Source organism: Mesorhizobium monacense (genome assembly GCF_056781675.1).
Map to the genome: position 1 here is coordinate 5,072,328 of NZ_CM165567.1, position 113,953 is coordinate 5,186,280.

Here is a 113,953-nt window from a genome sequence, read left to right on the forward strand (position 1 = left end):
GCGAAAGGATATGACCATGAGCAATCGCCTGATGTTTTCCGCCATCGGCGGCTTCTTTACCGCGTTTGGCAGTGCTGCCGCCGCCTCGCATGCCGTGCAGGCCGGCCGCAAGCCCCGCGACCGGGACCTGCGCAATCTGGGTATCAATCCGGCCGCCTTCAACAGGATCGGCCGCTTCTAAGAAAACTCCGGGCGTCTGACGCAGGGGCGTTGGACCGAGACGCAAACGGCGCTTGTGCGCAGCTATTTCCTCATAAAGGTGAGATAGGCCGGACGCCGGCCTTCGCGGATGGCCTTCGCCTCGTAGCGCGTGCCCGGCCAACCCTCATAGGGCCGATGCCAGTCCGCCGCCTCCTGCGCCTGCCAGGCGAACGCGCCATGCGCCCGGCAGTTGAGCAGCGTCCAGTTCACATAACTGTCGATGTCGGAAGCAAAGCGGAATTTTCCGCCTGATTTCAGCACCCTGGCAAAACGGTCCAGATTGGACGGACCGACGAAACGCCGCTTCCAGTGTTTTTTCTTCGGCCAGGGGTCGGGGTAGAGCAGATCGATGCCGTCGAGCGTGGCTTGCGGCAGCCAATCGAGCAGGCGCGTGGCGTCATCGTCATGGACGCGCAGATTGGCAAGCGGCTTTTCGTTCACCGCCTTCATCAGCTTGGCCATGCCGTTGACGAACGGCTCGACGCCAATGAAGCCGGTCGTCGGGGCCTCCGTGGCGCGATGCAGCAGATGTTCGCCGCCACCGAAGCCGATTTCGAGCCGAACCGCAGAGACATCCGCCTTGAACAGCTTGCGCAATTCGGCGGGCGATTCGGCGAGGTCGAGACCATAGATCCCGAGACCGCTTTCCAGAGCCGCCGCCTGCTGCGGGCGAATGGTCTTGCCGTGCCGGCGGCCGAAAAAACCTTCGGTCGCGCGGCTCGGCCTGCCCTTCGGATCCATGGACGGGTCCCGCGCCGCCGTCAGGCGGCGACCGCGTCCTTGAGCGCCTTGGCGAGATCGGTCTTCTCCCAGGAGAAGGAACCGTCGCGGCCTGCCTTGCGGCCGAAATGGCCATAGGACGAGGTCTTGGCGTAGATCGGCTTGTTGAGGTCGAGGTGACGGCGGATGCCGGACGGCGAAAGGTCCATCACGGTGCGCAGTGCGTCTTCGAGCCTGGCCTCTTCGACCTTGCCGGTGCCATGCAGGTCGACATAGACCGACAGCGGCTGGGCGACGCCGATGGCGTAGGACAGCTGGATGGTGCAACGGTCGGCGAGCTTGGCCGCCACCACATTCTTGGCAAGGTAGCGCGCCGCATAGGCGGCGGAGCGGTCGACCTTGGTCGTGTCCTTGCCGGAGAAGGCGCCGCCGCCATGCGGTGCGGCACCGCCATAGGTGTCGACGATGATCTTGCGGCCGGTCAGTCCGGCGTCGCCGTCCGGCCCGCCGATGACGAACTTGCCGGTCGGATTGATGTACCAGTTGCAGTCGTCGGCGATCCTGAGATCGCCCAGCGCCTCGCGGATATAGGGTTCGACGACCTTGCGGACCTTCTTCGAATCCCAGCTCGAATCGAGGTGCTGGGTCGACAGCACGATCTGCGTCGCCTCGGCGGCCTTGCCGTCGACATAGCGCACGGTGACCTGGCTCTTGGCGTCCGGCCCGAGCTTGCCCGCATCGCCGCTGCCTTCATGGCGCGCGGCGGCCAGCAGTTCGAGAATCTTGTGGCTGTAGTAGATCGGCGCCGGCATCAGGTCCGGCGTCTCGCGGCACGCATAGCCGAACATGATGCCCTGGTCGCCGGCACCTTCCTCGCCCTGCCGGTCGGCGGCGTTGTCGACGCCCTGGCCGATGTCCGGCGACTGGCCGTGCAGCAGAACCTCGATCTTCGCCGTCTTCCAGTGGAAGCCGGCCTGCTCGTAGCCGATCTCGCGGATCGCCTTGCGGGCCACCGATTTGAACTTTGCCGGATTGACGACCGGATGACCGGCGCCATCCATCAGGATGTTGCCGGCCTTGTCCTTTTTCAGCAGCGTCTCGGGAACCCGGACCTCACCGGCGATGATGACGCGATTCGTTGTCGCCAGGGTCTCGCAGGCGACACGGACCTTCCAGGGGTCCATGCCGGTCTTCTTGGCCTCGCGATAGACCAGATCGACGATTTCGTCGGAGATACGGTCGCAAACTTTGTCGGGATGGCCCTCGGCAACGGATTCCGAGGTGAAGAAGTAATTCTGCCGCGTCACGGGTGTCCCCTCTTGAAAAGATCGGCAGGTTGCCGATTTTGGCGCGCCACGTGTTAGCGGTGCCGGGCGCCGCTCGTCAAGCGCTGCCGCGGTTCTGGCATGAAATGTCAGCACAGTTGGCTTGTGCCAGCGACGGCAGGGCGCCGCCGGTGGCACAAGCCTCTGGATCAGTCGGCGTCATCGGTGGAAAGGGATTTCACCAGATCTATGATCCTGCGGCGCACCTTGACGTCGCCAATCTTGACGAAGGCGCGGTTGAGTTGAAGCCCCTCCGGACTGCCGCAGAATTCGACGGCGAAAGCCATCGACGCGTCTTCGGCAAATCCACGATTGCCCACGGCCTCCTGACCCGGGGCATCCTCGAAAAAAAAGGCAACGGGCACGCTGAGAATGGAGGCTATCGCCTGCAAACGGCTGGCGCCCACCCTGTTCGTGCCCTTTTCATACTTTTGGATCTGTTGAAACGTGATGCCGAGATTCTCACCCAGCTTTTCCTGGCTCATTCCAAGCATATTGCGCCGGAGCCTGATGCGACTTCCGACATGGATGTCGATCGGGTTAGGCTTTTTCTTGTTTTCTTCTGTCATTTTCTCCTCGCCGAATTTTTCCGGCTTTTTCTATTTTTTCCTGCCCAAACGAAGCCGGAGCCAACTGCCCCAACAGAACCACCAACCGACTTCGAGAAAATTTTAGGCACTTACAGTATGAGTTTCTAATGTGTCGGCTGTCAATTCACCCGTAGCCGTTGCCTTACATTCAATGTGAACCCTCCCAGGGCGAACAGGAATATGATCAGCAATCCGTTAATTCGCCGCTGGGCGGCGGAAATGAGGGCGCGCCCAGAGATCGGCACCCGCACATCAATGGCTCCACGCCTGTCGACGGCGAGCGCGTCGACGATGCGTCCGCGCGGGTCGACGACGGCGGAAATGCCATTGTTAGCCGCGCGCAACAAAGGCAAACCATTCTCCACAGCCCGGATCTGAGCTTGCCTGAAGTGCTGGTACGGACCCGGTGTATCCCCGAACCAAGCGTCGTTCGTAACGTTCACAATAAGCTCGGATGACGTTGCGTCAACTGCAACCAGATCGGGAAAGATAACTTCATAGCAAATGAACGGAAGCGCCCGCACACCGTCCGGCAGCGTGATCGGATGCCGTTCGTTGCCGGCCGCGAAATTCATCGGCCCGGCGACGAGCTGTTCGATGCCGAAGCGGCCGAGCAGGCCGGCGAAGGGCAGGTATTCGCCGAAAGGCACCAGGTGGACCTTGTCGACGGCGTCGGTGATCTCACCTTTGTCGTTGATCGCCACCACGGAATTGTAATAGCGGCTGCCGGCACCGGCAGCCGAGCCGCCCTCCTCGCGAACCACGCCGGCGATCAGCATTTGGCCTTCGCCCAGCATGTCGCCCAGCGCGGTCAGCGTGTCCGGGCGCTCGGTGAACAGGAACGGCACCGAGGTCTCCGGCCACAGGATCAGCTGCGGCTTGGCGTGGCCGGGCTCCGGCTCCTTCGCCGACAGGCCGAGCAAAGTGGCGAAGATGCGGTCGCGCACCGAGGCGTCCCACTTTTCGCTGAGATCGACATCCGGCTGAACGATGCGGACATCGATCGAGCGGGTTGCCGGCTCGACCGGCATGGCAAGCCTGACATAGCCGAAGCCGACATGGGCGGCGACAAGCAGGGCAAGCAGCCCAAAGCCCAGGCGAAGGTGCCGCCGACCCGCAGCGAGCGCGGGCAGCGAAAAGACGAAGACCGCCAGCGCGTTCATGCCGATCATGCCGGTCACCGACACGCTCTGCATAAAGAGCGGCACCGGCATTGCCGCGTAGCCGACGGCATTCCAGGGAAAGCCTGTGAACAGGAAATCGCGCAGCCATTCCGCCAGGCCGAAACCGAAGGCGAGTGCGGCAATGCGGCCGATATCGTTGCTCCACAGGAGCCGCGCGACGACCGTGGCGAAGCCGTAGAAGAAGGCGAGCGCAAAGGGGATTCCGACCACCGCGAAGGGCAGAGCCCAGGCGAAACTGTCGGCCTCAACCAGCAGTGCCTGGCCGATCCACCACAGGCCGGCAAGAAAATAGCCGAAACCGAACCACCAGCCAATGGCGAATGCGGGCTTGAGCCGCCTCAGCCAGCCGTCGGAGGCCTCGCCGGTCGAACCGTCAAGGAGCCAGACCAGGAGCGGGAAGGAGACGAAGCAGACGGCGAAGAAATCATAGGGCGCCTGGGCGAGAACCGCCAACGCTCCGGCGAGAAACGCCACCAGCGCACGACGCCAACCCCAAAGCAGTATTATCCGGCCGGCCAGGCGCTGCATACACACTTCCAGTCGCGCGAATCACGACAGCAGATTTATCAGATTTATCGGAACGGGGCTTGCACCGAGAAACCCGGATCGGCCAATCACCGCGCTATCGGTGCCAGCCTTCGACCTTCAGGTCGCCGAGCCGCTCAGCCTCTTCGCGTGGCACGGCGCGTATGGTCTGGGTGAATGTCCAGACATGGCCTTCGGGATCGCGCGCCCGGTAAAGCCGTTCGCCATAAAACTGGTCGGCAGGCTCCTGGGTGATGTCGGCGCCGGCCGCCCTCGCCTGCTCGCAATGCGCATCCAGGCCGGTAGCGAGGCGGATGTAGATCGCCTGCGTGTTCCGGCCGCCGACGGAGGCCGGGCTGGCAATATGGTCAGCCCATTCGGAATCGACGATGATGTAGCCATCGCCGAAGCGCATCTCGGAATGGACGAGCCTGCCTTCGGCGTCGCTGACGACCATGCTCGGCTCGAAGGCGAAGGCCTTTTCGAGCCATTTCAATGCGGCCCGCGGGTCCTTGTAGAATACGCCGGAGCCTATGGTCGAGTGCTTGAACGGGTCGTCGACCGACATAGGTCGGCGCTTAGGCCTGTTCGGCGCGGGCGGCGCGGCGCCGGCGCTCGCCCTTCTGGCTCTGCACGATGCGCACGCGCTTGACGCGGCGCGGATCGGCGTCGAGCACGTGGAACTCGAACCCGGGTATGGCCTGCACCACTTCGCCACGGGCCGGCACCCTGCCAAGCGTGTTGAAAATCATACCGCCGATCGTGTCGACATATTCGCCGTGCTCGCCGGCGGCGAAATCCTCGCCGATCATCTTGGCGACCTCGTCGATCTCGGCCTTGCCGTCGACGATGAACACGCCCTCACCGGTCTGGGTGATCATCGGCTCGTCGTCGTCATGCTCATCCTCGATGTCGCCAACGACCATCTCGACGATGTCTTCCAGCGAGGCGAGGCCGTCGGTGCCGCCATATTCGTCGATGACCAGCGCCATCTGGGTGCGTGTCGTCTGCATCCGGCCCATCAGGTCGGAGGCAAGCATGGACGGCGGCACGAACAGCACCGGGCGGATCAGGTTAAGATCGCCGATGGTGCGGGCGAGATCGACCTGGGCGAGATCAAGCAGCGTCGTCGCCGGCGCCTTCCGGCTGGTCCGGCCCTTCTTGACGCGGGCAACCTTGGTGATGTGGGCCAGCACGTCGCGGATGTGGACCATGCCGCGCGGATCGTCGAGCGTCTCGGAATAGACAGGCATGCGCGAATGGCCGGACTGTTCGAACAGGCCGAGAAGATCGCCCAGCGTCGTGGTGATCTCGACCGCCTCGATATCGGCGCGCGGCACCATGACGTCCTCGACGCGCACCTCGCGCAGGCGCAGGATGTTGTTGAGCATCGCCCGCTCGCCGGGCGAGAAGGCACCGGCATCGCTGGTCGTTTCGGCAAGCGCGCCGGCGATCTCCTCGCGCAGGCTGGTGCCGTTGCGCTGCCTGAACAGGCCAAGCACGCGATCGAACAGGGAAGGACCGGCAGGCGATGGCTCGCTGGCGATGCTGCCGGTCGTGGTACTCGGACTCGAGCCCTCTTCCGTCGTTTCGGAAGGCTTGGTCGCACTGCCGGCGTCGGGGCGGGCGGCAGTCTCTGGTTTGTCGTTCATCGTCGTCCGGTCAATTGATCTTTTTAGTTACGCGTAGGGATCGGGAATGGCAAGCCTCGCAAGCGCTGAGCGCTCGATCGCTTCCATCTCCTCGGCCTCGGCGTCGGTCTCGTGATCGTAGCCCAAAAGGTGCAGCAGGCCGTGGATGACAAGATGGGTGATATGGTTCTCGAGCGGCTTGTCTTCCAGACCCGCTTCCTTCGTGACCGTCTCGGCGGCCAGCACGATGTCGCCCAGCATCGGCGGCAGCGGACCGCCCTTGGGAAACGGAAAAGCCGGGAAAGACAAGACGTTGGTCGGCTTGTCCTTGCCGCGCCAGCCGGCGTTGAGGGTGCGGATATGGGCGTCATCGGAAAAGACGATGCTGAGTTCGGAACGGCCGTCGGTGCTGGTTTCGGCAAAGGCGGCCGACGCGGCGCGGTCGACCAGGCCTGCCAATACCGCCTCATCGGGCCAGTCGCCCGACTCGATCGAAATATCGATGTCGACGGGAACCGAAAGATCCCCGCCGCCAGGTTTTATGTCTTCAGGCATGAGCCCGCATCGTCACATCAGTTCTCGGTGCCCAGGCCGCGCGCCAGCTTGGCGTCGCGGTCATAGGCCCTGACGATTTCCGCCACGAGCGGGTGGCGAACCACATCGCCGTCGCCGAAGCGAACCGTCACCGCGCCCGCCACGCCATCGAGGACACGCAGCGCTTCGACCAGGCCCGACTTGGTGTTCGAGGGAAGGTCGATCTGCGTCGGATCGCCGGTGACGATCATGCGCGAGTTCTCACCGAGACGGGTGAGGAACATCTTCATCTGCATCGGCGTGGTGTTCTGCGCCTCGTCGAGGATGACGGCGGCATGTGCCAGCGTGCGGCCGCGCATGAAGGCCAGCGGCGCGATCTCGATCACTTCGGCGGCAATCGCGCGCTCGACCTTGTCGGCCGGCATCATGTCGTAGAGCGCGTCATAGAGCGGCCGCAGATACGGATCGACCTTTTCCTTCATGTCGCCGGGCAGGAAGCCCAGTCGCTCGCCGGCCTCGACGGCGGGTCGCGAGAGGATGATGCGCTCGACCATGCCGCGTTCGAGCAGCATCGCGGCATGCGCCACCGCCAGATAGGTCTTGCCGGTACCGGCCGGGCCGATGCCGAAGACAAGCTCGGACCGCTCCAGCGCCCGCATATAGGCGTCCTGGTTGAGCGAGCGGGCATAAATGGTCTTCTTGCGCGTCGATATCTGGGCGGCGGACATCTTGCCCTTGCGCTCCAGCGTCGGCAGCGTCAATTGGTCGTCGGCGGCGATCGCCATGCGCACGGCGCCGTCGACGTCGGACTGGCCGATATCGGCGCCTTTCTGGAGAATGCCGTAGAGATTGTCCAAGGCGCGGCGCGCCTGCTCGGCGGCGGAGGCCGAGCCTTTTATGGTCAACTGGTTGCCGCGCGAGCGGATATCGACGCCGAGCTTCTGCTCGAGTCTCGCCAAGTTCTCGTCGAACTGGCCATACAGGGCGCTGGCAAGCTTGTTATTGTCGAAGGTCAGAACGATGTGCGCCATGTCAGAGGCCCCGGATGCCTGGCTCGGGGGCAGATTCTTCAGTTCAGCAGCGCTCAACCGTCTCTCCTCATCTGCCGAGGCCGTCAGGCCAATTCGGCGAACAGGCTATTGTAGCCCGTCCTTGTGATTCGCACTTGGATAATGTCACCGATTTCGCCGGCCTTTTCATCAACAATAACCGGCTGCAGCCATGGCGAGCGGCCGACCTTCTGGCCGGCCTGGCGGCCAGGCTTCTCGATCAGCGTGTCGATGGTCCTGCCGACCAGGCTCATGCCGAAGTCCTGCTGCTGTTTCACGAGCAAGGCCTGCAGGCGCTGCAGGCGTTCGTCCTTGACGGCTTCCGGCACGTGATCGGCCATTTCGGCGCCCGGCGTGCCGGGACGCGGCGAATATTTGAACGAGAAGGCCGAGGCGTAGTTGACCTGGTGCACGAGTTCCAATGTCGCCTCGAAATCCGCTTCGCTCTCGCCGGGAAAGCCGACGATGAAGTCGCCGGACAGCGCAATGTCCCCGCGCGCCGCGCGGATACGCTCGATCAGCGCCAGATAATCGCTTGCGGTATGCCTGCGATTCATCGTCTTGAGGATACGGTCCGAGCCTGACTGCACCGGCAGATGCAGATAAGGCATCAGCGCCGGCAAGTCGCGGTGGGCAGCGATCAATTCGTCGTCCATATCGCGCGGATGGCTGGTGGTGTAGCGCAGCCGCGCCAGGCCGGGGATTTCGGCCAGCCGAAACAGCAGGCGGCCAAGGCCCCATTCGGCGCCGTCCTCGCCCAGGCCGTGCCAGGCATTGACGTTCTGGCCGAGCAGCGTCACCTCGCGCACGCCGGCCTCGGCCAGGCGCTCGGCCTCGGCGACGATCTGTGCCACCGGCCGCGACACTTCGGAACCGCGCGTATAGGGCACGACGCAGAAGGTGCAGAACTTGTCGCAGCCCTCCTGCACGGTGAGGAAGGCGGTGACGCCGCGCTTGATCACTTCGGCGCGCTTCGGCTGCGGCAGATGCTCGAACTTGTCCTCGACGGCGTATTCGGTCTCGACGATCTTTTCACCGCCGCGCACCCTGGCCAGCACGTCGGGCAGCCGGTGGTAGGTCTGCGGGCCGATGACCAGATCGACGGCGGGCGAGCGACGGATGATTTCGGCGCCTTCGGCCTGCGCCACGCAGCCGGCGACGCCGATTAGCAGTTCGCGGCCGGCTGCGGCGCGCTCGGCCTTCATGTCGCGGATGCGGCCAAGCTCGGAATAGACCTTTTCCGCCGCCTTTTCCCGGATGTGGCAGGTGTTGAGCAGGACCAGATCGGCGTCGTCGACAGCGTCGGTGGCGACGTAGCCGTCAGCGACCAGCGCATCGGTCATGCGCTGTGAATCGTAGACGTTCATCTGGCAGCCATAGGTCTTGACGAAGACTTTTTTCGCCGTGCCAGCGGGTGCAGGTGCGCCGTCAGCCGCAGGGCCGATATCGTCGCGCTCTATCGTGTTCAAGTCCATCCGGCGGCTTCTATCGCCTTTCCGTGACAAAAAACAGACGATTCTGGCCTAGCGCGCTTTCAGCCTACCGGCTCGGGCGCGGATCGGCGAGCGCGGCCTGCACCATTTCGCGTACCCTGGCTTCCATCAGCCTCGCCGTCTCCTTGCGGTTCGATCCCTTGGAGAATGCGAAGGGCTCGCCGAAATGCACCTCGACGTCCAGCGCGCCCTCGGCCAGCAGCACCTTGAGATGCGGCATCAGGTCCTCGTCGCCGATCCAGGCGGCGATTGGCCGGTGTCGGCGGCCGAGCGGCACGCCGTGCAGGCGGGTGTAGACGATCGCCACCGGCTGGATGAACACCTCGGCGGCCGCGCCTTCCGCAATCGCCATCGAGGCAGCGCCGAACAGCGTGCTCTTGAACGGCAACACCAGATTGCCGTCACCTGTCGAGCCCTCGGCGAACAGCACCATGGCATCCCCCTTGGCCATGCGGCTGGCAATCTCGCTCGCCTGGTCGCCCGACGTGCGCTTGCGCTCGCGCTCGATGAAGACGGTGCGCTGCAGCTTGGACAGCATGCCGATCAGCGGCCAGCCTTCCATATCGGCGCGGGCGATGAACTTCACGTCGACCATGGAGCCGAGCACCATGATGTCGGTCCAGGAGATGTGGTTGGACGCAACCAGCAGCGGGCGTTGGCTGGAGAGCGTTCCCTTGACGTGAATGCGCAATCCCAGCGCCCTGGCGATCATCCTGTGCCAGATTTTCAGGATGAACGTCTCCGGCCAGAGCCCGGTCTTCATCGACAGGATCTGCAGAGGCGCGAAGATCAGCGTGCTGGTGGCGACGAGGGCCAGCGCCACGAAAATCCTGAATTTCTTGATCATTCGCTGGCCCTGCCGTTACAGCGCCGCGCGTCCTTTTGGACGCGCAAAGGACGCTGTAACACTTTTATTTTGGCGCATGATCCTTTCCGAAAATCGGATCCGATTTTCGGGGTCATGCGGCGTCTGGCTAGCGAAGATCGCGGCGCATGACAAGCGCGCCGGTCGGGCCGTGCTCCGGCGATCTGTAGTAGTTGGCGCGCTTGCCGACTTCACGGAAGCCGAGCCGCCGGTAGAGGGTGATGGCCGCGACGTTGGTCTCGTCGACCTCCAGGAAGAGCGCCTCGGCGCGCTGCGCGTGCAATTCGCGCAGCACCGCATCCATCAACTGCCAGCCAAGGCCCTGGCGGCGGTGGGAGCGGGCGACGGCAACGGTCAAGATCTCGCCTTCGCCGGCCGCCAGCCGCGCCAGCACGAAGCCGACCGGCGGTTTGGAGCCCTGTCCGGTCTCGCGCGCGGCATAGCCGAACACCGTGTCCTGCTCGAGCAGCGAGGCAAACTCGCCGTCGGTCCAGGGTCGGACAAAATCCTCCTGGTGCAGTTCCGAGACCGCCGGGCTATCGGCGACCGTCAGCGGTTCGAGCGCATAATCCCTGCGGCGCGGCTGAAAGAAGGGAATGCGCATCAGGACTTGTTTCCTCCTGGACCATGATCTTCTCCAAAAACTGGATCCCACTTTTTGGGATCATGGTCCTGTCTCGGTAGAATGAAGCCCGCCTGCGGCTTGGCGTCGGCCCCCCGCAGGTAAAGCGGTTTCGGCTTTTCGCCTGCACCCTTGATGGCGGCCAGCCTCGCATAGACGGCGATGTCGGCGGTGGCCGCGGTCGAGCCGATGTCGAAGGTGCGGCCGGCCGACGCCGCGATTTGCGGTGCTGCTGTGCCGGCGAGCACCACGGACATGTCCGCCGCCATGGCGGCGGCCTGAGAAAGCGTTGTCACCGCCGGTCCGTAAGTCAAAACTGACGCTTTATCATACAGAGCGGCGTGGATCTCGTCGCGTCCGGCATCGAGCGCGGCCAGCACCGGCCGGCCCGGAAACATGGTCGCCGCCTCCGCCGCCAGTGCTTCCAGCGTCGTTACGCCGATTGCCGGGATTTTCAGCGCCAGCGCCAGGCCGCGCGCCGCCGACACGCCGACACGCAATCCGGTGAAGGATCCCGGACCGATGGAGACGGCAACGGCGCCAAGGCCGGGATAGTCGGTCGCCGCGGCCTTCAGCGCCGCATCGATGACCGCCATCAAGTGCTCGGCATGGCCCTTGCCGAGATCGAGCACGTGGCGGCCAAGCTCGCTGCCGGCCGCCGCGTCATAGACGCAGGCGGCGCAGAGACTGGCGGCACAGTCGATGGCAAGCAACTTCATGGTCTCTGGTCAACGCCCAGGGTTGAAAAACAATCCCCTGTGCCCGCCATGGCCCGCCGCCGCAAGGGGGACGGTGCACAATTGTTAAGCGGCTTCGCTTCGGCCAGGGTCCAGATCCGTCGGCCTCTGGGCCGCCGCCTATGCCACCTGCTCGATGCGCAGCATGTGATTGTCCCAGACATAGTCAGGCTCGGAGCGCGTCGCGCCATTGCCCTCGACGATCTCGCCAGCGCCCGTCGTCGCCATGAAGCCCGGGCCATCCGGCGCCAGGCCGCAGACCTCGACCAGCGCTCTGGTGGCGACGATGCGGCCGCTGGCGGCGTCGATGACGGTCAGCGAATTGCCTTCTGGTGAGGAGACGGCGACCGTGCCCGCGGCAGGGTTGGCGGCGACCGAGCCGATATAGTTTCTGAAGCCTGACAGCACGTCCTGTGGCATGTCAAGCAGCTGCAGATCCTTGCCGCGCGCAGCGCGCCCGATCAGCAGCGGACGGTCGGTGCCCGGCCCCCGGTACTGGCAGCCGAACCACACCGTGCCGGACGGATCGGCATCCATATGGCGGATCGACAGCTGGTGCAGTGCTGCCGGCAGTTCGTGCTTTTCGATCAGGTCGCCGGTGATGCGGTCGACCAGCACATAGGACGGCTTCATCGTCGCGATGTTGAGCTCGGCGCGGCCATAGTCCGGATGCGTCTCGATGCCGCCATTGGCGACCGCGATCGTCCTGCCGTCGCCCAGCAGCAGGAGCTCGTGCGGACCCATGCCATAGGTCGGGAGCTCGCCGACGCGGCTGAATTTTGAGCGCGTGTCATAGACGCCGACGACGCCGGCGGCGTTGTCGAAGTCGTTTTCGGTGGCGTAAAGCAGCGCGCCGTCGGCCGAGAACACGCCATGGCCGAAGAAGTGGCGGCCGGTGATGCTGGCGATGGTCAGCGGCCTGTCGCGGCCTTGATGGTCGAAGACCACGGCGAAAGTACCAGGTTGCCGGGCGAAGACCACCGAGCGCTTAGACACCGGATCGAAGGTGACGTCATGGCCGCGGTCGGGCAGGTCGATCGCATGCAGCAATTTGCCGGCCTCGGACAGCACGGCCGCGCCATAGCTGCCGTCGCGCTTGACGAAGGCGGTGGCAAAGACCGCGTCCGTGCCAAGCGTCTTTGCCCACGCCGACGGCGTTATCGCGGCAACAAAGCCAACGCCCGCTGCCCTGAGGAAATCGCGGCGGTCGATCAGCGGCGTGCGCATGATCAATCTCCGTTCGAGCATGATCTTGTCCAAAAAGTCTGCAACTTTTCTGGGATCATGCTCAGTCTCCATCCAGCGAGGAAAAGCCGGCGGTCAGGCCGAATTCGGCGGTCAGCCTGGTGCCGATCAGGGTCGTCAGGCTGGAGGTGATCAGCGCGAAATGGTCGAGTTTTTCGCGCTGCGCCGGATCGGCGAGCGCCTTGTCGATCGGACCCTGGACGGACTTCGCGGTGGCGACACCGTTGACCAGCTGGATATGGATCGACTCGGCCATCCAGCGTGCGTCCTTCGGCAGTGCGTCGCCAAGTTGCGAGGCCTGAAACAGCGTATCCATGCCGGTGAGGTTTCCAGCCAGCGACGTGGCCGTGTTTTGCGAGCGCCAATAGATCGCCTGTTTCGGCTTTTCGCCTTCCGGCTTGCCGCCCAGGAACCCTTTGAGGCGCACGTCGCGGACCATTTCGAGTTCGTTGATGAAGACGCCCACCAGTTCGGTCACCGCTTCGGTGCCGTCGCGGTAGAGCGGGTTCTGCGGTCCCGGATTGGCCCAGAGTGCGGCAAATCCGTCAGGCTTCTTCCAGGCCTCATCGACGTCGGCGGCCATCGTTTCGATGTTGCCGGCGACTGCCGCGCCATAGGCGCAGCGGTAGGGATCGTCCTTGCCGGCGAGAGGTTCGGCGCCGTCGCCATAAAGCACGAATTCCAGCGCGCCAAGCCCCTGCATGGCGACGCTCTTGCCAGCCAGTTGCGCCGGATCGGTGGCGGTCGGGTCCTTGCCGGCCAATGCCGCCTGCACCTGCTTCAGGCCGATGCTCTTGCGGTCCGGCCAGTAGAGCATGCGTTCCAGCCGGTTGTTCTCCTTGATCGGCCCGAAGCCGATGATCTCGGCCTCCGACCAAGCCTCGACCGTTGCCGAATATTCGGCACGCGCCGCATCGAGAGCGCTTTGCGAAGGTGCATCGCACAGATTGCGCATCGATTTGGTCAAGGTTTCAGCGTGCCGATGCAGACTGGCATAGGCCGGGCGGACAAAGCCGTCGATCGCTCGCTCTATGACGTCGGTAGCCTTCACCTCCGCCGACGCCGGGGAAGCGCCGAACATGGCCAGCGGAAGAACGAGAGCGGGCAAAAGACGCTTCAGCATCAGAGTGACTCCAGGAACTTGACCAGCGCATCGCGATCGGCCGCTTTGGCGGCGGCAAAGCGGTCGCGCGCCTTCCGGCCCTCGCCGCCATGCCAGAGGATCGCCTCGGCGAGCGTGCGCGCGCGCCCGTCATGCAGGAAAAAGCTGTTGCCGTTGACCGTCTCGGTCAGGCCGATGCCCCACAGTGGCGGGGTGCGCCATTCGCTGCCCGTCGCCTCGCCGACGGCCTGCCCGTCGGACAGATCGGGCCCCATGTCGTGCAGCAGAAAGTCGGAATAGGGCCAGATCAACTGGAAGGCCTGCGCCTTGTTGGGCGTGCCGCGAAGGCTGACGAATTTCGGCGTGTGGCAGGAAATGCAGCCCATCTCATAGAACTGCTTCTTGCCGGCCAGCACGTTGGGCGCGTCGAGATCGCGCCGTGCCGGCACGGCAAGGTTTTGCGAATAGAAGGTGACGAGGTCCATGACCGGCGGCGGCGCCTCGACCGGGCCGAGGCGCTGTTGCACACCGTTCGGCATGTCGAGACATGCCTTTTCGGCGGCGGTGCAGTCACCCTCGCTTTTCGACATCTCGGGCGTCGAGATGCCGATATCGCCGGCGAAGGCGTCGGCAGCCTGCTCGCGGATCGACGGCGTCTGCGCCTTCCAACCGAAGCGGCCAAGTGTCAGCGTGCCGCTGAGGCCGTCGCGCACGATGTTCGGCTTGCCGGAAATACCGTCAGCATCGCGGTCGTCCGGATCGGCATGGGCAAGGATGTCGGCCGGCGCGATCTGCTCGATCAGGCCAAGGCCGATCATTGGCGGCGTCAAACGCGGCGACAGCGTGGTGTGCGGGTCGAGCGGCCCGTAAGCCAGGCCATCGACCGAATAGCTGGGCTTGCGCAGCGAAACGACGCTGCCGTCGCCGAGCGTCACCTTCTGTTCTTGATACGCGACATGCATCCTGCCTTCGCCGCGCAGACCGGGAACGGCGAGGTCCTGCAGTTGCGAACCGTAGACCGGGTCGGGAAAATTGAGCACCTTGTGGTCGGCGATCTCAGCCTTTTCTTCCGCGTCGCTGGCGTCGCGCGCCAGCCGCAGGAACATCGAGGTGGTGCCGCCGTCACCTTCCGGCGGGTGGCCGCGGCCGTCCTTCAAATGGCAATTCTGGCAGGCGCGCTCGTTGAACAGCGGGCCAAGCCCGTCCGAGGCCTGGGTCGAGGATGGCGACGACACCCAGTTCTTGCGGAAAAGGGCATTGCCGAGCTTGAAGGTGCCTTCTTCCTCGAAGGTGATGTTGGCGGAGAATTGCGAGAAGGCGTCGCGGTTGGCGTCCTTGCGCGACGTGCCGGCGCCGCCCTGCATCAGCTCGAACGGCTCGGGCTTGGAAAAATCCGACGTCGGCCGGGTGACGGCAAGGACGCGAGCCTGATCCTTCGGCGTCAGATCGGTGCGGCTGGTGGCGAGGCCCCCCGGTTCCGGCGCGCCGGCCAGGGCCGAAGCCGAAAGTGTCAGCACGACTGCAAGCGAAGCCCCGCGAAACACCTGGTATCGCGGGGTCTTCTGGAGCGACGGGCCATGATCTTGGGCCCGCCGCAAGCGGCGCAAGACTTCTACGGGGCGCCGCATTCCCGCATGTCCTTAGTCCGCCTCGTCGGCCGATGCGGCGTTGAGCTGGCCGTATTTTTCCTCACCGATCGAGGCAAGCAGGTCGAGCTGCGTCTCGAGGAAGTCGATGTGACCTTCCTCGTCGGACAGCAATTCCTCGAACAGTTTCATCGACACGTAGTCGCCTGCTTCTTCGCAAATCTCGCGCGAGCGCTTGTAGGCGGTGCGCGCGTCATACTCGCCGGCAAGATCGGACTCGAGCACTTCCTTGACGTTCTGGCCGATGCGCAGCGGCGCCACGGACTGCAGGTTCGGATGCCCTTCGAGGAAGATGATGCGGGCCACGAGCTTGTCGGCATGGTGCATCTCCTCGATCGATTCTGCGCGTTCCTTCTTTGCCAGCTTGGCGTATCCCCAGTCTTCGAGCAGCCGGAAATGCACCCAATATTGATTGACGGCGCCAAGCTCAAGAAACAGAGCCTCGTTAAGCCGCTCGATGATCTGCTTTTCGCCTTTCATGGGTTCTGCTCCCGTATTGGACGCGCAGGCCTCTGACGCGATCCAGGTGTGAAACGATGTCCACGCCGCTCGCCTCCGAGCGGGCATGGTAGTTCTCGGTTACCCGAATGATCGTTTCCACCACATTTGGGAAGCAGCCGCAACAGCGACCGCGTTTGTGCATGGCATGATAGACCTTTGCCGGCACGATAAGCTGCCAGGGATCCTGGTCCAGCAGCTCGACGATCGACTGCTCAATCTCCCTCTCTGTGATGATGTTGCAATGGCAGATCAGCATTCATTTGCCCTGGCTGACGGCGTTCCTCCACGCCGTTTGGCTGGTACTTTTAGTTGAGCATGACCTTGTCCGAACCGCAGGTCACGAAGCAAAAACCGGCTTCCACTTTTCGCTTACGCGGACCTCCGGTTCGGGGTCATGCTTGGGTCCTACTGGAACACCTTGTCCGGCGCGTCGAGGCTGTCGGAACCCTCGAAGGCGATGGTGTTGAGCTTCAGCGAGCCGACGGCGCGTTCGATCGACTTGGTCTGGTCGATCAGCGCGTCGATCGCCGCCTGCACCGTGGCGTTGCCTTCGGTGTTGCCTTCGGCGATCTGCTGGTCATACGCCTCGCCGGCCAGCGCACGCGCCTTGATGGTCTCCATCTTGGCGACGGAGACATCCAGCTTGTCCGACAGTTCCTTATCGATCGCCGGATCGGCCGCCTTGACCATGTCGTGCACCGAAGGCCCCTGAACGACGGTACCGTCGAGGCGCGTGTAGCTGGCAAGATAGGCAGCGCGGATGCCGATGGCGTCGTAGAGATGCGAGTTGTAGGTGTTGTCGGAGAAGCAGTCGTGCTCCTCTTCCGGATCGTGCAGCAGCAGGCCGAGCTTCATGCGCTCGCCGGCCAGTTCGCCATAGGACAGCGAGCCCATGCCGGTGAAGATCGCGGTGATGGCGGTGTTCGGCTCGCCGTCAATGAGGTTCTTGCGGGCGGCGCCGTCTTCCTTCCAGTCGTTGACCATATCCTGCAGGGCGGAAACCAGGAGGTCGCTGGCCGACTTCAGGTATTCGGCGCGGCGGTCGCAATTGCCGCCGGTGCAGTTGGCGAGGTCGTAGTCTGTGTAGGGCCGCTCGCCGGCGCCCGGACCGGTGCCGTGCAGATCCTGACCCCAGAGCAGGAATTCGATGGCGTGATAGCCGGTCGCGACATTGGCCTCGACCCCGCCGGCCTCCTGCAGCGTGCCGGAGAGGAATTCCGGCGACAGCTTCGAGGCGTCGACCTTCTTGCCATTGATCTCGATCTCCTTGTTGGCGATCACATTGGCGGTGTAGAGTGAATTGGTGTCGGACTCGGTGCCGTAGCTCTTGGCGACATAGTCGATCAGGCCTTCGTCCAGCGGCCAGGAGTTGACCTTGCCTTCCCAGTCGTCGACGATCTTGTTGCCGAAACGGTAGACCTCGGTCTGCTGGTAGGGAACGCGCGATGCCTTCCAGGCCTCGCGGGCGGCATTCAGCGTATCCACCGAAGGCTTGGCGAGCAGCGCGTCGACAGCCTTGTCGAGCGCCTGCGCGGTGGTTAGCGAATCCTCATATTTGGCGAGCGCGATGTCGGCATAGGTCTTGATGACCGCCTTGGCATCGGTTTCCGCCTTGGCCGGCAGCACGAACACCGCCGCCGTCAATAGAGCCGTAGCGCCGATCGCAGCCAGCCTGCCGCCATATCGTGCTGTCATCATCGTTCTCCAGTTCATTGGGAATTCAGGAAAAGGCGTGCGTGCCGACCGGTGCCAGGGCATAGCCATGCCGTATGACACAAGAGACGCCGCGCCATTGCGCGGTTCGCGGAAGAAAGACACCGAAATGCCTCCAATCGAAAGGGTTCAAGGCCCAGACATCAAAGGGATGCGCTGACGCGCGAGCCTCCATAAAGCGGCGAAGGGGCCGGAAGTCAACTGGCACGCATCAGAAAATTCAATTGAAACAACAGTTTAGAATTATTCTAAACTGCGACTGTCAACTTTAAGCCCTGTGCCCCCAGAACACAGCGATTGACAGGCGACCATTCCCGGTGCGACCCGGATCGGGGCTCTTGCGACGGCGGCGGACAATCGCCACCTGGCGTAACAGCCTAGATTTGAAATGAAAAAGCAGGATTGCGATGAAGAACGGGGTGGTCATTGTCGGTGCGGGTCACGCTGGCGTGCAGGCGGCGGCGAGCCTGCGTGAAGAAGGTTACGACGGCCCCGTCATCCTGATCGGCGACGAAAATGAGCTGCCCTACCACAAGCCACCGCTGTCGAAGACCTTCATCAAGGACCAGGAGGCCAAGCCGCAGCCGCTGCGCGGCGAGGCCTTTTACACCGGCAGCACCATCGACTACAGGCCGGGCATCCGGATCGACGCTATCAATGCCAACGCCCGTAGGCTGGAGATATCAGGCGGCGGCACGCTCGGCTTCGACCGGCTGATCCTGGCGAGCGGCTCGCGGCCGCGCATTCTCAAGTTGCCGGGTTCGGAGCTTGCCGGGGTACTGTCGCTGCGCTCGATCGCCGACGCCCGCCTGATCCGCGAATTGAGTTCGCAAAGCGAGGACGTCGTCATCCTCGGCGGCGGCTTCATCGGGCTGGAGATCGCGGCGACGCTGAGAGCGGCCGGCCGCAAGGTGACGGTGGTCGAAGCCGTCGACCGGCTGCTTGGCCGGGCGGTGGCGCCGGTCATTGCCAGCCATGTCCGGCAGCGGCTGGAAGCGATGGGCGTGCGCATCCTCACCGGCACCACCATCGATCGGCTCGAAGGTGAAGACGTCCATGTGTCGGGCGCTATCACCTCCAGCGGCGAGCAACTGCCGGCGCAGATGGTCATCATCGGCATCGGCGTGGTGCCGAATGTCGAGCTAGCCGAGGCCGCCGGCATCGCCATCGCCAACGGTATCCGCGTCGACCCGCAGATGCGCACGTCGCTGCCCGAGATTCTCGCGATCGGCGACGCCGCGTCCTACCGCCATTGGTTCACTAACGCCGACGTGCGGCTGGAATCGGTGCAGAACGCCACCGACCAGGCGCGGCTTGCCGCGCGCACCATCGTCGGCCATGCCGAAACCTATTCGGCCGTGCCGTGGTTCTGGTCGGATATCGGCGACATGAAACTGCAGATGGTCGGCCTGACATCGGGCGGCGACAGCCATGTCGTGCTGGGCGACATCAACGAGAACAAGTTCTCGATTTACCACTACGCGGCAAACCGGCTGCTCGGCATCGAATCGGTCAACCGTCCGGGTGACCACATGCTCGGCCGCAAAATGCTCGGCGCCGGCTTCTCGCCAACGCCGCAGACGGTTGCGACTGGGCCCGATGGATTGAAGGCGGCGCTTGCCGCCTTCCAGGACGAACCTGCCCGAGTGGCTGGTTAAGCGGCGCGAGCCTCGCGGATCGAGCTTTCCAGAATGTCGAGCGCCTCATTCATGACGCCATCCTGGATGGTGATCGGCGCCAGGAAGCGGATGACATTGCCGTAGACGCCGCAGGTAAGCAGGATCAGGCCTTTGTCGAGCGCCTTCAGCCGTACCGCATTGGCGATCTCGGCCGACGGCAGGCCTTTCTTCACATCGTTGAACTCGACCGCGTTCATGAAGCCCGGGCCCCTGATATCGACGATCTCGGGCACGTCGTCGCGGATCGACTGCAGCCGTTGCTTCAGGCGGGCGCCCAGCGCATTGGCGCGGTCACAGAGCTTTTCCTCCTCGATCACGTCGAGCACGGCGTGTGCCGCGGCGACGCCGATCGGGCTGCCACCATAGGTGCCGCCGAGACCGCCGGGGTTCGGCGCATCCATGAGTTCGGCGCGGCCGGTGACCGCCGCCAGCGGGAAGCCGCCGGCAAGGCTCTTGGCCATGGTGGTGATGTCGGCGGCGACTTCGTGATGATCCATGGCGAACATCTTGCCGGTGCGGGCAAAGCCGGTCTGCACCTCGTCGGCGATCAGGAGCATGCCGTGCTGGTCGCAGATCTTGCGCAGCGCCGCCATGAAATCGCGTGGCGCTTCGTAGAAACCGCCCTCGCCCTGTACGGGCTCGATGATGATCGCCGCAACGCGGGCCGGGTCGACATCAGCCTTGAACAGCCGGTCGAGCGCCGCCAGCGAATCGGCGACCGAAACGCCGTGCAGCGCCACCGGGAACGGCGCATGGAAGACGTCGGCCGGCATGGCGCCGAAGCCGACCTTGTAGGGCACAACCTTGCCGGTCAGCGCCATGCCCATGAAGGTGCGGCCATGGAAGCCGCCGGAAAAGGCTATGACGGCGGGACGGCCGCTGGCGTTGCGGGCGATCTTGATGGCGTTCTCGACCGCCTCGGCGCCGGTGGTGACGAAGATCGTCTTCTTGTCGAACTTGCCGGGCAGCATGCCGTTCAGCCGCTCGGCCAGCCGCACATAGCTCTCATAAGGCACGACCTGGTGGCAGGTGTGGGTGAACCGGTCGAGTTGCGCCTTGACCGCCTCGATCACCTTGGGATGGCGATGGCCGGTGTTGACGACGGCGATGCCCGACGAGAAGTCGATGTAGCGGCGACCTTCGACGTCCCAGATCTCGGAATTCTCGGCGCGGTCGGCGTAGATCTGCGTCGTCATGCCGACGCCGCGCGAAATCGACTGGTTCTTGCGCTCGGAAATGGCTGAATTCTTCATTTCATCCCTCATCGGGCCGACGCCCGTTCTCGTTGATGGCTGTTCCAGACCTCTTCTGACCTTATTTCACGTTTTCCTCAAGTCGGCAGCATTGCCAGGCGATTGGGCCTGCCGCCGCGCCCCGGAGCCTGTGCCGGCCTGCCCTTAACCAACCGATACGCGTACGAAGAGGTTCCCTTTTTCGGGGGATCGACTATCCTCGCAATCGCCTGTGACAACTCGTCGTCAAGAGCGCCCCGGGCTGGTGAGGGACCCATGAGCAGGAACGCGACATCCTCCGCCCCGCAGCCGTCCTCCCCCCGCCTTTTGTCATTCCCGACCACTCGCGCCATTCTCGTTTTTGCAGTGCTGCCGCTGCTTCTGACCGACTGCCAGAAGCAGGAGGCGGCCGACAAGAAGCTGCCCGTCATGGTGCGCACCGAGACAGTGGCGATGGCCGACTATGCGCCGAGGACCTCGCTCACCGGCGTGATCGCCGCGCGCACGCTGAACAATTTGTCGTTCCGTGTCGGCGGCCGCGTCGCCGAACGGCTTGTCGATGTCGGCCAGCACATTGATCGGGGTGCCATGCTCGCCCGCATCGATCCGCAGGAACAGGAATCCGACCGGCGCTCGGCGCAGGCCGATCTCGACGCTGCGCAGGCGCAATTGACCCAGGCCGCGGCCGCCTTCGAGCGGCAGAAGACGCTGCTCGCACAGGGCTTCACCACAAGGCGAGAGTACGACGCGGCCGACCAGGCGTCGAAGGTGGCGCAAGGCAGCCTCGACGCAGCCCAGAGCGCGCTCGCCAATGCCAAGGAGAACCTGTCCTTTACCGAGCTCAAGGCAGGTGCGGCCGGTTTGATCACCGCCCGCCAGGTCGAAGCCGGACAGGTGGTGCAGGCGGCGCAGACCGTCTTCACCATCGCCGAGGATGGCGATCGCGACGCGGTCTTCAACGTGCAGGAGACGCTGGTTTCGCCCGGTGCAGTACCGCGTCGGCGGTCCCGACATCCAGACGGTGCGCGACCTGGCGCAGCAGTTCGCCGGCATCATTTCCACCAATCCGAAGCTGGCAGCCCCCACCTTCGACTGGAATGAGCCGCAGCGCGTGCTGCGGGTCGACGTGCTGCAGGAAAAGGCGCGCCAGCTCGGCATCACCTCCTCCGACATCGCCAGCGCGCTGAACAGCACGGTCGGTGGCGTCACCATCACCCAGGTGCGCGACGCCACCTACCTGATCAATGTGGTCGCCCGCTCGCGCGAGGCCGAACGCGGCTCGATCGGAACGCTGCAGAACATGCAATTGCCGACCGGCACCGGCGAGTCGATCCCGCTCGCGGCGGTGGCCAACTTCCGCTACGAGCTCGAACAGCCGACAGTATGGCGCCGCGACCGCATCCCGACGATCACCGTGCGCGCCGGGCTGGTCGGCGACGTGCTGCCCGCCACCGTCAACGAATTGAAGCCGTCGGTCGATGCCTTCATCGCCAAGCTGCCGCCGGGCTATTCGGTTGCCACCGCCGGCTCGGTCGAGGAGAGCGCCAACAGCCAGGGCCCGATCGCTGCCGTGGTGCCGCTGATGCTGTTCATCATGGCGACAATCCTGATGGTGCAGTTGCAGAGCTTCCAGCGCCTGTTCCTGGTCGTGGCGGTGGCGCCACTCGGGCTGATCGGCGTGGTGGCCGCACTGGTGCCCAGCGGCGCGCCGCTCGGCTTCGTCGCCATTCTCGGCGTGCTGGCGCTGATCGGCATCCTGATTCGCAACTCTGTGATCCTGATCGTGCAGATCGAAGACCTCGTCGCCGAAGGCAAGGATCGCTGGGCGGCCGTCATCGAGGCGACCGAGCACCGCATGCGGCCGATCGCGCTGACGGCGGCTGCCGCCAGCCTGGCACTGATCCCGATCGCGCGCGAAGTGTTCTGGGGGCCGATGGCCTACGCCATGATGGGCGGCATCATCGCCGGCACGGCAATCACGCTGCTGTTCCTGCCGGCGCTTTATGTGACGTGGTTCAGGATCAAGGAGCCGAAGCAGGCGCAGGAGAGCGAAAGCTCACAAGGCAAAACGGTGCCGGAAGGTGGGGCAGCCTGAGGCAGAAAATTCGAGTTGCGACGTAAGCGATAGAAGTTACACCCTCACAAATCCTTCGCTCGCCCTGAGCAGGTTGCGCGTGTAGTCCTTGGTCACGCGATGCCCGATCAGTTGGCTCGCCGTGAGATTTTCCACCGCCTCGCCATTCTGCATCACCATCAGCCGCTCGCACATATGGGTGACGATGGCGAGGTCGTGGCTGACCATCAGGAAGGTGAGCTTGCGCCGCCGCCGGATCTCTTCCAGCAGGTTGAGCACTTCGGCCTGCACCGAGGCATCGAGCGCCGAGGTCGGCTCGTCGAGCAGCAGGATCGACGGTTCGAGGATGAGTGCCCGCGCAATCGCCACGCGCTGGCGCTGGCCGCCGGAGAGTTGATGCGCATAGCGGAAGCGGAAACCGGTTCCGAGGCCCACCTCGTCCAGCGCGCGCTGAATGCGCTTCTCGCCATCGGCAAAGCCGTGGATGGCGAGCGGCTCCTGCAGCAGGCGGTCGACTGTCTGGCGCGGATGCAGCGAGCCATAGGGGTCCTGGAAGACCATCTGCACCTCGCGGTAGAAGGCCTTGTCACGGCGCGTGCCGAGCGTCTTGCCGTTGACGGCGATGGTGCCCGATGCGGCCGGCGCGAGACCGGCGATGGCTTTCAGCAGCGTCGACTTGCCGGAACCGCTCTCGCCGACCAGCCCGTAGGAGTCGCCTGATTTGACTTCGAGGCTGACGCCTCTCAGTGCGCGAAAGCGGTCGAAGACCACCTCCAGCCCGTCGATGGAAAGCGCGGCATTCATGCCGCCCACTCCGGCTTGCGGTCGAGCACCGGCAGCGGGTGGCGTTCGAAGCCGATCCTTGGCATGCAATTGAGCAGGCCGCGCGTGTAGGGATGCTGGGCGTCGCGGAGCTCCGATGCCTTGAGCTGCTCAACCACCTTGCCGGCATACATGACGATGACGCGGTCGCAGAAGGAAGAGACCAGGCGCAGATCGTGCGAGATGAAGATCAGCCCCATGCCGCGCTCGCTGACCAGTCTGTCGAGAATACCGAGCACATCGAGCTGCACGGTAACGTCGAGCGCCGAAGTCGGCTCGTCGGCGATCATCATCTCCGGACCGGCGATCAGCATCATGGCGATCATGGCGCGCTGGCCCATGCCGCCCGAGACCTGGTGCGGATGCAGATCGAAGACGCGGGCCGGGTCGCGGATCTGCACCGCCTCCAGCATAGCCAGCGCCCGCTCGCGCGCCTCGGCTTTTCCGACCTTCTCATGCGTGCGCAGCGTCTCGACGATCTGACGGCCGATGCTCATCACCGGGTCGAGCGAATATTTCGGATCCTGCAGGATCATGGCGATGCGTTTTCCGCGCAGCGCCCGACGCTGGCGGGCCGGCGCCGCCAGCAGATCGATGCCGTCGAAGGCTAGCTTTTTCGCCGTCACCTCGGCTTGCGGCGGCGTCAAGCCCATGATGGCGCGGCCGGTCTGCGACTTGCCGGAGCCGCTCTCGCCGACGATGCCGAGCCGCTCGCGGCCGAGCGAGAAGGAAACGCCGCGCACCGCCTGGACCAGGCCGGTCCGGGTCGGAAAGTTGACGCACAGGTCGTCGACTTCGAGAAGCGCGCTCATTGGTCACCGCTCCGGGGATCGAGCGCGTCACGCAGGCCGTCGCCGAGCAGGTTGAAGCCGAGGCTGACGATGAGGATGGCGAAGCCCGGCGCGCCCGCCACCCACCATTGGTCGAGCACGAAGCGGCGGCCGGATGCGATCATGGCGCCCCATTCCGGCAGCGGCGGCTGCGCGCCGAGGCCGAGGAAGCCCAAGCCGGCGGCGGTGAGGATGATGCCGGCCATGTCGAGCGTCACGCGGATGATCAGCGAGGAGATGCAGAGCGGCATGATGTGGCGCAGAACGATGCGGAACGGCGAGGCGCCCATCAATTGCACTGCCTTGATGTAATCCGAATTGCGCACCGTCAGCGTCTCGGCGCGCGCGATGCGGGCATAGGGCGGCCAGGAGGTGATGGCGATCGCCAGCACCGCGTTCTCGATGCCGGGGCCAAGGGCGGCGACGAAGGCCAGCGCCAGGATCAACTTCGGGAAAGCGAGGAAGATGTCGGTGATGCGCATCAGGATGGCATCGGTCCAGCCGCCGGCATAGCCGGCGACGGTGCCGACCAGCAGGCCGATGGGCGCTGCGATGATGGCGACGAGAATGACGACGTAGAGCGTCCAACGCGAGCCGTAGATGATGCGCGAATAGATGTCGCGGCCGAGATCGTCGGTGCCGAACCAGTGCGCGGCACTTGGCGCCAGCAAGCGAGAGCCCTTGAGGTCGCCAATGGTCGGCGAATAGGGGGCCAGCACGTCGGCGAAGGCCGCGACCACAAGCAGTCCGATGATGATGAGCAGGCCGACAAACGCCAGCCGGTTGGCGGAAAAGCGCCGCCAGGCCACATAGGCACGGCCGAGCCTTGCTTGCATGCGCGAGGCCGGCCGATCGCTGAGCAGCCAGTCGCGGCGGGTCTGGATTGTTTCCGCGCTCATCCTGCCTTGGTCCTCGGATCGAGCACCCGGTAGAGCAGGTCGGAGAAAAGATTGATGGCGATGAAGACCGAGCCGATGACGATGGTGCCGCCGAGCACGGCATTCATGTCGGCGTTCTGCAGCGAATTGGTGATGTAGAGGCCGATGCCCGGCCACGAGAACACCGTCTCGGTCAGCACCGAGCCTTCGAGCAACCCGGCGTAGGAGAGCGCGATCACCGTGACCATCGGCACCGCGGCGTTGCGCAGTGCGTGGGACCAGATGATGCGCCGTTCCGACAGGCCCTTGGCGCGCGCGGCGACGATGTATTCCTGCGAAAGCTCGTTCAGCATGAAGGAGCGTGTCATGCGGCTGATATAGGCGAGCGAGAAATAGCCGAGCAGCGAGGCCGGCAAGATGATGTGGCGAAAGGCGTCGTAGAAGACATCCCACTGCCCCTGCATCGCCGCGTCGAGGAGATAGAAGCCGGTGATCGGCGTGAAGGTGTATTCGTAGACGACGTCGAGCCGCGCCGGGAAAGCCACCCACTGCAGCTTGGCGTAAAACAGGACAAGCCCGAGCAGGCCCAGCCAGAAGATCGGCACGGAATAGCCGATCAGGCCGAGGATGCGCACGATCTGGTCGATGAAGCTGCCGCGCCGGACTGCTGCCAGCACGCCTAATGGCACACCGATGACCGAGCCGATCAGCGTGCCGAGCGTCGCCAGTTCGATGGTCGCCGGAAACGCGCGGCGGATGTCGGTCATCACCGGGTTGGTGGTCAGCACCGAGGTGCCGAAATCGCCGTTCAGCGCGCCTTTCACGTAGATGTAGAACTGCTCGATCAGCGGCAGGTCGAGCCCCATCTCGCGACGGGTGCGCTCGACGACATTGGCCGGCGCCCGGTCGCCCAGCACCGCCAGCACCGGGTCGATCGGGATGACGCGGCCGATGAAGAAGGTCACCGCGAGAAGACCGAGATAGGTCGTGATCGCGATGACCAGGAAGCGGCCGATCGATGATAGAACAGTGACGGCACGGGCACTGCCGCGCCCTGCCGCCACCTGGTTTTCAGCCGCGCTCATGCGGCGCGTCCGCCGGCATCACTCCTTTGAGACCGAACCGACGAAATTGGTGTCGAAGCTCGGGCCGAGCGCAAAGCCCTTGAGGTTCTTGCGCAGGCCGGCCACTTCCAGTTGCTGGTGGATGACGACGAAGGGGCTGGTGTCGAGGATCGTCTTCTGCAGATCCTTGTACATCTCGGCGCGCTTGGCCGAGTCCTTTTCGAGCAGGGCGGCTTCGGTTTGCTTGGTCAGGTCCGGAATGTCCCAGGCGTTGCGCCAGGCCAGCGTCTTGGTCTTGCCGGCATCCGAATTGTCGGGGTTCGAGGCAAAGGTCTGGGCGTTGGAGTTCGGATCGAAGTAATCCTGGCCCCACTGGCCGATATAGATGTCGTGGTTGCGAGCGCGGTACTTGGTCAGGGTCTGCTTGCCGTCGCCGGGGATGATCTCCAGTTTGATGCCGGCCTGGCCCAGCGTCTGCTGGATCGATTCCGCCATGCCGGTGATCGGCTGGCCGTTGCGCACATCCATGGTGACGCTGAAGCCGTCGGGCAGGCCGGCCTTGGCCAGCAGTTCCTTGGCCTTGGCGACGTCGAGCTTGAACGGGTTCTCGTCGATTGCGCCCAGGTCGCCCTTGGGCAGGAAGGATTGGTGGATTTCGCCGATGCCCTTGAGGATGGTCGAGCTCAGCGCGTCGTAGTCGACCAGATATTTGAAGGCCTGGCGAACCTCGGGCCTGGCGAGGTTCGGATTCTTCTGGTTTAGGCTGATATAGAAGACCGTGCCCTTGGGCGCGCCGGTGGTGGTGAGGTCGGCATTCTTGGCGATGGCGTCGAGATCGTTCGGCTCGAGGTTGCGGGCAACGTCGATGTCGCCGGCCTCGAGCGCTAAACGTTGTGCCGAGCTCTCCTTCATGTTGCGGTAGATGACGCGGGCGAGCTTGGCTTTCTCGCCATTGTAATTGTCGTTGCGCTCCATGACGACGGCTTCGTTGGCGCGCCATTCGCGCAGCTTGAACTGGCCAGAACCGGCATAGCCGGTCTTCAGCCAGGCATTGCCGAAGTCGTTGTCCCATTTGTAGTCGGCGCTCGGCGTCACCGCGGCGACATGCTCCTTGACCACCTTGGCGTCGACCACTGAAGCAACGGTGGCCGACAGGCAGTTCAGCACGAAGCTCGGCGCGTAGGCCTTGTCGACGGTGAACTGGAAGGTCGTGTCGTCGACGGCCTTGGCCTTCTCGGCGACATTGTCGCCGCTGATGCCGAACTGACTGATGATGAAGCCCGGGCTCTTGTCCAGCTTGACGGCGCGCTCGAAGGAATAGGCGACGTCGGCCGCCGTGATCGGGTTGCCGGAAGCGAATTTAAGCCCGGGCTTGAGCTTGAAGGTGTAGGTCAGGCCGTCGTCGGAGACGGTCCAGCTTTCAGCAAGGTCGCCCTTGACCTTGGAAGTGTCGCTGAGGTCGAGGCGAACGAGAAGATCGTAGGTGTTGCCGGTGACCTCCGCGGTCGACAGCTCGAACGCCTCGCCGGGATCCATGGATATGATGTCGTCGATGGCGAAACCTTCGACCAGCGTGTCGGCGGGCGTGACGGCAAACGCGGGTGCTACGAGCAGCGCGGACAGTGCGGCACCTGCAAGCAATGCGCGTGAGCGGAGAGCAAACTTTTCCAGCATCATGGTGATCGTTCCCTGTTTTGTCGGTTTGTTGACCTGAGTTCCCGGCTCAGGATTGCAGAATTCTTTAGGGCCGAACGACGGCCCCATGACCCTTTAGCGTCGTGGTTTTTGTCCAGTTGGTCAACACCATATCCGGCGGCTTCCGAGCCGGCAACGAGCATTTGCAAGGCCGTATATTGGTCCAGAACGGCTTGCCAAGCCGAGGCAAACGCCGGCTAACCAATGCCTCCAATCGGGAAACACTGCTAATGTCTGGGCTACTTCAGCACTGCGACCAGATCGGCGTCCGGAAAGCAGGTGGCGGCGCGGCCGTTCTTTGCCTGCCAGTTGCCGATCGAGCGGCGCGTCTTGAAGCCGGGCAGGCCGTCGGCGCTGCCGACATCGTAGCCCTCGGCCTCGAGTGCCCGCTGCAGGGCGGCGATGTCGGATCTGTGCAGGCCGCCGACCGGCCCCCAACTGCCGGTAAAATTCGAGTCGCCGTTGGCGATGCGGTCGGCGCCATGGCCGATGAACAGGGCGTAGAGGTCGCTGGTGTTGTATTCCTTCAGCACGTAGAAATTGGGCGTGACGATGAAGGCTGGGCCGCTACGCCCGGCCGGCATCAGGAGAAAGCCCCCGGCCTTCAATTCGCTTGTCGGGAAGGCTTTCGTGCCGACGCGCCTGATGCCCATCGCCACCCATTCGGAGATCTTCTTGCCCTGGTCTGGTCCTTCGAGCGAGCAGGAGACTTTTTGCGGCACCGTCACCTCGAACCCCCAGCCGCGGCCCCTCACCCAGCCATAGTGGACGAGATAGTTGGCGATCGAGGCGAGCACGTCAGGCGCCGAGTTCCAGATGTCGGGCCGGCCGTCGCCGTCGAAGTCGACGGCATGTTTGAGGAAGGATGTCGGCATGAATTGCGGCTGGCCGAGCGCGCCGGCCCAGGACGATTTCATCGCCCCAACCGGGGCCAGCCCGCGCTCGACGATCTCGAGTGCCGCCAGCAGCTCGGTGCGGAAGAAGTCCTTCCTGGTCGACATGAATGCCTTGGTGCCCAGCACCTCGAAGGCGTCGTAAGGCATCTTGGCCGCGCCGAAGCCACTTTCGCGGCCCCAGATCGCCAGCAGCACCTCGCCCGGCACGCCGTAGCGCTTCTCGAGCAATCCGAGCACCCTTGCATTGGCGCCCTCGCGCGTCCGTCCGCCGGCGGTGACGGCGCGAACGGTCTTCTCGGCGAAATAGGCGCCGGGCGATCCGAACTCAGCCTGATGCTGTTTTTGCGGCGTCGTCGGCTTCTCGCCGGGCATGACCAGGTCGGGCAGCTTGAGGTTCGGCTTCACGCCGATGAAGGCCTCGTCGAAGGTTTTCTTGGAGATGCCTTTGGCCTTGGCTTCGGGCCAGAGGTCGTTCTGCAGCCAGGCATAGAACTGGTCGTCGATTTTTGCGGCGGAGGCGGGGAAGGTGGCGAGGAGCGCGATCAGCGCCGCGAAGACGTAAAGCAGAGCCAATTTGAGAGATTGGCGTTCCTTCACACCCCGCTCTGTCCTGCCGAGGGGGGTGGGACGGAGTGCAATCGTTTCAGGAAAACCGCTCATCACAGATCCTCCCCGCCAATTGCGTCAAAACGCCGTCCGCGAGCGAAGCGCGGCAGCAAGCGTGCCTTCATCGAGATAATCAAGCTCCCCGCCGACCGGCACGCCATGCGCCAAACGAGTGACTTTGATTTCGAAGCCGGAAAGCTGATCCGTCAAATAGTGAGCCGTAGTCTGGCCCTCGACGGTGGCGTTGACGGCGAGGATGACCTCCTTCACCTCGCCACCCGCCACACGGTCGACCAGCGAGCGGATGTTGAGCTGTTCGGGGCCGATGCCGTCGAGCGGCGACAGCGTGCCGCCAAGCACATGGTAGCGCACGTTCATGGCGGCTGCCCGCTCCAGCGCCCACAGGTCGGAGACATCCTCGACGACGATCAGCGTGGCGGCGTCGCGGCGCGGATCGGTGCAGATCATGCAGGGGTCGGAGGTGTCGACGTTGCCGCAGGTGGTGCAAATGCGCACCTTGTCGGCCGCCTCGCCCATGGCGGCGGCGAGCGGCGACAAAAGCTGCTCCTTCTTCTTGATGAGATGAAGGGCGGCACGCCTAGCCGAACGGGGACCGAGCCCCGGCACCTTGGCCAGGAGCTGGATCAGGCGTTCGATCTCGGGACCGGCGATTCGCTTGGACATCGCACTGATCTAGGATTTTTCCACGCGCTTTGGAACAGCGCAGCGCCACGCGTCCGCACGCTACCTGCCGAAACCAGTCAGCCCAGGACGCCCAGCCAAGACGCTGAGCGCCGACCGTTCCTTAGTAGGTTTCGAGCGGCCGGCTCTGGCTGACGATCAGCGCGCCGATGGCATCGGTGTTCTCAGGCGTCGACTGGAACCCCATCGCTGCCTCTTGCGGCGCCGGGAACGAGGTGATGGCCTGCTGGGGTGCGGGTCCGCCGAAACGGGAAGCGTCCGGTTCCTGCATGGGCTCCTGCATCGCCACAACGGTCTGCTTGGGCGGCGCGGATTTCACCGCCGCAGCGACGCGCGAGGATTTCGTCGGCTGCGCTACTGCAGCGGTGACATAGGTTGCCTGGGCGGGGGCTGCCTGGGCGGGAACTGTCTTGTCGGCCGTCGCCCTGGCAGTCGTCGCCTTGACGGTGGTCGCCTTGACACCGGGCAAAGGTTCCGCGGAAGCCACGAGCGTCACCGGCGCGGCGGCCTCCGATGACCGAGGCGTCGCAGAGGCAACCATCGTCTGGGGCTCGTCCGGCAGCGGCTTCCAGTTGCGGCCGCGCTTCTCATAGAAGGCGTTGCCGCCGGCGACCATCGTGTAGTGCATGTTCTTGTAGGGGAAGCGCAGGCCGGCGGTGTGGAAGAACATCGTGTTCTTCAGCTTGCCCTTGCGCTCGCCCTTGAGCACCGCCTCGGCGGCTTCCTCGACATCGGGCATCGCCTTGGAGTTCATCGGCCGCGTCATCACGCCCGGCGCGAACTGGCCTTTCTCACCGACAACTTCGCAGATGGTGTTGCCATGCTGGCCCGAGCGGAGCCGGTTCATCACCACCGTGCCGACAGCGATCATGCCGTCGCGGCTCGACCGGTTGGACTCGAAGAACATCGCCCGCTCCAGGCACTCCTTCTCCTTCGGCGTGTGGCCGTAAGCGCGTGTGCTGAGGAAGCTTGGCGTGATGGCGTTGGTCAGGCTGGCGACCGACATGCCGTGCGTGGTGGTCTGGCTGCAACCGGCCAGGAACAGGGGAGAAGTGACGATGCTGAGCAGCAGCGGCGTCTTCCATCGCGTCGCGATCAACAAAAATGCCTCATTTCCAGCTGCCAGCCCGCCCCGAGATGTGGCAAGAATGAGACTCTTAACGGCAAAAAGATGGCTAAAGGATTAGCATTCGTGCAGCATAGGTAAAACTTTATAAATGCCCGGAAATGACAGCGTGAACTAAGCCGGGGAAAGTCCTAACAACAGCCCCGGCGTCCAATTTCCGTTCATAATCAATTAACTGGTTGGAGCCGGCTTAGAACGGCAATTTCATTCCGGGCGGGATCGGCAAGCCTGCCGTCAGCGCCTTGGTCTTCTCCTGCATGACCTGCTCGACCTTATTTTTGGCGTCATTGTGAGCGGCGAGAAGCAGGTCCTCGAGGATCTCGACCTCGTCTTCCTTGAACAGCGACGGATCGATCTTCAGCGACTTCATCTCAAACTTGCCGGTCAGCGTCACGACGACCAGGCCGCCGCCTGCCTGGCCGGTGGCTTCCAGCGTGGCGATCTCGTCCTGCATGGCCTGGAACTTGGCCTGCATTTCCTTCGCCTTGCCCATCAGGCCGAGAAGATCTTTCATCGTTAGGTCCTCAGTTTTCAGTTTTCTTCGTCGTCCGCCGCCGATTCGACCTGCAGCTCGGCCTCGGCGTCGTCGACTTCCGGCGTGTCAGGAATGCGCACGTCGATGATCTTGGCGCCGGGAAAGCGCGCCAGGATGGCGGCAACCGTCGGATCGCTCTTGGCATCGAGGAAAGCATTTTCGCGTTTCGTCGATTCCACCTCGGCCATTGTCTGGCCGCCGGCTTCCTTCGACAGCGACACCAGCCAGTTGCGGCCGGTCCAGGCGCGCAGCTTGGTTGTCAGGTCGTTGAGCAGCATCTTCGGCGCGTCGTCAGTCAAGCTGACGTCGATGCGGCCGGGCTCGATGCGCACCAGGCGCACGCAGCGCTTGATCAGCACTTTGAAGGCGATGTCGCGATTGACGTCGGCGAGCGCGGCGATGTCGGCCAGCGATTTCACCGGAACCACGGGCACTTCGGCGATCGGTTCCGGTGCCGGCACGAAAGCGGCGGGTAGCGGCTCGGCCTCGACCAGCCGCATCGTCTGCGCACCGCCGCCGGTCGTCGGCATGCGTGTCTGCGCCACCGCGCTGGCACCGCCGCCATTGCCGGGGTTAGCGGGGCCCCCATTCGAGCGCGGCGCGCCATTGGGAACCGATGCGGCGCCTTCCAGCGATTTCAGCGCCTCGTCCAGCGTCGGCAGGTCGGCGGCATGGGCGAGCCGGATCAGCACCATTTCGGCGGCACTGACCGGCCGGTTGGACGACTGCACCTCGGAGATGCCTTTCAGGAGCATCTGCCATGTCCTGGACAGCACCCGGACCGAAAGCGTCCTGGCGAAATCGGCGCCGCGCCGGCGCTCGTCCTCGGACAGCGAGGCGTCATCGAGGGCGGTCGGCACGAAGCGCAGGCGAGTGACAAGATGGTTGAACTCGGCAAGGTCGGTCAGCACGGCGGCGGGATCGGCGCCGGTGTCGTACTGGTTGCGGAATTCGGCGAGTGCCGCCGCGACGTCGCCCTTCATGACATGTTCGAACAGGTCAACGATGCGGGCACGGTCGGCAAGGCCCAGCATGGCGCGCACGGCTTCGGCGCTGACCGCGCCGCTGCCATGGGCGATCGCCTGGTCGAGAATGGAAAGCGAATCGCGGGCCGAGCCTTCGGCGGCGCGAGCGATCATCGCCAGCGCGTCGTCGTCGACCGCAATGCCTTCCTTGCCGGCGATGGACGAGAGATGCGCGACCAGCGCGCCGGCGTCGATGCGCCTGAGGTCGAAACGCTGGCAGCGCGACAGAACGGTGATCGGCACCTTGCGGATTTCGGTGGTGGCGAAGATGAATTTGACGTGCGGCGGCGGCTCTTCCAGCGTCTTCAACAGGCCGTTGAAAGCCTGGGTGGAGAGCATGTGCACTTCGTCGATGATGTAGACCTTGTAGCGGGCCGACACCGGCGCATAGCGCACGCGCTCGATGATGTCCCTGATATCGTCGATGCCGGTGTGCGAGGCGGCGTCCATCTCGATGACGTCGACATGGCGGCCTTCCATGATCGGCTGGCAATGCTCGCCCAAAACGGCAAGGTCTACCGATGGCTGGTCGACGGTGGCGGTCTTGTAGTTCAGGGCGCGTGCCAGGATGCGGGCCGTCGTCGTCTTGCCGACACCGCGCACGCCGGTCAGCATCCAGGCCTGGGCGATGCGGCCGGAGGCAAAGGCATTGGTCAGCGTGCGGACCATCGGCTCCTGGCCGATCAGCTCGGAGAAATTCGAGGGACGGTATTTGCGCGCCAGGACGCGGTAGGCGCCGGCCTTGTCCGTCCCCAAATTTCCGGCTTCGCTCATTCGCCGTCAAAGCTCCCAGGACCGCGACGGAAGGCGGCCGATTCCTGCGCATAGTTTCGCCCGCACGGCTTGGCGCCGTCAATGTTGCGACAGTAAGGCGAAGAGGCGGGAGGCTGGAACAATGACCCGTTCCGGGCTCGTTAGGGCTGCTTCCTTCCGGACCTGACCCGGTTGGCGAGTGGATCGTCCACCACCAACCTCCCGCGTTCCATATCGGCAATTCGGCGATGAAATGCAAGGGCGCACGAGAATCGGCGCCACGAAGCCCCGGAAGGTTCTTCGCCCGACAGGCCTTCAAATCCGCAATACCGGCCAATGAATCGCTTGCAGCCCCCTTGCAGCCGCTCTAGCGTCCATGAGTCAAAAAAAGCGCTGCGAAGCCCATAAACGTGAGGAAAACGCCTATGCTGCCGGGCCTCAAGGCCGGATTCACGCTCGACGCCAGGCTGGAGGCGGACAGCGAGCAGCTGATGTGGCTTGGCCTGTGCGAACTCAGGGTCATGAACGACCGCCGTTGGCCATGGCTGATCCTGGTGCCGCAGCGGCCGGGCGTGGAAGAAATCCACGACATGACGCCGCTCGACCAGGCGATGCTGACCTTCGAGACCAACATGGTGGCGCAGGCGCTGAAAAGGACCACCGGCTGCACCAAGATCAACACCGGCGCGCTCGGCAATATCGTGCGCCAGCTGCACGTCCATGTCATCGCGCGCTCGGAGGGCGATCCGGGCTGGCCGGGGCCGGTCTGGGGGCACGGCATGCGCGAGCCCTACCAAAAGTCCGACATCCGCCGGTTTGCCCAAACGATCAAGGCGGCGTTATAAGCAGACTCCCGAGTCCATCCTGAGCATTTTTCGAGTCTCCATGAGCTTCCGCCTGTTTGACGCGCCCTTGCGCGAGCCGAGCCAGTTCGTCGGGTTTGCCGGCAACACGATCGACCGGCAGTCCGAGAACCGCGCCGACGATTCCGTCGAAAAGGCGCTCGCCGACCCTGCGGCAAGGCTTCTGCTGATGCATGGCGGCCGGCTTCATCTGAAGCTCGGGGATGGCGGGCTCAATCCCTGGTTCAACGTGACCGAGAGCGGGCCGTTCCAGCCATCACTTGCGCAAGGGGTCCTGCTCGGCTTTTCCGAGAGCGGCCCGGTGCTTGCCGTGCCGGTCGGGATCGAGCCCGAGCAGCTTCCCGAGACGATCAAGGCCATCGACTACCGCTCGGTCTACATGCAAGGGCTGATCGACGAGCCGGCGGCAGGCGCGCTGGCGCAAGGCGCGGCCTTGCTTGCCTGGCATGCCAGCCATCGCTTCTGCAGCAAATGCGGCAATGAATCCGAAATGCGGGCGGGCGGCTACAAGCGGCACTGCCCGGCCTGCGGCACCGAGCATTTCCCGCGCACCGACCCCGTGGCGATCATGCTGACGGTGACGCCGGAAAAATGCCTGCTCGGCCGCGGCCGGCATTTTGGGCCGGGCATGTATTCGGCGCTCGCCGGCTTCATCGAGCCGGGCGAAACGATCGAGGCGGCGGTGCGCCGCGAAACGCTGGAGGAGGCCGGCATCCGGCTTGGCCGTGTCATCTACCACGCCAGCCAGCCCTGGCCGTTCCCCTATTCGCTAATGATCGGCTGCTTCGGCGAACCGCTCAACGACGACATCCAGGCCGACCTCAACGAGCTCGAAGACTGCCGCTGGTTCTACCGCGACGAGGTGCGGTTAATGCTGACCCGCGAGCATGCGGGCGGCCTGATCACACCGCCGAAAGGGGCAATCGCCCACCACCTTATCCGCGCTTGGGTCGATAGCGAGTAGGAGCAGAAAAATGATCCGTCATACCGTCGTGTTCACGCTGAAGCACCCGCCGCATTCGCTGGAGGAAAAGAGGTTTCTCGCCGACGCCAAGAGTATCCTCGCCGCGATCAAGGGCGTCACCCATTTCGAGCAGTTGCGGCAGGTCAGTCCCAAGAACGACTATCGCTTCGGCTTCTCGATGGAGTTCGCCGATCAGGCCGCCTATACGCGATACAACGACCACCCCGATCATGTCGCATTTGTCCGCGACCGTTGGCTGCCGGAAGTCGAAGCCTTCATGGAGATCGACTACGTGCCGCTCGGCTGGAGTTAGGATCCAGTCACTCCGACGACCGCGTTCGACCCAAAGTGGTCATCGCAAAGCCCAACGAGGCGGCAGCTATCGAGCGCGAAACTCACCTTCTGGCGGTCTTTGGAGAATGGTTTCGATCTCAGCCATCACGGTCTCAGGCAGCGGCCCAAACTCCAGGGCCGCGGCGTTCTCGACAGTCTGCCTGGGAGTTTTTGCGCCGGGGATGGGGTGAATGTTGCCGCCTTTCGACAGCAGCCAGCACAAGGCCCCCTGACCGAGCGTCCGCCCACCGGCGGTGAGCAAGTCGCGGATTGCATCGATCTGCCTGGTCAAGTCGGAACGGGCGCGCGATGCTTCAAAATATACCTGCCAATCCGCGGGAACCGACCTGACATCGTCGGATGGAACCGTCCGTCCATCCGAGAATTTCCCCGTCAACACGCCCATGGCGAGCGGCGACCGGATCAGCTGCGCCAAGCCGTTATCATGTGCGGTTTTGCACATGGACGGCGCATCGAAGAAGACATTCATCGCATGCTGAACCGTTGAAAAGCCGCTCCGGTCAGCGAATGCCTCGACGCTTGGCGGAAAGTCCGTGCTCCAGCCATAGCTTCGAATATCGCCAGCCTGGACAAGTTGCTCCAGGACCTCGAACGCGGGTGACGCATCTTCGATCGCAAGATCGTTCAGGTGAAGCAGCATCACGTCAATGCGATCGCGGCCCAGTCGGCGGAGGCTCTCAGCAACCGACCAGCGCACATAGTCGGGGTCGAACCTTGCGCCCATCATCTGGCGGGAATCCGGATCGAAGGAATGGCCGAACTTCGACACGATGACTGCTTCCGAACGGCCCGAGAGCGCCTCGCCCAAAAGCTCCTCCGAGTGCCCGGCCCCATACACCGCCGACGTGTCGAAAAGCCGAATTCCACCATCCCATGCCGCATGAATGGCCTTCACGGATTGGCTGTCGTCGGCGCCGGAATATCCGACCGCACTCTTTCCTGACCAAAAGGGGCCGCCGATTGCCCAGCAACCCATGCCGATCCGCGATCCCAGGTGAATTTTTGTTGCCATATTCATGTCTCCGCACGCTGCCCGGTATTGATATGGCGCCAGATCGACCTCAGATGGAGTCGACAAAAATGGAGAGGGCAATGCATGAATGAAATGGATGTCGACTGGTCGGATCTGAGAATCTTTCTGGCAGTCGCGCGCGATGGAAGCCTTTCGTCCGCAGCCAAGGCCGTTGGCCAGAGTGCGGCAACGCTGAGCCGACATATCGTCGATCTTGAGCGGGCGCTGGGCGCCGAGTTGTTCTCCCGGCTGCCATCCGGCTATGAGCTAACAGCGGCAGGTCGAGCGCTGACGTCTCAGGCGGAGACCATCGAGCAGCGGTTCCTGGATATCGCCAGGGAGTTCTCGCGACGAAACGTGTCGGCGCCCATCCGTGTGTCCGCTGGCACCTGGATGACCTGGTACCTGGCACGCAACATCGAAAAACTGGGGTTGAGCGACCGGAATATCGTCTTCAGCGCCGTTGAAGAGGTGCAGAACATAGGCAGGCGCGAGGCATTGATCGGGATTCGGAACCGGAGGCCGTCCGAGCAGGGAGTCGCGGCTCGCAGGACAAAGACCGTCGCATTTGCTCCCTACGCACATCCGAATGCTGTTCGAAAGACTGATTGGATCGCGGCTACAGTGAACACGCCATCGGCAATCTGGGTGCGCGCCAACAAGCGAGATCAAATACGCTTTGAAGTCACCCAGCCGCGCTCGCTCCTCGACCTCGCGCTTGCCGGCGCCGGCCATGTGGTGTTGCCCTGCTTCGTTGGCGATGCCCACAACGATCTGGTCCGCACCGATGATGTGATCGGGGAGTTGTCACATGAGCAATGGCTGGTGGTGCACGGCGATGATCGCAAATTGCCGGAGGTGCGCGCGACAATCGACAGGATCGCGCGGCTCATTGGTTCGGATCGAGCCTTCGACGGCAAGAGTTGAACGTGCGCAGTCCACCAGCCGCGGACGATCCCGTTCAAACGAGGGCGCTAGTCGGCCACCTTCCACTGCTCGCGTGACTGGCTGGCAGGATAGACGCCGAGGACGCGCATTTCGCGCGAGAAGAAGCGCAGCTCGTCGAGCGCCAGCTTGACCAGTGGATCGTCGGGATGGCCCTCGATATCGGCGTAGAACAGGGTCGCGGTGAAGGCGCCTAGCTGGTAGCTCTCGAGCTTCGTCATGTTGATGCCGTTGGTGGCGAAGCCGCCCATGGCCTTGTAGAGCGCGGCCGGCACGTTGCGAACGCGGAAGATGAAGGTCGTCATCATCTTGACGTCCGGCGCCGGGCGCTCAGCCCAGTGCTTGTTCTTGGTCAGCACGACGAAGCGGGTGACGTTCGAGTCCGTGTCCTCGACATTCTTCTCGATGATGTCGAGCCCGTAGAGCTCTGCGGCCAGCGCCGGGGCGAGCGACGCCATGGTGCGGTCCTTGATCTCGGAAACCAGCTTCGCCGAACCCGCCGTGTCGCCGGCGACCACCGGCTTCCAGCCATTCTTGCGGATGTATTTGCGGCACTGGCCGAGCGCATGGATATGGCTGTGCACGGTCTTGATCTCTTCGCGCTTCACACCCGGCAGCACCATCAACTGGAAGTGGATCGGCAGGAAATATTCGCCGACGATGTGCAACTTCGATTCCGGCAGGAGATGATGGATATCGGCGACACGCCCGGCGATCGTGTTCTCGATCGGGATCATGGCGAGTTCGGCCTTGCCGGTCTCGACCGCGTTGAAGGCATCCTCGAAGGTCGGGCACGGCAACGGCACCATCGCCGGGAACATATTGCGGGAGGCGGTGTCGGAATTGGCGCCCGGCTCACCCTGGAACGATATTCTGTTGGTCTTTTCAGGCATGCCCAAATCTCAGTTTGAAAGGATTTCTCTGGCGCGTTCGAGATCTTCCGGCGTGTCGACGCCGAGCGGCAGCGACTGGACGATCTCGGCGTCGATGCGCATGCCGGCCTCCAGTGCCCGCAACTGCTCCAGCCGCTCGCGCCGCTCCAGCGGCGACGGTTTCAGGGCAACGAAGCGCTCAAGCGCCGAGCGCCGATAAGCGTAGAGGCCGATGTGATGGTACAGCGGCCCCTCGCCCCAGGGCGCGGTGGCGCGCGTGAAATAGAGCGCCCTGAGCCGCGTCGCCGACTGCGGCGAGCCGACGATCTTGACGACGTTCGGATTGGTTTTTTCCTCGTCGCGGACGATCTCGACGCCGAGCGTGGCGATGTCGACCGATGCGTCCTCGAAGGGCCTTAGCGCCGCGCCGATGATCTCAGGCTCGATTGTCGGCAGGTCGCCCTGGACATTGACGATGGTTTCGACCTTACGGTCGGGGTCGAGGACGGTCAGCGCCTCGAAGATGCGGTCGGAGCCGGATTGGTGATCGGCACGGGTCATGACCGCCTCGAAACCGTGCGCACGCACTGCGTCGACCACTGCTTCGCTATCCGTCGCCACCACCACACGGCCAAGCCCAGCCTCGGCGCCGCGGCGGGCGACCTGCACGATCATCGGCGCGCCGGCAATGTCGGCCAGCGGCTTGCCCGGCAGGCGGGTCGAGGCCATGCGGGCCGGGATGAGGATGAGCGTGGACATCGAGGTTGCGGGGCGTTGGAAAAGCGGATGGGAAAGTGGCAAAAGGTCTCACTGGAAGCGCCCTTATAGGTGTTGCAACGCCAGAGCAAAAGACCTAGTTTCCGCCCGATTTGACCGCCCCAGCGGGGCGGGCCACGATACCGACGGACGGAGTGGACGGTCGGTCCGCCGGAAAAGGGAGCAAGGGGCGTATGGATTCCAACGAAGTCAACAAGCTGCTCGCCGGATTCCTTGGCACCTGTTTCATCGTCTTTTCCGTCGGCATCGTCTCCGACGCGCTGTTTGCTTCGCCCGCGCCCGAAAAGCCCGGCTTCGCGATCGAGGCGACCGAGCCAGCCGAAGGCGGAGCGGCTGGCCCGGCGACGGAAGCCAAGCCGATCGCCGATCTTTTAGCCACCGCCAATGCCGAGGCGGGCGCTGCCGTGTTCAAGAAATGCCAGGCTTGCCATACCGGCGAAAAGGGCGGTCCGAACAAGGTTGGCCCCGATCTCTGGGATCTTGTCGACCGCCCGGTGGCCGAGCATAAGGGCTTTGCCTATTCGGCCGGCATGAAGGATTTCTCCAAGGGCGGCGCCGAGAAGTGGACCTACGACAACCTCAACCACTTCCTCCTTTCGCCGAAGAAGTTCGTGAAGGGCACGGCAATGGGTTTCGCCGGCCTGGCGAAGGACGAGGATCGCGCCAACGTCATCGCCTATCTGCGCACGCTGTCCGACAATCCGAAGCCGCTGCCGGCGCCAGGGGCCGCCGCCGATGCCACCGCGCCGGCGAAGCCAGCCGAAGGCGCAGCACCAGCCAAGCCGGCCGAAGGTGCGGAGCCCGCCAAATAACGAATTTGTCATGCGGACATTCACAGAAAAGCCGGGTTCAGCCCGGCTTTTTTGTTAGGAAAACCGCATGTGCGGCGACAAAGCCCGTCCATTGCGGTTTTCACGGGCGTCAAATGATCTAAATTGCCTGTGGACGTGCATCGCGAAGAGGAGAACGCATGACGGTTGGCCGAACGGTTCTCAGGTCGTTGCTGGCGGCAGCGCTTTTGACCGCCGGGTTGCAGGCGGCCCATGCGGATGAATGGCGCACCACCTCCTCGCTGATCGGCCCGTCCAAATACGGCGACAAATTCCAGCACTACGACTACGTCAATCCCGACGCGCCCAAGGGCGGCACCTACAATTCAGTGCAGCTTGGCACGTTCGACAGCTTCAACCCGTACATCGTGCAGGGGTCGCCGGCCGCCGGCCTTGTCGGGTTCGGTGGCGGCCTGCTCTACGACACGCTGATGGATCAGGCGACCGACGAAGGCAGCGTCAGCCACCCGCTGATTGCCGACGCCTACAAATATCCTGATGACTATTCCTCGGCGACCTACCGGCTCGACCCACGCGCCAAATGGCATGATGGCCAGCCGATCACCGTCGACGACGTGATCTGGTCGTTCCAGGTGCTGAAGGCCAACAGCCCGCAATATAGCCGCTATTTCGAGAACGTCACCGACGCGGTCGCGATCTCGGACCGCGAGGTCGAATTCCACTTCAACCAGAAGGGCAACCGCGAACTGCCGAAGATACTCGGCGACCTCGCCGTGCTGCCGAAACACTGGTGGGAAGGCACCGACGCCAACGGCAAGAAGCGCGACGTCACCAAACCGACGCTGGAAGTGCCACTCGGCTCCGCCGCCTACAAGATCGCCAGCTTCAAACCGGGCTCGGAAGTCGTCTGGCAGCGTGTGCCCGACTACTGGGCCGCCAAATTGCCGGTGAAGATCGGCCGCGAGAACTTCGACACGGAGCGCTTCACCTATATCCTCGACGACAACGCCGCCTGGCAGGCTTTCACCAAGGGCGGCTTCGACGATATCAAGCCGGAAAACAGTTCGAAGCGCTGGAAGACATTCTATGATTTCCCGGCGGTCAAGGCCGGCGACGTCATCAAGCAGGAATTCAAGACCACCTCGCCCGAGCCGATGCAGGCTTTCATGCTCAACCAGAGGCGTCCGCTATTCCAGGATCGCCTGGTGCGCGCCGCGCTGACCTACCCCTTCGACTTCGAGACGATGAACCGCACGCTGTTCTTCGGCTTCAACACCCGCACCAGCAGCTACTTCCAAGGCACGGAACTGGCGTCGAGCGGCCTGCCGCGAGGCAAGGAACTGGAAATCCTGGAACAATACCGCGGCAAGCTGCCGCCGGAGCTGTTCACGCAGGAATTCAAGCTGCCGGTCTATGATTCACCGCAGGCGGAGCGGAAGTACCTGAAGCAGGCCGTCGACCTATTCGCCCAGGCCGGCTGGGTGATCAAGGGCGGCAAGATGGTCAACGCCAAGACTGGCGAGCCGTTCAAATTCGAAATCCTCGGCACGAACGACACGGACCAGGTCATCTCCGGCCCCTATATCGCTAATCTGCGCAAGATTGGCGTCGACGCCACGCTGCGCTTCGTCGACCAGAGCCAATACGTCAACCGCGTCAACCATTTCGATTACGACGTCATCATCGGGCAGCTTGGGCAGTCGGAATCACCCGGGAATGAGCAGCGCGACTTCTGGAGTTCGAAGGCGGCCGATACGGTGGGATCGCGCAACTATTCCGGTATCAAGAGCCCGGTCGTCGACGCTCTTGTCGACCGCATCATCTTTGCCACCGACCGCGACGATCTCGTCGCCGCCACGCACGCGCTCGATCGGGTGCTTTTGTGGAACTACTATGTCGTGCCGCAATACTATCGGGCCGTGGTGTGGCTCGCCCATTGGAACAAGTTCGGCATTCCTGCAAAGCAGCCGAGTTACAGGGGGGCCGACACCGACTCTTGGTGGATCGATCCTGAGAAGGAAAAGGCGCTGGCCGCCAAATACAAGGGTGGCAATTGATGGGAACGCTTTCCCGCCGCGACGTCCTGGCGCTGGGCGCCGCGGCCAGCGCGGCAGCGCTGCTGCCCGGCCGCGCCTTCGCCGCCATTCCGACCGGCGTCAAAATGCACGGACTGTCGGCCTTCGGCGATCTCAAATACAAGCCGGACTTCACCCATTTCGACTACGTCAACATCGACGCGCCGCAGGGCGGCACTTTCAACTTCTCGCCGCCTAATTGGAATTACAACCAGAACACGGAAACCTTCAACACGCTGAATTCCTTCACGCCGAAGGGCGATGCGCCGCCACGCATGGGGATGTGTTTCGATTCACTGATGGCCAGGGCGCTGGACGAGCCGGATGCCGTCTACGGCCTGATCGCAGACGGCGTGACCATTTCGGACGACCGCAAGAGCTTCGACTTCTCGTTCAGGCCGCAAGCGCGCTTCCACGACGGCACGCCCCTGACCGCCGAGGACGCCGCCTTCACTTTCAAGCTGTTCAAGGAAAAGGGCCATCCCGACCTATCATTGTCGCTCACGCATCTTGAGGATGCGGTCGCCGTCGATCCGCGCACGCTCAGGCTGAGCTTTTCCGGCAAGCACTCCGCCCGTACCATCCTCAACGTCGCCGAATTCCCGATCCTGTCGAAGGCCTTCTACAACGCTAATCCCTTCGATTCCTCGCAACTGAACCCTCCGCTCGGCTGCGGCGCTTACAAGGTCGGGCGATGGTCGGCGGGGTCGTGGATCGAATATGAGCGCGTCGCCGACTATTGGGGCAAGGATCTCCCGGTCAATCGCGGCCAGAATAATTTCGAGCGCATCCGCATCGAGTTCTACCAGGACCGCACCGCCGGTTTCGAGGCCTTCAAGAAAGGCGAGATCCTCTACCGAGAGGAGTTCACGTCGCGGGTGTGGGCGACGGCCTATGACTTTCCGGCCCTCATCGCCGGCAAGGTGGTCAAGCACGAATTTCCCGCTGAAACAGTCCCTTCCATGCAGGCCACCGCCGTCAACCAGCGGCGTGAGCAGTTTCGCGACGCGCGCGTGCGGCAGGCGATCGCGCTCTGCTTCGACTTCGAATGGACGCGGCGCAACTTCTTCTACGGCTCCTACGAACGCTCGCAATCCTGCTTCGAGAAATCGGACTATCGTGCCGAAGGCGCGCCCTCGCTTGAAGAACTCGCTCTGCTGGAGCCGCTGCGTGACAACCTGCCGCCGGAGACCTTCGGAGAGGCGGTGACGCAGCCTGCCTCGGACGGTTCAGGGCGGGACCGCAAAATGTTGGGGAAGGCTGCGAAACTTCTCGCCGAGGCCGGCTGGAAACGTTCCGGCGATTTCGCTGTCAACGACAGGGGCGGGCGCCTGTCAGCCGAATTCCTGGTCGACGACGACACCTTCGTGAAGGTCTATTCGCCCTGGATCGCCAATATGAGGGCGGTCGGCATCGACGCCACGATAAGGTTGGTCGATCCAGCGCAATACCAGCTCAGGCAGTCGAACTTCGATTTCGACCTGATCTCGGTCGCCTTCTCGTTTTCGGCGACACCGACCCGCGACGATGTAGAGATATTCTTTCATTCGAGCACGGCGACGGTGTCCGGCTCGCGCAACCTGCCGGGTATCTCAAGCCCGGCCATTGACACACTGATAGACGCGGTCGGCGCCGCCAAGGACCGCGAAAGCCTGACCGTCGCAATGCGGGCACTCGATCGGGCCTTGCGTGCGCGGCGCGATTGGATTCCAAGTTGGTTCCTGGCGAATCACCGAAGCGCCTATTGGGACATGTTCGGCTTTCCCGAGCAGAAACCCGATTTCGGCTTTCCGGTCGAAGCGCTGTGGTGGTTCGACAAGGGCAAGGCGGCAAAAATTGGCAAAGCCTGACATTCCAGTTCGCGCAGGGCCGGCAGCCTGATGGGCGCCTATATACTCCGCCGCATCCTGCTGATGATCCCGACGCTGTTCGGCATCATGGCGATATCGTTCGCCGTCATCCAGTTCGCGCCCGGCGGGCCGGTCGAACAGGTCATCGCCAGGTTGACCAACCAGGGCGGCAGCGACCGCCTCGGCGGTGGCGGTGGCGATGCCGGCGGCAGCAATGTCGATGTGGCCGGCGACGTCAGCTCGAAATATCGCGGCGCGCAGGGGCTCGACCCAGAATTCATCAAGAAGCTGGAAAAGCAGTTCGGCTTCGACAAGCCGCCGCTCGAGCGCTTCGGCATGATGCTGTGGAACTATGCCCGCTTCGATTTCGGCGACAGCTATTTTCGCGACATCTCGGTACTCGACCTGATCCTGGAAAAGATGCCGGTGTCGATCTCGATCGGGCTGTGGATCACGCTTTTGTCCTACCTGATCTCGATCCCGCTCGGCATCCGCAAGGCGGTCAAGGACGGCTCGACCTTCGACGTCTGGACCAGCGGCGTCGTCATTGTCGGCTATGCCATTCCCGGCTTCCTGTTCGGCATCATGCTGATGGTGCTGTTTGCCGGCGGATCCTTCTGGGACTGGTTTCCCTTGCGCGGCCTCACCTCCGACAATTGGGACCAGCTGTCCTGGTCAGGCAAGATCGTCGATTATTTCTGGCACATGACCTTGCCGCTGACCGCGCTGGTGCTGTCGGCCTTCGCGACGACGACGCTTTTGACCAAGAACTCCTTCCTCGAGGAGATCCGCAAGCAGTATGTGGTGACCGCGCGGGCCAAGGGCCTGTCGGAGCGGAAGGTGCTCTACGGCCATGTCTTCCGCAACGCCATGCTTATCGTCATCGCCGGCTTTCCGGGCGCCTTCATCTCGGCCTTTTTCACCGGCTCGCTGCTGATCGAGAACATCTTCTCGCTCGACGGTCTCGGCCTGCTCGGCTTCAGGTCGGTGGTCGAACGCGACTATCCGGTGGTGTTCGCCAATCTCTACATCTTCTCGCTGCTCGGCCTGTTCGTCGGCCTGCTATCGGACCTGATCTACACCTGGGTCGATCCGCGCATCGATTTCGAGCGGAGAGACGTCTGATGGCAGAGGCCGCTGCCGGCACGGCGCCGGAACGGATCGCCCGGCCCTGGCTGTCGCCGCTCAACAAGCGGCGCCTGCAGAACTTCAGGGCCAACCGGCGCGGCTACTGGTCGCTGTGGATCTTCCTGTTCCTGTTCGTGCTGTCGCTGTTTTCCGAATTGATCGCCAACGACAAGCCGATCATCGCCTCCTACAAGGGCGAGATCCTGTTTCCGGTGCTGGTCGCCTATCCGGAAGAAAAATTCGGCGGCTTCTATGCGGTCACCGATTATCGCGATCCGGTCATCCAGGACGAGATCAATGCCAATGGCTGGATGATCTGGCCGCCGGTGCGCTACTCCTACCAGACCGTCAACAACGCCATTCCCGAGGCGGCGCCCGCCAAGCCTTCCTGGCAGTATGACGTCAAGACGCGCTGCAGCCAGTACCCGCAAGGAGCGGCCGACCCCAATTGCATCGTCGGCAACTGGAACTGGCTGGGCACCGACGACCAGGCGCGCGACGTGCTGGCGCGCGTGATCTATGGCTTCAGGATCTCGGTGCTGTTCGGCCTGATCCTGACTTTCGGTTCGGCGCTGATCGGTGTCGCGGCCGGTGCCGTGCAAGGCTATTTCGGCGGCTGGACCGACCTGCTGTTCCAGCGCTTCATCGAAATCTGGTCGGCGATCCCGGTGCTCTATCTGCTGTTGATCGTCGCCGCCATCCTGCCGCCCGGCTTCTTCATCCTGCTCGGGCTGATGCTCTTGTTCTCCTGGGTGGCGCTGGTCGGCGTGGTCAGGGCCGAGTTCCTGCGCGCCCGCAACTTCGAATATGTCAATGCGGCCCGCGCACTCGGCGTGCGCAACCTCACCATCATGTTCCGGCATCTGTTGCCCAACGCCATGGTGGCGACGTTGACCTTCCTGCCGTTCCTGCTCAGCGGATCGATCTCGACGCTGACCTCGCTCGACTATCTCGGCTTCGGCCTGCCGCCCGGCTCCGCCTCGCTCGGCGAATTGCTGAAGCAGGCGCAGCGCAACCTCAACGCGCCGTGGCTCGGCATTTCCGGCTTCGTCGTCATTTCGCTGATGCTGTCGCTGCTGGTCTTTGTCGGTGAGGCGACGCGCGACGCCTTCGACCCGCGCAAGACGTTCAAATGAGCGACGCCCTGCTCTCCGTTCGCGACCTCAGCGTCGCCTTCGCGCAAGGCGGCAGCCAGTCGATGGCCGTCGACCACATCTCCTTCGATATCGCCAAGGGCGAGACGGTGGCGCTGGTCGGCGAGTCCGGCTCCGGCAAGTCGGTCTCGGCGCTGTCGGTGCTGAAGCTGCTGCCCTATCCGAGCGCCAGCCATCCTTCGGGAAGGATCCTGTTCCATGGTGCCGACCTGCTTGCCATGAGCGAGAAGCAGCTTCGCCGGGTGCGCGGCAACAAGATCACCATGATCTTCCAGGAGCCGATGACCTCGCTCAATCCGCTGCACACGATCGAGCAGCAGATCGTCGAGGTGCTGAAGCTGCACCAGGGCCTCGGCGATCGCCAAGCCAGGGCGCGTACGCTGGAACTGCTCAACGAGGTCGGCATCCGCGAGCCGCAGAAGCGGCTCGACGCCTATCCGCATCAGCTGTCCGGCGGCCAGCGCCAGCGCGTCATGATCGCCATGGCCCTGGCCAACGAGCCGGAGCTGCTGATCGCCGACGAGCCGACCACGGCGCTCGACGTCACCGTGCAGGCTCAGATCCTCGAACTGCTGGCGGGGCTGAAGAGCCGCAAGGCAATGTCGATGCTGTTCATCACCCATGATCTCGGCATCGTGCGCAAGATCGCCGACCGGGTCTGCGTGATGACCAAGGGCAAGATCGTCGAGACCGGACCGACCAAGGATATCTTCGCCAACCCGCAGCACGCCTATACCAGGCATTTGCTGGCGGCCGAGCCGAAGGGCAAGCCGCCGGCCGCCAACGCGGCCGCCAAGCCGGTGATGACGGGCAGCGACATAAAGGTCTGGTTTCCGATCAAGAAGGGCTTCTTCCGCCGCACCGTCGACAATGTGAAGGCGGTCGACGGCATCGACGTCACCGTGCGTGCCGGCCAGACGCTCGGCGTCGTCGGCGAATCCGGCTCGGGCAAGACGACGCTTGGCCTGGCGCTGGCCAGGATGATCTCATCGACCGGGACCATCCAGTTCAACGGCCGCGACATCAACCAGTTGTCCTTCAACGCCATGCGGCCGCTCAGGCGCGAGCTGCAGATCGTGTTCCAGGATCCGTTCGGCTCGCTCAGCCCGCGCATGTCGGTGTCCGAGATCATCGAGGAAGGCTTGAAGATCCACGAGCCGAAACTGTCGCCGGACCAGCGTGACGAGCGCGTCGTCGATGTGCTGAAGGAGGTCGGGCTCGATCCGGCCACCCGCAACCGCTATCCGCACGAATTCTCGGGCGGCCAGCGCCAGCGCGTCGCCATCGCGCGCGCCATGGTGCTCAACCCGCGCTTCGTCATGCTGGACGAGCCGACCTCGGCACTCGACATGAGCGTGCAGGCGCAGGTCGTCGATCTCCTGCGCAGCCTGCAGGCCAAGCATGATCTGGCCTATCTGTTCATCAGCCACGATCTGAAAGTCATCCGCGCGCTTGCCAACGACGTCATCGTCATGCGCAATGGCCAAATCGTCGAAGCCGGGCCTTCCGAACAGATTTTTGGAAACCCGCAAACCGACTATACTCGGGCGCTGATATCGGCCGCGTTCAAGATCGAGACGGCGCCGGCCGGCATCGTCAGCGAGTAGGCTGAAGAAACAGGGAAAAGCATCCGCAGATGGAAAAAGGCCGTATCCTGCTTGCCGTTACCGGCTTTCATCCGCAGCGCTGGCGCGAGCTGCTGTCGGCCGAGCGCGAGGTGGTGCTCGAGCCGGACGGCGCCAGCGATCCCTCGATCACTTACGCGGTGGTGTGGAAGCAGAAGCCGAACCTTCTGTCGAAACTGCCCAATCTGCGCGCCATCTTCTCGATCGGCGCCGGCGTCGACCATATCTTCGCCGACCCAGGCCTGCCGGACGTGCCTATCGTCAAGGTCGTCGCGGACAACCTGACCCAATACATGACCGAATATGTCGTCTGGCGGGTGCTCGACCATCACCGCCAGGGCATGCTCTACCGCGCGCAGCAGCAGAAGAAGACCTGGCACGAGCCGCCGCAGCGCCCGGCCGGCGACATCTCCGTCGGCATCATGGGGCTCGGCAATCTCGGCCGCGCGGCGGCGTCGGTGCTGTTGTCGCTCGGCTTTGCCGTCAACGGCTGGTCGCGCAGCGAGCATCCGATGAAGGGCGTTTCCACCTATGCGGGCGATGCCGGGCTGATCCCGTTCCTCAACGCCACGGACATGCTGGTGGTGCTTTTGCCGCTAACCGCCCAGACACAGGGCATCGTCAACTACAATCTCCTGAAGGAGCTCAGGAAGCGCAACGGCCTCGGCGGCGCGGTGCTGATCAATGCCGGGCGCGGACGGCTGCAGAAGGACGCCGACATCTTGCGCGCGCTGAAGGACGGGACGCTGAAGGAAGCGAGCCTCGATGTCTTCGAGGTCGAGCCGCTGCCGAAGACCAGCCAGCTATGGGCGCATCCGAAAGTGTTCGCCACGCCGCATGCGGCGGCGACCTCCGACCCCGTCCACCTGGTGCCGATCATGCTGCGGCAGATGGCGGCTTACGAGCGCGGCGAAAAGCTGGAGAACCTGGTGGATCGCAAGGCGGGTTACTGAGGCTTGGCCTTCATCCGGTCTTGGCGCCTGGCAGAGCAAAAGTTTCCTTCTTCTTCGGCTTGCCGCAGTCGCGGCGCTCGATCGACCGGTTCATGGCATCGATCTCGCCGGTTGCCTTGTCGCTATCGCGCTTGGCCTTGGAGCGCATGTCGGGCGTGAACGGGCCGAAGCCCATTGCGGGATTGGAGAAGGTCGGCTTTGCCGTCGTTGAAAGCTTGTATTGCTGCGCCACCCCGTTGCGCTGCGCCAGCAATTGATCGCAAGGCACGTTGTCGTATTGCAGCGAGGACTGGACATTTTCGTCCTGGCGTTCCGCCATCGAGTTGCCGCCGACACAACCGGCCATAGCCAGGCAAGATGCCAAAACCACCAAGTTCCAGCGCATGGGATCTGCTCCGTGTTGATGCCCGCCCCGTGCCACCCGGCCACGCGATTCGGGCTTTTTCGCAGCGGAGATGCGCCGGTCGGCGGGACAGAGGGGTAGGAAGGATCACAACATCGGTGGTTTTGGACGCTTCTCCGCCACCACAGCCAGACCATCAATCGGCTCACGGCGGTCGTGCCGGATGATCGTGCTTTCCATCGACAGGACCGAAAAGCCGTTGGCGGCCAGAAGCTGCCTGACATACGCATGCGAATGCGCATAGCGGCGTGACGGCTGCAGCGCGAAGCCACCTTCGCCCACCAGTGTCTCGACGGAGAAGGCAAACAGGCCGTCACCGGCAAGCAGGCCGGCGATCCTGCGGACCACGTGCTCGAGCGCGCCGACATAGATGAACACGTCTGCCGCCACGACCAGATCGGCTTTCGGACCGGCATACGAGAAATCCTGCAAGTCAGCCTTGGCGAGCAGGTCGTAGACGCCCTTGGCGCGTGCCTTCTTCAGCATGGCGGCGGAGATGTCGTAGCCCTCGAGCCGGTCGGCGATCGGCCGCAGTCTCTGCCCCATCAGGCCGGTGCCGCAGCCGAGATCGAGCGCCAGCCGGAAACGTCCCGGCCTTGCTCTCCGGATGGCCTGATTGAGAAAGTCGGGCAACTGGTAGCCGAGCTTGTCGACCAGCGACTCCTCGAAGCTCTCGGCATAGTGGTCGAACAGCATCTCGACGAAGGCGCTGGGCGGTGCCGCGGCGGCCAGCGCCTTGCCGATCAACTGCAACTTCAGCGCGGCGCCCAGCCGATCCGCCGGCTCCAGCGTCAGCGCCATGGTCCAGGCTTGCGCCGCCTGATCGGGTGCGGCCACCTCCTGCATCTCGCCGAGACGGAACCAGCCGGCCGCCCATTGCGGCGCCAGCTCCAGCGCTCCGAGCAGCAGTTCGGCCGCGGCTGCCGGCTCGCCGGAAGCGTAAAGCATCTCGGCGAAGTCGGCGCGACGGTCGGCGGTCAGATCGCCGGACGTGGCCTGGAACGGTTTCATGGCGAAAGGACCCCGCCGGCGGAAGCAGCCGGCGGCTGGCTGTAGGACGAGTCAGCAGTCTCTTGCAACAGGCTTCCCGCGGCTGAATTAGCAACTATCTTGGCGGGATGCGCGCCAGCGACCTGCTCCATCCCCGGCCGGAAGGCCTTTACTGCCCGCCCGGCGATTTCTTCATCGACCCGGTGCGGCCGGTCAACCGTGCGCTGATCACGCATGGCCATTCCGACCATGCCCGCTCCGGCCATCGCTCCGTGCTCGCCACAAGGCAGACGCTCGACATCATGGGGCTGCGCTACGGCGAGGATTTTGCCGGAGCGACGCAAGCTGCGGTACTTGGCGAAACGATGGCGCTCAACGGCGTCTCGGTCAGTTTTCATCCGGCCGGCCATGTGCTCGGTTCGGCGCAGATCGCGGTCGAGCACCAGGGCCTGCGCGTCGTCGCGTCCGGCGACTACAAGCGCCAGAAGGACGCCACTTGCGAGGCCTTCGAGCCAGTCCGCTGCGACGTGTTCATCACCGAGGCGACCTTCGGCCTGCCGGTCTTCCGCCACCCGCCGGATACGGAGGAGATCGCGCGATTGCTGAAATCGGCGGCGCAGTTTCCCGAGCGCTCGCATCTGGTCGGCGCCTATGCGCTCGGCAAGGCGCAGCGCGTCATGCGGCTGCTGCGCGACGCCGGATACGACAGGCCGATCTACATTCACGGCGCGCTGGCCAAGCTCAGCGAATACTACCAGAGCCAGGGCATCGACCTCGGGCAGCTCGATCCGGCAACGGTCGACAGCGGCGGCAAGGAGGACTTCGCGGGCGCCATCGTCGTCGGCCCGCCATCGGCCTTCGCCGACCGCTGGGCGCGGCGCTTTCCCGATCCGATCTCCTGCTTCGCCTCCGGCTGGATGCGCATCCGCCAGCGCGCCAAGCAGGGCGGTGTCGAGCTGCCGCTGATCATCTCCGATCATGCCGACTGGGACGAGTTGACCGCCACGATCAAGGAGACGGGGGCTGAGGAGATCTGGGTGACGCATGGCCGCGAGGAGGCGCTGGTGCGCTGGTGCGAACTGGAGGGCATCGCGGCCCGGCCGCTGCATTTGGTCGGGTATGAGGACGAGGGCGATTGATGATGATCACCGGCGTGCGCCCAGCGGTGCGTCCATGAACCGCTTCGCCGAACTCCTCGACCGTCTCGTGCTGACGCCGTCGCGCAATGGCAAGCTGACGCTGCTCATCGATTACTTCCGCAACGTCGAGGATCCGGATCGCGGGCTGGCGCTGGCGGCGATCACCGGCGACCTGTCGATCGCAGCGGTCAAGCCGGCGATGCTGCGCGCATTGGTGGTCGAGCGCATGGACCCGGTGCTGTTCGGCTATTCCTACGACTATGTCGGCGACCTCGCCGAGACCATGTCGCTGGTCTGGCCGCAAACGCCCGGACATATCCCGAACCGGGAGCCGACGCTCGGCGAGGTCGTGGCGAAACTGCAGGCGGCCAGCCGCTCCGACGGGCCAAAAGTGCTGGCCCGGCTGCTTGACAGCGCCGGCATCTCGGCCCGCTTCGCCATCATCAAGCTGGTCACCGGCGGCTTGCGCATCGGCGTCTCGGCGCGGCTGGCCAAGCAGGCGCTGGCCGAATTCGGCAAGGTCGACGTCGCCGAGATCGAGGAATTGTGGCACGGGCTGACACCGCCCTATGCCGGGCTGTTCGCCTGGCTGGAGGGCAAGGCGGACAAGCCGCAAAGGACGGCGTCGGCACTGTTCCGGCCGGTGATGCTGTCCAACCCGGTCGGTGACGGTGATCTCGAAAAGCTCGATCCAGCCGACTATGCCGCGGAGTGGAAGTGGGACGGCATCCGCGTCCAGGCGGTCTGCGAAGACGGCGTGCGCCGGCTCTATTCGCGCACCGGCGACGACGTCTCCGGCGCCTTTCCCGACCTCGCCGACGCCATGCATTTTTCCGCCGCGCTCGACGGCGAACTGCTGGTCGGCGAACCCTCGGCGACCGGCACGTTTTCCGACCTGCAGCAGCGGCTGAACCGCAAGACCGTCACGCCGAAAATGCAGCAGAAATATCCGGCCTTCATGCGCTGCTACGACGTGCTGCAGATCGGCGGCGAGAATTTGCGCGCGCTGCCCTTCCGCGAGCGCCGGCTCCGCCTCGAGACCTTCGTCGGCACGCTCGACCCCAGCCGCTTCGATCTTTCACCGCTGGTCGCATTCGAGGACTGGCAAGCACTGGAACAGCTGCGCCAGGCGCCGCCGCATCCGATCATCGAAGGGGTGATGCTGAAGCGCTGGGATTCGCCCTATCTCGCCGGCCGGCCGAAAGGCCCTTGGTTCAAATGGAAGCGCGATCCGCACACGGTCGACGCGGTGCTGATGTATGCCCAGCGCGGCCACGGCAAGCGATCGAGCTTCTACTCGGACTATACGTTCGGCGTCTGGTCGGGTCCGGAAGGCGCGGAAGAGCTGGTGCCGGTCGGCAAGGCCTATTTCGGCTTCACCGACGAGGAGCTGAAGCAGATCGACAAATATGTCCGCGACAACACCGTCGAGCGCTTCGGTCCGGTGCGTTCGGTGCGCGCCGACCGCGCGAACGGGCTGGTGCTTGAAGTCGCGTTCGAAGGGCTCAACCGCTCGACCCGGCACAAATCGGGCGTCGCCATGCGCTTTCCGCGCATCTCGCGGCTGCGCTGGGACAAGCCGGCAGCCGAAGCCGACCGCATCGAGACGCTTCAGGCGCTGCTTGATCACTAGCGCGTGTCCGCAAAAGTGTGTGGCGGTTTTGGGATAACGACACGCGCAGAAACAACAAGATTTACTGCGCGATCGAGACGCGGATTTCGTAGATGTCGACCGACTTGCCCTGCTTGTCGAAGTCGGAATTGATGGCGATCGTGCCGGCGGCACCGGGGGCCTTGTCCGGGAATTGCACGTCGAACAGATATTCGTTGCGCTCGTGGCCGACGGCGTAGCGCTTGCGGCCGCAATCGCCGAGCTCGCCGAAATTGCAGTCGACCGAAATCTGCGTCTCCTTGCCCTCTTCGGAACGGGCGACGATGTCGAACACCGCGTGCTTGCCGGCGAGCTTTTCCAGCACGCCCTGGCCGACATCGAAGGCGATGGCCGAGCCGGAGGTGCCGGAGCGGATGCGCAGGAACGAGCCGGTGTCGTCCTCCATCACCTCGGCCTTGGCATCGGAGGGTGCCGCGACATGGGTCGGGTCGGCGGGCGAAAACACGTTGATCCAGTCACGCGCCTGTTCGGCCTCGCTGGCCTTTTCCGGCGAGCCGGCAGGCGGCGTGAAGTCGTCGTCCTCGACCGTCGGCGGCGCCTCCGGCGGAGCCGTATCGAGCTGGGCCGGCGTCTTGAACACGCCGGTCTGCTGGGCGAAATAGAGGCCGATGCCGGCCGCGGCGAGCAGCGTCACGCCAAGGAAGATCGCGGTCAGCGGCAGGCGCCGCCCTCTTATGCGCCGCTCGTCGCGGTCCGGCGCCACCTCGGCCTCGCCGCTCTCTGTCGAGACGGCGGCCGGAGAATCGAGCTCCGGCGCACCGGGAAGCACCGCATCCGGCATGATATCTGGAACGACAGGCAGGACGCGCGACCTTGGCGCGTCGGATGCAAGCGGCTGGACCGGCCCGTCGACGACGACGGCGGGTGACGGCGCGGCTTCCGCCGCAGCCACCGTCGGTGCCTCCACGGCGGGCGCTGCCGCGTCAGTTTCCATCTGCAGGGCAATATCGGAAACCGCCGGCAGGAATTCGGACTCGATCTCGGTGATCTTGGCCTGCACCGCCTTGCGGCGCTTGATGGCGACTTCCACCGTCACGTTCGGATTGGCCTGGAGCACACGGTCCAGCGCGGCAAAGGCCGAGCGGTAGACCCGCTCGCGAAACGCACGGTCGTCGGCATTGCCCTTGTCGAAGGCGTTCCGGATCGCTTTTTCGATCGGGTCCAAGCGAATTCCCTCTGCACGTTCGCTCACATTGCCATGATCGTTAGCCGCAGGCGACCAATCAATCAACAAGCGAGCAGCCGCATTCTGCTCCGGGCATGCATCCAGGGCCTATTTCGGCGGTTTTCAGCAAGAGAATCAACAGATTTCGCCTGATCTCCCGGCGCCTTCGAGCGCAACCTGCCCGCGCGCCGCCGTCCGAGCGGCCGGCGGATGCGTGCCGCTGGAGTCTGGGTTCGGCGGGGAACACCAACACGAATTGCCGGTCCCTGCTTGAAATTGCGGCCGCCCATCTTGAATTCCCACCTAGTTGAGTCTATCACGCAGCCCATCTTGGAGGCCTCGGCTTCCCGGGCCGCTTTAGCTCAGTTGGTAGAGCACATCATTCGTAATGATGGGGTCAGGTGTTCGAGTCACCTAAGCGGCACCAGTATTTCCAAGGGATTGCGGGCCAAAGCCGGCCCGGGCAAAGCGCCGGCCGCATGCGGCTACTTGCGCCGCTTCAGGCCGCCAATGGGCTGATGATGTTCGGGGTTACCACGGCCCTGTTCATCGCCGCTGTCCAGCATGCCACCGCGAAGTGGGCTGCGGAGCATCCGGCCAGTCCGCAGGATGCAGGTTGAGAACCTAGTCGTTTAGAGTGGTTGGGTTTGACCCTTCAGAGCAAGGCTCAACCCGATGCCTACGCCTTGGCGTCGGCGAAATGCGTCATATCGCCCACAGAGTGACGGTCGTTCGATCCAAGGCGAATACAGATTCGAGACTTTACCCTTCCCAGTGGTAGAACTGCCTCACAGCAGGGGTCCGAGCGTGGCGATGCTGTTGTTCCAAAGGCGCCGTGGCAGTGACCATGAAGCCACCATCTTGCTTGTGACGGGGGTCGAGCTGGCGATGTAGTCAAGCTGGCGCTGCCGCATGGCGGCGGTGAGATCGAGATCGTAAAACAGGATGTTGTTCTCGTAGTTCAGATCGAAGCTCCGGCGGTCCATGTTCGCCGAGCCGATCAAGGTGACTTCTCCGTCGAGCGTCAGCGATTTGGTGTGGAGAAGGCCACCGACATATTCGTGGATCTCAACGCCTGCGGCGAGGAGATCCGCGTAGTAGCTTCGGCTCGTGGCTCCCACGATCCGGGAGTCGTTCCTGGCGGGAAAGATGATCTTCGTATCCACACCCCGGCGGGCTGCCGTGCAAAGCGCGCCTTGCAGGGATTCGCTGGGCACATAATAGGGGGTCGAAATGATGAGTTCGCGTTGCGCTGCATACATCAGGGATTCAAACATTTCCGGCATGGCCGAAAATCGTGCCGTCGGTCCGGTTCCGATTACCTGTGCGGGCATCGCATCGGATTTGGCCAGGAGGTGGGGCTCGCGAAAGAGGCCTTCCAGATCCTCATCCACACGGGACATCCAGTCGCCGGCGAACAGTAACTGGTTCTGGCGGGCAATCGGGCCCTCGAAGCGCATCATCGCATCAACCCAAGGGGCGTAGCGCGCCTTTACCAGAAATTCCGGATCAGCACAGTTTTGGCTGCCGCAATAGGTAACGCGACCATCGATGACGACGATCTTGCGGTGATTTCGAAGGTCAATGCGTCCCATGAAGGGCCGCAACAGAGGGTTGCCGACCGGCAGTCCGTTGGCCACCTGCACGCCTGCCCGGCGCATGGCCTGCCAATGATCGGAGCGGATCAGCGTGCGCGACCCCAGATCATCAGCCATCGCCCGGCACGTGATACCGCGCGCAGCGGCGCGCTTCAGGGCTTCGATGACCTTGCAGCCGTTGTTGTCCGGCAGCCAAATGTAGAAAAGTAGATGGACGTGTTCCTTTGCCGCATCGATGTCGGCCACGATCGAATCGATCGTCGCATTGGAATCGGAGAGCAATCGCGCCGTATTGCCGCCGACGGGCTGAAACCCACTGATGGACTGGCCGAGGCGAAAGAGATTCGAATGACGCTCGGGTACGATCGCCTCGGCTCCTTCAGCCTGGGCGTTCTGAAGTCGCGCGAGAACCGCGCGGCGCCGTGCAACGCGACGGCGGCCGATGCTCACCTCGCCGAAGAGCAAATAGACAAAAATGCCCAAAAGCGGGAACAGGGCAACGACAAAGAGCCAGGCGAGCCGAGAAGTCGGATCGCGGTTCGGGCGCAGGAGAATGCGCGCGAGCACAGCCAACTCCACCAGGATGAAGGCGATCGTGATTAATGAATATTCGAGAACGACGCTCATGAAATGGGCTCAATCCGACAGTAGTGGTCGGTCGGTTTCGCGCTGATTGCCGCGGCTCACTTCTAGTACCACAGTTTGAATTTCGCTTCTGGGGCGGCGGTGAAGGCATTTGCGCAACCGGTCGCGGTGACCCAGATAGTGCGGCGTTTCGACCACTGCGGTCTTCGCAGGCGGCTGCATCCATCCTTCGGAGAAGAATTCCCGATCGCGTGATGAGGCATAGGCCAAAAGACGGCGCTTCCTTGCCGAGGAGTTACGCCCTAGGTTGAGAACCGATAATTGACATCAACAAGGTCGCTCGATTGACGAGCGCTGGCAACGCGGTGTGAGAAAGCCTTCGGCTGTTGCGGCCCAACGCCTCGATGTTGTCGCAGGCCTGACGGCCGCAGCCGTCGTCCTGCCCAAGGCGATGGCCTACGCGACAGTTGCGGGCTTGCCGGCGAGTATCGGTCTTTACACGGCCTTCGTGCTGATGATCGTCTACGGTAGTGCATCAGTTTGAAATTTACGCCCGCGTCTTTTACGGCTAGGCGCGATTCACCATTCGTTCACCATATTAGCGATCGCTCATGCAAGCCAGGCATACTCGCGGTTGCGACTCTGGTCTCATCCGATTTGATGACTGAAGGTCACCCACGTTTTGGCAGGTAGCAGCGACGATTGACGAGCCTATAACCTCGCCAGCCGGTAGCCTTGCCGGCTAGGCCCGGCGGTCATGCCAAAGCGCCCCAGCCCCCAGCCCGCCGGGCCGCTGTTAGTTGATCAGCCTGAGAAAATCCGCGTTGCGCGCGCGCATTGCCGCCAGCAATTCCGCCTCACTGACAGGGTCGCGTTGGAAGGCGTAAAGCACCGCTGCCGCCACCAGTTCAGCATCTATTGACGTTCGGTCCAATCGAGAGTCGGCGATTATCTGCTGGAACACTCGGTGTCCTAGCTGAGATAGTAGGTCAAAGAATAAGACAACATTCCTCAAAGATCAGTGTTGCAAGTCATATGCTTGACCCGTCGATCGTAGTTGCTCAAGTGTTTTTCCTGCGCAACTTCCCGACCCGTCTCCGCCCACCGGATCGGCCTTGCCGCTTACAGTTATGGTGCCGGCCTGCCTGTCTGGCGAAATATAGACGGCAACCCCGTCTTGGCCAATTGTGGACAAATAGAAAACACGATGCAGGCCGCTAACCTCGCAATGTACTAAGAAGGGAAAGTCATCAAATGATCCCTCGCTGGCATGCGCGATGGCCGCTAACTGCGATAACGCAGTGGCGGCGAAAGTTGCTCTTATGACCATACCACGCGCCTTCACGCGAGAATTCCGCCAAGACGCGACATATGCCATTTGATTGGACCCCACTTTGCTCGCCGTTATTTTTGATGCCGGTTGTGACGGTGGTGTGGACAACCACGCTATTCCCACATCTGCTCTATGAGTGGCTCTTCGAAAACCAAGTTTCGCGCATATCGTGTCATCTGGCAAGTTTAGGCTCAGCGCAAGAAGTCCGTCACCCAACTAAGAACCCAGACCGGCACTTCACCCCTACACAGCCAGGCGGGCGGATGCGGACCCCAGCGCCACCAACTTCTTACTGAGGGGCGGCGCGCCGACGTTCTTTGGATTCTGTGTTGCGTGCGTGTATCTTGTGGTCCTGCCCAGGATCAACGACAGGAGGGTCATACGACTGACGGCAAGAACCATGCGGGCTCTTCGATTTGTCGGGTATCAGAAGCCGTTTGAGTTTTGCGACGTACCAATTCCGGAGGCTGGGCCAGGCTCTGTACGCGGGTGGAGATCCCCGGGAAGAATGCGCCGTTCATAAGATGGCACAGGACGCGGCCAGTGAATTAGTCACTGAACTGGTTCAAGGTTCCGCAACCCGTCGCTGACTAGCTGCAGCGTGGCGATCAGGCGCTTGTATTCCTCGATGATATCAGTCGAGAAATGCGCGAGTTGGACTGCATCGCCCCAATGGTGTGACGCTTCCCACGCAATCATGTCGCGGCAAAGCTCAATCTGTTGCTCGCGGATTGCTATTCGGTCGGCATTGGTTGGACGCAAGCGCCATGCTCCCGATCAAGAGCCGCCGGCTACGCGCTCGGCTATTGCGAACGCCTGCAGGTTCTTGACCTTGCCGTGGTCCTGATCGGCGTTGGCATAATTTAGAAGAACGCCGCGCAGGCGATATCCTTCTTTGACGCGTTCGGATGCTCTTTCATTGCCGCCTTGGTCAATTGCTTAGGCGTCATGTCTGGCGTCACGACCCGCATCAGGGTGTCGGCAATAGCCTGCATCTCGCCCGCTTCCACAGCAAAACTCCACTTGGCGACGCCAAGCAAAGTCTGGTCTGTCAAGTATACAATCGCCGCGTCTTTCCGGAGGCCAAAAGCCAGGCCAGCGATCTCCATCCCGCGGTGCCGAGTCACTTCCAGAAGAGGCGGGTCTCATCTAGGTTTTCCCACAAGGTTTTTGCGCCAGCCCAGCCAAATTCGGCGCGCGCCTGGCTCGCTCCGATCACCCATCCGATGGCGCGTTGCACGGTCGGATCGCCGGCGCCGGGCGCTTCCGCCCCCGTCAACATGGCTCTGATCATCGCCGCGTCGTTCAGGTCGCCGAAGACCGCCTGAAGATTCTTCAATTGCTTCAGGAACGGTTCAGCACGTTTCGCCGGGTACAAAGGAGAGAAGAACTCAACCGCATAGCGCAGCGTCTTCAGCTCCTTGCGCAGATCGTGGCGTTGCTCAACCGTCAAGGCCTCAAGTCCTTGCGCGCGCTTGCTAACCTTCTTCCAGCGCTTGCTGAGTGCCTTGCCGGCCAACTGGACGACCGGCGCTGCAAGCCGCTCGGTCTGGCCAGAATCTTGAGGAACGAGCCAGCCTCGCGCCTCCACGAACCGCGCCAGGTCGATCAGGAACGCCTGCACGCGCGCCCCGGGGAGAAGCTTGCGAAGGTGATCGCGCAGTCCCCCCGCCTGCCGCGAGAGCGCATCGGCAAGGGGCGGCAGACCCGGTTCATCCGCGTGGGCCTCGGCCTCCCGCCGCACGATATTGTTCGCCACCACGTCGAGATCCCTGAGACGCCCGACCTCCTGACCAAGCCAGCGGGCTTCCATGTTGAGCCGCGTCATTTCCGGGCATTTCAGAACGGAAGCGCAGACAGAAAACGCGCTTCGCAATCGGCGCAGACCAATCCGCAACTGGTGCGGCCCTTCGGGATCGTCCAGCTTCCGGATCACCACGACATTCGTGGCGATCTGATCGAGGCACTCGCGAAGGAGGTTGCGTGCCGCCTGCTCTGCGATCTGGGCCTGATCGAGCACAGCGTCCTCGGCATTGCGGGGCGCGAGCGGCGGGTCGATCCATCCCTGTTCCGCGAACAGATAGCCGCGCGCCGCCTTGGAAAGGCGGGAGAACCTCAAGCCCCCGTCGGGAAACAGGAGATGTGCAATGTCAAACAGTCCGCCCAGGCTGCCCTCGATGAGTTCGATCTCGAGTTCACGCAACTCGGCCGAGCGTTCCCCGGCGTGGATTTCGCCGATGTCGATTGCCAGTTCCGCACGCGTGCCGTCCTCAAGGGACAGCTCGCTGGTGGAACGCCTGATCACGGTCTCGCAGATGAGCTCAAGCGGCGCGCCGTTCACGCGGCGAACAACCTCCTCTCGGACCGCTGCGTCCGGAATCGCTTCGAGACACAGCCGCCCGCCTGGAGCCGGGTTCTCCTCCTCGCCAACCTGCGACAGGCCGCGATGCAGCTTTGGCTTGGTCTTGACGGTCTGTATCCAACGTCGCCCGTCACGCCGGAGCCTGAGCGTGATTCCTGCCTTCTTCAGCGCATGATCAGCGGTGTCGAAATAGATGCTTCTGAGTATTCTCGTTTTCGGGCGGCCAGTGGTCAGCTTCAACGCCTTAACGCTCGCGCCCAGTTGGCTCGACGTCAGTTCGTCAAGGAGGAATTTTAACTCGATCCCGCTCATGGCCGATTGTTGTCAGACCTGTTATAACGCGGTAAACTATTTGAAGCCAATAAAATTGCTATGCCAGCTAAGGATTAAACTCGGTGGGCTTGCGCCTTCCCGTGCTTACAAGCCTTTCCGGTTATCAACCGGGCTGGGTGCGGAGCGATGTCTCCGCCGGGCTTGCAGTTGCTGCGGTTGGGCTTCCCAGTGCCATCGCCTATCCCGCTATAGCGGGCCTGCCGCCGGAGACCGGCATCTACGCGAGTATCGCGCCGCTGGTGGCCTACGCGATCTTTGGCCCCTCGCGTCAGCTCATAGTCGGTCCGGACGCGGCTACGATGACAGTGCTTGCGGCGGTTTTGGTTGCCGTTACAGCGAGCGTGCCAGTCGGGCTCGCCGTGGACCGAACTGCGGTCGCAGCAATCCTCGCGCTTGGCGTGGGGTTGTTTTGCCTGGCTGCGTGGGTGCTTCGGCTCGGCGTTCTTGCGACCTTCCTGTCGCGTCCCATCCTGACGGGGTTCTTCATCGGCATCTCGCTTTCGATCCTGATCGGGCAAATCGGTCGCTTCACCGGAGTCAAGATCGAGGCGGATGGCCTGCTAGCACCGGTCCTCGAACTTCTGCGCAAGGCCGGATCGATACATTGGCCGTCTCTCCTGCTGGCCTTGGGGATGTTCGGTTTGTTGCAGATCGTACGGATCATGCGTTTTCCGGTTCCCGGGCCAGTGCTGGTAGTGATCCTCTCCGTAGTGCTTTCGGCGGTCTTCGACTTTGAAGGACGCGGCATCGCCGTAGTCGGCGATATTCCGACAGGGTTGCCCTCGTTGTCGTTGCCAGCGATCGCTGACCTTCCGATCCAGACGTTGGCCCTCGGCGCCGCGGCGATCTTCCTCGTGAGCTACGGCGCCGGCATCATTACGGCCCGCAGCTTTGGGGCAATAGGCGGCTACCCGGTCGATCCAAACCGCGAACTCATCGGATTTGGCGCTGCGAACATAGGCGCGGGCCTTTTCGGCGCCTTCCCGGTGACGGCCTCCGACTCGCGCACGGCGGTCAACCTTACCGTTGGCGGACGCTCGCAGGTGACGAGCATCGTGGCTGCCGCGACCCTGATCGCGACACTGCTGTTTCTCGGGCCGACCCTAAGGATTATCCCGATCCCTGCGCTCGGGGCGATTCTTGCGGCTACTGCAATCGGCCTGATAGATTTCGCCGCCCTTAGGCAGATTTGGCGCATCAGCCGCATGGAGTTCGTCTTCGCCCTCATTGCGATGTGGGGTCCGATCGGTCTGGGCGTGCTCAACGGGGTCGTCATCGCGATCGGTGCGACGCTGGTCTATGTTTTGCGCAAGCTGATGTTTCCCCGCGACGCCATGCTCGGCCGTGTTCCCGGTCATGACGGCTTCTACAAACTGCATCGAACGCCCGAGGCCCGTCAGGTGCCCGGCCTCGCCGTATGCCTCGTTCAAGGCAGCCTGCTGTTCTTCAACACCGATCACGTCGCATCGCGGCTGCGGTCCATTGCCGGGGAATTGCCGGCCGACACGCGCTGGCTGCTGATCGATGCAAGTGCAATTTCCCAGATCGACAGCTCGGCAGCGGCAATGCTGGAGGAGCTATGTGACGAATTGCGCAATCGCGGGATCAGTCTTGGCTTGGCGGAGCTTCACGCCGAAGCGCGCGAAATCCTTGATCGGGCCGGCGTGATCGAGCGCATTGGCTCCGAAATGGTCTTCGACATTCTCGAAGACGCGTATCACGCGTTCGAGGTCCGGGCATGACAGTTCAAGGAATTTGCACCGTGTGAGTTGTGTTGAAGGGAGGAAACCATGGGTAAGAAGAAGAATAAGCTGGCCCTCGTATCTGAGCTTGTCGAGGAGAAATCGGGAGGGAAAAAATATTCGAAAGAGCTCGCCCGGTTGCACGTTGAGCTTGCCCACCTTCAGGCTTGGGTAAAGAAGTCCGGTGCCCGCATCGCGATCGTGTTCGAGGGCCGCGACGCCGCCGGGAAGGGGGGAGTGATCAAGCGCCTGACCGAGCGGGTCAGCCCGCGAGTGTTTCGGGTCGTCGCGCTGCCGGCGCCGACCGATCGGGAGAAGACCCAGATCTATATGCAGCGCTACTTCGCGCACTTTCCTGCGGCAGGCGAGATCGTGATATTCGACCGCTCCTGGTACAATCGTCCCGGCGTCGAGCGCGTCATGGGTTTTTGTAGCGACAAGCAGGCGCGGCGCTTTCTCGAACAGGCACCGCCTTTTGAGGCCGCCATTGTCCAAAGCGGTATAACGTTGCTCAAATACTTCCTCGATGTGAGTGAGGAAGAACAGGAGCGGCGTTTCCGGCAGCGGGCCGACGACCCCCTTCGACAGTGGAAACTGAGCCCGATGGATGTCGAATCGTACAACCGCTGGTGGGATTACACCCGCGCCTACGAAGAAATGATCCGTGCGACAGACACAAAGCATGCGCCCTGGTGGATCGTGCCGTCGAACGACAAGAAGCGCGCGCGCATCAACTGCATTTCGCACATCCTGAGCTCAATCCCCTATGAGCGCGTCGAGTTCGATAAACCAAACTTCAGCAAACGACAGAAGCGGCCCGAAAACTTCGTGGACGATGCAACTCCCCGCAACGTGGTGCCGGACGTGTTCTGACCGTGTGGACCCCAGACCTATTTGGTATGCGGGGCCCAATTGAGGAAGAAGCCGATGTCACCAGGCATTCCGCCTGGGAAGTTAATAACCATGGCCTTAAGCTTGTAACCCTTCGGCTTCGAATTCTTCTGATAGCGCTCATAGAGCTGCTTGGCCTTGCCCTGGAGCGTTTCGGGCCATCGCGGATCAGCGCTGTTGATAGCCCGGCCGCTGTCAGTGCAAAGCTCTGATGGGAAGCTGTAGACGAGTGCCTCGTACTTGCCATTTTTCACGGCGTTCATCACCAGGCGGCGAATCATTGCAACTTCGTCGTCACTCACTTGGTCCTTCAGGAAGCTATCGGTGAACTTCGTAAGTGCTTCATTCTGTTTCGCCTGGAATTTTGCCTGCTTGTCGGCTTCCTTCATTTGCTCTTGCAGGAGGGCCATACGGAGCTGTTCCGCACTCGGCGCCGGCGTATTTATGTCTGAAGCTGTGTCTTTGATGTTGGCCATTTGCTACTCCTCCCCGAGCCGTTGAGCGTTCGACACCGATGAGGAACGGCGTTTTGCCAACGTCTATCTCGTTCGATGTCTCAGGTCATCCCCTCGGCCGTCAGCAGCTTAATGTAGTCGGCCGAGGCAGGCTTGCACGTTTGGTGGCCGCGCCACCTATTCAACGCGCGTAGAACTGACATCCGATGATCGCATGAGGGCTCATCCCGGTCAAATTCTCGTTAGGCGGTGGAATGCGCCGCGGCAGCGATGCCCCGCGACGACCGGTCGCTTGATCGCCGCAGTTCCGCTTTGCGCAGACCTGATTGCCTACCAGCTTCGGGCCGTTGCGAGGTCAAGGACTCAACAGGCGCACTGCGCCATGATCGGTCATCGGTGAATGCCGAGCGAATGTCCACCAACGATCATATCCCGTCACAGGCGGCTGCATTCAGTAGCCACCTCGACCGGGCCACGCTGGCTTCCTTGCCTTATTACTCTCGATCGTCGTCCATAAGGATTCGCTCGGCCGCCCCGTCGAGATCGTCATACTGTCCTGAACGTAGCGTCCACATGAAGGCGGCGAGCCCTACAAGGCCCATCAGGATTGCGACAGGCACCAAAACGGCCAGGTAGCTCATGATGCTGCAGCCATCGTTTGAAGGTCGCCGTGAGTAGATGCGGCTTGCCGGCTGTGCAGTTTTCCAGAGGGGCCGAGGCGAAGAGCATTGGCCACAACGACAATCGAAGAGAGAGACATCGCGACCGCAGCGACAAGCGGCGTCACGTGACCGAGGACCGCGATCGGCACTGCAATGACGTTGTAGCCGATCGCCAGTGCGAAATTCTGGCGAATCAGGATTCCCGCATTGCGCGAGATTTCGAGAGCATCTGTCACGACCGAAAGGCTCCCGTGTAGAAAGACGAAGTCCGCGGCGTTGCGGCCAACATCGGCTGCCGTCGCGGGAGCCATCGACACATGAGCGGCCGCAAGCGCCGGAGCATCGTTCAGGCCGTCGCCGACCATCAGAACCGTGCTTCCGGCCTTGCTCAGCTCGGCGATGCGCGCAACTTTGCCGGAAGGAAGCAGTTCCGGCATGAAGCTGTCGATCCGGAGAGATGACGCCAGTTCCTCAACGACGATTCGTCGGTCCCCAGAGAGGATTTCGACAGCAAGGCCGTGCCGCTGCAACCGACTGACCGTCTCTCGTGCATCAGGACGATTGCCGTCCTCGAATACGAAGCTGGCCAACGGCGCGCTGTCCTTGACGAGGAGCGAAACGGAGAATGCGCGTTTATCGGAATTTGCGGATTTGCGGCCAAGCGCCCAGTCCGGTCGGCCGAGACGATAGATATCTTTTCCCGCACGCGCTTCCAGTCCACAGCCCGGATGTTCCGAAATCCGGTCAAACTCAGGAAATGCCTGCCCGCCCATTTGTCCAGCGTCAGCGATGGCAACAGACATTGGATGCCGGGAACGGGCGGCGATCGCCGCCGCCGTCCCCAAGGCAGACGGTTCGATGTCGCGGACGTTGACAAGCCGAGGCTTTCCGAGCGTCAGCGTTCCGGTCTTGTCAAAGAGCACCGTGTCGACTTCGGCAAGCCGCTCCAGCGCCGAGCCGTCCTTGACCATGATGCCTTTCTCGAAGAGACGGCGCGCGGCCACGACCTGGACGATCGGCACGGCAAGGCCCAACGCGCAGGGGCAGGTGATTATCAGGACGGCGATAGCGATCGTGATGGATGCGTGCCAGTCCCCTGTGGCTGAAATCCAGCCGAGGAAGGAAAGCAGGGCGATTGCGTGAACCACCGGAGAATAGAGGGCGGAGGCCCGGTCGGCCAGCCGGCGGTAACGCGCCCGTCCGCCTTCGGCTGCCTCCATCATCCGGACCATTTCGGCAATGAATGAGTTATCCGCACGCGCAATGGTCCTGACCGTCAACGGACCCGTAAGGTTCATCAATCCTGCCTGGAGCGTGGTCCCAGGTCCGGCGTATTTGGGTGTGGCCTCACCCGAAACCAGCGAGCAGTCGAGTTCGGAAACGCCTTCCGTCACCACCCCGTCGAGAGGGATTCGGTCACCAGCGGCAACGAGTAAGGACGCTCCGGGCTCGATCTCGACAACCGGCACGTAGCGCCGCTGGCCATCGGCTTCGATGACGTTTGCGCCGGCAGGCGCCAGCCTGGCCAGGCCAGCCACCGCCGAGCGCGCCTTTTCGCGCATTACATGGTCGAGTGTACGGCCGATCAGCAGGAAGAACAGAAGCGAAGTCGCAGCATCGAAATATGCCTGAGGTGCGTTGTGGACGGTGTCGTAAAGGCTAAGCGCGAAGGCAAGCGTAACACCGACCGATATAGGCACGTCCATGTTGGTCCGTCGGTGACGAAGCGCGGACCACGCAGAGGCATAGAAAATCCGCCCCGAGTAGATCATCGCAGGCAGCGCAAGCACCGCCGATATCAAGTGGAAGGCCTGGCGTGTGCCCGCATCGGCGCCTGACCACACAGATACGGACAGAAGCATGATGTTCATCGCCGAGAACCCGGCAACGGCGAGCGCCCGGATGAGCCGCGAATACTCACGATCGCGCCGATCGGATTCGATCGAGAATACATGTGCATCGTAGCCGACGGCGCGCAGAGCCCCGATCAGATCGGGCGCGCCGTTTTCGGCTGCGCGCCAAGTGACGGTGGCCCGCCTCATGGACAGGTTCACGCGGGCAAATTCAACACTGGGCAGTGTCGACAGGGTTCTCTCGACCGATGCGATGCAGGCCGCGCAATGGACACCGGGGACCGAAAGATCGATCTGGCGGGTGCCGCTGCCGAGATCACGGCTGGCCAGGCGGATTTCGTCCGCCGGGTTCGACCGATCATCGATCCCTGCGATCGACAAGGCACCCTCGGCACCAGGCGCGCAACAGCTCATGAGCCATCAGCCTTTCGCAGACTGAGCACAACCGAGGTCATTTGATCGCCTTGTAGGCATGCCAGGTAGCGTGCCCGAGCAGCGGAAAAACGACGATCAGGCCGACCATTGCCGTCAGCAGGCCGATCGCGCTCAGCGCAAGCACAATCGCGCCCCAAGTGATCATTACAGTACGATTGTTCCAGACGCGGGAAATGCTCATGCCCATTGCCGTAAAAGCGTCCGTCCGCTCGTCGAGGAGCATCGGGACGGAGAAAACGCTGATCGCAAAGGAAAACGCCGCGAAAACCCCGCCGACGACGGTGCCCGTGACGAGCATGGCCCAACCGATGCCCGTGGTGAACAGCATCGAAGCAACATGGTCGAGGCCTGGAAACGGCCGCAAACCGAAGAACAGCGCGAAGAGAATGACGGCGGCGCGCATCCACAGCAAGGCCAGCCCCAGCATGATGACACCGGTGAACAGGACCTGGGCGCCGGAGGTCGGCCTGACGAAGATCATGCGCCGCAGCGAAACTGGTTCGCCGACCTCGATCAGCCGGCACTTTTCGTAGAGGCCGATGGCGACAAGCGGACCGACGACCATGAAGGCAGCGATGGCGGGAAACAGGATGTAGTCGAGACCGAGGAAGAAAAGTCCTGCGACGATCGCGACTGAAACGATGAACACAGCGAGACCGTAGGCAAGGCTGGAACCAGGCTCTGCCATGAGGTCACGCCAACCGGCGCGCAGCCAGCCGAGGGCGGCGCCGGCGGGAAGATGGCGATTGCGGGCCTCCGCGAAGATGGGGCCATCCGCTGACGCCAGATCGACATTGCCCATTGCGATGTTCCTTCCTGCCCTTGGTTCGTTAGCAAGCCGGATCGGCGGCTTGGTAGAGGCCTCCCGGAATGGCGGATCGTGACACCTTGCTGTGTGGAACGCAGTCCGGCTGCGACATGATTGCCACGTAGAGGAAATGTCCGTTTGCAACGGCGAAAGTGGCAAGTCCAACGGCAACCAAGAGGATCGCCAGGGCCTTGCCGCGCCAGAATGCCCGTGGCGCGATCCCCCTTTCTGTTTTTTCAGCGGCGACCGTCACGATCCCTTCTCCGAAAGTGACAGGACATAAAGCGCTAGAATCTTGCGTTGGGTCGTCGAAAGGCGCTGCTCCCAGGACGGCATCTGTCCTTGATGCCCCGAATAGATCGACGTGTGGATCGACTGGCTATCGCCCCCATAGATCCAGCTGGCATCGGTGAGGTCTGGAGCGCCTAGGTCTTGTTTGCCTTTGGCATCCTCTCCATGACAGGCGACACAGTTCGCGACAAAGACTTCCTTTCCGCGAGAAACGGCTTCAGGCGAAGCGACGGTCGTTTCGGTCGACCCGCCGAGAGACTGAACGTAGGCACGCACGTCGTTGATCTGCGGTAGGCTGAGGATAGCGTCACGGCCGAAGGCGAGCATCTGCGAGGTCCGTGTATCCTCATGCGCTGAATTGATCCCAACGCGCAGCGTTTCGGCGATCGTTTCTGGATTGCCGCCCCATAGCCACGCGGCTGCTGTCAGGTCGGGAAAACCCTTACCTCCCATGCCACGGGCTCCGTGGCACGCCGCGCAATTGTCCTTAAAAAGCGTCGCTCCGGCTTCGCGCACGGTTTCCATCAGTGCCGGATCGGCTCTGATCGCCGCGAAATCCATCTCGTCAATCCGCTTCGTCCATACCGTGCGTTCGGCGGTGGCCTCTTGAACCTGGCGTTCGACTGTCGTTTTCTGGTCAATCCCGAGAAGGCCCTTCGTGTATGTCCGGCCCAAGGGCCAGGCAGGCATGAGAATCCAGTATCCGACGGCGAAAAGGGTAGTCACGATCAGAAAGAAAATCACTACCCGCGGTACCGGGGTATAGAGCTCCTTTATGCCGTTCCATTCATGACCCGTCGTCAACTGGCCGCTGACGGAATCGCGTTCGCCTACTTCCATGGCTTGTCGTCCTCGTCGAGGATGCTCTTCTTCGCCTGGTGGAACCGCCCTAAGTTCGCAGGCCAGAAAACATAGATCAGGACGCCAACTGCCATGGCGATCAGGTAGAACAGCCCCCAGCTTTTCGTGAAGGCGACGATGGTGTCATGGTCGAGGATCATGTTGCAGGCTCCGCGGCTGCCGCCTGGTTGTGGGCAGCGTCGGTCAGGTGGCCAAGGATCTGGAGATAGGCGACCAGCGCATCCATTTCGGTAATGGTCGCCGGATCGCCGTCAAAAGCCCTGACCTGCGTTGCTTTTCCGTAGCGCTTGACAACGCCGGCTGCGAAATCACCGTCCGGAGCGGCTTGGCCGAGCGCATCCTGGGTCGCGTTGGCGATCATGTCATCGGTGTAGGGAACGCCGACGTCTCTGAGAGCGACCAGATGCTCGCCGAGGTCGTCGATACGCAGTGCGTTGCGCTGCAGCCAACCATACTTCGGCATGACCGATTCCGGAACGACGTCGCGGGGGTTGACCAGATGGGCGACCTGCCAGGCGTCGGAATATTTTCCGCCAATGCGGGCCAGATCCGGGCCTGTGCGCTTTGATCCCCACAACATCGGATGATCGTATTTCGATTCAACGGCGAGCGAATAGGGACCGTAGCGTTCGACTTCGTCGCGCAGTGTCCGGATCATTTGAGAATGGCAGGCGTAGCAACCCTCGCGCGTGTAGATGTTGCGCCCGGCCTGCTCCAGCGGGGTATAGACCCGCATGTCCGGCGCGTTCTCGACCGTGTCGTCGATCGTGAACAGCGGGGCGATCTCGACGAAACCTCCTATGCTGGCGACCGCGACGATGGCGAGCACGAAGCCCATGGCGTTGCGTTCGATTTTGCGATGGAACTCGGCCACGTCCTACTCCGCCGGCTCGGGCGCGAGCCTGGGCTCGGGGAGGTCCGCGGACTCCGAGGCAGTCTCCGGCTCGCCACGGATCGTCATCCAGATGTTGTAGGAGCCGACAATAGCGCCAAGCAGGAACAGCAGACCACCAAAGGCGCGGGCGATGTAGTAAGGATGCATGGCGACCATGGACTCCACAAAGGAGTAGGTCAGCGTTCCGTTCTCGTTGTAGGTCCGCCACATCAAGCCTTGCAGAATGCCGGAGTTCCACATCGCGAAGGCGTAGATAACCGTTCCGATAATGGCCAACCAGAAATGGACTTCGACCAGCCGCGCCGAATACATGCGCTCGCGCTTCCAGAGCCACGGAACGATACAGTAGATCGAACCGAACGTTATCAGCGCGACCCAGCCAAGCGCGCCGGCGTGTACGTGTCCGACGGTCCAGTCAGTGTAGTGGGATAGCGAGTTGACGGGGCGAATAGCCAGGAACGACCCCTCGAATGTGGTCAGTCCGTAGAAAACCGCAGCGGCCATCATGAAGCGCAGCGTTGCGTCGTCACGAACCTTATGCCAGGCGCCGTTGAGCGTGGCGAGCGCGTTTCCGGCCGATGCCCAGGAAGGCACGAGCAGCACTAGCGAGAACGTCATGCCGAGGGTCTGAACCCACTGCGGCAGGGCTGTGTAATGCAGGTGGTGGGAACCCGCCCACATATACATGAAGGTGATGCCCCAGAAGCTGATGATGGAGAGCCTGTAGGAAAAGATCGGACGTCCGGCCCGCTTCGGAAGGTAGTAGTACATCATGCCGAGGAAGCCTGCCGTAAGGAAGAAGGCGACGGCGTTGTGGCCGTACCACCATTGGATCATCGCGTCCTGGACGCCCGAAAACGCGGAATAGCTTTTGGCATGCCCGAATGACACCGGAACCGCGAGGTTGTTCACGATGTGCAGGATCGCGACGACCAGGATGAAGGCCATATAGTACCAATTGGCAACGTAGATATGGGGCTCCTTCCGCCGCGCGAGCGTGCGGATGTAGATGGCGAAATACGTCACCCAGACGATGACCAGCCAGAAATCGGCATACCATTCCGGCTCGGCATATTCCTTCGACTGGGTCACCCCCATGAAATAGCCCGTCGCCGCTACCACGCAGAACAGATTGTAGCCAATGAGCACGAACCATGGGCTGAACTGGTCCGGTAGCCGCGCCCGGGACGTGCGCTGGAGAACGTGGAAGGAGGTAGCGATCAGCGCGTTGCCGCCAAAGCCGAAGATGACGGCGCTGGTATGGGCGGGGCGCAGGCGGCCGAAGCTCGCCCATGCGGCGTCGAAGGTCAGGTCCGGCCATGCGAGCAGGCTTGCGACCCAGACGCCGAGGAACATGCCGACCACCGCCCAAGCCATCGCAAGCACAATGCCGACCTTGCTGGGGTCGTCATAGTAATGCTCCAGCCGTTCCGGAGACGGCTCCGGTGCGTAATACGCGCCGAGCACGACAAAGATGAGACCGCCGCAAATTGCCAGAATGATAAAGCCATGCACGCCGAGGGGGTCGGCTCGGCCGGCTGCTGCCATCGCCAGGCCAGCGATCGCAATAAGCATGAGAACCATGATTGCAAGCTGACGTTCGCCTGCTGTGAGCTGTGCGACCATATCAAGTGTCCCCCCTTTGGTTGAACACAGATGTGCCGAAGCGCCCTTATTATGATCCTCTTGTTACTGCGTTGTCCAGAATAGCTTCAGCGGCCCGAAACCGCCGTTTGAGTTCCCGCTGCCTTATCCGTTCCACTTGATGGCGGACCGCACCGCTAACGGTTTAGATGCAGTCTTAGGTTCAAAAAGCGGACGTTCCCCATAACGTCGTCGAATGTCACCTACGGGTCAGGTCACGACGATGCCCAGCCGGCCTGAATGTCGCCCGTTCCGCCAGGGAACGGGTTGGGCATTCCGAACATTCCGGACACTCACGCGTGCGCGCGAGGGACGCATCATGGTCGAAGCTCGACGATGGGTCGTTGTGTCTCGTTTCATGTCCCAAAGCCCTCTCTCGGTCGATTCGAGCGCTCCAAATGCCTGACTTGCAAGGGGTTGTGCAACGGTGAGTACAGTTTTGTAGATGATGGGGTCAGGTGTTCGAGTCACCTAAGCGGCACCACTTGCTTCAGCCTGCAATCCCGGTCTGCCTGACGGCAAAAACGCCCGCGCCGTTTCCGACGCGGGCGCCGCATTCAGTCAGTTGTCAAAAGCTCCAATAGCCCGGGTGCCAGCGGTGGTGATGCCAGAGGCCGGGATGCCAATGGCGGATGGGCCGGATCCTTACATACCGGTTGGGCACGCAATTGCCCCAGCGGTTCATGTGCCAACGGGGACCGCATCTCCAGCCGACAGTTTCGATGGGGAGCGGGGCGGCGGTGGGCTTTGCCATTGGCATGGCCTGAGAGCCGGCGGCGGACAGCATCAAAGTGCCAGCCGCCAATGCGAGAGGCAGGATGTGTTTGGTGAGCATGACTGTGGTCTCCATGGTTCACCCCCGCGATGAAACAGCACCTGGGCGGCTGAATGCCGGGTGAACGAGACAATCACAAATTCGTTAGCGGTCGAGGCTCTGGTCCAGCGTCGCCACGGTCTTCAGCGCGCCGTCGAGCATGTCGCCCTTCTCGTCCTTCAGCGCCGCTTCGCGCAGGCGGCGGATCCAGTCGGCGGCGTCGGAGCGGCCCTTCACCAGATCAAGCGCCGAGAGCACACGGTCGAATTTGGACTGGGCGCGGGCGTGGGTGTCGCTGTAGCCCTTGATCAGCCGGCGGCAGTTGAGGATTTCGACCGCCAGCGCGTAGTCTGCGCGAACATGGTCGAGCGCCAATTCGAACCAGCGTTCCAGATGCGCGACCTCCACCTTGTGGCGCAGCAGGCTGCGGCGCCAGCGGCGCAGGCCGCCGATGAACCAGAGTGCTGCAAAGCCGGCAAAGCTGTCGGTGCGGATGTGGCGGCCGCGGTTGATGCGGCGGTCGAGGAAGGCGGCGAGCTTCGGCCGGCTTTCGATGTAGCTGCCCAGCCCCGCCGGCAACGTGCCGCAGAACTCCTCGATGCGCGGGTGGAAATATTCGGTCACCTGCAGGACGGTTCCATCCTTGACGCCGACCTCGTTGCGCACCCGCCTGTCGCGGGTCGAGCGGGTCTTGAGATCGGCGACGCGGATCATGTCGTCGTAGCACATGGCATTGGCCAGATGCTTTGCGGCGGCGACCGACAGCGCATAGGAACGGCCGGCATCGTCCAGCGCGACCGCCCGGTCGAGACGGTCAAGATACTCGCTGCCATAGGCGATGTCCTGATAGTCGACGACTTTTTTCAGGCCGCGTAGCGCCATGTCGCGAACAGGCGCCGGCAAAGCATCGATGCGGGCAGCCAGTTGCTGCCAGCCCTGCAGCAGGCTTTCCGGCCCGCTCACCTTCGCCGCCACGCCGGAACCGGTTTCGGGAGCGGCCGGCATCTCAGCCGTTTCGCCCGAGGGAGCAGCGCCGGCGATGCCGCGCGCGCGATCATAGGCGGCACCGAAGGCGGCGAGGCTGGCCTTCACGCCCCTGCCGCCGGCACCGATCGCCTGCTCGTAGCTTTCGCGGGTGAACGGCAGCGCGTCGGAACCAGCCAGCGCGCCGAGCAGACTGGCCGAAATCATCGTGCCGTTCTCGGCAGCGATCTTTTCCATGTCGAAGGCGATGAAGTGTTTTGCTGCCACCTCCGCCGTCGCGTGCACCTTCGTCGACGAGGCGCGGCCGTCGCCGGGCTCGATCTTTTCCGAAACGGCGGCGATGCGGTGCGAGGAGGTGATCAGCGTCGTGCGCTCGGGCGTAACGAAGCCCCTGATGATGGCGCGGCCGGCCTCCATCAGTTCGGCTGCGATCAATATGTCGACATCGCCCTGCGACGGCGACAGCGCGAAGACCGGCAAGCGGCCGGTGTCGCGCGCCATCTCGACATAGTAGATGGTGGCGCCGGTGCGCTGGGCGACGCCGGCGACCGAGGTCGACTGGGCGACGTAGCCGTTGCGCTCGGCGACGTCGGTGATCCAGTCGGCCAGCACGCCCCCGCCCTGGCCGCCGACGGCCAGCACCGCGAGCTTGATGACGCGCTCGTCTTTTGTGGCGCCCGCCTTCGGGCGCAATGGGGCATTGTGGTCAAGCATCGGCGAACATCAAACGACGGCTTTCGCGACGCCGCTGCATAAGGCCGATCACGGCGCGGCGCGAACTTTCGAGGAAGCGATCCCAGCGGCTCGGATTGTGCACCACATCGGCGCGGTAGAAGGACGGGCAAAGCACCGCCGCATCGGCCACCTCGCCGCAATTGCCGCAGCCGACGCAGCTCTGGTCGATATGTGCGACCGGATCGTCGCGCAGCGGATCGTCGAGCGACTTCACCGATAGCGACGGGCAGCCGGAGAGCCGCATGCAGGCGTGGTCGCCGGTGCAGATGTCCTCGTCAACGCCGAATTTCGGTTTCACCACACGCTCGCCGCCCTTGATCGCCTTGTCGACCAGCGGCTTTTCGCGGCGCTGGCGGTTCAGCATGCATTCCGAGGAAGCGACGATGACCTTCGGCCCCCTCTCCTCGGTCGTCAGCGCCTCGCGCAAAGCGTCCTGCATCTTGCCGACATCATAGGTGCGGTCGATGTGGCGCAGCCATTTGACGCCCATGCCCTTCACCGCCTCGGTGATGGGATGCTTGGTCGATTTCGTCTTGTTGCCGGCACGGGACGAGAGGATGTCCTGGCCGCCGGTGGCGGCGGAGTAAAAATTGTCGACGATGACGATGACGCCGTCGTTCTTGTTGAACACCGCATTGCCTATCGAGGAGGTCAGACCGTTGTGCCAGAAGCCGCCATCGCCGACGAAGGAGATCGAGCGACGCTTGGCGTCGGGCGAATTGAAGGCCGAGGCCGAGGCCGGCCCCAGCCCGTAGCCCATGGTGGTGGCGCCGAGCTCGAAGGGCGGCATGATCGAGAACAGATGGCAGCCTATGTCGGAGGCGATGTGGTGTTTGCCGAGCTCCTGTTCGACCAGTTTTGTCGCGGCGAAGATCGGCCGTTCCGGGCAGCCGATGCAGAAACCGGGCGGTCGTCCTGGAACGACATTGATCAGGTCGGCGGTGTCGACGCCTTCGCCTGATTTGTTCGGTGCGCGCACGTCGCCAGGCAGCAGATGCGGAGCCTCGGCGCGCAGGAAGGAGCCGATGCCGTCGAGCATGACCTGGCCGGTGTATTCGCCGGCCATCGGCAGATGCTCCTTGCCGACCAGCCTGGTGCCGCGCCCGGCCTTGTGCAGCATCGCCGCAAAAGCCTGCTCGATGTAGTTGGGCTGGCCTTCCTCGACGACCAGCACGGCCTGCTTGCCCTCACAGAAGGACAGGAACTCGTCATCGACCAGCGGATAGACGGCATTGAGCACATAGAGCGGCACGTCGGTGTCGCCATAGGTGTCGGCAAGGCCGAGCCGCTGCAGCGCGCGGATGACCGCATTGTACATGCCTCCCTGCATGACGATGCCGACCGAGCCGTGGTCCGATCCAAAGATCTCGTTGATCTTGTTCTTGCGGATAAAATCGACCGCCGCCGGCCATCGCTTGGCGACCTTTTCCTTCTCGTGCAGGAAGGAGGCGGGCGGCAGCACGATGCGGCCGGTGTCGCGGCGCGGCGCCTCCAGCGCATCGGCCACCGACATTGGCGGCCGCTTGTTGTCCTTGGCGATGAAATGGCCATGTACATGGCAGCAGCGGATGCGCACCAGCAGCATGACCGGCGTGTTGGAGGCCTCCGACAGTTCGAAGCCGTCCTCGACCGCCTTGACGATCGACGGCAAATTGGGGCGCGGGTCGAGCAGCCAGACCTGGCTCTTCATGGCAAACGCATGGCTGCGCTCCTGCATGATCGAGGAGCCCTCGCCATAGTCCTCGCCGACGATGATCAGCGCACCGCCGGTGACGCCGCCGGATGCCAGGTTGGCCAGTGCATCGGAGGCGACATTGGTGCCGACGGTCGACTTGAAGGTCGCCGCGCCGCGGATCGGATAATGCACCGAGGCGGCCAGCATGGCGGTGGCGGTGGCCTCTGAGGCGCTCGCCTCGAAATGCACGCCGAGCTCACCCAGAATGTCCTGCGCGTCGGCCAGCACGTCCATCAGATGGCTGATCGGCGCGCCCTGGTAGCCGCCGACATAGCCGACGCCGCATTGCAGCAACGCCTTGGTGATGGCGAGGATGCCTTCGCCCGCGAATTCCTCGCCGGCGCCGAGCCTCAGCTTTTCGACTTCCTTGGCAAAAGACCGTTCGGCCATTTTTTCTACTCCTTCCGTTACCGCCGGGCGCTGGCGGCGCGTAGGTCTAGATGTCGTGCTTGCGGATGTTCTTCAGCATCTTCAAGAGCGTGGCGATGAGCGCGGCATATTCGGCGTCATCGACGCCGTCGAACATCGCCTCGAAGGCGTCATGCATGGCCGGCCAGGCGCGCGCGAACAGAGCGCGGCCCTCGTCGGTCATGAACACATGACGGAAGCGGCTGTCGGTGACACCCTGCTCGCGCCGCACCAGGCTCTGTCCCTCCAGCGTGTCGAGCGTCCGGCTCAAGGTCGACTGCTCGATGACGGTGTAAACCGAGAGGTCATTGACGGTGACGCCGTCGGCGACCGACAGCACGGCCAGTGTGCGCACCTGCGGGATGGTCAGGCCCTGCTTGCGAAAATCCTCGCGCAAGGTGGCGTTGTAGCGGCCCATGATGCGGTTCATCAGATAGGGCGCGAATTGCTGCAGGCCGATCTCGCCAAGGGTGGAGATGCGCTGGCGTTTTTCCGGAACCTTCTGTTCCATCACAGCCTCCCCGCCAGCAGGTAGCCGGAGCCGCCGCCCAGGCCGGCGCCGGGATGGGTCGAGGCGCCGATGTGGTAGAGGCTTTTGATGCCGGTGTCGTGGTTGCGGCTGGCCTTGAACGGCCGCCACAGGAACGACTGGTCGATGGTCGAGGAGCCGCCATAGGGATCGCCGCCGACCAGGTTGATGTTCATCGCTTCGAGGTCGGCCGGCGAATAGGCGCGGCGCGCGATGACGCTCTCCTTGAACCCGTCGATATGGTTGGCAAGGATGGCCTCGGCGCGATCGGCATAGGATTCGCGCAGCTCAGCGGTCCACTGGCCGTCGGCCGGAGCCTGCAGCTTGCCGATGGCATCGCCCTTGATATGCCTGGGCGCCTCGGGCAGTTGCAGCCACAGGATCGCCTTGCCGTCCGGACAGCGCGAGGGGTCGAGTGCATGCGGCTGGCCGACGCAGATGGTCGGCACCTCCGGCAGCAGACCGCGCACCGCCTCGTTGCAGGCTTTTGAGACGCCATCGAGCCCCGGCGTCAGGTGCAGCAGCGCGACCTTGTCGAGACCCTCGCCGCGCCATGCGGGCGGCTTGTCCAGGGCATAGTGGATCTGGAAGTTGCCCTTGCCATAGCGATAGTTCCGCACGGCTTCGGCAGACGCCTCCGGCGCATCCTTGCCAAGCAGGCGGCCGTAGAGCTGGGTCGGCGTGACCGAGCAGATGACGCCCTTCTTCGCGTGGACCATCTCGCCCGAAGCCAGTCGCACGCCGGTGGCGCGGCCTCCATCCAGGATGATGGAAGCAACGTCCGATTCAGTGGAGATGACGCCGCCTTGCTCGGTGATCAGCGCCTCGAAGGCTGAAAGCAGGTTCTTCGCCCCGCCCTTCACGATCGGCGCGCCGGCGACCTCCAGCGCAAAGGCGATGACCTTGGCGATCTGACCGGAAAACGCATCTTCCGGTCCGAGACCGGCATGCAGCACCCAGGGCGCCCAAAGCGCACGGATGGTTTCGGATTGATAGGTGCTTTCCAGCCAGCTGCGCGCCGGCACCAGCGCCTCGCCGAGAAAGGCGGCAAGACCGTGCGGCCCGCGCCGCCAGGCGTCGCCAGCCAGCATTTTGGCCGTCGGATAGGACCACAGGCTGCCGCCGAGCAGGCCGAACAACAGGCCGGCATTGCGCTCGATGCCGCCGACGTCGCTGCCGTGACAGTCGCCGTCGCCGGACGCAATCTTGTTAAGCGCCGCGACGTTGGCGACGCGGTCGGTGCTGAGCACGGCATGGCTGCCGTCTGGCCTGAGCACGCCGGTGGGCGTGGCGGTGTGGCAGAATTCCAGCCCATGCCGCGCCAGATCCTTGCCCAGTGAAGCAAAGGCCGGCGAGGTGATGAACAGGACGAAAGTTGTCGCCATCACGTCATGGACGAAGCCGGGTGCGGTGATCTCCTCGGTGCGCATGCAGCCGCCGATGCGGTCGTTGCGCTCGAGCACCAGCACCTTGGCGCCCTTGGCGCCGAGCATCGCCGCGCAAACCAGGGCATTGATGCCGCTGCCGACGATGATGTGATCGGGCGCGTTCATTGTCGGCTGCTCCCCGCCGGCATCAGGTGGGGTTCAAGTGCGCGGGGTAGCGTTCCTTCGCGCCCTCCTCTGTCCTGCCGGACATCTCCCCCACACGGGGGGAGATCAGCCGTCACTGCCACCTTCGCCATGATCTTCTCCCGAAGACCGCCTCCTCGCCCCTATTTCCCTGACACCAAGGCCAGCGCGCGGATCGGGCTGCCGGTGCCGTGCTCGATCTTGAGCGGGGCGGCGATCAGGATCGCGCCCTTCGGCGGCAGCTGGTCGAGGTTGCAGAGGCTGGCAAGGCCATAGCGGTTGGCCTTGTGCATCAACGTGTGCGCCGGGAATGGCGGCTCCATGCCGCCGGCCTTGCCGGCGTCGGTGCCGATCGTCTCGCTGCCCCAGCCCTTGATGTCCTTGCCGATCAGGAACTGGATGGCTTCGGCGGTCGGGCCCGGCGTGTGCGGGCCGGTCTCGTTGGCGTTGAGGAATTCGGCTTCCGAGCCGTTGCGCTTGTACCAGTCGGTGCGCATCACCACCCACTCGCCGGCATTGATGGCGCCGTGCTTGGCTTCCCATGCCTTGATGTGGTCGACGGTGAGCAGGAAATCGTGGTCGGCGGCGGCTTCCTTCGAGCAGTCGATGACATTGACCGGGCCGACGAAATTTTGGGCCGGAATGGTGTCGGTGGCGCCGTCCGGATAATCCTTGCCGGTGATCCAGTGCTGCGGCGCGTCGAAATGCGTGCCCGAATGCTCGCCGAGCTTCAGCCAGTTCCAGGCCCACCACGGACCGTTCTTGTCATAGCGGGAGATCGAGTGGATCTCGACCTTCGGCGTGTCGACGGCAAGCTCCGGCGGCAGCTTGATCAGCGGCGTGTCGGGTCCGAGCGGCGCCGACAGGTCGACCACCTTGATGCCGCCTGAAAGCAACTGGCCGGCGACTTCGCCGAGGAGTTTCTGCGTGTCCATGATCTCAGTTCCCTCTTTGTCGATGATGATCGAGGCTCGTCTCGGCCCTTAATATCCTACTAGACGAAAACATATGCATCTGCAATTATCTTTAAGCATAAAGGAAATGGGTTTGGGGCGTGAGCGAGTTCGACGCCATCTTTGTCGGGGCAGGCCACAACAGTCTGGCATGCGCCGCGCATCTGGCGGTCAAGGGTTGGAAAACGGCCGTTTTTGAACGCAGTGCAGAAATCGGTGGCGCCGTACAGACCCATGAATACACCCTTCCCGGATTCCGCCACGATTTCGGCGCGATGAATCTGAGCCTGTTCGCCGGCTCGGCCTTTCACCGGAAATATGCAAATGAATTGAAAACCCATGGGCTGGAATTCGCCCCGGTCGGTGATTGTTTCGCCAGCGCCTTCCCGGACGGACGCTGGTTCGGCGTCAGCAGCGATCTGGAAAAGACCGCCGCCCGCATCGCCGCCTTCTCCGCCGCCGATGCGGCCACATGGCGCAAGCTGGTTGCGGCTTTCCTCGGGGAGGCCGAGCACCTGTTCCGCCTGCTGGGCTCGCCGATGAGCGCACGTGCCCTTGCCGGCACGGCCTGGAACCTGTGGCGCAAGAAGGGGTTTTCCGGCGCGCTCGACACTGGGCGGTTGCTGCTTTCCTCGCCCCGCGCGTGGATCGAGGAGACTTTCGAATCCCCGCATGTCCGGACCGCACTCGCTGCGTGGGGCATGCATCTCGACTTCGCGCCCGATATCGCCGGGGGAGCCGTCTTCCCCTATCTGGAATCGATGGCCAACCAGAGCTTCGGTATGGTGCTCGGCAAAGGTGGCGCCGACACGATGATCCGTGCGCTCGCCGGCATGGTCACAGCGGCCGGCGGCAAGATCGCCACCGGAGCCGAGGTGGCGGAGATCACGATCGCCGGTGGCCGTGCGACCGGCATACGGCTCGCTTCGGGGGATTTTCATATCGCCAGCAAGGCGGTCATCGCCGGGGTGGCGCCGAAGGCGCTTACCGGCAAGCTGCTGCCTGAAGGTTCCGGCGATGCCGGCTTCGATGCGGCGATGAAGAAATTCCGGTATGCGCCGGGCACGATGATGGTCCATCTGGCGCTCGACGATCTGCCCGACTGGCGCGCCGGGGCCGAGCTTCGGCAATTCGCCTATGTGCATCTTTCGCAGTCACTCGACGCCATGTCGCGCACCTATCAGCAGGCGATGGCGGGCATGCTGCCGGACGAGCCGGTTCTGGTCGTCGGCCAGCCGACGGCGGTCGATCCGTCGCGGGCGCCCGAGGGCAAGCATGTGCTCTGGGTGCAGGTGCGGATGCTACCGGCCGAAATTCTTGGCGATGCGGCCGGCAAGATCGCGCCCGACCACTGGGACAGGGTGAAGAGCGCTTATGCAGAGCGCGTGCTCGACATCATCGAGAGCTACGCACCCGGCCTGCGCCAGAAGATCCTCGGCCGCGCCGTGTTCTCGCCGCTCGACCTCGAGCGAGAGAATCCCAATCTCGTCGGCGGCGACCAGATCTGTGGCAGCCACCATCTGGCGCAGAATTTTTTGTTCCGTCCGGCGCGCGGCTATACCGGCTGGAACACGCCGGTCGCCAATCTGCACCTGACGGGTGCTGCGACATGGCCGGGCGCCGGCACCGGCGCGGCCTCGGGCTTCATGCTCGCTGAACAACTTGGCGGGAGGTAGGATCCAAGAATTTCCAGGGCGAAGGAGGGCAAGGCGCGATTGCCCAAGGAGCCTGAACCCAGCGAACGACAACGACGCCGCGCAGACAAAACCAACAGGGGAACTACCATGACCATCAACAGACGAGACTTGCTCGGATACAGCGCGGCAGCGATCGGCGCGACCGCACTCGGCCTGCCGAAGATCGCCAGGGCGGCAGGCGAACTGACCATCGCCTACAACGTCAACCTGCCGTCCTGGGACCCGACGACCGGACCTTCGGCGGTCAACCCGACCATCCAGGGCCTCTACCAGTCGGTGTTCGACCAGTTCATCCCGCAGAAGCCGGATCTGTCCTTCGCGCCGGGCCTGCTCACCGAATGGGGCTGGAACGAAGACCGCACCAAGATCATGATGACGGTGCGCGACGGCGTCACCTGGCATGACGGCTCGCCGTTCACCGCCGAGGACGTGGTCTGGTCGCTGCAGCGGGCGGGCGACGAAAAGACCAGCAACCCGATCCAGTTCGTCTGGAAGAACGTCAACAACTTCAAGATCGACGGCAACAAGATCACCGGCGATGTCGTGCAGTTCGACCCGGTGTATTTCAAATGGATGTCGTTCCTGACCGGCTACATCATGCCGAAGGCCTATTACGAGAAGGTCGGCGCTGAAGGTTTTGAGAAGGCGCCGATCGGCACCGGCCCCTATATGGTCGACAAATTCGAGCGCAACGCCTTCCTGCGGCTCAAGGCCAATCCGAACTACTGGGGCGATAAGCCAGCCTTCGAGAGCGTGACGATCAAGTTCGTCACCGATGCGGCGAGCCGCGTTGCCGAAATCGAGTCCGGCTCTTCGCAGGTGACGCTCGAAATCCCCTATGAAGAGTATGACCGGCTGATCGCCAAGGACGGGCTCGCCGGCTCGTGCAAGAACGTGTCCGACATCGGCATGATCTTCTTCAACGACATCGAGGCGATGCTGGACAAGAATGTCCGCCAGGCCGCCGTCATGGCGGTGGACAAGGAGCTTCTGGTCAAGCGGCTTCTGCGCGGCTATGGCCAGTCGATCGCTACGCTGGAGACGCCGGAATACACGGCCTTCGATGCCTCGATCAAGGTCGAGCACAATCCGGAGAAAGCCAAGGAATTGCTGGCCGCTTCCGGCTATTCGCCGGAAAAGCCGGTCAAGTTCACGATACAGACGACCAAGGGCTTCAAGCCCAAGGACTACGAGATGATCCAGGCGATCGTCGGCATGTGGCGCAAGGTCGGCATCGAAGCGACGATCGAGGTCTACGAGATCGCCAAGCATTACGAGCTGCGTGCCGCCGACAAGCTGGCGCCGGCAGCCTTCTACAATTGGGGCAACGCCATCGGCGATCCGACGACGTCGACCGGTTTTGCCATGTATGGCCCGAGCCCGCATTCGGTGTGGGACAGCCAGGACCTGATCGACATGATCAATCCGCTGTGGGGCGAGAAGGACGAGGCCAAGCGCATCGCCGGCTGGAAGGCGGTCGACAAATACATCGCCGAGCAGGCCTATGTGTTGCCGCTGATCCAGTATGCGCAGCCGATCGTGCATGCCAAGGGCGTCAATGTCGTGCAGCATGTGTCCGGCGCGCTGCTGCCGGCGCTGATGACCCCGGCCTGATAGCGGCATAGACTGCATGCGCGCCACCGCGAGAGGTGGCGCGCCCTTTTTTCGCCAGACGAACAGGCGACCATGCTTCTGCAAAGATTTCTGATCCGTCTTCTGACGATGGCGATCACGCTGTTCGGCGTCGCGGTCGTCGTCTTTGTCGTCATCCGCGTCGCGCCCGGCGACCCAATCGCGATGATGCTGCCGCCCGGTGCGACCGACGCCGACATCGCCCGGTTGCGCGCGCTCTATGGGCTCGACAAGACCATCGTGCAGCAATTCTTCATCTGGCTCTCCGGCGTCGTGCGCGGCGATTTCGGCACCTCGATCTCGCTCCGGCAGGACGTGCTGGGGCTGGTGTTCAACCGGCTGCCGGCGACGCTGGAGCTCGCCACCGTGGCGCTCCTGATGGCAGTGGCGATCGGCGGCACCGCTGCGATCCTCGGCGCGCGCGAGCGCGGCACGGCGGTCGAGGCCGGCATCGACATCGCCAGTGGGACGGCGCTTTCCATTCCCGACTTCCTGTGGGGGCTGGTGCTGATCCTGCTGTTCGGCGTGCTGATCCCGGTGTTCGATATTTCCGGCCGGGTGTCGCCGCAGCTCGACCTGCCCTTCGTCACGCAATTCTATCTCGTCGAGAGTATTCTGCGGCTGCGCTTCGACCTCACCTGGGATCTCCTCAAACACATGCTGATGCCGGCCGTGGCGTTGGCGCTGCCGCTGGCAGCAATCATCGCGCAGCTTTTGAAACAGTCGCTGAAGGAGGTGCTCGACCTCGATTATGTCGTGCTCGCGCGGGTGAAGGGATTTTCGGAGACGCAGGTCATCCTGCGCGAGGCGTTGAAGAACGCAGCACTGCCGACGCTGACGCTGGTCGGCGTGCAGTTCACCTTCCTGATTGGCGGCACGGTCATCGTCGAGCGGCTGTTTTCCTATGAAGGCCTCGGCAACATGGCGATCGATGCCGTCATCAACCGCGACCTGCCGCTGATCCAGGGCATCGTGCTGGTCTTCGCGCTGCTGTTCGTGCTCATCAACCTTGCCGTCGACATGATGTATGCGCTGCTCAATCCGAGGCTGCGCCATGGATGAGACGCGCATCGCCAGGCGCGGAGTGGGACCAAGGCTGTGGCTTGCCGGCGGCTGGCTGCTGATTGCGCTTGCCGCCGCGATCCTGGCGCCGCTGGTCGCGCCGCAGGACCCGCTGGCGCAGGATTTGATGCTGGAGCGGCTGCCGCCGTTCTGGCTTGACGGTGCGGAACCCGGCTACTGGCTCGGCACCGACAGCCTTGGGCGCGATCTCCTGTCGCGGCTCATCTTCGGCGGCCGCATCGCCTTCATCGTCGCTTTCGCCGCCGCCATAGCCGCCTGCCTGGTCGGCTCGGCGCTCGGCCTGATCGCCGGCTATTTCGGCGGTTGGGCCGACCGCATCATCTCGCGCATCGTGGACATCTGGATGGCCTTCCCGCCGGTGCTGTTCGCCATCCTGCTGGTGGCGGTGCTGGGCACCGGCCTGAGCTCTGTCATCATCGCTATCGCCGTCATCGACTGGACGCGCTTCTGCCGGGTGATCCGCGCCGAGGCGATGGGCCAGTCACGCATGGATTATGTCGAGAACGCCCGCATCGCCGGCTATGGCCGCCTCGGCATCATGCTGCGCGAAGTGCTGCCCAATGTGGTGCCGTCGATCGTTGCGCTGCTGTCGCTGGAAATGGGCATCGCCGTCATCGTCGAGGCGATCCTGTCCTTCGTCAATCTGTCGATCTCGACCGACGATCCGACCTGGGGCGGCATTATTGCCGAGGGCCGGCTGTCGATCCACCAGGCGTGGTGGGTGCTGGTGTTCCCGCTGATCACGCTGATCCTGACCGTGCTGTCGTTCAGCCAGTTCGGCGAGGCGCTGAAGGCCCGTTTCGATCCGGTGCTGAGATGAGCGCCGCTTGCCTCGACATCCGCTCGTTGAGCGCCGTGCTGCCGAACGGCCAGCGCGTGCTGCGCTCGGTGTCGCTCTCCGTCCAGCCGGGCGAGGTGCGCGCGCTGGTTGGTGAGAGCGGCGCCGGCAAGACGATGATCGGCAAGGCTGTGCTCGGCGTGCTGCCATCCAGCGTGCGCGTCGTCGAAGGCGACATGCTGCTGGAAGGCGAAGACCTCGGCCAACTTCAGCCGAAGGCAAGACGCGCGCTGATCGGCGCCCGCACGGCACTGATTCCGCAGGACCCGCTGACCGCGCTCAACCCGTCGCGCCGCATCGGCCCGCAAATGACCGACCGGCTGGTGCGCATCCTCGGCTGGAGCGGCGAGAGGGCCGATCAGCGTATCCGCCAGTTGCTGGACGAGGTGCAGATCCGCGACCCGGAACGGGTGCTGAAAAGCTATCCGCACGAGCTTTCCGGCGGCATGCGCCAACGCGTGCTGATCGCCGCCGCTTTTGCCGCCGAGCCAAGGCTGATCGTCGCCGACGAGCCGACGACGGCGCTGGACGTGACCGTGCAGAAGCAGATCCTGCGCCTGATCGCGCAATTGCAGCGCGACCACGGCACGGCGATCCTGTTCGTCACCCACGATCTCGGCGTCGTCGCCAAGATCAGCCAGAAGGTGTCGGTGCTTTATGCCGGCAAGGTGGTGGAGGAGGCCGACACGGCTGCTCTCTTCACCGCGCCGCAGCACCCCTATACGCGGGCGCTGATGCAAGCCACGCCACGCTACACCGATCCGCTCGCCTCGCTGAAACCGGTCGATGATGCGGTGCTGGCCGGGCTGGCGGCGGAGATCGCTGCTGCCGACCAGGCCTGGAGGCCGCGCCATGGTTGAGCCGCTCATCTCCGTGCGCGGGCTGAAGGTCGCGCTGCCCGACATGACCCGCAAGCCGCTGATCGGCCGGGCGCCGCTGGCCGATATCCTGAAAGGGCTGGATTTCGACCTGCCCAAGGGATCGGTGACCGGCATCGTCGGCGAATCCGGATCGGGCAAATCGACGCTCGGCCGCACCCTGGTGCGGCTGCTAGAGCCCAGCGCCGGCTCGATCAGCTTCGATGGCCGCGACATCGGCCACCTTTCGGAAGCGGGGCTCAGGCCGCTGCGCCGCAATCTGCAGATGATCTTCCAGGATCCGATGTCGTCGCTCAATCCGCGCCGCACCATCTTCAGCATCATCGCTGCGCCACTCAGGCAGAACGGCCTTGGCGACAATCTGAAGGGTCGTGTCGCGGAGGCGCTGCAGCGCGTCGGCCTGTCGCAGAATTTCGCCGGCCGCTACCGCCACCAATTGTCGGGCGGCCAGCGCCAGCGCGTCGGCATCGCCCGCGCCTTGGCGCTGTCGCCGAAATTCGTGCTCGCCGACGAGATCGTCTCCGGTCTCGATGTGTCGACGCAGGCGCAGATCCTCACCTTGCTGGAAAAGCTTGCAGCGGAGATGGGCCTGACGGTCGCCTTCATCAGCCATGATCTGTCGGTGATCCGGCGACTGTGCCAGCAGGTGATCGTCATGCGCGAAGGCAGGATTGTCGAAGCGAGCGCAACCGACGCCCTTTTCGACAGTCCCAAGGACGCCTACACACGCGACCTGATATCAGCCATCCCACTGCCCGAAATCGACCCGGCCTGGCTGGGTACGCTTGCCACGGCAAAGGCACCGATGTGAACTCATTCGCATGCCACACACAGAGCGGGGAATCATTTCGATATAAAACTTTAAGCTTGAAATAATTTCTCGACAGCGCGATACTGAGCGTCAAGAAGCGAAGAGGAGATCGCAGGCATGAAGGTTGCGGTTCTCGGCGGTGGACCAGCCGGCCTCTACTTTGCCATCTCGATGAAGCTCAGGGACGCCGCGCACGACGTGACGGTGTTCGAACGCAACCGCGCCGACGACACATTCGGCTGGGGCGTCGTGCTGTCGGCCGAGACGCTCGAGAACCTCACCAAGAACGATCCGGTGAGCGCCGTCTGGATCAAGAAGTATTTTGCCTATTGGGACGACATCGCCGTCATCCATGACGGCGTGCGCACGGTTTCGACCGGCCATGGCTTTTGCGGCATCGGCCGCAAGCGGCTGCTGATCCTGCTGCAGCGGCGGGCGCGCGAACTCGGCATCAAGCTGATGTTCGAGACCGATATCGCCGATCCGCGCCCGTACATGGAGAGCCACGATCTGGTGGTCGCCGCCGACGGTCTGAATTCGAAAGCCCGCAACGCCTTCGTCGACATCTTCAAGCCCGACATCGACACCCGCAAATGCAAGTTCGTCTGGCTTGGCACGCAGCAAAAATTCGACGACGCCTTCACCTTCATTTTCGAGAAGACGGAGCACGGCTGGGTGTGGGCGCACGCCTACCAGTTCGACAGCGAAACCGCGACCTTCATCGTCGAATGCAGCGAGCAGACCTGGGAGCGCTTCGGCTTCGGCGCGATGACGCAGCGGGAATCGATCGCCGTCTGCGAGCGCATCTTCGAAAAGCATCTCGGCGGCCACCCGTTGATGACCAATGCCAACCACATCAGAGGTTCGGCCTGGATCAATTTCCCGCGCGTGCTGTGCGAGCGCTGGTCCTACAAGAACCTGGCGCTGATGGGCGATGCGGCGGCATCGGCGCATTTCTCGATCGGCTCCGGCACCAAGCTGGCGCTGGAAAGTGCGGTGGCGCTGGCCGACTATGTCGAGTCCGAGCCGGACCTCGAGGCGGCGTTCCGCAAATATGAGGATGCGCGGCGCACCGAAGTGCTGAAGCTGCAGTCGGCGGCGCGCAATTCGCTGGAATGGTTCGAGGAGGTCGAGCGCTATCTCGGTCTCGATCCGGTGCAGTTCAACTATTCGCTGCTGACCCGCTCGCAGCGCATCAGCCACGAGAATCTCAGGCTGCGCGATGCCGAATGGCTGGCCGGTGCCGAGGAATGGTTCCAGCGCCAGGCTGGCGCCGGCGGCAACAGCTTGCGTCGGGCGCCGATGTTCGCGCCGTTCCGGCTGCGCGACATGATGCTCTCCAACCGCATCGTCGTCTCGCCGATGGCGCAGTACAAGGCCGTCGACGGCTGCCCGACCGACTGGCATTTCGCCCACTATGCTGAACGGGCCAAGGGCGGAGCGGGCCTGCTCTATATCGAGATGACCTGCGTCAGCCCGGAAGGCCGCATCACGCCCGGCTGCCCCGGCTTCTATGCGCCGGAGCACGAGGTGGCGTGGAGGCGGCTGGTCGATTTCGTCCATGCCGAAACCGAGGTGAAGATCTGCGCCCAGATCGGCCATTCCGGTGCCAAGGGTTCGACCCGGCTCGGCTGGCAAGGAACCGACGTGCCGCTGCCATCCGGCAACTGGCCGGTGATGGCGCCATCGGCGGTGCCATGGTCGCCGCAGAACCAGGTGCCGAAGGCGATGGACCGTGCCGACATGGACATCGTGCGCGGCCAGTTCGTCGCTTCGGCCGAGATGGCCGAACGCTGCGGCTTCGACATGCTGGAGATCCATGCCGCGCACGGCTATCTGCTCTCCTCCTTCATCACGCCGATCACCAACCGGCGCACGGATCCCTATGGCGGCTCGCTCGAAAACCGCATGCGCTTTCCGCTTGAGGTCTTCCGCGCGGTGCGCACTGTCTGGCCGGCCGAAAAACCGATCTCGATGCGCATCTCGGCCAATGACTGGGTCGGCATCGAAGGCGTCACACCTGCCGATGCGGTCGAGATCGCGCGCATGCTGCATGAGGCCGGTGTCGATATCTGCGATGTCTCGGCAGGCCAGACTTCGGCGTTGGCGAAGCCAGTCTATGGTCGCATGTTCCAGACGCCGTTTTCCGACCGCATCCGCAACGAGGTCGGGATGGCGACCATGGCGGTCGGCAACATCTACGAGCCGGACCATGTGAATTCGATCCTGATGGCCGGCCGCGCCGATCTTGTGGCGCTGGCAAGGCCGCATCTCACCGATCCCTACTGGACGCTGCATGCGGCCGTCACGCTTGGCGACCGCGGCGTCAAATGGCCGGATCCCTATCTACCGGGCCGTGACCAGATCTATCGGCTGGCCGAGCGCGATGCGGCAGCGGGGCTGAAAGTATGAGCGCCGTGCCCTCAATCGCGGCCAGGCATGCGCTTGTCACCGGCGGCGGCTCCGGTGTCGGTCGCGCCATCGCGCTGGCGTTGGCCGGTGCCGGCATCAAGGTCACCATCTGCGGCCGGCGCGAGGCGACGCTTGCCGAAGTCGCCGGAGAGAGCGACCGCATCTTCGGCATTGCCGGCGACGTTACCGATGAGGCGTCGATGACCTCCCTCTACAGCCAGGCGGAAGCGGCGCGCGGACCATTCGACATCGTCGTCGCCAATGCCGGCATGTCCGGCAGCGCGCCGGCGCAGCGGACTTCACTCACCGACTGGCAGCGCACCCTCGACGTCAACCTGACCGGCGCGTTCCTGACGGTGAAGCCGGCGCTGGCCGGCATGGCGGCGCGCAAAGCCGGCCGGGTCGTCTTCATCGCTTCGACCGCCGGCCTGAAAGGCTATGCTTACGTTTCGGCTTATGTCGCCGCCAAGCATGGCGTGGTCGGGCTGATGCGGGCGCTCGCCGCCGAGACCGCCAAATCCGGCATCACCGTCAATGCCGTGTGCCCGGGCTTCGTCGAAACCGAGATGCTGGAAACCTCCGTCCAGCGCATCGTCGAAAAGACCGGTCGCTCGGCCGAGGACGCGCGCACAAGCCTGTCGTCGACAAATCCGCAGGGACGTTTCATCCAGCCGGAGGAAGTCGCCGCCGCGGTGCTGTGGCTGTGCGGCGATGCGGCGGCATCGATCACCGGACAAGCAATCTCAATTTCAGGAGGCGAGACATGGTAGCGGGCCCCCTGCCCACCCCTTCAGGACCCGGCAAGGACCGGCTGCGTCTATGGATACGCCTGCTGCGCGCCTCGCGCACGATCGAGGCGGAGCTGCGCGAGCGGCTGAAGAAGGAGTTCAACACGACGCTGCCGCGCTTCGACGTGATGGCGGCGCTGTACCGTGCGCCGGAAGGCATGCTGATGAGCGACCTGTCGCGCTTCCTGCTGGTGTCCAATGGCAATGTAACAGGCATCGTCGACCGGCTGGTGTCGGAAGGGCTTGTCGCCCGGGCCCGCCGCAACGGCGACCGCCGCACTTCGATGGTGCGATTGACCGAGGAAGGTTCGAAGGCCTTCGCCGTGATCGCCGCCGCGCATGAAGGCTGGGTCGGTGAGCTGCTGGGCAATGTCAGCGAGGACGAGGCGCGCCGGTTGACCGGCATGCTGACCTCGTTCCGCAGCAATTGGGAGGGACGCGAATGACCGCGATGGCAGGCCGCAAACCGCAGCATTTCCTCTGGCAGGTCGAAGGCAAGGTCGCAAAGATCCGACTCGACCGGCCCGAGCGCAAGAACCCGCTGACCTTCGACAGCTATGCCGAGCTGCGTGATATTTTTCGTGACCTCGTCTATGCCGACGATGTCGACGCCGTCGTGTTCCTGCCCAATGGCGGCAATTTCTGCTCCGGCGGCGATGTCCACGACATCATCGGGCCGCTGGTCAAGATGGATATGAAGGAACTGCTCGCCTTCACCCGCATGACCGGCGATTTCGTCAAGGCGATGCTCAATTGCGGCAAGCCGATCATCGCGGCGGTCGATGGTGTGGCGGTGGGGGCCGGCGCCATCATCGCCATGGCCTCCGATATCCGCATCGCGACGCCGGAGGCGAAGACGGCTTTCCTGTTCACGCGCGTCGGGCTTGCCGGCTGCGATATGGGCGCCTGCGCGATCCTGCCGCGCATCATCGGCCAGGGCCGCGCCGCCGAACTGCTCTACACCGGCCGCACCATGACGGGGGCGGAAGGCGAGCACTGGGGCTTCTACAACCGGCTGGTCGATGCCGCGGCACTCGAGGCGGATGCGCTGGAGATGGCCGCGCGCATCGTCTCCGGCCCGACCTTCGCGCATGGCATCACCAAGACGCAGTTGAACCAGGAATGGTCGATGGGCCTGGAACAGGCGATCGAGGCGGAAGCGCAGGCGCAGGCGATCTGCATGCAGACCGGCGATTTCGAGCGCGCTTACAAGGCGTTCGTGATCAAGGAAAAGCCGGTGTTCGAGGGGAATTGAGGATGATTGGTTTTTGCCGAGGCATGGAACGGGGCATAGAAGGAGATATGCATGCCTGACCGTTCCTTCCTCAGCTGGCCCTTCTTCGAGGACCGCCATCGCGCGCTCGCCGAACAGCTCGACGCCTGGTGCGCGAAGAACCTGCCGGGCGATCATCACGATGTCGATGCCGCCTGCCGCGAGCTTGTAGCGAGACTGGGCAAAGACGGCTGGCTGAAGCCGACGGCGCTCGACACCGACAATCCCGCGCCACTCGACGTGCGCACGCTTTGCCTGACACGCGAGACGCTGGCCCGTCATGATGGGCTGGCCGACTTCGCCTTCGCCATGCAGGGGCTCGGCACCGGCGCGCTCAGCCTCTTCGGCACGCCGGACCAGCAGCAATGGCTGGCGAAGACGCGCGCCGGCAAGGCGATTTCCGCCTTCGCGCTGTCGGAGCCGCGCTCCGGGTCTGATGTCGCCAACATGGAGATGTCGGCCACGCGCGACGGCGACGACTATCTGCTGTCGGGCGAAAAGACCTGGATCTCCAATGGCGGCATCGCTGACCTTTACATCGTCTTTGCTCGAACCGGTGAGGCGCCGGGAGCCAAAGGGCTGTCCGCCTTCATCGTGCCGACAGAAACGAAGGGCCTGAGCATCGCCGAAAGGCTGGAGGTGATCGCGCCGCATCCGCTGGCACGGCTCTCCTTCGAAAACGCCCGCGTTCCATCCGCCGCGCTGATCGGCAAGGCCGGCGACGGCTTTCGTATTGCCATGTCGGTGCTCGACGTCTTCCGCTCGACGGTGGGTGCGGCGGCACTCGGCTTTGCCCGGCGTGCGCTTGATGAAAGCATCAAACGGGTGGCTGGACGCAAGCTGTTCGGCGCGCCGATGGCCGAGTTGCAGATGGTGCAGGGCCATATCGCCGACATGGCGCTCGATGTCGATGCCGCCGCGCTGCTCGTCTATCGCGCCGCCTGGACCAAGGACATGGGGGCCGCCCGCGTCACCCGCGAAGCGGCGATGGCAAAACTGTTCGCCACCGACAAGGCACAAGAGGTGATCGACAAGGCCGTGCAGTTGCATGGCGGCGAAGGCGTGCGCAAAGGCCATATCGTCGAAAGCCTCTATCGCGAGATCCGGGCGCTGCGCATCTACGAGGGTGCGTCGGACGTGCAGAAAGTGGTGATCGCCAGACAAGTGATGGGCGCGGCCTGAGGCGGGAAATTATACGGCTAATTGTTTTCGAACCTGGACATTTTGCGAAGTATCGGGAGGCATGACATGCACACCATCCTGCAGCCGGAAGGCTGGGCGAAACCCGTCGGCTATGCCAATGGCGTCGCCGCGCGAGGGCGGCTCGTGTTTATCGGCGGCCAGGTTGGCTGGAACGAGCAATGCCGGTTCGAGACCGATGATTTCGTTGGCCAGGCGCGGCAGACGCTTGAGAACATCGTCGCGGTGCTGGCCGAGGCCGGCGGCAGGCCCGAGCATATCACCTCGATGACCTGGTACTTCACCGACAAGGCCGAGTATCTGGCCAACCTCAAGGGGATCGGCGAGGCCTATCGCGCGGTGATCGGCCGGCATTTTCCGGCCATGGCCGCGATGCAGGTGGTGGCGCTGGTCGAGGATCGCGCCAAGGTAGAAATTCAGGCCACTGCCGTCATTCCTGAATGAATTATCCCCGATAGCCCGCCTGCCTCAACAGGGGCAGCACGCGGTCACAGAAATAGGGCAGTTCCTGCGTGTAGTTGACGAAGGATAGCGCAATCCCCTGGTAGCCGTGCCCGGCGATGGCAATCATGTCGGCGGCGATGGTTTCAGGCGTCCCGATCAGCGGGTAGGTGCCGGCGCCGCCGGCGAAACGCTGCCGGTAGCGGTCATAGGCATGCGGGTCATGCGACTGCGAAAACTCCTTCTTGCCGGCCATGTGGGCGTCGACCGCGTCGTGGTCGGCCATATCAACGGCATAGCGCGCGTAATAGGCTTGCGCCTCCTCCATCGTCTCGCGGCAGACGACATGCGCTACCGTGTAGACGCCGACATCACGGCCCACCTTGTCGGCCCGTTCGCGGATGTCGGCGACGTGCTTGCCGGCATCGGCCATTTCGGAAAAGGTCGTGAACAGATAGTCGCATTTGGCGGCGGCGAAATCCCGGCCCGGCCCGCCGAAGGCGGCGTTCATGGTCACCGGCCGTGGTCGCTGCAGGCTGGCCGGCCGGCTCACTGCCTCCTTGAGATGATAATATGTGCCTTCGTAATCGAGAGGCTCATTCGAGGCGTAAAGTTTTTCCAGGATTTCGATCCATTCGGCCGCCTGGTCGTAGCCCTTCTCGACCAGAGGCGTGCCGAACATGCCGAATTCCTTAGGGTTCCAGCCGCAGACGATGTTGAGCCCGGCGCGGCCCTGGCTGATGTGGTCGACCGTCGCCAGCGCCTTGGCGGCGTAGAGCGGATGCACCAGCGGCACATGCACGGTCATGAACAGGCCGATCTGTTCGGTGGCCATGCTGAGTGCCGCCGCCCAGGTGAACGTCTCGAACGACCACTCGCGCACCTTGTTGCGGCCGCCAAAACCGCGCCAGCGCGCGATCGGCAGCATGAATTCCAGCCCGGCGCGGTCGGCGATCCGGGCCGCCGTCAGATTGTCCTGCCAGCTTGCCGTCCAGCGTTCCGGCACATCGGTAATGGCAAGCCCGCCATCGGCATTGGTGGAAAAGACGCCAAGCTTCAGTCTGTTCGGGCCGTGCAGGGGATGGGCTTTGATCATGTCGCGAACTCTTAGGCAGAGACGGCACGCTACGGCTCCGGGAAAATATTTCAAGCCTGAAATAGCTTCGCTCGATCGTGGTTTGCGGATATGGATTTGGGCTGGATGAAAAAGGGGATCGGCATGAGCGAATTCCGCCAGAAATGCATCGGCAAGACGAACGTCATTGGATCGTTCGCCGCCATACCGCATGCCGTCGCGGTGGAGGTGATGGCGCCGTCCGGCCTCGATTTCCTCTGTATCGACTGGGAACATGCCCAGATATCCAGGGACATGATCGAGAACATGGTCCGGGCCGCCGACGTGCATCGCGTTCCCGCCATGGTGCGCGTCCCCGGCCACCAGCCGGAAGCGATCGCGGCAGCGCTGGACAGCGGTGCGCAAGGTGTCCTCGTGCCGCGCATCTCGACTGTTGGCCAGGCCGAGGCCGCGGTGAAGGCTTCGCACTATCCGCCGCAAGGTGAGCGCGGCGTCGGGCCGGGACGGGCCGCAGGCTATGGCTACCGCATCCCGGAGTATCTCGCTCAGGCCAACGCCAGGACGGTTGTGGCTGTGCAGGTGGAGACCGCCGAAGGGCTCGCCAACATCGAGGCGATCGCAGCAGTGGACGGCGTCGACGTGATCTTCGTCGGCCCTGGAGACCTTTCGGTGTCGATCGACGCGATCGGCCCGAAAGGCGCCGACAAGCTCAACGCGGCGATCCGGACGATCATCGGCGCGACGATCGCACACGACAAGGCCGCCGGCATATTTTGCGCCAAGCCTGAGGATATCGCCCAATGGGCGGCCACCGGCGCCAGCTTCTTCGTCCTGGCGAGCGACACGATGTTTCTCGGTGCCGGCGCTGCCGCCAACTATGCCGCGGCACGCGCCGAACTGGCACGAGACGATCGCCGGTAATTCGGCCTGAAGTGCATCGCCGGTGGTACAGCGGAAAACTTTTTAAGCTTAAAACTTTTGCCTTGAAAAGTCCGGCGCTTTGGATAAGCATTCAATATCGATCGTGGCTGCCGTGCCGGACGGGCTTGCCGGCAGTCCTGTCGAGGCGTTCAGGGTGCGAGGTTCAGTCCTTGTCGTTCATGCTGCCCCAGTCATCGTCTCTGGCCAGCGCGCGTTACGCTTTCGATGGCGTGCGCGCCCAAATTCGCGATCTGCACACCGAAAACATCGCCAACCTTGCCGTGCGCGCCCGCGAATTGGGCGACGTGATCGCGCTCTGGTACGGCGAAGGCGACATGGTGACGCCCGCCTTCATCCGCGACGCGGCCAAGGCAGCGTTCGATGACGGCCTGACCTTCTACGTGCCCAACATGCGCGGCCACGGCCCGTTGAATGAGGCGCTGTCGGAGTACCAGACGCGCATCCACGGCCGGCCGATCCCGATTGCGCGCACCACCGTCACGCCCGGCGGCATGCAAGCCCTGTTCCTGGCGCTGGATCTGCTGGTCGATACCGGCACCAATGTCGTCTACGTCGCGCCGCAATGGCCCAACATCCACAACGCCATCCATTTGATCGGTGGCGAGCCGCGCCCATTTTCACTCGACTTCAAGGGCGACTGGCAGCTCGATCTCGACCGGCTGTTTGCCACCTGCGATGCGCGTACGCGCGCGATCTTCCTGTCGACGCCGTCCAACCCGACGGGCTGGACCGCGTCGCGCGAGGAGATGCAGGCCCTGCTCGATTTCAGCGGGCGCACCGGCATCTGGATCATCTCCGACGAGGTTTACGGCCGGCTCTATTTCGACGGCGACGTGGCGCCCTCGATCCTGCAAATCGCCGAAGATGGCGACAGGGTGCTGTCGGTCAACAGTTTCTCGAAAGCCTGGGCGATGACCGGCTGGCGCGTCGGCTGGCTGACTCATCCCTCTGATGTGGCCGACCAGCTCGGCGCCATGACCCAATATATCAACAGCGGGACGGCAGCCCCGATCCAGGCTGGTGCCGTCGCTGCGATCCGCCAGGGCGAGCCGCTGGTCGAGGAGATCCGGCAGCGGATCAAGACCGGCCTCGACCTTGCCTATGGCAGGCTGGCCGAGATCCCCGGCGTCGTCCTGCCCAAAAGGCCGCGCGGCGGCATGTATGCGTTCTTCGCGATGGAAGGCGAAAGCGACGCACGTCACGTCTGCGCCAAAATTCTGGAAACGGCGCATGTCGGGCTGGCGCCCGGCCATCTGTTCGGAAGCTCGGCAACGGCCTTCCTACGCATGTGTGTCTGCCGTGACCGCGACCAGATAGCGACCGCGCTCGATCGCATGGTCGCTGCCATGAATTGACGCCCTGTCGGAAACGGGGCGGCAAAAAACCGTGCGGGACCAACCCGCCCGTTCAACAACAGAGGGAACTCCAATGAGCTTCACGCGTCGCAACCTGCTTCTTCTCGCTGCCGCCATCGGCATCGCCGCCGGCCCCGCCACCGCCTATGCCGCGGATGTGCTCAATGTCGGCGCCTATCCGACCAATCCGCCGTTCGAATACAAGAACGAGAGCGGCACGTTCGAGGGCTTTGAAGTCGACATCGTCAACGAAGCGGCAAAGCGCATCGGCATGACCACGGAAATCGCCGATCTCGGTTTCCAGGCACTGTTCGCCGCCACCACGTCAAAGCGCATCGACGTCGCCATCTCGTCGATCACCATCACGCCGGAGCGGCTGAAGTCGCAGTCCTTCACCCAGCCCTACTATGATTCCGACATGGGCATTGCCACCAAGACCGACAGCCCGATCAAGGCCGAGGCTGACCTCAAGGGCAAGATCATCGGCGTGCTGTCGGGCTCGACCGGCGAAACCTGGGTCAAGGAGCACCAGGAGGCTGACGGGTTCAGCGATGTGAAGGGCTATGACACGCAGCAGAACCTGCTGCTCGATCTCAGCGCCGGCCGCGTCGATGCCGCCGTCAGCGACATCCCCGGCATGGAATACTCCTTCACCAAGATGAAGGACCTCACCGTCAAGGAGCGCATCAAGACCGGCGAACAGTATGGCCTGATGATGACCAAGGATCACCCGCTGCTCGGCAAGCTGAACGACGCGCTGAGCGCAATGAAGAAGGACGGCACGATCGCCGCGATCCACAAGAAGTGGTTCGGCAGCGACGCGCCGGCCGATTCTTCGACCGTCAAGGAAATGCCGCTGCCGAAGGCCTGATCGGCAGGTTTTGCTGCAATCGTGCCGGCTCTCCAGGCCGGCACGATTTCATGGCGCCGCCGCGCATGCTCCCCGTCCGTAAGGGCCGCACAGCACTTTGATTTAACGCACCAGCGCCGGCTATCGCGCAGTCTCGCCGCAAGCGCGACGGATTAGTTTCAACTTGAGCATCCTTTGCTCTAGCGTCGCGGGACGCCAACCGTTTCGGGAATGCTCCCATGTCGCTGCTGGACACCTTCTTCAACGCCGACGTCATGATGTCGAGCCTGCCGGCGCTGCTGCGCGGCTTCCTGAACACGCTGCTGCTCGGGATCCTCAGCATCGGCATCGGCATCCCGATCGGCCTGGCGATCAGCCTGGTGCGGCTCTACGCACCGAAGCCGCTGCGGCTGCTGGCTGTCGGCTACATCGATATCTTCCGCGCCATGCCGGTGCTGGTCGTGCTGATCCTGATCTACTACGCGCTGCCGTTCCTCGGCATACGCCTGTCGTCCTGGACGTCCGCGGTGACGGCGTTCGCGATCATCATGGCGGCCTACTCGGCCGAGGTGTTCCGCTCCGGCATAGAGAGCATTCCGAGCGGCCAGTTCGAGGCGGCGCAAGCGCTCGGCCTGCCGTTCCTGCTGACCTTGCGCAAGGTGGTGCTGCCGCAGGCGATCCGCGTGGTCATTCCGCCGATGACCAGCAATTGCGTTTCGATGTTCAAGGACACCTCGCTCGCTTCCACCGTGGCGCTGCCCGAACTGCTGAAGGAAGCGACCAACGCACAGTCGCTCTACGCCAATCCCTCGCCGCTGATCGGCGCGGCCCTGGTCTATCTCATCTTCCTCTGGCCGATGGTCCGCCTCGTCAGTCTGCTTGAACGCCGCTTCAAGACCGAAAAGACGCGCTGACCGCCGCCAACAGTTTCCCATCTACCAAGCACTTCGCAGGAGACGTCCGTGAACAAGCATCAAACCGCCAATGCGAACAGCGCCGCCGGCGCGTTTCCGGTGGAGGCCATCCGCGCGATGTTCCCCGCACTGCAGCGGGCTGGCGACTTCATCTTCCTGGACAATGCCGCCGGCGCGCAAATCCCGCAGAGCGTGCTCGACGCGGTGACCAACCATCTGGTAGCGCACAATGTGCAGCGCGGCGGCCGTTATGGCCGCAGCGTCACTGTCGACCAGTCGGTCGCCGATGCCCGTGAAAGCGTGGCGCTGCTGATCAACGCCTATAGTCCATCGGAAATCTGCTTCGGCATGAACGCCACCTCGTTCATCCGCCTGGTCAGCCTCGGCATCGGCCAGATGCTCGCCAAAGACACAGAACGCGACGAGATTGTCATCACCGACATGGACCACGACGCCAACATTGCGACATGGCTGGCGCTGGAATCGGCTGGGGCCAGGTTCAAATGGTGGCGCATGCGCGAGGACGGCAATCTGCATGTCGACGACCTGCGCCCATTGGCTTCCGAGCGCACAAGGCTCGTCGCCTGCACGGTAACGGCGCATTCGATCGGCTCGATCGTCGACGTTGCTTCCGTGGCGAAGATCGCGCACGCGGCGGGCGCCGAAGTGTTCCTCGACTGCGTGCATTACGGGCCGCATGGGCTGATCGACGTGCAGGCCTGGGATTGCGACTATCTGGTCTGCTCCGGCTACAAGAATTTCTCGCCGCATATGGGCTTCCTGTGGGGCCGCTTCGAAACGCTGAAGCGGCTGCCGACCTTCCGCGAGGATTTCATCCCCGACGAGCCGCCCTACAAGGTCGAGGCCGGCACCTTCATCTACGAGAACGTCTCCGGCATGGATGCCGCCGTGCGCTATCTGGAATCGATCGGCCGCAATCTGTTGCCCGAGAACAACCGGTCGCGGCGCGACAACATCGTCGCCGGCATGAACGCCATCCGTGATTACGAGCTGGTGCTGGCGCGCGAGATGTTCGCCGTGCTCAAGAGCTGCAATGCCACGATCTACGGCGTCGCCGACGAGGCCCGCATTCACGAGCGCGTGCCGACCTTCTGCTTCAACATCGGCACGCTGTCGCCGCAGCGGATCGTCGAGGAAATGGCCGAAATGCAGATCGGCATCCGCGATGGCCACATGTATGCGCCGCGGCTGATGAAGCGCCTCAACCTCTCGATGGACAGCGGCGCCATCCGCGCCTCGCTGGTCCACTACAACACGGTGGATGAAGTGCGCCGCTTCGGCGAAGCGCTGCGCACGATCATCGCCAAGTTGTCGTGAGCAGTTTTTTGCGACGACGATCGATTAGACCAGGTGTGTCGAGATTCAGGTCAGGCCGAGTCGAGAATGGTGGGTTCCGAGAACCGGAGCGCAGCGTACTTTAGGTACGTGAGCACCGGAAGCGGAGGAAGCCGCCATTCGCAGGCCGGCCTCACCTGAATATCGGCACAGCTGGGTCAGGCCGCCGCCTTCTTTGCCAGCCTTGCCTTGATGCTGGCCACGTCGGCGCGAGGCGTCGCGGCGAACAGCGTCCTTGTGTAGCTGTGCTTGGGGTCGGCAAAGACCTCGTCGCGCGAGCCGTATTCCACCGCCTCGCCGAAATACATCACCATGACGTCGTCGGCGATGTAGCGCACCACCGACAGATCATGGCTGATGAAGACATAGGTCAACTGGAACTCGTCCTGCAGGTCGGCGAGCAGGTTGAGCACCTGCGCCTGGACCGACAGGTCGAGCGCGGAGACCGGCTCGTCCAGCACCAGCAGGCTCGGGTTCAGCATCAGCGCGCGGGCAATGGCGATGCGCTGGCGCTGGCCGCCCGAGAACATGTGCGGGTAGCGATTGTAGTGCTCGGTGCCGAGGCCGACCTTCTTCAGCATCTTCATGGCGAGGTCGCGGCGTTCTTCGGCAGGCTTGTCGGTGTTGATCAGCAGCGGCTCGCCCAGCACGTCGCCGATCTTCTGGCGCGGATTGAGGGAGCCGTAAGGGTTCTGGAAGACGATCTGCACCTTGCGGCGCATCTCCTTCGTCAGCCCGTCCCTGGCGATGTCGATCTTGTTACCGTCGATGAACAGTTCGCCCGATGTCGCCGGATCGATCAGCGTGATGATGCGCGCCAGCGTGGACTTGCCGCAGCCGCTCTCGCCAACGATGGCCAGCGTCTTGCCCTTGTCGACGCTGAAGGAGACGCCCTTGACCGCATGCACGGTGCGTGCACCGCGGAACAGCCCGCCACCGACATGGTAGTCGCGCTTGATGTTCTTGCCTTCGAGAACCCTGACGCTCATCGGGCGGCTCCCGTGGCTGCCCCTGCTGCGGAGGGCGCCGGTTCGAACAGCATGTCGGACACGGTCGGCAGCCGGTCGCCGACGGCATTTTCCGGCAGCGCCGACAGTAGCGCGCGGGTGTAGTTGCTCTTCGGGCTTTCGAAAAGCGACAGCACGTCGGCCTCTTCCATCTTGCGGCCCTTGTACTGGACGATGACGCGGTCGGCGGTCTCGGCCACCACGCCCATATTGTGGGTGATCATGATCAGGCCCATGCCGTATTTGGCCTGCAGCGAGACCAGCAGGTCGAGGATCTGCTTCTGGATGGTGACGTCGAGCGCAGTGGTCGGCTCGTCGGCGACCAGAAGCTTCGGATTGCAGGCAATGGCAATGGCGATCATGACGCGCTGGCACTGGCCTCCCGACATCTGGTGCGGGAAGGAGTCCAGCCGCTCCGCCGGTTCGGGAATGCCGACCTGCTTCAACAACTCGATGGCGCGGGCACGACGCTGGGCTTTGTCCATGCCCATATGGAAGCGCAGCACCTCCTCAATCTGGAAACCGATGGTGAAGCAGGGGTTGAGGCTGGCCATCGGCTCCTGGAAGATCATCGACATGTCCTTGCCGACGATCTTGCGCCGCTCGGTAGGGCTCATCTTCAGGAGATCGCGGCCGGCAAAGCTCATCTTGTCGGCCGTGACCGTGGCCGTCCACGGCAAGAGCCCCATGACCGCCAGCATCGACACCGACTTGCCGGAGCCGCTCTCGCCGACGATGGCCAGCACTTCGCGCTCCTCGACGTGAAGCGAAACGCCATCTACCGCGCGGAACGGACCGGAAGCAGTCTGGAACTCGACGACGAGATTCTGGATGTCGAGCAACGCCATCACGACCTCCTGAGCTTCGGATCGAGCGCGTCGCGCAGGCCGTCACCGACCAGATTGATGGCGAGCACGGTGATGAGGATGGCGAGGCCGGGGAAGGTAACGACCCACCAGGCGCGCAGGATGAATTCACGCGCCGAGGCGAGCATGGTGCCCCATTCAGGCGTCGGCGGCTGGGCGCCGAGACCGAGGAAGCCGAGGGCCGCCGCCTCGAGAATGGCGTTCGAGAATGACAAAGTGCCCTGGACGATCAGCGGCGCCAGGCAATTCGGCAGGATGGTGCGAAGCATCAGCCTGAGATGTCCGGCACCCGCAACCTTCGCGGCCACGACATATTCGCGGCTCTTCTCCGCCATGACGGCGGCGCGCACCAGTCGGGCGAAGTGCGGCTGCAGGACGAGCGAGATCGCAAGCATCGCATTGAACAGGCCAGGACCGAGGATGGTGACCAGCACCAGCGCGAGCAGCAGAGACGGAAAGGCGAGGATCAGGTCCATGACGCGCATGATCGCCACGTCGACCCAGCCGCGGAAGTAGCCGGCAAGCAGGCCGAGCGTGATGCCGCCGAAGAGCGATAGGGTGACCACGACCGCACCGATGAGCAGCGAGAAGCGCGCGCCGTAGAGCAGGCGCGAGAGCATGTCGCGGCCGACCGCGTCGGTGCCGAGCAGATATTGGGTGCTGCCGCCAGCCTGCCATGACGGAGGTCTCAAGAACGCGGTCTTGTCTTGGACATCCGGCGCATAGGGCGCCAGCACCGGTGCAAGCACTGCCGCCACCACCAAAAGGATGAAGACGAACAGGCCGATGACGGCGCCACGGTTCACCGAGAAATAGTGCCAGAAGGTCCTGAACCCCAACATGCGGTCTGGGCTGGCGGTAAGCGGCGTGATTTCAGTCGACTGGCTCATCATGCCGCCCGTATGCGCGGGTTGATGACGGCGTAGAGCACGTCGACGATCAGGTTCACGGCCATGACGATGAGCGCGATCAAAAGCAAGCCTGACTGCACGACGACATAGTCGCGCTTGAAGATGGAATCGACCATCCACTTGCCGATGCCCGGCCAGGCGAAGATGGTTTCGGTGAGGATGGCGCCGGCGAGCAACGTGCCGACCTGCAGGCCGATGGTGGTCACGACGGGGATCAGCGCGTTGCGCAAGGCATGCACGCCGATGACGCGGGTCGAGGAAAGACCCTTGGCGCGGGCGGTCCGCACATAGTCCTCGCCCAGCACTTCGAGCATGGCCGAGCGCGTCTGGCGGGCGATCACCGCCAGCGGGATGGTGCCGAGCACGACCGCCGGCAGCACCAGATGGCTCAATGCCGAGCGGAAAGCATCCCATTTGCCGTAAAGCAGGGTGTCGACGGTCATGAAGCCGGTGATCGGCTTGAAGAAGAATTGCAGGCCGATACGGCCGGAAACCGGAGTCCAGCCGAGATAGCCGGAGAAAAAGATGATCAGCAGCAGACCCCACCAGAAGATCGGCATGGAATAGCCGACAAGGGCGGTGCCCATCAGCGACTGATCGAACCAGGAGCCGCGTTTGACCGCTGCGACGATGCCGGCCGGGATGCCCAGCACCATGGCGAAGATCAAGGCGAAAACAGAGAGCTCGATGGTTGCCGGGAAGAGCGTCATGAAATCTTCGATGACCGGGCGCTTGGACGAGATCGACACGCCGAAATTACCGGTCGCGGCATCGCGGACATAGTGCGCATATTGCTGCCAGATCGGCAGATTGTAGCCGAACTGTTCCTTCAGTTCTTCGTAGCGCGCGGGCGACACGCCATGCTCGCCGGCCATGGCAAGGATGGGATCGCCGGGCAGCAGCCTGACGAAAGCGAAGGCACAGATGGTGATGCCGATCAGCGTCGGGAGCACCAAGACGATTTTGTGGAGGAGATATCGGAGCATCTTGATAAAGGGGGCGGCGCTTGATTGCGCGCCGCCCGCCTAACAGTTCTATTCGGCCTTGTCGACGCCGTCGAAGCGATGAATGCCAAGCGGGTCCATCATGAAGCCGGTGACATTTTTGCGCACGACTGCGTAGACCTGGCTGTGTGCCATGAGGAAGGCCGGGGCCTGCTTCTGGAAGACAACCTGCGCCTGCTCATAGAGCTTGGTGCGTTCGGCCTGGTCGCTGGTCTTCTTGGCCTTCTGGATCAGGTCCTCGAAGTCCTTGTCGCACCAGCTCGAATAGTTCGACACGCCGATGGCCGAGCAGGCGAACAGGGTGGCGAAGAAGTTGTCCGGATCACCATTGTCACCGGTCCAGCCGATCTGGAAGGCGCCGGGGCGTTCCTTCTTCTTGCCTTCCTCGCGATACTTCGTCCACTCGTAGCTAACGATCTCCGCCTTGACGCCAACCTTGGCCCAGTCAGCCTGGATCAGTTCGGCGGCACGCTGGAAGTTCGGGTTGTAGGGACGGACGCGATCGGAGGCCCAGAGCTGGATCTCCTTCAGCCCGGCATCGGCCAGCACCTTCTTGGCCGCTTCCGGATCATAGGCGTCGGACTTCACGTCCTTGTCCCACGACCACATGGTCGGCGGGATCAGATTGTCGGCCGGCGTGGCGCCGGCATCCTGGAACAGCGACTTGATCAGCGATTCCCGGTCGATCGCCTGGTTGAGCGCGTGGCGCACCTCCGGCTTGTCGAGCGGCGGGATGGTGGTGTTGTAGCTCATATAACCGATGTTCAGGCCGGCCTGATCCATCAGGGTCACGTCCTGGTTGGCCTTGATCGTGCCGATGTCGGCAGGATTCGGATAGGGAGCGATGTCGCACTCGCCGGCCATCACCTTCTGGATGCGGGCCGTCGCGTCGGGCGTGATGGCGAAGACGAGATCGTCGATCTTTTCCTTGCCCTTGAAGTAGTCCGGGTGGGCCGCATAGCGGATGACCGAATCCAGCTGGTAGTCGACGAACTGGAACGGACCGGTGCCGATCGGCTTGGTCGAGAAATCGGCCATCTTGCCGGATTTCTCCAGCTGCTCGGCATATTCCTTCGACACGATCGAGGCGAAGTCCATGCCGAGATTGGCAAGCATCGGCGCGTTCGGCTCGGTCAGCGTCAGCTTGACGGTCAGATCATCGACCTTTTCCCACTTGGCGACGTATTTCGGCATGTCCATGCCGGTGTAGTAGTCCCAGGTCAGGTTCGGCAGGTACTTCTCGCCGTTCCAGGGGTTTTCCTTGTTGAACTGGCGATCGAAGGAGAAGACGACGTCGTCGGCATTGAGGTCGCGCGTCGGCTTGAAATAGTCGGTGGTCTGGAACTTCACGCCCGGATGCAGGTGGAAGGTATAGACCAGGCCGTCGTCGGAGATTTCCCACTTGTCGGCGAGACCGGGCTCGATCTCGGTGCCGCCATGCTTGAACTCGACCAGGCGCGAATAGACCGTGCGCGACGAGGCGTCGAAATCGTTGCCACCCGTTGTGGTACCCGGGTCGAAGTTGGCCGGCGATGCCTCCGAGCAGTAGACCAGCGTCTTTGCGCTGGCCACGCCGCTGAGGACGCTTGCAGCCAGCAACGCGGCTGCAAAAGTCAGTTTCTTTTTCATTGAGCACTCCCTGATGTTCTGCCAAGCCCCTCTATCAGGCTCGCGAAGCGCGCATATAAGCACCGTTTTTCTGGCTTTGGAACACCTCGTTTGCGTACCCCATGGTAAGCAGAAAAAAATTCCGCTCATACGATAAATCGCAGAAAAATCTGGCAGATTCCACCGATCACGACATTATTAACGACCTCATTTTTTTATTGATCCGCGATGCGTTCGACGGCGCCGCCGCAGGGCCTTCGATTGGTCGCGCGTGTCTGAAGATATCGGTCCGGGCCGGCACGCCCGGAGAAGATTTCGACGGCAGATCTTTCCCGTTCTGCCGCAAGGGCAAGACTTGCACGCTCGCCGATAGTCGCAATACATAGGTGGCATGCTGGATTTCTTGGGGAATCCGCAACCGCTGCAGCGGAGGACGTTTCTGTCAATCAGAGGCGACGCGGCACGAAGCAAAGATCGAGGGAGGGACAGGTGGCAAAAGCAGCAAAGACAACGGCTCCGGCGAAGGCAAAGGCCGCTTCAAGGCCGGCCGCCGGCTCCGACAAGGCGAAAGCGCCAGCCGCCAAGACCGCCGCGCCGGCCAAGCCGAAGGCGGCAGTTGCGCCGGCGAAGGCAATCGCAAAGCCTGCGACCAAAACCGCGGCTGCAAAGACATCCAAGCCGGCTTCTGGCAAGCCGACCGCCGCGAAGGACGCGGCCAAGCCCGCCGCTGCCAGCCCGGCCGCCAAGGCGACATCGGCAAAGCCTGCGTCGAAGCCTGCAGCCGACCCGGCCAAGCGATTGCCTAAGGCGCTGACCGCGCTTGCCGCCGGCCTGCCACAAAAGCCATGGCTCGCCAGCTATCCGAAAGGCGTCCCGGCCGAGATCGGACCCCTGCCCTACAGTTGCATCGGCGACTTTCTGGTGGGCGCCTGCAAGCAGTTTGCCGGCCAGCCGGCATTCGTGTGCATGGGCAAGTCGATCACCTATGCCGAACTCGAACGGCAGTCGGCTGCCTTCGGCGCCTATCTGCAATCGACAGGACTGCAGAAGGGCGCGCGCGTGGCGCTGATGATGCCGAACGTGCTGCAATATCCGGTAGCGATGATGGCCATCTTACGCGCCGGCTATACGGTGGTGAACATCAATCCGCTCTACACGCCGCGCGAGCTGGAGCATCAGCTGAAGGACTCAGGCGCGCAGGCCATCGTCATCCTCGAGAATTTCGCCAACACGCTGCAGGCGGTGATCGCCAGGACGGCGGTCAAGTATGTCGTGGTCGCCGCGATGGGCGACATGCTTGGCGCGCTCAAGGGGACGATCGTCAACCTCGTCGTACGCCGGGTGAAGAAAATGGTGCCGGCATGGTCGCTGCCCGGCCATGTCAAATTCAACGCGGCCCTGAAGGACGGCGCCGGCATCGCCTTCAAGCCGGCCAAGGTCGCGGCAGACGACATCGCCTTCCTACAATATACGGGCGGCACCACCGGCGTCTCGAAGGGCGCGACGCTGCTGCACTCCAACGTGCTCGCCAATGTCGCGCAGAACGCGCTCTGGCTCGAGGATGCGTATACGGTCCGGCCGAGACCGGCGCATGCCAACTTCGTCTGCGCGCTGCCGCTCTACCATATCTTCGCGCTGACCGTGAACGCGCTGATGGGCATGCAGCAAGGCGCCCAGAACGTGCTCATTCCGAACCCGCGCGACATCCCCGGCTTCGTCAAGGAGCTGCAGAAATACCCGATCCACATTTTCCCGGGCCTCAACACGCTGTTCAACGCTCTGCTCAACAATGAGGATTTCCGCAAGCTCGACTTCAAGCCGCTGGTGCTGACGCTGGGCGGCGGCATGGCGGTGCAGAAGGGCGTCGCCGAGCGCTGGAAGGCGCTGACCGGCTGCCCGGTCAGCGAGGGCTACGGACTGTCGGAAACCTCGCCGGTGGCGACCGCCAACAAGTTCAGCGCCGGCGACTTCACCGGCACGATCGGCCTGCCGCTGCCCTCGACCGAGATCGCCATCCGAGACGACGACGACAACAACGTGCCGCTCGGCGAAGTCGGCGAGATCTGCATCAAGGGTCCGCAGGTGATGGCTGGCTACTGGAACCGGCCGGACGAGACCGCCAAGGTGATGACCAAGGACGGTTTCTTCAAGTCGGGCGACATGGGCTTCATGGACGAGCGCGGCTACACCAAGATCGTCGACCGCAAGAAGGACATGATCCTGGTCTCCGGCTTCAACGTTTATCCGAACGAGCTGGAAGAGGTCGTGGCCCAGCATCCGGGCGTGCTCGAAGTGGCGGCGATCGGCGTGCCGGACGAGCATTCGGGCGAAGTGCCGAAGCTGTTCGTGGTCAAGAAGGATCCGGCACTGACCGCCGAAACCTTGACCGCCTATTGTCGCGAGAACCTGACCGGCTACAAGCGGCCGAAATACATCGAGTTCAGGACCGAACTGCCGAAGACACCGGTGGGCAAGATCCTGCGCCGGGCATTGCGGGACTAGGCGCGATTTTGAACGACGGCCCCGGCAACGGTGGGATAGCGGATAGTCGACGTCCCGAACCGGCGGCGTTTATCAAGGCGAACATGCGCCTTATGCCTGTTCCGGCGATTCCCGAAATCCGGCTCTACACGGCCCATCCGGCAAGCGGCCTCCGGCGGCTTACCGAGTGGCGAGACAATGGGGCCGAGTCGCAAGACGAGATCGAGGCCGACGAGCCTGAACCGCAGCCGCCCTACTGGGCCTATGCCTGGGCGGGCGGCGCGGTGCTTGCCCGCTACATACTCGACCGGCCGCAGACGGTGGCGGGGCGGCGCGTGCTCGACCTCGGCGCCGGTTCGGGCCTCGTCGGCATCGCCGCGGCAAAGGCCGGCGCCAGCACGGTGATCGCGGCCGAAATCGACAGCAACGGTGTTGCCGCACTTGCCCTCAACGCGGCGGCCAATGGCGTCGCTATTACCTTGATCGGTGAAGACATCACCACCGGCCCGCCGCCGGCGGTCGATCTCGTTCTTGCCGGCGACGTGTTTTACGGCCGTGAGGTTGCCCTACGGGTTACACCGTTTCTCGACCGCTGCCTGGCAGCCGGCATCGATGTGCTGGTCGGCGATCCCCGTCGCGCCGATCTGCCGCTGTCGCGGCTGCGGTTGCTCGCCGAATATCAGGTGCCAGATTTCGGCGACGCGAAGGGTGCCGCGAGCAAGCCGAGCGGTGTGTTTCGCTTCGAGATGGAAGATCGCTAGAGCGCGAGCGCCTTCGATGCACACGGCTTTGGGGTCAGACCGTCTCCTTGACCCGCGCCGAAAGAAAGCCGGGCAGATCGGCAACCGAATCCAGAACGACGTCGGCGATCGACGACAGCGATTCGCGCGTGCCGGTACCGGAGAGTACGCCGACCGCCAGCCCGCAGCAGCCGGCCCGCGCCATTTCGAGGTCGTGGCGGTTGTCGCCGACCATCGCGATCTCCGCCGGCCTGAGCCCGGTCAGGTCGCAAAAGGCGAGGATCGTATCCGGCGCCGGTTTCGGCCTTGCCACGGAGTCGTAGCCATAGGCGGCGTCGAAAAGCTGCGCCACGCCGAGCGTCACCAGGGTCTTTTCGGCGCCGCTGGTCGAATCGTTGGTGGCGACGCCCAGCCTGTAGGATCTCTTGTGAAGCGCCCTCAGCGAATCGACGATTCCGGGCAGCTCCACCGCCATGGCCGAGCCCTGGACCGAGGTGATCTCGTTGAAGCGGGCGACGGCAAGCATCTGGTCCTCGTCGGACAGGCGCGGGAACCAAAGCTCGACGACATCCATGTTCGAGCCGGAGGCGAAGATCGAATCGGGCTTGAACCGCTTGTTGACGAAATCGAAGCCGGCCGCGGCAAGCAGCCTGTCGGCCTTCCAGCGATCGCCTTCGGCGGCGTCCATGGCCATGAAATCGGCAATGCCGAGCCATGTCGCGTTGAAGTCGACAAGCGTGCCGTCCTTGTCGAACAATATGCCCTTGATATCCGCCAAACTTTTCACTCCTGACCGCGCAAGCGGTGAATGTGTTCCACCAGTCCGGCAGTCGAGGCGTCCCGCTTTGCGGCATTCTCCTTGCCTTCCACGACAGGCAGCAGGCCGGTCGCAAGTTCCTTGCCGAGTTCGACGCCCCACTGGTCGAAGGAATTGATGTCGAACAGCGTGCCCTCGACAAAGACGCGATGCTCGTAGAGCGCGATCAGCCGACCGAAGGTGCGCGGGTCAAGCTTCCTGTAGAGGATGGTCACCGACGGACGATCGCCCGAGAAGACACGGTGCGGCGCGATCTTGTCGACATCGGCCGGCTTCATGCCCTTGGCCAGCATCTGCGTGCGCGCTTCCTCCAGCGTGCGGCCCTTCATGAGGGCTTCCGACTGGGCCAGGCAGTTGGCGAGCAGCAGGTCGTGATGGTGCTTGAGGTCGGGTTCGTGGCCGACGGCGGCGGCGAGGAATTCGACCGGAATGACGTCGGTGCCCTGGTGCAGCAACTGGAAGAAGGCGTGCTGGCCGTTGGTGCCGGGCTCGCCCCAGACCAGTGGGCCGGTCGGCGTGGTGACCGCGCCACCGTCAAGGGTCACGCTCTTGCCGTTCGATTCCATGTCGAGCTGCTGCAGATAGGCCGGCAGCCGCGACAGGCGCTGGTCGTAGGGGATGACGGCTCGGGCCGGATATTTGCAGACCACGCGGTGCCACCAGCCAATCAGCCCCATCAGCGCCGGCAGGTTCTCTTGCAGCGGCGCGGTGCGGAAGTGCTCGTCCATCTCATGGGCGCCGTCGAGAAAGGCGCGGAAATTCTTCGGGCCGATGGCGATCATCACCGGCAGGCCGATGGCGCTCCAGACCGAGTAGCGGCCGCCGACCCAATCCCAGAAGCCAAAGACGCGGTCGGCCTCGATGCCGAACTTCGCCACCAGGTCGAGCGCGGTCGAGACGGCAGCGAAATGCTTGCCGACGGCTTCCTTGCCGAGCGCCTTCTGCACCCATTTTCTGGCCGTCTCGGCATTGGTCATCGTCTCGACCGTGGTGAAGGTCTTGGAGGCGATGACGAACAGCGTGGTTTCGGCGGACAGGCCCTTCAGCGTGTCGTGGATATGGGCGCCGTCGATGTTGGAGACATAATGCGCGCGCGGCCCGTCGTGATAAGGCGCCAGCGCCAGCGTCGCCATGGCCGGGCCGAGATCGGAGCCGCCGATGCCGATGTTGACGATGTCGGTGATCCTCTTGCCGGTAGCGCCGGCCGCCTTGCCGGAGCGCACGGCGTTGGCGAAGGCCCCCATGGCGTCGAGCACGGCGAGGACCTCTGTCTTCACATCCTGCCCGTCGAGCACCACGCCCTTGCCGCTGAGGTTGCGCAGCGCCGTGTGCAGCACGGCGCGACCTTCGGTGACGTTGATCTTCTGACCTGAGAACATAGCGGCGCGCCGGCCCTCGAGGTCGGCGGCCCCGGCCAATTTCTCCAGCAGGTCCATCGTCTTCGCGTCGACCGCGCATTTCGACCAGTCGAGCAACAGGTCGCCGTCGGTGGCGGAGAATGTCTCGAAGCGCTTGGGATCGGCGGCAAAGGCCTCGCGCATGCTGCCGGACGCGGCTGTGCGATGATCGCGCAACGCGGCGAGCTGTTTTTGAAAGGACGATTGATCCACTGCAAACTCCGAGACCTGAGCCATCATTACGGACCGGATGTTTCCGGCGCGTGTCGTCGCGACAATGTATCGAGCCGAATTCCATTCGTTTCAATGGGCGCGATGACGCAGTGCGTCACGCCACGATGAGGCCACGTGTCACGCCGCAATGAGGCGTCGCCTCACGCTTGGATGCCGCACTCCGCCAGCAGTGCAGCATCAAAATCACGTGAAGGATCACTGGCATAAATCCCAGCGATCAGAAAAATTGATTGGCGCAACCCCTTGTGCCACGGTTACGTTCGGCTGGTCCAGCCAAGCGAAAAAGGCTGGCCATCGAGGAACATTTCCCATGCCACAGCGTAACGACACGGCCATATGGTCCGGCCTGTTCCGGATTTCTGCGGAATCCGGGCAGACCCTGCAGGCGCAGATCCGTCAGGCGATCGTCGCCGCCATCCTCGACCGGCAGATTGCCGCTTCGATGCCGCTTCCGTCCTGCCGCATCCTGGCCGAGAAACTCGGCGTCGCCCGCGGCACGGTGGTGCTGGCTTTCCAGCAGTTGGTCGACCAAGGGTTCCTGGTGGCACGCGAACGGCGCGGCCATTTCGTCAACCCGGACGTGCTGGCGACGCCGGCCAAGCCGCACCAGAAGGCGCCCGACCAGGCCAACGAGATCGACTGGAAGGCGCGCCGGCAGATCGCCGCCAGCGACATGCCGCCGCCGGCCAAGCACGACAATTGGATCAAGTCGTCCTACCCCTTCGTCTACGGCCAGTTCGACCCGGCGCTGTTCCCGACCGCCGAATGGCGCGAGTGCAACCGCATGGCGCTGGCCGTGCTCGAGATCCGCAACTGGGCCTCCGACATGGTCGACCGCGACGATCCGCTGCTGATCGAGCAGATCCAGGCGCGGCTGCTGCCGCGGCGCGGCATCTTCGCCAACCCGGATGAGATCATCGTGACGCTGGGCGCCCAGAACGCGCTCTACATGCTGGCTACGCTGCTGATGACCAAGGGCTCGAAGGTGGCGATGGAGGATCCCGGCTATCCCGACGCCCGCTCGATCTTCCGGCTGGCGGGCGCCGACATCCAGCCGGTCCCGGTCGACCAGTCCGGCATCGTCACCTCGTCCATCCCCAACGATTCCGGCTTTGTCTTCGTGACGCCCAGCCACCATTGCCCGACCATGGTGCCGCTGTCGGCGGAGCGGCGGCAGGACCTTCTGGCGCGCGCCAACCGCCACAACCAGATCATCATCGAGGACGGCTATGACAGCCAGCTTCTCGACGAAGCACCGCAGCAGGCGCTGAAGAGCCTCGATCGCTCAGGCCGCGTCGTCTATGTCGGCTCGATGTCGAAGACGCTGGCTCCCGGCCTTCGGCTTGGCTACATCGTGGCGTCGGCCGGGCTGATCGCCGAGCTACGCGCGTTGCGCCGCTTCATGCTTAGGCATCCGCCGGCCAACAACCAGCGCGCCGTCGCGCTGTTCCTGTCGCTCGGCCATCACGAGGCGCTGGTGCGGCGGCTGTCATCCGCCTTCGACGAGCGGCGCAAGCGTCTGGTCCATGCGATTTCCGCCTTCCTGCCGGAATGGCGCTCGACCGACTCGGCCGGCGGCACGTCGCTCTGGCTCGAAGGGCCGCGCGGCACCGATTCGCGCGGCCTGGCCGAGGCGGCTGCCTCGCGCAGCGTCATCATCGAACCCGGCGACCGCTTCTTCGACAGGACCGAAAAGCCGTCGCGTTTCATGCGCTTGGGCATTTCCTCGATCGCGCTGCAGCACATCGAGCCCGGTATTCGCGAGCTGGCGACGGCGGCAGGCCGCAGGCCGGCGGCAGCCTGACAGGCTGCTTGGAGCCAATTTACAACGGGGCCGGAAACGGCCCCGTTTTCTTTAGCGCCCTGGCATATGCGACGGGACCCGCTGGCTCATAGGCTGTGCCAATGCCGGCGGCATAGTCGATGCATAAAGGGGACGAAGCAGGCCGATGGTGGACCAACCACCGCCTCCTGCTTCGCAGCTAAAGGTGGAGTGCCTCCATGTCAGTGGCTCTTGAGAAGCAGGATGCGTCGACGGACCAACGTTCGCGGCGCTCTGGCGGGCGCGAAGCGCGCCGCGCGATGCGGGCGGCACCGCTTGCCGACGACATCAGACCGGTGCGCGCCGGCCTCGAAGGCGGCAGCTATGGACCGCTCGGCGAGAACGATCGCGAGCGCATTCATGAGGCGGTGCTGACGCTGCTGGAGACGGTCGGCTTCGCCAACGCCATTCCTTCCTGCATCGAAGCGCTGACCAAGGCCGGCGCCAGCTATGGCGATGACGGGCGTGTCCGCTTCCCGCGCGCGCTCGTGCTGGACACGGTCAAGAAGGCGGCACGGCATTTCACCCTGCACGGCCAGGACCCCAGGCACGACATGCTGATCAAGGGCAAGCGCGTGCACTACGGCACGGCCGGGGCCGCGGTGCACCTGGTCGATGTCGAAAAGCGCGAATACCGCGAGTCGCTGCTGCAGGACATTTATGACGCCGCCCGCATCGTCGAGGGACTCGACAACATCCACTTCTTCCAGCGGCCGATGGTGCCGCGCGACATTCCCGATCCGCTCGATATGGACTTCAACACGCTCTACGCCTGCGTGATGGGAACGTCCAAGCATGTCGGCACCTCGTTCACGGTGCGCGAGAACGTGCAGCCGGCTCTCGAGATGCTCTACGCGATCGCCGGTGGCGAGGAAAATTTCCGCGCCCGGCCGTTCGTGTCGAACTCGAACTGTTTTGTCGTGCCGCCGATGAAGTTCGCCGAGGACGCCTGCGGCGTGCTCGAAGCCTGCGTCGAGGGCGGCATTCCGATCCTGCTTTTGTCGGCCGGACAGGCCGGTGCCACTGCTCCGGCGGCGATTGCCGGCGCGGTGGTGCAAGCGGTGGCCGAAGTGCTTGCTGGCCTCGTCTATGTCAACGCCATCAAGCCCGGCCACCCGGCGATCTTCGGCACCTGGCCGTTCGTCTCCGATCTCAGGACCGGCGCCATGTCGGGCGGCTCGGCCGAGCAGGCGGTGCTGACCGCGGCCTGCGCGCAGATGGCGCAATTCTACGACCTGCCGGGCGGCTCGGCCGCCGGCATGACCGATTCGAAACTGCCCGACATCCAGTCCGGCTATGAAAAAGGCATCACCGATGTCATGGCCGGCCTTGCCGGGCTCAACCTCGTCTACGAATCGGCCGGCATGCATGCCTCGCTGCTCGGCTTCTGCCTGGAAAGCCTGATCATCGACAATGACATGCTGGGCCACTGCCTGCGCTGCGTGCGCGGCATCGAGGTGACCGACGAGGCGCTGTCGATCGACACCATCGCCGATGTCTGCCTGAAGGGACCGGGTCACTATCTCGGCAACGAGCAGACGCTCAGGCTGATGCAGACCGAATATTTCTATCCGGCCGTCGGCGACCGCTTTTCACCGAAGGAATGGAACGAGAAGGGCCGGCCCGACATATTGCAGCGGGCGATCATCGAGAAGAAGCGCGTGCTTGCCGAGCGCTTCCCGCGCCACGTGCCTAAGCTGGTCGACGACAAACTGCGCGCCCGCTTCGGCGAGATGATCAAGCTGCCGCGCGGAAGCATGTGCGGCTAGGACCGCTTTCAGATCATTCAGCGCTGAGTCCATAGCCCTCGACGACGTCGGCGCTGATCAGTTTTGCATGTAGCGTCATCAGCACGATCTGCGCATCGAAGCTGTCGCCGGTCTCAAGCGCCGCCTCGATCCGCCGCTCCGCCTCAAGCCTCGCTTCCCGTCCATTCGCCTGCTCGAACGTCTCCGCTCCGGCGATGCAGTAGCTGCACAGTTGTGCCACGGATGAATAGGCCTGCTCCGGCGGCTCGTCCGGCCAGCGATCCTGCATCAGATTGACGATGGTAAGCTTGACGCCCTCGGGCACCAGGGCAGGATGAAGATCGGCGCCGCGCAACGCGGCATCGAGTTGCCTCAGGTCGCCCGAGCGGCCGAACATGCCGAGGAATCCGAGAGAAGAGCGCCGTCTGGTCATGATGGTCCTGTTCCGCTTTCAGACAATATGGGCACCGCGCGCCGCTATTGCACATAGGGACGCATTGCCCGGATAGATTGGGAACCTATCTGGCGTAGCTGCAAACATGAGCCTGGCTTCGCCGACCATCGACGGGCAGGGCAATTCTGCGAGGAGACCCCACGATGAAGACCTATCACGGTAGCTGCCATTGCGGCGCGGTGCATTTCGAGGCCGATCTCGACCTCGCCGAGGGCATCCGCAAATGCAACTGCAGTTTCTGCTGGAAGCTCGGCTACAGGAAATCCTTCACGGCCTTCGAGGCGCTGCGCGTAACGGACGGCCGCGACCGGATGCGGGAATACAAGGCGAGCCCATCCAACTGGCCGGAAGGCGATATCAACCACTATATGTGCCCGAACTGCGGCGCGAATTTCTTCTCCCGCGGCTACCTCGATTTCATGGGCGGCAATTTCTGGGCGGTGAATGTCGCCTGCCTCGACGACGTCACCGAGGAGGAACTCGCCGCCGCACCGATCATCTACGAGGACG

The 113,953-nt window shown here is 63.4% G+C and carries 104 protein-coding genes, 1 tRNA gene, 1 other RNA gene and 3 pseudogenes (1 of these 109 running past the window's edge); 44 read left to right on the forward strand and 65 right to left on the reverse strand.

The features are described 5' to 3' along the window. The first annotated feature begins 16 nt into the window (after positions 1-16). Entirely contained in the window at positions 17-181 is a 165-nt protein-coding gene (locus AC1RUK_RS24310) for a hypothetical protein (RefSeq protein ID WP_481838614.1), read from the forward strand. A gap of 62 nt (positions 182-243) precedes the next feature. Here the strand turns inward: AC1RUK_RS24310 and trmB are convergent, their stop codons facing one another. The 18 genes from trmB to AC1RUK_RS24400 form a co-directional block, all read right to left on the reverse strand. Further along, positions 244-942, reverse strand: coding sequence for a tRNA (guanine(46)-N(7))-methyltransferase TrmB (gene trmB / locus AC1RUK_RS24315; RefSeq protein WP_481838613.1), 699 nt, complete (start codon positions 940-942; stop codon positions 244-246). A gap of 20 nt (positions 943-962) precedes the next feature. After that, positions 963-2,228 carry a methionine adenosyltransferase gene (gene metK / locus AC1RUK_RS24320; RefSeq protein ID WP_436170693.1) on the reverse strand — a complete coding sequence of 422 codons (1,266 nt, stop codon included), beginning with the start codon at positions 2,226-2,228 and terminating at the stop codon, positions 963-965. A 167-nt stretch (positions 2,229-2,395) separates the two neighbouring features. Next, positions 2,396-2,815 carry a helix-turn-helix domain-containing protein gene (locus AC1RUK_RS24325; protein WP_006202918.1) on the reverse strand — a complete coding sequence of 140 codons (420 nt, stop codon included), beginning with the start codon at positions 2,813-2,815 and terminating at the stop codon, positions 2,396-2,398. A 140-nt stretch (positions 2,816-2,955) separates the two neighbouring features. Further along, positions 2,956-4,548, reverse strand: a complete 1,593-nt coding sequence (gene lnt / locus AC1RUK_RS24330) for an apolipoprotein N-acyltransferase (RefSeq protein WP_481838612.1) — start codon at positions 4,546-4,548, stop codon at positions 2,956-2,958. A gap of 94 nt (positions 4,549-4,642) precedes the next feature. Continuing rightward, positions 4,643-5,113: a VOC family protein gene (locus AC1RUK_RS24335; protein ID WP_481838611.1), complete on the reverse strand. Its 471-nt coding sequence runs from the start codon at positions 5,111-5,113 to the stop codon at positions 4,643-4,645. Between the two features lie 10 nt (positions 5,114-5,123). After that, positions 5,124-6,197 (reverse strand): hemolysin family protein, encoded by a 1,074-nt coding sequence (locus AC1RUK_RS24340; protein ID WP_120015045.1) that lies wholly within the window; start codon positions 6,195-6,197, stop codon positions 5,124-5,126. Positions 6,198-6,224: 27 nt separating this feature from the next. Then, positions 6,225-6,731 carry an rRNA maturation RNase YbeY gene (gene ybeY / locus AC1RUK_RS24345; RefSeq protein ID WP_481838610.1) on the reverse strand — a complete coding sequence of 169 codons (507 nt, stop codon included), beginning with the start codon at positions 6,729-6,731 and terminating at the stop codon, positions 6,225-6,227. 17 nt (positions 6,732-6,748) lie between these two features. Further along, the gene (locus AC1RUK_RS24350) at positions 6,749-7,741 is read right to left on the reverse strand and encodes a PhoH family protein (protein ID WP_436170689.1); all 993 of its coding nucleotides are present in this window, start codon (positions 7,739-7,741) and stop codon (positions 6,749-6,751) included. Positions 7,742-7,824: 83 nt separating this feature from the next. Continuing rightward, positions 7,825-9,126 carry a tRNA (N6-isopentenyl adenosine(37)-C2)-methylthiotransferase MiaB gene (miaB, locus tag AC1RUK_RS24355; protein WP_481839408.1) on the reverse strand — a complete coding sequence of 434 codons (1,302 nt, stop codon included), beginning with the start codon at positions 9,124-9,126 and terminating at the stop codon, positions 7,825-7,827. A gap of 172 nt (positions 9,127-9,298) precedes the next feature. Continuing rightward, a complete protein-coding gene (gene olsA / locus AC1RUK_RS24360; protein WP_481838609.1) occupies positions 9,299-10,099 on the reverse strand; it encodes a lyso-ornithine lipid O-acyltransferase in 801 nt (266 codons plus the stop codon). 127 nt (positions 10,100-10,226) lie between these two features. Then, a complete protein-coding gene (gene rimI, locus AC1RUK_RS24365) occupies positions 10,227-10,721 on the reverse strand; it encodes a ribosomal protein S18-alanine N-acetyltransferase (RefSeq protein ID WP_481838608.1) in 495 nt (164 codons plus the stop codon). Further along, positions 10,721-11,458 (reverse strand): tRNA (adenosine(37)-N6)-threonylcarbamoyltransferase complex dimerization subunit type 1 TsaB, encoded by a 738-nt coding sequence (tsaB, locus tag AC1RUK_RS24370; RefSeq protein ID WP_481838607.1) that lies wholly within the window; start codon positions 11,456-11,458, stop codon positions 10,721-10,723. Before tsaB ends, rimI begins: the two co-directional genes overlap by 1 nt. A 138-nt stretch (positions 11,459-11,596) precedes the next feature. Then, entirely contained in the window at positions 11,597-12,703 is a 1,107-nt protein-coding gene (locus tag AC1RUK_RS24375; protein WP_481839407.1) for a DUF1513 domain-containing protein, read from the reverse strand. A 61-nt stretch (positions 12,704-12,764) separates the two neighbouring features. Beyond that, positions 12,765-13,844 carry an imelysin family protein gene (locus AC1RUK_RS24380; protein WP_481838606.1) on the reverse strand — a complete coding sequence of 360 codons (1,080 nt, stop codon included), beginning with the start codon at positions 13,842-13,844 and terminating at the stop codon, positions 12,765-12,767. Next, positions 13,844-15,451, reverse strand: a complete 1,608-nt coding sequence (locus AC1RUK_RS24385) for a di-heme oxidoreductase family protein (protein ID WP_481838605.1) — start codon at positions 15,449-15,451, stop codon at positions 13,844-13,846. Before AC1RUK_RS24385 ends, AC1RUK_RS24380 begins: the two co-directional genes overlap by 1 nt. A gap of 12 nt (positions 15,452-15,463) precedes the next feature. Next, positions 15,464-15,949, reverse strand: coding sequence for a bacterioferritin (gene bfr, locus AC1RUK_RS24390; protein ID WP_065518165.1), 486 nt, complete (start codon positions 15,947-15,949; stop codon positions 15,464-15,466). Then, the gene (locus AC1RUK_RS24395; protein WP_006201122.1) at positions 15,915-16,226 is read right to left on the reverse strand and encodes a hypothetical protein; all 312 of its coding nucleotides are present in this window, start codon (positions 16,224-16,226) and stop codon (positions 15,915-15,917) included. The genes bfr and AC1RUK_RS24395 overlap by 35 nt, the downstream gene beginning before the upstream one ends. A 149-nt stretch (positions 16,227-16,375) precedes the next feature. Beyond that, complete coding sequence (locus AC1RUK_RS24400) at positions 16,376-17,665, reverse strand: imelysin family protein (protein WP_481839406.1); 1,290 nt, start codon at positions 17,663-17,665, stop codon at positions 16,376-16,378. 425 nt (positions 17,666-18,090) lie between these two features. Here AC1RUK_RS24400 and AC1RUK_RS24405 point away from each other — a divergent pair, with 425 nt between their 5' ends. Next, positions 18,091-19,341 carry an NAD(P)/FAD-dependent oxidoreductase gene (locus AC1RUK_RS24405; protein ID WP_481838604.1) on the forward strand — a complete coding sequence of 417 codons (1,251 nt, stop codon included), beginning with the start codon at positions 18,091-18,093 and terminating at the stop codon, positions 19,339-19,341. On the opposite strand, the gene AC1RUK_RS24410 is transcribed toward AC1RUK_RS24405, so the two are convergent. Then, positions 19,338-20,615, reverse strand: a complete 1,278-nt coding sequence (locus AC1RUK_RS24410) for a 4-aminobutyrate--2-oxoglutarate transaminase (RefSeq protein WP_481838603.1) — start codon at positions 20,613-20,615, stop codon at positions 19,338-19,340. The genes AC1RUK_RS24405 and AC1RUK_RS24410 overlap by 4 nt on opposite strands. Positions 20,616-21,047: 432 nt before the next feature. Between AC1RUK_RS24410 and AC1RUK_RS24415 the strand changes: the two are divergent. Together AC1RUK_RS24415 and AC1RUK_RS24420 are read left to right on the forward strand one after the other, a co-directional pair. Then, positions 21,048-21,515: pseudogene (locus AC1RUK_RS24415) on the forward strand (efflux RND transporter periplasmic adaptor subunit); the annotation flags it as partial. Positions 21,516-21,573: 58 nt separating this feature from the next. Next, a pseudogene (locus AC1RUK_RS24420) lies at positions 21,574-22,689 on the forward strand (efflux RND transporter permease subunit); the annotation flags it as partial. A 36-nt stretch (positions 22,690-22,725) separates the two neighbouring features. Here the strand turns inward: AC1RUK_RS24420 and AC1RUK_RS24425 are convergent. The 11 genes from AC1RUK_RS24425 to ffs all read right to left on the reverse strand — a co-directional run bounded on the left by AC1RUK_RS24425 (position 22,726) and on the right by ffs (position 33,823). Beyond that, entirely contained in the window at positions 22,726-23,472 is a 747-nt protein-coding gene (locus AC1RUK_RS24425; protein WP_481838602.1) for an ABC transporter ATP-binding protein, read from the reverse strand. Next, positions 23,469-24,302 (reverse strand): ABC transporter ATP-binding protein, encoded by an 834-nt coding sequence (locus AC1RUK_RS24430; RefSeq protein ID WP_481838601.1) that lies wholly within the window; start codon positions 24,300-24,302, stop codon positions 23,469-23,471. Before AC1RUK_RS24430 ends, AC1RUK_RS24425 begins: the two co-directional genes overlap by 4 nt. Continuing rightward, positions 24,299-25,219 (reverse strand): nickel transporter permease, encoded by a 921-nt coding sequence (gene nikC / locus AC1RUK_RS24435; RefSeq protein ID WP_481838600.1) that lies wholly within the window; start codon positions 25,217-25,219, stop codon positions 24,299-24,301. Before nikC ends, AC1RUK_RS24430 begins: the two co-directional genes overlap by 4 nt. Then, positions 25,216-26,283: an ABC transporter permease gene (locus AC1RUK_RS24440; RefSeq protein ID WP_481838599.1), complete on the reverse strand. Its 1,068-nt coding sequence runs from the start codon at positions 26,281-26,283 to the stop codon at positions 25,216-25,218. The genes nikC and AC1RUK_RS24440 overlap by 4 nt, the downstream gene beginning before the upstream one ends. 18 nt (positions 26,284-26,301) lie before the next feature. Next, positions 26,302-27,939: an ABC transporter substrate-binding protein gene (locus AC1RUK_RS24445; protein ID WP_481838598.1), complete on the reverse strand. Its 1,638-nt coding sequence runs from the start codon at positions 27,937-27,939 to the stop codon at positions 26,302-26,304. 257 nt (positions 27,940-28,196) lie between these two features. Beyond that, positions 28,197-29,513, reverse strand: a complete 1,317-nt coding sequence (locus AC1RUK_RS24450; RefSeq protein WP_481838597.1) for a lytic murein transglycosylase — start codon at positions 29,511-29,513, stop codon at positions 28,197-28,199. A gap of 24 nt (positions 29,514-29,537) precedes the next feature. Further along, positions 29,538-30,143, reverse strand: a complete 606-nt coding sequence (gene recR / locus AC1RUK_RS24455; RefSeq protein ID WP_006199390.1) for a recombination mediator RecR — start codon at positions 30,141-30,143, stop codon at positions 29,538-29,540. 121 nt (positions 30,144-30,264) lie between these two features. Continuing rightward, entirely contained in the window at positions 30,265-31,260 is a 996-nt protein-coding gene (locus tag AC1RUK_RS24460; protein WP_481838596.1) for a cell wall hydrolase, read from the reverse strand. Positions 31,261-31,477: 217 nt separating this feature from the next. Next, positions 31,478-31,801, reverse strand: coding sequence for a YbaB/EbfC family nucleoid-associated protein (locus tag AC1RUK_RS24465; protein ID WP_120015025.1), 324 nt, complete (start codon positions 31,799-31,801; stop codon positions 31,478-31,480). Between the two features lie 17 nt (positions 31,802-31,818). Beyond that, entirely contained in the window at positions 31,819-33,621 is a 1,803-nt protein-coding gene (locus AC1RUK_RS24470) for a DNA polymerase III subunit gamma/tau (RefSeq protein ID WP_481838595.1), read from the reverse strand. A gap of 105 nt (positions 33,622-33,726) precedes the next feature. Beyond that, positions 33,727-33,823: signal recognition particle sRNA small type (ffs, locus tag AC1RUK_RS24475), an RNA gene on the reverse strand. A gap of 202 nt (positions 33,824-34,025) precedes the next feature. On the opposite strand from ffs, the gene AC1RUK_RS24480 reads away from it, so the two are divergent. The 3 genes from AC1RUK_RS24480 to AC1RUK_RS24490 are packed head-to-tail and all read left to right on the forward strand — an operon-like array spanning position 34,026 to position 35,740. Beyond that, the gene (locus tag AC1RUK_RS24480) at positions 34,026-34,445 is read left to right on the forward strand and encodes an HIT domain-containing protein (protein ID WP_120015023.1); all 420 of its coding nucleotides are present in this window, start codon (positions 34,026-34,028) and stop codon (positions 34,443-34,445) included. A gap of 40 nt (positions 34,446-34,485) precedes the next feature. After that, on the forward strand, positions 34,486-35,427 hold the full coding sequence (gene nudC, locus AC1RUK_RS24485) for an NAD(+) diphosphatase (RefSeq protein WP_481838594.1): 942 nt from the start codon (positions 34,486-34,488) through the stop codon (positions 35,425-35,427). Between the two features lie 10 nt (positions 35,428-35,437). Then, the gene (locus tag AC1RUK_RS24490; RefSeq protein ID WP_481838593.1) at positions 35,438-35,740 is read left to right on the forward strand and encodes a Dabb family protein; all 303 of its coding nucleotides are present in this window, start codon (positions 35,438-35,440) and stop codon (positions 35,738-35,740) included. A gap of 66 nt (positions 35,741-35,806) precedes the next feature. On the opposite strand, the gene AC1RUK_RS24495 is transcribed toward AC1RUK_RS24490, so the two are convergent. Further along, on the reverse strand, positions 35,807-36,793 hold the full coding sequence (locus AC1RUK_RS24495) for an aldo/keto reductase (protein ID WP_481838592.1): 987 nt from the start codon (positions 36,791-36,793) through the stop codon (positions 35,807-35,809). An 84-nt stretch (positions 36,794-36,877) separates the two neighbouring features. Between AC1RUK_RS24495 and AC1RUK_RS24500 the strand changes: the two genes are divergently transcribed. Next, positions 36,878-37,720: a LysR family transcriptional regulator gene (locus AC1RUK_RS24500; RefSeq protein WP_481838591.1), complete on the forward strand. Its 843-nt coding sequence runs from the start codon at positions 36,878-36,880 to the stop codon at positions 37,718-37,720. Positions 37,721-37,767: 47 nt separating this feature from the next. Here AC1RUK_RS24500 and AC1RUK_RS24505 read toward each other — a convergent pair whose 3' ends face one another. Both AC1RUK_RS24505 and AC1RUK_RS24510 read right to left on the reverse strand, forming a co-directional pair. After that, complete coding sequence (locus AC1RUK_RS24505; RefSeq protein WP_481838590.1) at positions 37,768-38,631, reverse strand: prephenate dehydratase; 864 nt, start codon at positions 38,629-38,631, stop codon at positions 37,768-37,770. A gap of 9 nt (positions 38,632-38,640) precedes the next feature. Next, positions 38,641-39,369 carry a 3-deoxy-manno-octulosonate cytidylyltransferase gene (locus tag AC1RUK_RS24510; RefSeq protein WP_481838589.1) on the reverse strand — a complete coding sequence of 243 codons (729 nt, stop codon included), beginning with the start codon at positions 39,367-39,369 and terminating at the stop codon, positions 38,641-38,643. Between the two features lie 191 nt (positions 39,370-39,560). Here AC1RUK_RS24510 and AC1RUK_RS24515 point away from each other — a divergent pair, with 191 nt between their 5' ends. The 7 genes from AC1RUK_RS24515 to AC1RUK_RS24545 all read left to right on the forward strand — a co-directional run bounded on the left by AC1RUK_RS24515 (position 39,561) and on the right by AC1RUK_RS24545 (position 48,963). Beyond that, a complete protein-coding gene (locus AC1RUK_RS24515) occupies positions 39,561-40,199 on the forward strand; it encodes a c-type cytochrome (RefSeq protein WP_481838588.1) in 639 nt (212 codons plus the stop codon). Positions 40,200-40,357: 158 nt separating this feature from the next. Continuing rightward, positions 40,358-42,235: an extracellular solute-binding protein gene (locus AC1RUK_RS24520; RefSeq protein WP_481838587.1), complete on the forward strand. Its 1,878-nt coding sequence runs from the start codon at positions 40,358-40,360 to the stop codon at positions 42,233-42,235. Continuing rightward, complete coding sequence (locus AC1RUK_RS24525) at positions 42,235-44,103, forward strand: extracellular solute-binding protein (RefSeq protein WP_481838586.1); 1,869 nt, start codon at positions 42,235-42,237, stop codon at positions 44,101-44,103. Before AC1RUK_RS24520 ends, AC1RUK_RS24525 begins: the two co-directional genes overlap by 1 nt. 30 nt (positions 44,104-44,133) lie before the next feature. Then, positions 44,134-45,228 carry a microcin C ABC transporter permease YejB gene (locus AC1RUK_RS24530; RefSeq protein WP_006202912.1) on the forward strand — a complete coding sequence of 365 codons (1,095 nt, stop codon included), beginning with the start codon at positions 44,134-44,136 and terminating at the stop codon, positions 45,226-45,228. Further along, complete coding sequence (locus tag AC1RUK_RS24535) at positions 45,228-46,367, forward strand: ABC transporter permease (RefSeq protein WP_436170664.1); 1,140 nt, start codon at positions 45,228-45,230, stop codon at positions 46,365-46,367. The genes AC1RUK_RS24530 and AC1RUK_RS24535 overlap by 1 nt, the downstream gene beginning before the upstream one ends. Beyond that, complete coding sequence (locus tag AC1RUK_RS24540; protein WP_436170663.1) at positions 46,364-47,992, forward strand: ABC transporter ATP-binding protein; 1,629 nt, start codon at positions 46,364-46,366, stop codon at positions 47,990-47,992. The genes AC1RUK_RS24535 and AC1RUK_RS24540 overlap by 4 nt, the downstream gene beginning before the upstream one ends. Positions 47,993-48,021: 29 nt before the next feature. Beyond that, the gene (locus tag AC1RUK_RS24545; protein WP_481838585.1) at positions 48,022-48,963 is read left to right on the forward strand and encodes a 2-hydroxyacid dehydrogenase; all 942 of its coding nucleotides are present in this window, start codon (positions 48,022-48,024) and stop codon (positions 48,961-48,963) included. A 10-nt stretch (positions 48,964-48,973) separates the two neighbouring features. Here AC1RUK_RS24545 and AC1RUK_RS24550 read toward each other — a convergent pair whose 3' ends face one another. Both AC1RUK_RS24550 and AC1RUK_RS24555 read right to left on the reverse strand, forming a co-directional pair. Beyond that, entirely contained in the window at positions 48,974-49,282 is a 309-nt protein-coding gene (locus AC1RUK_RS24550) for a hypothetical protein (protein WP_481838584.1), read from the reverse strand. 171 nt (positions 49,283-49,453) lie between these two features. After that, complete coding sequence (locus AC1RUK_RS24555) at positions 49,454-50,377, reverse strand: class I SAM-dependent DNA methyltransferase (protein ID WP_481838583.1); 924 nt, start codon at positions 50,375-50,377, stop codon at positions 49,454-49,456. A gap of 107 nt (positions 50,378-50,484) precedes the next feature. On the opposite strand from AC1RUK_RS24555, the gene AC1RUK_RS24560 reads away from it, so the two are divergent. Then, a complete protein-coding gene (locus AC1RUK_RS24560) occupies positions 50,485-51,495 on the forward strand; it encodes a ligase-associated DNA damage response exonuclease (protein WP_481838582.1) in 1,011 nt (336 codons plus the stop codon). Between the two features lie 34 nt (positions 51,496-51,529). Further along, complete coding sequence (locus AC1RUK_RS24565; RefSeq protein WP_481838581.1) at positions 51,530-53,128, forward strand: cisplatin damage response ATP-dependent DNA ligase; 1,599 nt, start codon at positions 51,530-51,532, stop codon at positions 53,126-53,128. Between the two features lie 61 nt (positions 53,129-53,189). Here AC1RUK_RS24565 and AC1RUK_RS24570 read toward each other — a convergent pair whose 3' ends face one another. After that, positions 53,190-54,332 (reverse strand): hypothetical protein, encoded by a 1,143-nt coding sequence (locus AC1RUK_RS24570; protein WP_481838580.1) that lies wholly within the window; start codon positions 54,330-54,332, stop codon positions 53,190-53,192. Between the two features lie 351 nt (positions 54,333-54,683). Between AC1RUK_RS24570 and AC1RUK_RS24575 the strand changes: the two genes are divergently transcribed. Further along, positions 54,684-54,759 (forward strand) — tRNA-Thr (locus tag AC1RUK_RS24575). Positions 54,760-55,120: 361 nt separating this feature from the next. Here AC1RUK_RS24575 and cls read toward each other — a convergent pair. Next, complete coding sequence (cls, locus tag AC1RUK_RS24580) at positions 55,121-56,557, reverse strand: cardiolipin synthase (RefSeq protein ID WP_481838579.1); 1,437 nt, start codon at positions 56,555-56,557, stop codon at positions 55,121-55,123. A gap of 325 nt (positions 56,558-56,882) precedes the next feature. On the opposite strand from cls, the pseudogene AC1RUK_RS24585 reads away from it, so the two are divergent. Next, positions 56,883-57,044: pseudogene (locus AC1RUK_RS24585) on the forward strand (SulP family inorganic anion transporter); the annotation flags it as partial. 267 nt (positions 57,045-57,311) lie between these two features. Here AC1RUK_RS24585 and AC1RUK_RS24590 read toward each other — a convergent pair. From AC1RUK_RS24590 to AC1RUK_RS24605, 4 genes are all read right to left on the reverse strand, one after another. Beyond that, positions 57,312-57,449 carry a hypothetical protein gene (locus AC1RUK_RS24590; protein ID WP_481840128.1) on the reverse strand — a complete coding sequence of 46 codons (138 nt, stop codon included), beginning with the start codon at positions 57,447-57,449 and terminating at the stop codon, positions 57,312-57,314. Between the two features lie 951 nt (positions 57,450-58,400). Next, entirely contained in the window at positions 58,401-58,610 is a 210-nt protein-coding gene (locus AC1RUK_RS24595) for a hypothetical protein (protein ID WP_023799928.1), read from the reverse strand. A gap of 101 nt (positions 58,611-58,711) precedes the next feature. Beyond that, complete coding sequence (locus AC1RUK_RS24600) at positions 58,712-58,957, reverse strand: hypothetical protein (RefSeq protein WP_481838577.1); 246 nt, start codon at positions 58,955-58,957, stop codon at positions 58,712-58,714. Positions 58,958-58,971: 14 nt separating this feature from the next. Further along, positions 58,972-60,522: a CYTH and CHAD domain-containing protein gene (locus AC1RUK_RS24605; protein ID WP_481838576.1), complete on the reverse strand. Its 1,551-nt coding sequence runs from the start codon at positions 60,520-60,522 to the stop codon at positions 58,972-58,974. A gap of 83 nt (positions 60,523-60,605) precedes the next feature. On the opposite strand from AC1RUK_RS24605, the gene AC1RUK_RS24610 reads away from it, so the two are divergent. Both AC1RUK_RS24610 and ppk2 read left to right on the forward strand, forming a co-directional pair. Then, a complete protein-coding gene (locus AC1RUK_RS24610) occupies positions 60,606-62,285 on the forward strand; it encodes a SulP family inorganic anion transporter (protein WP_436170639.1) in 1,680 nt (559 codons plus the stop codon). 48 nt (positions 62,286-62,333) lie between these two features. After that, complete coding sequence (ppk2, locus tag AC1RUK_RS24615; protein ID WP_436170638.1) at positions 62,334-63,158, forward strand: polyphosphate kinase 2; 825 nt, start codon at positions 62,334-62,336, stop codon at positions 63,156-63,158. 17 nt (positions 63,159-63,175) lie between these two features. Here the strand turns inward: ppk2 and AC1RUK_RS24620 are convergent, their stop codons facing one another. The 15 genes from AC1RUK_RS24620 to AC1RUK_RS24690 form a co-directional block, all read right to left on the reverse strand. Further along, positions 63,176-63,652, reverse strand: a complete 477-nt coding sequence (locus tag AC1RUK_RS24620) for a histidine kinase (RefSeq protein ID WP_481838575.1) — start codon at positions 63,650-63,652, stop codon at positions 63,176-63,178. 473 nt (positions 63,653-64,125) lie between these two features. Further along, positions 64,126-64,272, reverse strand: coding sequence for a cbb3-type cytochrome oxidase assembly protein CcoS (gene ccoS, locus AC1RUK_RS24625; protein ID WP_436170636.1), 147 nt, complete (start codon positions 64,270-64,272; stop codon positions 64,126-64,128). Further along, complete coding sequence (locus AC1RUK_RS24630; RefSeq protein WP_481838574.1) at positions 64,269-66,560, reverse strand: cation-translocating P-type ATPase; 2,292 nt, start codon at positions 66,558-66,560, stop codon at positions 64,269-64,271. Before AC1RUK_RS24630 ends, ccoS begins: the two co-directional genes overlap by 4 nt. A gap of 37 nt (positions 66,561-66,597) precedes the next feature. Further along, positions 66,598-67,383 (reverse strand): DUF2189 domain-containing protein, encoded by a 786-nt coding sequence (locus AC1RUK_RS24635; protein ID WP_481838573.1) that lies wholly within the window; start codon positions 67,381-67,383, stop codon positions 66,598-66,600. A 28-nt stretch (positions 67,384-67,411) separates the two neighbouring features. After that, on the reverse strand, positions 67,412-67,642 hold the full coding sequence (locus AC1RUK_RS24640) for a hypothetical protein (protein ID WP_436170633.1): 231 nt from the start codon (positions 67,640-67,642) through the stop codon (positions 67,412-67,414). Continuing rightward, entirely contained in the window at positions 67,639-68,520 is an 882-nt protein-coding gene (ccoP, locus tag AC1RUK_RS24645) for a cytochrome-c oxidase, cbb3-type subunit III (RefSeq protein ID WP_481838572.1), read from the reverse strand. Before ccoP ends, AC1RUK_RS24640 begins: the two co-directional genes overlap by 4 nt. Next, on the reverse strand, positions 68,511-68,681 hold the full coding sequence (locus tag AC1RUK_RS24650) for a cbb3-type cytochrome c oxidase subunit 3 (RefSeq protein ID WP_436170631.1): 171 nt from the start codon (positions 68,679-68,681) through the stop codon (positions 68,511-68,513). The genes ccoP and AC1RUK_RS24650 overlap by 10 nt, the downstream gene beginning before the upstream one ends. Continuing rightward, a complete protein-coding gene (gene ccoO / locus AC1RUK_RS24655) occupies positions 68,678-69,415 on the reverse strand; it encodes a cytochrome-c oxidase, cbb3-type subunit II (protein WP_481840129.1) in 738 nt (245 codons plus the stop codon). The genes AC1RUK_RS24650 and ccoO overlap by 4 nt, the downstream gene beginning before the upstream one ends. Positions 69,416-69,418: 3 nt before the next feature. After that, on the reverse strand, positions 69,419-71,062 hold the full coding sequence (gene ccoN, locus AC1RUK_RS24660) for a cytochrome-c oxidase, cbb3-type subunit I (protein WP_481838571.1): 1,644 nt from the start codon (positions 71,060-71,062) through the stop codon (positions 69,419-69,421). 586 nt (positions 71,063-71,648) lie between these two features. Next, the gene (locus AC1RUK_RS24665; RefSeq protein WP_481838570.1) at positions 71,649-71,915 is read right to left on the reverse strand and encodes a GCG_CRPN prefix-to-repeats domain-containing protein; all 267 of its coding nucleotides are present in this window, start codon (positions 71,913-71,915) and stop codon (positions 71,649-71,651) included. A gap of 84 nt (positions 71,916-71,999) precedes the next feature. Then, positions 72,000-73,592 carry an indolepyruvate oxidoreductase subunit beta family protein gene (locus AC1RUK_RS24670; protein ID WP_481838569.1) on the reverse strand — a complete coding sequence of 531 codons (1,593 nt, stop codon included), beginning with the start codon at positions 73,590-73,592 and terminating at the stop codon, positions 72,000-72,002. Then, positions 73,585-75,738, reverse strand: coding sequence for a thiamine pyrophosphate-dependent enzyme (locus AC1RUK_RS24675; RefSeq protein WP_481838568.1), 2,154 nt, complete (start codon positions 75,736-75,738; stop codon positions 73,585-73,587). The genes AC1RUK_RS24670 and AC1RUK_RS24675 overlap by 8 nt, the downstream gene beginning before the upstream one ends. Before the next feature lie 46 nt (positions 75,739-75,784). Next, complete coding sequence (locus AC1RUK_RS24680; protein WP_481838567.1) at positions 75,785-76,267, reverse strand: MarR family winged helix-turn-helix transcriptional regulator; 483 nt, start codon at positions 76,265-76,267, stop codon at positions 75,785-75,787. Beyond that, entirely contained in the window at positions 76,267-77,838 is a 1,572-nt protein-coding gene (locus AC1RUK_RS24685) for a phytoene desaturase family protein (RefSeq protein WP_481838566.1), read from the reverse strand. The genes AC1RUK_RS24680 and AC1RUK_RS24685 overlap by 1 nt, the downstream gene beginning before the upstream one ends. A gap of 161 nt (positions 77,839-77,999) precedes the next feature. Continuing rightward, a complete protein-coding gene (locus AC1RUK_RS24690; protein ID WP_481838565.1) occupies positions 78,000-78,791 on the reverse strand; it encodes a cyclase family protein in 792 nt (263 codons plus the stop codon). A 119-nt stretch (positions 78,792-78,910) separates the two neighbouring features. Here AC1RUK_RS24690 and AC1RUK_RS24695 point away from each other — a divergent pair, with 119 nt between their 5' ends. From AC1RUK_RS24695 to AC1RUK_RS24750, 12 genes are all read left to right on the forward strand, one after another. Further along, on the forward strand, positions 78,911-80,485 hold the full coding sequence (locus AC1RUK_RS24695) for a phytoene desaturase family protein (protein ID WP_481838564.1): 1,575 nt from the start codon (positions 78,911-78,913) through the stop codon (positions 80,483-80,485). A 108-nt stretch (positions 80,486-80,593) separates the two neighbouring features. Then, positions 80,594-82,120, forward strand: a complete 1,527-nt coding sequence (locus AC1RUK_RS24700; RefSeq protein ID WP_481838563.1) for an ABC transporter substrate-binding protein — start codon at positions 80,594-80,596, stop codon at positions 82,118-82,120. Between the two features lie 72 nt (positions 82,121-82,192). Next, positions 82,193-83,200 (forward strand): ABC transporter permease, encoded by a 1,008-nt coding sequence (locus tag AC1RUK_RS24705; protein WP_481838562.1) that lies wholly within the window; start codon positions 82,193-82,195, stop codon positions 83,198-83,200. After that, positions 83,193-84,041 carry an ABC transporter permease gene (locus AC1RUK_RS24710; protein ID WP_481838561.1) on the forward strand — a complete coding sequence of 283 codons (849 nt, stop codon included), beginning with the start codon at positions 83,193-83,195 and terminating at the stop codon, positions 84,039-84,041. The genes AC1RUK_RS24705 and AC1RUK_RS24710 overlap by 8 nt, the downstream gene beginning before the upstream one ends. Then, positions 84,038-84,919 (forward strand): ABC transporter ATP-binding protein, encoded by an 882-nt coding sequence (locus AC1RUK_RS24715; RefSeq protein WP_481838560.1) that lies wholly within the window; start codon positions 84,038-84,040, stop codon positions 84,917-84,919. Before AC1RUK_RS24710 ends, AC1RUK_RS24715 begins: the two co-directional genes overlap by 4 nt. Further along, positions 84,912-85,748, forward strand: coding sequence for an ATP-binding cassette domain-containing protein (locus AC1RUK_RS24720; RefSeq protein ID WP_481838559.1), 837 nt, complete (start codon positions 84,912-84,914; stop codon positions 85,746-85,748). The genes AC1RUK_RS24715 and AC1RUK_RS24720 overlap by 8 nt, the downstream gene beginning before the upstream one ends. Before the next feature lie 117 nt (positions 85,749-85,865). Then, a complete protein-coding gene (locus AC1RUK_RS24725; RefSeq protein ID WP_481838558.1) occupies positions 85,866-88,160 on the forward strand; it encodes a bifunctional salicylyl-CoA 5-hydroxylase/oxidoreductase in 2,295 nt (764 codons plus the stop codon). Further along, positions 88,157-88,930 carry an SDR family NAD(P)-dependent oxidoreductase gene (locus AC1RUK_RS24730; RefSeq protein WP_481838557.1) on the forward strand — a complete coding sequence of 258 codons (774 nt, stop codon included), beginning with the start codon at positions 88,157-88,159 and terminating at the stop codon, positions 88,928-88,930. The genes AC1RUK_RS24725 and AC1RUK_RS24730 overlap by 4 nt, the downstream gene beginning before the upstream one ends. Further along, a complete protein-coding gene (locus AC1RUK_RS24735; RefSeq protein ID WP_481838556.1) occupies positions 88,924-89,394 on the forward strand; it encodes a MarR family winged helix-turn-helix transcriptional regulator in 471 nt (156 codons plus the stop codon). Before AC1RUK_RS24730 ends, AC1RUK_RS24735 begins: the two co-directional genes overlap by 7 nt. Beyond that, complete coding sequence (locus tag AC1RUK_RS24740; RefSeq protein ID WP_481838555.1) at positions 89,391-90,203, forward strand: enoyl-CoA hydratase family protein; 813 nt, start codon at positions 89,391-89,393, stop codon at positions 90,201-90,203. The genes AC1RUK_RS24735 and AC1RUK_RS24740 overlap by 4 nt, the downstream gene beginning before the upstream one ends. A 51-nt stretch (positions 90,204-90,254) precedes the next feature. After that, positions 90,255-91,403: an acyl-CoA dehydrogenase family protein gene (locus AC1RUK_RS24745; RefSeq protein ID WP_481838554.1), complete on the forward strand. Its 1,149-nt coding sequence runs from the start codon at positions 90,255-90,257 to the stop codon at positions 91,401-91,403. A 66-nt stretch (positions 91,404-91,469) separates the two neighbouring features. Further along, positions 91,470-91,865 (forward strand): RidA family protein, encoded by a 396-nt coding sequence (locus AC1RUK_RS24750; RefSeq protein ID WP_481838553.1) that lies wholly within the window; start codon positions 91,470-91,472, stop codon positions 91,863-91,865. Between the two features lies 1 nt (position 91,866). On the opposite strand, the gene AC1RUK_RS24755 is transcribed toward AC1RUK_RS24750, so the two are convergent. Next, positions 91,867-92,958: an LLM class flavin-dependent oxidoreductase gene (locus AC1RUK_RS24755; RefSeq protein WP_481838552.1), complete on the reverse strand. Its 1,092-nt coding sequence runs from the start codon at positions 92,956-92,958 to the stop codon at positions 91,867-91,869. Between the two features lie 123 nt (positions 92,959-93,081). Here AC1RUK_RS24755 and AC1RUK_RS24760 point away from each other — a divergent pair, with 123 nt between their 5' ends. From AC1RUK_RS24760 to AC1RUK_RS24780, 5 genes are all read left to right on the forward strand, one after another. Continuing rightward, positions 93,082-93,858: an HpcH/HpaI aldolase family protein gene (locus AC1RUK_RS24760; RefSeq protein ID WP_481839404.1), complete on the forward strand. Its 777-nt coding sequence runs from the start codon at positions 93,082-93,084 to the stop codon at positions 93,856-93,858. Positions 93,859-94,037: 179 nt separating this feature from the next. Continuing rightward, complete coding sequence (locus AC1RUK_RS24765) at positions 94,038-95,234, forward strand: pyridoxal phosphate-dependent aminotransferase (RefSeq protein ID WP_481839403.1); 1,197 nt, start codon at positions 94,038-94,040, stop codon at positions 95,232-95,234. Positions 95,235-95,307: 73 nt separating this feature from the next. Next, positions 95,308-96,105 carry an ABC transporter substrate-binding protein gene (locus tag AC1RUK_RS24770; RefSeq protein ID WP_481838551.1) on the forward strand — a complete coding sequence of 266 codons (798 nt, stop codon included), beginning with the start codon at positions 95,308-95,310 and terminating at the stop codon, positions 96,103-96,105. Between the two features lie 218 nt (positions 96,106-96,323). Further along, the gene (locus AC1RUK_RS24775) at positions 96,324-96,998 is read left to right on the forward strand and encodes an amino acid ABC transporter permease (RefSeq protein WP_006202866.1); all 675 of its coding nucleotides are present in this window, start codon (positions 96,324-96,326) and stop codon (positions 96,996-96,998) included. A gap of 48 nt (positions 96,999-97,046) precedes the next feature. Further along, positions 97,047-98,336: a cysteine desulfurase-like protein gene (locus AC1RUK_RS24780; protein WP_481838550.1), complete on the forward strand. Its 1,290-nt coding sequence runs from the start codon at positions 97,047-97,049 to the stop codon at positions 98,334-98,336. 176 nt (positions 98,337-98,512) lie between these two features. Here AC1RUK_RS24780 and AC1RUK_RS24785 read toward each other — a convergent pair whose 3' ends face one another. Genes AC1RUK_RS24785 through AC1RUK_RS24805 form a run of 5 tightly spaced genes read right to left on the reverse strand, consistent with a single transcriptional unit; the run spans position 98,513 to position 103,771 of the window. Next, positions 98,513-99,343 (reverse strand): dipeptide ABC transporter ATP-binding protein, encoded by an 831-nt coding sequence (locus AC1RUK_RS24785; RefSeq protein ID WP_481838549.1) that lies wholly within the window; start codon positions 99,341-99,343, stop codon positions 98,513-98,515. Beyond that, entirely contained in the window at positions 99,340-100,209 is an 870-nt protein-coding gene (locus AC1RUK_RS24790) for an ABC transporter ATP-binding protein (protein ID WP_481838548.1), read from the reverse strand. The genes AC1RUK_RS24785 and AC1RUK_RS24790 overlap by 4 nt, the downstream gene beginning before the upstream one ends. Further along, positions 100,209-101,069 carry an ABC transporter permease subunit gene (locus tag AC1RUK_RS24795; protein WP_436171855.1) on the reverse strand — a complete coding sequence of 287 codons (861 nt, stop codon included), beginning with the start codon at positions 101,067-101,069 and terminating at the stop codon, positions 100,209-100,211. Before AC1RUK_RS24795 ends, AC1RUK_RS24790 begins: the two co-directional genes overlap by 1 nt. A 47-nt stretch (positions 101,070-101,116) precedes the next feature. Further along, positions 101,117-102,124 (reverse strand): ABC transporter permease subunit, encoded by a 1,008-nt coding sequence (locus tag AC1RUK_RS24800; RefSeq protein WP_481838547.1) that lies wholly within the window; start codon positions 102,122-102,124, stop codon positions 101,117-101,119. Between the two features lie 48 nt (positions 102,125-102,172). Then, complete coding sequence (locus tag AC1RUK_RS24805; RefSeq protein ID WP_481838546.1) at positions 102,173-103,771, reverse strand: ABC transporter substrate-binding protein; 1,599 nt, start codon at positions 103,769-103,771, stop codon at positions 102,173-102,175. 101 nt (positions 103,772-103,872) lie between these two features. Here AC1RUK_RS24805 and AC1RUK_RS24810 point away from each other — a divergent pair, with 101 nt between their 5' ends. From AC1RUK_RS24810 to AC1RUK_RS24820, 3 genes are all read left to right on the forward strand, one after another. Beyond that, positions 103,873-104,136: a hypothetical protein gene (locus AC1RUK_RS24810; protein ID WP_481838545.1), complete on the forward strand. Its 264-nt coding sequence runs from the start codon at positions 103,873-103,875 to the stop codon at positions 104,134-104,136. A gap of 103 nt (positions 104,137-104,239) precedes the next feature. Further along, positions 104,240-106,252: a long-chain fatty acid--CoA ligase gene (locus tag AC1RUK_RS24815; protein WP_481838544.1), complete on the forward strand. Its 2,013-nt coding sequence runs from the start codon at positions 104,240-104,242 to the stop codon at positions 106,250-106,252. 8 nt (positions 106,253-106,260) lie between these two features. Continuing rightward, a complete protein-coding gene (locus tag AC1RUK_RS24820) occupies positions 106,261-106,992 on the forward strand; it encodes a class I SAM-dependent methyltransferase (protein ID WP_481838543.1) in 732 nt (243 codons plus the stop codon). A 34-nt stretch (positions 106,993-107,026) separates the two neighbouring features. Here the strand turns inward: AC1RUK_RS24820 and AC1RUK_RS24825 are convergent, their stop codons facing one another. Both AC1RUK_RS24825 and pgi read right to left on the reverse strand, forming a co-directional pair. Then, complete coding sequence (locus tag AC1RUK_RS24825) at positions 107,027-107,749, reverse strand: HAD family hydrolase (RefSeq protein ID WP_481838542.1); 723 nt, start codon at positions 107,747-107,749, stop codon at positions 107,027-107,029. Positions 107,750-107,754: 5 nt separating this feature from the next. Next, on the reverse strand, positions 107,755-109,398 hold the full coding sequence (gene pgi, locus AC1RUK_RS24830; RefSeq protein WP_481838541.1) for a glucose-6-phosphate isomerase: 1,644 nt from the start codon (positions 109,396-109,398) through the stop codon (positions 107,755-107,757). A 331-nt stretch (positions 109,399-109,729) separates the two neighbouring features. Between pgi and pdxR the strand changes: the two genes are divergently transcribed. Further along, the gene (gene pdxR, locus AC1RUK_RS24835) at positions 109,730-111,223 is read left to right on the forward strand and encodes a MocR-like pyridoxine biosynthesis transcription factor PdxR (protein ID WP_404275162.1); all 1,494 of its coding nucleotides are present in this window, start codon (positions 109,730-109,732) and stop codon (positions 111,221-111,223) included. A gap of 197 nt (positions 111,224-111,420) precedes the next feature. Next, positions 111,421-113,010: a trimethylamine methyltransferase family protein gene (locus AC1RUK_RS24840; protein WP_481838540.1), complete on the forward strand. Its 1,590-nt coding sequence runs from the start codon at positions 111,421-111,423 to the stop codon at positions 113,008-113,010. Between the two features lie 13 nt (positions 113,011-113,023). On the opposite strand, the gene AC1RUK_RS24845 is transcribed toward AC1RUK_RS24840, so the two are convergent. After that, entirely contained in the window at positions 113,024-113,422 is a 399-nt protein-coding gene (locus AC1RUK_RS24845; RefSeq protein WP_481838539.1) for a hypothetical protein, read from the reverse strand. Positions 113,423-113,586: 164 nt separating this feature from the next. On the opposite strand from AC1RUK_RS24845, the gene AC1RUK_RS24850 reads away from it, so the two are divergent. Further along, positions 113,587-113,953, forward strand: partial view of a GFA family protein gene (locus AC1RUK_RS24850; RefSeq protein WP_436170594.1) — the 5' portion only. The gene runs 50 nt beyond the window's last position; 367 of the gene's 417 nt are visible here — the first part of the coding sequence; the start codon lies at positions 113,587-113,589; its stop codon lies off the right edge, out of view.

Coding starts and splice junctions, on each gene's coding strand:
- AC1RUK_RS24450 (WP_481838597.1), bottom strand. CDS start 29,513: ATGAGCGGTTTTCCTGAAACGATTGCACTCCGTCCCACCCCCCTCGGC.
- AC1RUK_RS24405 (WP_481838604.1), top strand. CDS start 18,091: ATGAAGAACGGGGTGGTCATTGTCGGTGCGGGTCACGCTGGCGTGCAG.
- AC1RUK_RS24565 (WP_481838581.1), top strand. CDS start 51,530: ATGAACCGCTTCGCCGAACTCCTCGACCGTCTCGTGCTGACGCCGTCG.
- ccoN (WP_481838571.1), bottom strand. CDS start 71,062: ATGGTCGCACAGCTCACAGCAGGCGAACGTCAGCTTGCAATCATGGTT.
- AC1RUK_RS24545 (WP_481838585.1), top strand. CDS start 48,022: ATGGAAAAAGGCCGTATCCTGCTTGCCGTTACCGGCTTTCATCCGCAG.
- AC1RUK_RS24790 (WP_481838548.1), bottom strand. CDS start 100,209: ATGGCGTTGCTCGACATCCAGAATCTCGTCGTCGAGTTCCAGACTGCT.
- AC1RUK_RS24495 (WP_481838592.1), bottom strand. CDS start 36,793: ATGGCAACAAAAATTCACCTGGGATCGCGGATCGGCATGGGTTGCTGG.
- recR (WP_006199390.1), bottom strand. CDS start 30,143: ATGTCCAAGCGAATCGCCGGTCCCGAGATCGAACGCCTGATCCAGCTC.
- AC1RUK_RS24740 (WP_481838555.1), top strand. CDS start 89,391: ATGACCGCGATGGCAGGCCGCAAACCGCAGCATTTCCTCTGGCAGGTC.
- AC1RUK_RS24600 (WP_481838577.1), bottom strand. CDS start 58,957: ATGGAGATCGCTGGCCTGGCTTTTGGCCTCCGGAAAGACGCGGCGATT.
- AC1RUK_RS24720 (WP_481838559.1), top strand. CDS start 84,912: ATGGTTGAGCCGCTCATCTCCGTGCGCGGGCTGAAGGTCGCGCTGCCC.
- lnt (WP_481838612.1), bottom strand. CDS start 4,548: ATGCAGCGCCTGGCCGGCCGGATAATACTGCTTTGGGGTTGGCGTCGT.
- AC1RUK_RS24400 (WP_481839406.1), bottom strand. CDS start 17,665: ATGACAGCACGATATGGCGGCAGGCTGGCTGCGATCGGCGCTACGGCT.
- AC1RUK_RS24770 (WP_481838551.1), top strand. CDS start 95,308: ATGAGCTTCACGCGTCGCAACCTGCTTCTTCTCGCTGCCGCCATCGGC.
- AC1RUK_RS24555 (WP_481838583.1), bottom strand. CDS start 50,377: ATGAAACCGTTCCAGGCCACGTCCGGCGATCTGACCGCCGACCGTCGC.
- AC1RUK_RS24690 (WP_481838565.1), bottom strand. CDS start 78,791: ATGGACACGCAGAAACTCCTCGGCGAAGTCGCCGGCCAGTTGCTTTCA.
- AC1RUK_RS24685 (WP_481838566.1), bottom strand. CDS start 77,838: ATGAACGCGCCCGATCACATCATCGTCGGCAGCGGCATCAATGCCCTG.
- AC1RUK_RS24705 (WP_481838562.1), top strand. CDS start 82,193: ATGCTTCTGCAAAGATTTCTGATCCGTCTTCTGACGATGGCGATCACG.
- nikC (WP_481838600.1), bottom strand. CDS start 25,219: ATGAGCGCGGAAACAATCCAGACCCGCCGCGACTGGCTGCTCAGCGAT.
- pdxR (WP_404275162.1), top strand. CDS start 109,730: ATGCCACAGCGTAACGACACGGCCATATGGTCCGGCCTGTTCCGGATT.
- AC1RUK_RS24310 (WP_481838614.1), top strand. CDS start 17: ATGAGCAATCGCCTGATGTTTTCCGCCATCGGCGGCTTCTTTACCGCG.
- AC1RUK_RS24715 (WP_481838560.1), top strand. CDS start 84,038: ATGAGCGCCGCTTGCCTCGACATCCGCTCGTTGAGCGCCGTGCTGCCG.
- AC1RUK_RS24800 (WP_481838547.1), bottom strand. CDS start 102,124: ATGCTCCGATATCTCCTCCACAAAATCGTCTTGGTGCTCCCGACGCTG.
- AC1RUK_RS24755 (WP_481838552.1), bottom strand. CDS start 92,958: ATGATCAAAGCCCATCCCCTGCACGGCCCGAACAGACTGAAGCTTGGC.
- AC1RUK_RS24510 (WP_481838589.1), bottom strand. CDS start 39,369: ATGTCCACGCTCATCCTCATCCCGGCCCGCATGGCCTCGACCCGCCTG.
- AC1RUK_RS24425 (WP_481838602.1), bottom strand. CDS start 23,472: ATGAATGCCGCGCTTTCCATCGACGGGCTGGAGGTGGTCTTCGACCGC.
- cls (WP_481838579.1), bottom strand. CDS start 56,557: ATGAGCGTCGTTCTCGAATATTCATTAATCACGATCGCCTTCATCCTG.
- AC1RUK_RS24480 (WP_120015023.1), top strand. CDS start 34,026: ATGCTGCCGGGCCTCAAGGCCGGATTCACGCTCGACGCCAGGCTGGAG.
- tsaB (WP_481838607.1), bottom strand. CDS start 11,458: ATGAAGTTGCTTGCCATCGACTGTGCCGCCAGTCTCTGCGCCGCCTGC.
- AC1RUK_RS24620 (WP_481838575.1), bottom strand. CDS start 63,652: ATGGCCAACATCAAAGACACAGCTTCAGACATAAATACGCCGGCGCCG.
- AC1RUK_RS24670 (WP_481838569.1), bottom strand. CDS start 73,592: ATGCTTGACCACAATGCCCCATTGCGCCCGAAGGCGGGCGCCACAAAA.
- AC1RUK_RS24675 (WP_481838568.1), bottom strand. CDS start 75,738: ATGGCCGAACGGTCTTTTGCCAAGGAAGTCGAAAAGCTGAGGCTCGGC.
- ccoP (WP_481838572.1), bottom strand. CDS start 68,520: ATGGAAGTAGGCGAACGCGATTCCGTCAGCGGCCAGTTGACGACGGGT.
- AC1RUK_RS24540 (WP_436170663.1), top strand. CDS start 46,364: ATGAGCGACGCCCTGCTCTCCGTTCGCGACCTCAGCGTCGCCTTCGCG.
- AC1RUK_RS24535 (WP_436170664.1), top strand. CDS start 45,228: ATGGCAGAGGCCGCTGCCGGCACGGCGCCGGAACGGATCGCCCGGCCC.
- ybeY (WP_481838610.1), bottom strand. CDS start 6,731: ATGCCTGAAGACATAAAACCTGGCGGCGGGGATCTTTCGGTTCCCGTC.
- AC1RUK_RS24760 (WP_481839404.1), top strand. CDS start 93,082: ATGAGCGAATTCCGCCAGAAATGCATCGGCAAGACGAACGTCATTGGA.
- AC1RUK_RS24560 (WP_481838582.1), top strand. CDS start 50,485: ATGCGCGCCAGCGACCTGCTCCATCCCCGGCCGGAAGGCCTTTACTGC.
- AC1RUK_RS24375 (WP_481839407.1), bottom strand. CDS start 12,703: ATGCGCACGCCGCTGATCGACCGCCGCGATTTCCTCAGGGCAGCGGGC.
- AC1RUK_RS24445 (WP_481838598.1), bottom strand. CDS start 27,939: ATGATGCTGGAAAAGTTTGCTCTCCGCTCACGCGCATTGCTTGCAGGT.
- AC1RUK_RS24500 (WP_481838591.1), top strand. CDS start 36,878: ATGAATGAAATGGATGTCGACTGGTCGGATCTGAGAATCTTTCTGGCA.
- AC1RUK_RS24650 (WP_436170631.1), bottom strand. CDS start 68,681: ATGATCCTCGACCATGACACCATCGTCGCCTTCACGAAAAGCTGGGGG.
- miaB (WP_481839408.1), bottom strand. CDS start 9,126: ATGAACGTCTACGATTCACAGCGCATGACCGATGCGCTGGTCGCTGAC.
- ccoS (WP_436170636.1), bottom strand. CDS start 64,272: ATGAGCTACCTGGCCGTTTTGGTGCCTGTCGCAATCCTGATGGGCCTT.
- ppk2 (WP_436170638.1), top strand. CDS start 62,334: ATGGGTAAGAAGAAGAATAAGCTGGCCCTCGTATCTGAGCTTGTCGAG.
- AC1RUK_RS24515 (WP_481838588.1), top strand. CDS start 39,561: ATGGATTCCAACGAAGTCAACAAGCTGCTCGCCGGATTCCTTGGCACC.
- AC1RUK_RS24725 (WP_481838558.1), top strand. CDS start 85,866: ATGAAGGTTGCGGTTCTCGGCGGTGGACCAGCCGGCCTCTACTTTGCC.
- AC1RUK_RS24410 (WP_481838603.1), bottom strand. CDS start 20,615: ATGAAGAATTCAGCCATTTCCGAGCGCAAGAACCAGTCGATTTCGCGC.
- AC1RUK_RS24840 (WP_481838540.1), top strand. CDS start 111,421: ATGTCAGTGGCTCTTGAGAAGCAGGATGCGTCGACGGACCAACGTTCG.
- AC1RUK_RS24810 (WP_481838545.1), top strand. CDS start 103,873: ATGGTAAGCAGAAAAAAATTCCGCTCATACGATAAATCGCAGAAAAAT.
- AC1RUK_RS24380 (WP_481838606.1), bottom strand. CDS start 13,844: ATGCTGAAGCGTCTTTTGCCCGCTCTCGTTCTTCCGCTGGCCATGTTC.
- AC1RUK_RS24735 (WP_481838556.1), top strand. CDS start 88,924: ATGGTAGCGGGCCCCCTGCCCACCCCTTCAGGACCCGGCAAGGACCGG.
- AC1RUK_RS24350 (WP_436170689.1), bottom strand. CDS start 7,741: ATGGCGCACATCGTTCTGACCTTCGACAATAACAAGCTTGCCAGCGCC.
- bfr (WP_065518165.1), bottom strand. CDS start 15,949: ATGAAAGGCGAAAAGCAGATCATCGAGCGGCTTAACGAGGCTCTGTTT.
- AC1RUK_RS24470 (WP_481838595.1), bottom strand. CDS start 33,621: ATGAGCGAAGCCGGAAATTTGGGGACGGACAAGGCCGGCGCCTACCGC.
- AC1RUK_RS24550 (WP_481838584.1), bottom strand. CDS start 49,282: ATGGCGGAACGCCAGGACGAAAATGTCCAGTCCTCGCTGCAATACGAC.
- AC1RUK_RS24430 (WP_481838601.1), bottom strand. CDS start 24,302: ATGAGCGCGCTTCTCGAAGTCGACGACCTGTGCGTCAACTTTCCGACC.
- AC1RUK_RS24785 (WP_481838549.1), bottom strand. CDS start 99,343: ATGAGCGTCAGGGTTCTCGAAGGCAAGAACATCAAGCGCGACTACCAT.
- AC1RUK_RS24630 (WP_481838574.1), bottom strand. CDS start 66,560: ATGAGCTGTTGCGCGCCTGGTGCCGAGGGTGCCTTGTCGATCGCAGGG.
- AC1RUK_RS24775 (WP_006202866.1), top strand. CDS start 96,324: ATGTCGCTGCTGGACACCTTCTTCAACGCCGACGTCATGATGTCGAGC.
- AC1RUK_RS24505 (WP_481838590.1), bottom strand. CDS start 38,631: ATGCCTGAAAAGACCAACAGAATATCGTTCCAGGGTGAGCCGGGCGCC.
- AC1RUK_RS24385 (WP_481838605.1), bottom strand. CDS start 15,451: ATGCGGCGCCCCGTAGAAGTCTTGCGCCGCTTGCGGCGGGCCCAAGAT.
- AC1RUK_RS24395 (WP_006201122.1), bottom strand. CDS start 16,226: ATGCTGATCTGCCATTGCAACATCATCACAGAGAGGGAGATTGAGCAG.
- AC1RUK_RS24710 (WP_481838561.1), top strand. CDS start 83,193: ATGGATGAGACGCGCATCGCCAGGCGCGGAGTGGGACCAAGGCTGTGG.
- AC1RUK_RS24700 (WP_481838563.1), top strand. CDS start 80,594: ATGACCATCAACAGACGAGACTTGCTCGGATACAGCGCGGCAGCGATC.
- AC1RUK_RS24795 (WP_436171855.1), bottom strand. CDS start 101,069: ATGTTGGGGTTCAGGACCTTCTGGCACTATTTCTCGGTGAACCGTGGC.
- AC1RUK_RS24530 (WP_006202912.1), top strand. CDS start 44,134: ATGGGCGCCTATATACTCCGCCGCATCCTGCTGATGATCCCGACGCTG.
- AC1RUK_RS24325 (WP_006202918.1), bottom strand. CDS start 2,815: ATGACAGAAGAAAACAAGAAAAAGCCTAACCCGATCGACATCCATGTC.
- AC1RUK_RS24340 (WP_120015045.1), bottom strand. CDS start 6,197: ATGAACGACAAACCAGAGACTGCCGCCCGCCCCGACGCCGGCAGTGCG.
- AC1RUK_RS24845 (WP_481838539.1), bottom strand. CDS start 113,422: ATGACCAGACGGCGCTCTTCTCTCGGATTCCTCGGCATGTTCGGCCGC.
- trmB (WP_481838613.1), bottom strand. CDS start 942: ATGGATCCGAAGGGCAGGCCGAGCCGCGCGACCGAAGGTTTTTTCGGC.
- AC1RUK_RS24665 (WP_481838570.1), bottom strand. CDS start 71,915: ATGCTCACCAAACACATCCTGCCTCTCGCATTGGCGGCTGGCACTTTG.
- AC1RUK_RS24520 (WP_481838587.1), top strand. CDS start 40,358: ATGACGGTTGGCCGAACGGTTCTCAGGTCGTTGCTGGCGGCAGCGCTT.
- rimI (WP_481838608.1), bottom strand. CDS start 10,721: ATGCGCATTCCCTTCTTTCAGCCGCGCCGCAGGGATTATGCGCTCGAA.
- nudC (WP_481838594.1), top strand. CDS start 34,486: ATGAGCTTCCGCCTGTTTGACGCGCCCTTGCGCGAGCCGAGCCAGTTC.
- AC1RUK_RS24635 (WP_481838573.1), bottom strand. CDS start 67,383: ATGGGCAATGTCGATCTGGCGTCAGCGGATGGCCCCATCTTCGCGGAG.
- AC1RUK_RS24765 (WP_481839403.1), top strand. CDS start 94,038: ATGCTGCCCCAGTCATCGTCTCTGGCCAGCGCGCGTTACGCTTTCGAT.
- AC1RUK_RS24730 (WP_481838557.1), top strand. CDS start 88,157: ATGAGCGCCGTGCCCTCAATCGCGGCCAGGCATGCGCTTGTCACCGGC.
- AC1RUK_RS24745 (WP_481838554.1), top strand. CDS start 90,255: ATGCCTGACCGTTCCTTCCTCAGCTGGCCCTTCTTCGAGGACCGCCAT.
- AC1RUK_RS24605 (WP_481838576.1), bottom strand. CDS start 60,522: ATGAGCGGGATCGAGTTAAAATTCCTCCTTGACGAACTGACGTCGAGC.
- AC1RUK_RS24805 (WP_481838546.1), bottom strand. CDS start 103,771: ATGAAAAAGAAACTGACTTTTGCAGCCGCGTTGCTGGCTGCAAGCGTC.
- AC1RUK_RS24465 (WP_120015025.1), bottom strand. CDS start 31,801: ATGAAAGATCTTCTCGGCCTGATGGGCAAGGCGAAGGAAATGCAGGCC.
- AC1RUK_RS24680 (WP_481838567.1), bottom strand. CDS start 76,267: ATGGAACAGAAGGTTCCGGAAAAACGCCAGCGCATCTCCACCCTTGGC.
- AC1RUK_RS24335 (WP_481838611.1), bottom strand. CDS start 5,113: ATGTCGGTCGACGACCCGTTCAAGCACTCGACCATAGGCTCCGGCGTA.
- AC1RUK_RS24440 (WP_481838599.1), bottom strand. CDS start 26,283: ATGAGCGCGGCTGAAAACCAGGTGGCGGCAGGGCGCGGCAGTGCCCGT.
- olsA (WP_481838609.1), bottom strand. CDS start 10,099: ATGATCAAGAAATTCAGGATTTTCGTGGCGCTGGCCCTCGTCGCCACC.
- AC1RUK_RS24525 (WP_481838586.1), top strand. CDS start 42,235: ATGGGAACGCTTTCCCGCCGCGACGTCCTGGCGCTGGGCGCCGCGGCC.
- AC1RUK_RS24490 (WP_481838593.1), top strand. CDS start 35,438: ATGATCCGTCATACCGTCGTGTTCACGCTGAAGCACCCGCCGCATTCG.
- AC1RUK_RS24750 (WP_481838553.1), top strand. CDS start 91,470: ATGCACACCATCCTGCAGCCGGAAGGCTGGGCGAAACCCGTCGGCTAT.